Below are 113964 nucleotides of genomic sequence, written 5' to 3'. Positions count from 1 at the left end.
GCCCACGCCCCCGCCGGCGACACGTTCTGGGACACCGTCCGCAAGGGCGCAGAGGAAGCGGCAGCGAAGGACAACGTTGAACTGCTGTACACCTCCGATCCGGAGGCCGGCCGGCAGGCGCAGCTGATCGAGCAGGCGATCGACCAGAAGGTGGACGGCATCGCCGTTACCCTGGCCACGCCCGATGCTCTGAAGGATGCACTGAAGAAAGCCTCTGATGCGGGAATCCCCATCGTCAGCTTCAATGCCGGCGAATCGGTCTCCGCGCAGCTCGGGGCATTCACGCACTTCGGGTCCAACGAGCAGCTCGCCGGCCAGGCCGTGGGAACAAAGCTCGCGGCGGGTGGCTACAAGCACCCGGTCTGCGTGATCCAGGCGCAGGGGCATGTGGGCCTCGAAGCCCGCTGTGCCGGTGTGAAGTCCAAGGTACCCGGCACGGAAATTCTGTATGTCAACGGAGCGGACATGACGTCGGTCGAATCGACGGCCACCGCGAAGCTGCAGGCATCCAAGGACGCTGATGTCATCATCGGCCTGGGCGCTCCCATTACCCTGACGCTCCTGAAGTCAGTGGCCACCGCCGGAAGTTCGGCGAAGGTTGCCAGCTTCGACCTGAACAAGGAACTCGCCCAGAAGGTTTCCGACGGAAGTGTGCTGTTCACCGTGGACCAGCAGCCATGGCTGCAGGGCTACGGCGCCGTGGATGCGCTGTGGCAGAACAAGCGCGGCGGGTTCAAGCTCGGCGGCGGCCAGTCGGTCCTGACCGGTCCGGCCATCGTCGACCAGTCCAACGCCGCCGAAGTCCTGAAGTTCGCCGAACAGGGTATCCGCTAACAGCCCGCTGGCCGGGCCGGCCAACGCCGGCCCGGCAGCAAGGAGAATCATCATGACCATCACCCAGACCAGAACCAAATCACCTGCCACCGATGAACGCGTGGCCAAACGCAGTCCGTTGCAGCAGCTCCTCGGCCGGCCCGAGGTGGGGGCCCTCGTGGGCGCCATCGTCCTCTTCATCTTTTTCGCTGTGGTTTCCTCAACGTTTACCCAGCCCAATGCCCTGGCGACAGTGCTGTACGGCAGCTCCACGATCGGGATCATGGCAGTAGGGGTCTCGCTGCTGATGATCGGCGGAGAATTCGACCTTTCCACCGGCGTCGCCGTCATCTCCTCGGCGCTGACAGCATCGATGTTCAGCTGGTACTTCAGCACGAATGTCTGGGTGGGGGTCATCCTGGCTTTGCTCGTGTCCCTGGCCATCGGGTTCATCAACGGCTGGATCCTGATGAAGACCAAGCTGCCCAGCTTCATCGTCACCCTGGCCTCATTCCTGATGCTCACCGGCCTGAACCTGGGCCTCACACGTCTGATCGGAGGCTCCGTCTCATCGCCGTCGATCTCCACCATGGACGGCTTCGACACCGCCCGCGGCGTCTTCGCATCCTCGGTGAACATCGCAGGCATCGACGTCAAGATCACCGTGTTCATCTGGATCGCGCTCGTCGCCGTCGCCACCTGGGTGCTGATGCGGACCCGCGTGGGGAACTGGATCTTCGCCGTCGGCGGGGACGAGAACGCGGCCCGCGCCGTGGGTGTGCCGGTCAAGGCCACCAAGATCGGGTTGTTTATGGGCGTCGGCTTCTGCGGCTGGATCCTCGGCATGCACAACCTCTTCGCCTTCGACACCGTGCAGTCCGGTGAAGGCGTGGGCAACGAGTTCCTCTACATCATCGCCGCGGTGATCGGCGGCTGCCTCCTCACCGGCGGCTACGGCTCGGCTGTGGGCGGGGCCATTGGCGCCTTCATCTTCGGCATGGCCAACAAGGGCATCGTCTACGCCCAGTGGAACCCGGACTGGTTCAAGTTCTTCCTGGGCCTGATGCTGCTGCTGGCCACCATCGTCAACCTGATCGTCAAGCGCCGAGCAGAGCTCAAGTAAAGGGGCCCGGAGAAAATGAATGCCAAGCAGATCGACCAAGCAACCCTGCTGCAGAATGAAACCGATCCACTGACGCACACGCCGGTGCACCTGCTCTCGCTGGACAAGGTGGGCAAGAACTACGGCAACATCCTGGCACTGAGCGACGTGACCATGGCCGTGGACAACGGCAGGGTCACCTGCGTCCTGGGCGACAACGGCGCGGGCAAATCCACCCTGATCAAGATCATCGCCGGCCTGCACCAGCACGACGACGGCGTCCTGAAGATCATGGGGGAGGAGCGGAAGTTCGGCTCCCCGCGCGACGCCCTCGACGCCGGCATCGCCACCGTCTACCAGGACCTCGCCGTGGTGCCGCTGATGCCCATCTGGCGGAACTTCTTCCTCGGCTCGGAACTGACCTCCGGCTTCGGCCCGTTCAAGAGCCTGGATGTCCAGAAGATGAAGGACATCACCAAGAAGGAACTCGCCGAGATGGGTATCGACCTGCGGGACGTGGAGCAGCCCATCGGGCAGCTCTCCGGCGGTGAACGCCAGTGTGTCGCGATCGCCCGCGCCGTCTACTTCGGCGCGAAGGTCCTGATCCTGGACGAGCCGACGGCGGCCCTCGGCGTGAAGCAGTCAGGCGTGGTCCTGCGCTACATCCTGCAGGCCCGCGACCGCGGCCTGGGCGTCATCTTCATCACCCACAACCCGCACCACGCCTTCCCCGTGGGTGACCGGTTCCTGCTGCTCAAGCGCGGCAAATCGATCGGTTACTACGAGAAGAAGGACATCACGCTCGAAGAGCTCACCGCGCAGATGGCCGGCGGTGCGGAACTGGCCGAACTCGCCCACGAACTCGAACAGCTCGGCGGCCACGGCGACGTGGTCAAGGAAGTTCAGAACGAAGTGGCAGACGTGGCGCAAACCACCGGCAAGGCCTACAACTAACTCCGAAAGGACCAGCCATTGGCTTACATCAACCAGAACCCCGCGGCAGGACCGGCACCCGTCCGGATCGGGCTCATCGGCTCCGGGTGGATGGGTGCGTTCCACGCGGACAGCATCGCCCGCCGCGTCCCGGGCGCCGTCCTGGCAGCCATCGCCGACCCCAACGTGGAATCGGCTCAGAGCCTCGCCACAACACTCGGCACCGCCAAAGTGACTGCAAACGCCGAAGACATCCTGGCGGATCCGGAGATCGACGCCGTCATCATCGCCAGCCCGGTACGGTTCCATTCGTCGCTGATCGCCCAGGCTGCTGCCGCCGGCAAGCACGTCTTCTGCGAGAAGCCCGCCGGGCAGGGCCTCGACGAACTCGACGCCGCCCTCGCAGCGGTGGAAGAGGCCGGCGTGCACTTCCAGGTCGGCTTCAACCGACGGTACGCCGACGACTTCCAGGCCGCCAAGAAGGACCTCGCCGCAGGGATCGCGGGGACACCGCAGCTCCTGCGGTCCCTGACCCGTGACCCCGGTACCGGAAGCATCCCGAACGCTGCCAGGGTCCCCGCCTGGACGATTTTCCTGGAGACCCTGATCCACGACTTCGACACCCTCAACTGGTTCAACGAAGGCGCCGAGCCCGTGGAGGTGTACGCCGTGGCGGACGCGCTCGTGGAGCCCTCCCTGCGTGAGGCGGGGTTCCTGGACACCGCAGTGGTGACCATCCGCTACAGCAACGGCGCAGTGGCCGTGGCGGAGGCAAACTTCAGCGCCCTGTACGGATATGACATCCGCGGCGAAGTGTTCGGTTCCAAAGGCATGGTCCAGGCCGGCCGCGCCACGGAAACGGCGGCCCGCCGCTACACGGCGGACGGCCTGTCCGCCGACACCCCGCGGCTCAACGTGGAACTGTTCCGCCAGGCCTACACGGACGAACTCGCCGACTTCGCCGGTGCGGTGCGTGCCCGGCGCGACGGCATGCCGCCGTCGTCGTCCGGCTTCACCCTCACTCCGGGTGCCGCCGATGCCCGCCGTGCGCTGGCCATGGCGCTGGCATGCATCGAATCGGTCCAGCGCGGAGCCCCGGTTGCGGTCAACGAGACGGCAGCCGTCTGATGCGCCTGGCAGTCTGCGCGGAGATGGTCTTCACGGACCTTCCGTTTGTGGAACGGGTGCGCCGGATCCACGAGTCCGGCTTCGACGTCGAGCTCTGGGATTCGCGGACCAAGGACATCAGTGCGCTCAAGGCCACCGGGGCGGTGTTTTCCTCCATGACGGGCTACACCTCGGGCAGCCTGGTGGACCCCGATACCGCCGATGACGTGGTGCGCACCGCCGAATCGCTGATCCCCACCGCACTGGAACTCGGGGTCGGCCGCATGGTGGTGCACCCGGCCGAACTGATCGACGGCCACGCAGCACGCCCGGTCTACCGATCCACCGGCACGATGTGGAGCACTGGGGCGCGGACCCTGGAACGTCTCGGCAAGCTGGGGGAAAAACACGGCGTCACGTTCTGCCTGGAGAACCTCAACACCGTCCTTGACCACCCCGGCATCCCGCTGGCGCGCGCCAAGGACACCCTGACCCTGGTGGAGGCCGCCGGGCACCCCAACGCGAAGCTGATGCTGGATCTGTACCACGCGCAAATCGGCGAGGGTAACCTCATCGAACTGGTGCGGACGGCGCTGCCCTACATCGGGGAGATCCAGGTGGCCGACGTCCCGGGCCGGTGCGAACCCGGGACCGGGGAAATCAACTACGCGGCCGTCGCCAAGGCGCTCGCGGAAGCCGGCTATGAGGGAACGGTTGGCATGGAAGCCTGGGCGAGGGACGACAGCGACGCAGCCCTGGACGCCTTCCGCGCAGCCTTCACCGTTTATGCGGAGGAGAAACGATGAAGGACGTCATCCTGGGACTCGTTGGAGTCGGGCGGATCGGCGTGATGCACGCGAACAACATTGCCGCCCTCAACGGGGTGCTCAATCCGGAAGGCATCAACGTCCGGCTCCGCCTGACCGACGTTGCAGAAGAGCACGCCAGGAACGTCGCGGCCGGCCTCGGGGCCGAGTTCCTCCCGACGGTGGAGGCGCTCCTCGCCTCCGGACTGGACGGGCTGGTGATTGCGACCGGTACCGGCACGCACCCCGAGCTGATCAAGGCGGGGGTTGACGCCGGAATCCCGGTCTTCTGCGAAAAGCCGGTGGCTTTGGACGTGGCGGACGCCCTGCCGGTGCTGGAGTACATCCGGGACCGGCAGGGCGTGGTGCAGATCGGCCACCAGCGCCGCTTCGACGCCGGCTACCTGGAGGCCCGGCGGGCCTACCAGGCCGGGGAGCTGGGCTGGATCCATTCACTCCGGGCGGTCACGTGCGACATGGCGCCGCCGCCGGTGGAGTTCCTGGCCAGCTCCGGCGGCCTGTTCCGGGACTGCTCGGTCCACGATTTCGACATCCTCCGCTGGCTGACCGGCCAGGAGATCGTCGAGGTGTACGCGAAGGGCTCCAACAACGGGGACCCGGCCATCGGCGCGGCCGGGGACGTGGACACCGCCCTGGCCCTGGTGACGTTCGACGACGGGACTGTCGGTACCGTCTCCGCAACCCGCTACAACGGGGCGGGCCACGACGTCCGGCTGGAGATCCAAGGGTCCCGCGGCTCGCTGATGGTGGGGCTGGATGACAAAACCGCGGTGGCTTCGGCCGAAGCCGGCATCGGATTCCCCGCGGGGGAGCCGCATCTGACCTTCGCCGAAAGGTTCGACGCTGCCTACCGTTCCGAGATGGCAGCCTTTGTGGAACTGATCCTCGGCCGCCGGGAGAATCCCTGCACGCCGGAAGATGCGGTAGCGGCTGCCCGGGTGGCGGATGCAGCCCAGGAGTCCCTGGCGACAGGCGTCCCGGTCCGCGTGGCCCTGAAAGTGGCGAGCTGACTTTATCCGAAGACAACTGATGCCCCTCACCGCATGCGGTGAGGGGCATCTGCTGTGCTGCTTAGGCTCCGAAGGGCAGCCGCGGGTCCACGTCCTGGCCCTCCCAGGTCTGGCGGATCCAGCCGTGGTGCGGGTCGTCGCTGATGAGCCAGTCGCGGACCGGACCGGGGCCGGCCATGACATTCAGGTAGTACAGGTCGTAGCCCGGGGCGGCCATGGCGGGGCCGTGCCAGCCGTAAGGGACCAGGACGACGTCGCCGGTGCGGACTTCCGCGGAGACGTCGATGGGCCGCTCGTCTGAGGCATAAACACGCTGGTAGCCGATGGCGTCGCCGTGCACGCCTTCGCTGGCAGGTGCAGCCGGTCCGCCGGGCGCAACCCGGGTCTCGAAGTAGTAGATCTCCTCGAGGCTGGTCTCGCCGTCCTTCTCCTCATCATGCTTGTGCGGCGGGTAGGAGGACCAGTTGCCTGCCGGCGTGATGACCTCGCAGACGATAAAGCGGTCTGCCTCCAGGGCAGCCGGGGTGCCGAAGTTGTGCACCTGGCGGGAGCAGTTCCCGGCGCCGCGGAGCTCCACCGGGGTTTCCGCGGCGGTCACCAGCCGGGTGGGGTAGGAAGTCTTCGCCGGGGCGGTCGCAATGGCGACCCTGCCGCCGTCGGCCGAGCTGATGGTGAGAGCCCTCTGTGTGCCCGTGTAGAGCACGTCGCTGGGACCGTTGAAGACGCTGGCCCGGCCGGCCAGCCGGAAGTCCGCACCGTCGACGGCGGCCGTGAAGGATCCGCTCAGCGGAACAACAATGCGCTCCTCGCCCGCTGCGGGAAGTTCGACGGCGGCACCGGCCGCGAGCGTCGCGACCTTCAGCCCCGTGTGGGCCCAGCCGTCCACCGTCAGTGCCGAGTCGGATGTTCCCAGGGACACGTCCCAGCTGCCGTCGGCGGCGGAACCCAGCGGATATACCCAGTTGGCCATAGATTTTGCTCTTTCGTTGAGGGCACAGCAGTGGCGTGATTGCAGCATCCACGCTGGCTTGGTGGCAGCGCGCAGCGCGCTGAGGTCCGGCGTTATCGCTGGACGAGGGTCATTTCGAAACTGTAGGAGTCGGCGCGGTAGACGTGGTGCCCGGTTTCCACGTTGCGGCCGGTGTCGTCCACGGCGGTGCGTTCCATGGTCACCAGCGCCGAACCCGGTTCGGCCTCCAGCAGCGGAGCCTGGTAGTCGTTGGCCACCATGGCCCCGATGCGCTGCGAGGCAAGCCGGAAGTTCACACCGCCGTTGCGCAGGATGCCGTACAGGCCCTGCGCGCTGAGCTGGGCCTCGTCGATGGAGGTGATGTCGTCGCGCACCCAGTTCTCCATCAGGGCCAGCGGTTTGCCGCCCACCTTGCGCAGCCGGGTGAAGTGGTAGACCTTGGCGCCGGCGGGCAGCTGGAGGGCTTCGCGGGTGGCCTCGTCCGCTTCGATGTGGGAGAAGCTGAGGACGTCGGTGGTGGGCTTGCTGCCGTTGTTGCTGAGGTCGTCGAAGAGGCTGGAGAGTTCCAGCGGCCTGCGTACCTGGCTGGAAACCACCTGGGTTCCCACGCCGCGCTTGCGAACCAGCAGGCCGGAGCGCACCAGCTCATCCATGGCCTTGCGCATGGTGGGCCGGGACAGGTTGAGCTGGGCGGCCAGGTCGATCTCGTTGTCCAGCCGGCTGCCGGGAGGGAGGAGGCCGGTGTGGATGGCCGACTCAATGCCCTGCACCACCTGGTGGTAGAGGGGCACCGGCGAAGAGCGGTCGATGCTGAGGTTTAGTTGATTCGCCATTGAGCGCTCCCTTGTGGTCCGCGGATGCCGGTTCTGCCGGAACCGCGAATGTCAGCCTATGTTCGATTGATAGGACATACTGCCTTTGTGACGATAATAGCAGGCCGTTTTCGGGCCGCCAAGGACCGGCGCTGCGGCGAAGCGATGGCCCGCAGCGGTTAAGCTGGGCCGATGAGCAACCCACTCCTGGCACGCTAGGACACGCGGCGTGAACCCCTCCGGCAGTGTGCGCCCCAGCCCCCGGACCCTGGAAGTCGAGAGCCTGGCCAGCTTCGACAGGCTGGTGGCGGCCGGCGCCACGGCCATGCACGGCTGGCACGCCCAGTCACTGGATCTGCGCGGCAGGACGGCGGCGCTGGAGAGCCTCGACGTTGAAGGTGCCATCTTCCTCGGCTGCACCTTCGACCCCGGTGTTGAAGATGGCCTGCGGCGCCGCGGCGCCCTGATCTTCCCCCGGCTTGAGGGTGTGCCCTTCGATCCCTACCGGGCCAGGCTGTATACGCCGCAGGAGCTTTACGCCGGGCTGGACCATGCCCCGTACGAGGAACTGCCTGATGCCCTCGTCTACCAGTGGAGCATCCGCCCCGGGCAACGGCACCGGCTGGACGCCACGCTTGCTTCGGCGCTGCACGACCACGCCATCGGAGACGCCCTCGACGAGCTGGTCCGCTCCGATGCCCGTGAGGCACTCACTGTGGTGGGCGTGATGGGAGGGCACAACGCCCAACGCGGCACCCCGGAGTTCGCCCAGGCCGCTGCGCTGGGCCGGGTGCTGGCCGGCAGCGGGCGGATGGTGGCCACCGGCGGAGGTCCCGGTGCCATGGAAGCGGCCAACCTCGGTGCCTACCTCAGCCGCATTCCCGAGCAGGACTTCCAGGCGGCACTGGCTTCACTGGGGGCCGTGCCCGGCTTCCGCCCTTCCGTGTCCGCGTGGGCGCGGGCGGCGGCCGCCGTCGTCGAACGTTTTCCTGACGGAACGCCGTCGCTGGGAATCCCCACCTGGTTCTACGGGCATGAGCCGCCGAACTACTTTGCCACGCACATCGCCAAATACTTTGCCAACGCCGTACGCGAGGCGATCCTGCTGGAAGTCTGCAGCGGCGGCATTGTTTTCCTGCCCGGGGCGGCCGGGACGGTGCAGGAGATGTTCCAGGACGCGTGCGAAAACTATTACAGCGCACGCGTTGCCGTCACTCCGATGGTCCTGGTGGGCAGCCGGTACTGGCAGCAGGAGTATCCGGCCTGGCCCATGCTCCAGCGGCTCGCGGCGGGACGGCCGATGGAGGACCGGATCTTCCTGGTGGACACCGTGGAGGAGGCGCTCGCCGTGATCGGCGGGTAGCCAAAGGCACCGCCTGCTGTTGCGGCGGCCTACAGGTCCTTCCGGCAGAGGGCGCCGGCCAGTTCGTAGAGGCCGTTGAGGTCGCCGGCCGCGAGGCCTTCCGGGGTGCCGATCTCCGGATACATCAGCTGCCGATGGTCATCCACATGTTCGAGCCCCATCACGTGGCCAAGCTCGTGCAGGATGACGGCCGTGGCGTACAGCTTGCCGTCCGGCTGCTCCAGTTCTTCGGTGATCTGCGGCGAGTCCAGCTCAAGGCTGCCGGTGACGAAAGTCTTGGGGCCGTCATCGTAGCTGAAATGCGTGCTTCCGCCGGTGCCGATTACTTTGCCCTTGAGCTGCGGGGCAACCTCCGGAGTCGTCCAGGAAACCAGCAAAGGCGCCCAGCGGTCGCCGTACGAATCCGGCTGGTAGGGAGCACGCTGCGCGGAAGGCTGTTCGGCGGTGGCGCCGTCGTAAATGAATCGGATCCCGGTCGCCTGGGAGATGGTGTCGATCGCCTCGGGGATGAGGTCCTGCGCGCCGGCGGGGACCAGGTCCGCGTTCACGACGTAGTGAAGCGGCCGGCACGGTGAATACCCAACAGGCGTGCCGTCGTCGTTGGTGGCCAGGAACTGGTAGGAATCGCTGGCGTACGGTGGCGGCTCCGGCGTCCCCAGGGGCTCGTCCGCCTCTTCGAGCCCGGGCGGCGGAGCCTCGGGCCGGCCCTCGGCGGCAGGCCGGACGCCTCCCGCTTCCCCGGGTTGGACAGCGCCGGGACCGAGGCGGATATCGAGCAGCTCCCCAAAGCGCGAACCGCCGTACAGCACACCGCCGACCACCAGGACAGTGGTACCGGCGGTGATCCCCAGCAGGATGTTCCGGAGGGAACGCCCCGCTGAACGCCGTCCGCTGCCTGGCGGGCGGTCCTGGGGAAGGTTGTCCACTAACCCACCACGGTGCCGAAGGCCAGGCCCAGCACATACGTCACGGCCGCGGCGCCCAGCCCGATGGCCAGCTGGCGCAGGCCCCTCGTCAGCGGCGAGGTGCCGGACAGCAGGCCAACGACGCCGCCTGTCAACAGCAGCGCCATGCCCACCAGGACGCCGGCCACCACCAGCGCGGCCACGCCGGTCATGCCGAACAGGAAGGGAAGAATGGGCACGATCGCGCCGGAGGCAAAGAAGCAGAAGCTGGACAATGAAGCCCCCCAGGCGGTCCCCACGGCTTCGTGCTGGTCCTCCGCTTCGGGGAGTTCGGGCTGCAGGGAAAGGCTGGGATCGCAGTCGCAGGAGAGCAGGCCCATGCGTTCTGCCACCCGGTGCTCGGCAGCTTCGTGGGACATGCCACGCGCCAGGTAGACGAGCAGCAGTTCGTTGTGTTCGATATCCAGCTTGGGCGCGGCGGCAAGCGTGATCTGGGTGGGCCTGGTGGCTGCGAGGAGCTCACGCTGGGAGCGCACCGAGACGAACTCGCCGGCACCCATCGACAGCGCACCGGCCAGCAGGCCTGCGATGCCGCTCAGGAGCACCACGCTGCTGGCCACGCCGGACGCTGCCATGCCCATGACCAGGGACAGGTTGCTGACCAGGCCGTCGTTGGCCCCGAACACGGCGGCGCGGAATGTCCCGGCAAGCCTGTTCCGGCCCCGGGTTGCCAGGCCGCGGACAACTTCCTCATGGATCTGTTCGTCGGCTGCCATGGCGGGCGTGGCGGAAGGATCCTTGGCGTAGGGGGAGCGGCCTTCTGCGCGTTGGGCCAGTGCCAGGACAAAGACCGAGCCGAAATGGCGGGCCAGGAAGCCCAGCAGCTGGCTGCGCAGCGACGCCTGGCGGGATTTCTCGGCGTGCTCGCCCAGGAGCCGGAGCCAGTGCGCCTCGTGCCGTCCTTCTGCTTCGGCCAGGGCCAGCAGGATGTCGCGTTCTTCGCCCTGCCGGTTCTGTGCGAGGTCCCGGTAGACGGCGGCCTCGGCCCGTTCGTCGGCCAGGTACTGGCGCCAGCGGCGGATGTCCGCGGCGGTGGGGTCGGTGTTTGGCGGCTGGAGCGCGGGGTTCGATTCTGACCGGGCGGAATCGGGCCGGGCGGCGCGGTGCTGGCCGGGACTGGCGTGCTGGGACACAGAGGCTCCTGAGCTTGATAGGGCATGGTTCGGCCCCATTGCAACGACCAGCTTACCGCGGAATCCCGCGGATTTTCGGCTGGCGAACCTTACTCCGGAGTTTCGGGTTCCCTTAATATTGCCGGTTCCGCATACCCCCTGCGCGCCAGCCAGCGGACCCTTGACCCGGACTGCCCGCGGTGCTGTGATGAAAGTGTGGCGTCCGCCAGCGCCCGGCCGAAAGAGCACGTCAGTGGCGAACAAACGGAGGTTGCACAATGAACACCACCGGACAGCACCCGGACATGCCGCACCTTGATTCCGTAGAAGCCGATCCCGCCTATGACTACGCCGAGAATGCGCCCGTTGACGAGAACGACTGGGATACCGAGGACGAATTCCTGGACGCTGAGGAAGCGGTCGTCCCGCCGGTCCATGCAGTGGTCGACGCCGAGGAGCGCGTGGTGCCGCTGGATCCCGACGAGTTCCGCGAAACCGAGTAGGACGGACGACGGCGGCACCTCCGGTTCGCTGATGGGCGAAAGGAGGCGCCGCCGTCGTGCTTTACGCGGTGATCGAGCCTGCCGGGATCTACGGCGCGGGGGCGCCCACCGGAGCTTCCTCGTTGTCCTGTCCGGCTACGCGCCGTACCCAGTTGCGCATGACCTGCGGGTCAGTGGGCTTGGTGAGCAGCGAGACGGCCACGTAAACCACGGCTGAGCTGATGAGGCCGAAGTAGATCGGCTCGTTGGCGAAGACGCCGTCCAGCGGGGCCTTGGCGTTGATTTCCAGCACGATCATGGTGCCGAGCGTGACCACCGAGCCCACGGCCATGGAGGCTGCGGCCGCGATGCCGGTGCCGCGCTTCCAGACCAGGCCGCCGAGGATGGCGACCAGGAGCCCGCCCACCAGGATGTCGTACGCGATGGTCAGGGCGGCCACCACATCCTTGGTGATGATCGCGATCAGGATGGCCACGATGCCGAGGGCCAGGACCCACATGCGGTTGGCCTTGACGTCGTGCTCGGGGTTGTCGGTGTCGTCGGTGTTGATGTCCTTGCCGAACCAGCTGGCAACAAACGGCAGGACGTCGGCGCGGGCCACGGTGGCGGCGGCGATCAGGGCGCCGGAGGCAGTGGACATCATGGCGGCGACGGCTGCGGCGAGCACCAGGCCGCCGATGCCCACGGGGAGGATCGTCTGGGCAACCTCGGCGTAGACGTCGTCCTTCGCCGCGATGTCCATGCCGGACAATGCCACGCTGGCGGCCATGCCGATCAGTGCGCCGGCCACGCCGTAGAGGATGCAGTAGACGCCTGCAGTGGCGCCGCCCCAGCGTGCTACGCCGGGGGTCTTGGCGGTAAACACGCGCTGCCAGATGTCCTGGCCGATGAGCAGGCCCAGGGTGTAGACCACGAAGTAGGTGATGATGGTCTGCACGCCGATGCCGTCCATCTGGAAGAAGCTTTCATCGACGCGGCTGCGGATGCCGTCGAGCCCACCCGCTGCGTTGAGGGTGAAGGGGAGCATCAGGGCGAAGATGCCCACGGTCTTGATGACGAACTGCACCTGGTCCGCGAGGGTGATGGACCACATGCCGCCGATGGTGGAGTAGACCAGGACGATGGCTCCGCCGATGGCGATGGCGAGCCAGCGGTCCCAGCCGAACAGGACCACAAAGATGGTGGCGTAGGCGCTGGTTGACGTGGCGCACAGCATCAGTGTGTACGCCAGCATCACGATGCCCGAGGTCTGCGTTGCCTTGCTGCCGTAGCGAAGGGTGAGCATCTGGGAGACCGTGTAGATCTTCAGCTTCTGGATGGTGCCGGCGAAGAGGAGGCTCAGCAGCAGCACGCCGGCGCCGATGGCCACCACCAGCCACATGCCGGAGATGCCGAACTTGTAGCCGAGGCCAACGCCACCGACGGTGGAGGCACCGCCCAGGACAACGGCGGCCATGGTGCCTGTGTAGAGGAACGGGCCCAGTCGGCGGCCGGCCACGAGGAAGTCGCTGTTGTTCTTGGTGCGGGACTTGCCCCACCAGCCGAATGCAAGCATTGCGATGAGGTACACCACCACAATGGCGATGTTGACGAAGTTAGCGTCCATGTGGGGGCTCCTTGGAGCTGAGGTGCAGCGTTGCTGGAACCCGGAGGTTGCTGGGGAGCCGGTGTTCCGCTGCTCTTACGAGGTGGGGATGAGGAGAATCCTCGGATACTGCCTTCCCGGATATTGCATGGGAGGCAACACTTGTTGCCTAAAAGCGTATGCTGTGACCGTGGTAACAGTCAAGGGCCCGTCGCCACATCGTCCGGCTGTTGCGTGGCGGCGTCACATGGGGGAGTGGCCATTAGGATTGCTCCAGAGATGGGGCCGGGATGCCGGCCATGAAAGGTCTGCACAATGAAGGCACTGCCAGTAGAGCCGAGCAACGTTCCTGTTGCCATCGGGTCCCGAATCCGTGCCGCCCGGCAGTCCCAGCGGCTCACCATCGAGCAGGTTGCCGACGCCACCGGGTTGACCAAGGGCTTCCTTAGCCGGGTGGAGCGCGACCTGACCTCGCCTTCGGTCGCCTCGCTGGTGACCCTGTGCCAGGTCCTGTCCATTTCCATCGGGGACCTGTTCGCGGCCCCGGAAACACACCTGACCAAGCGCAATGACGGACCCCGGATTTCGCTGGGCGGCGAAGGGATCGTGGAGCGGCTGCTGACGGCCCGCTCGGAACGACGCATCCAGATCATCCAGGCCGTGATCGAACCCCACGGCCGCGGCGAGTCCGAGCTCTACGCCGTGGACTGCGACGTCGATGTGCTGCACGTGATCAAGGGCAGCATCAAGCTGATCCTCACCAATGAGGAATACGAGCTCAACACCGGAGACACCGTCACCTTCCCCGGCCGCGAACCCCACACCTGGGTCAATCCCACCGACAAGTCCGTCGAAGTTCTCTGGGTGCTGGTCCCCGCCGCGAGCCGGTAGCCCCCAGCCCAAGTAAGTAGCAGTAGATGTCGTTTTGAGCCGTCAAAACGACATCTACTGCTACCTAGTTGCGTCCGCGGTGCGGCGTGACTTGTAAACACTTGATGCGCATTAGGAAACTTCGGGGTATGATGACTGTCACACCCGCCGATCAATCCTCGAAGGAGAGGCTCACTGTGAAAGAGCTGCGCATCGAAGCCAACGGCAACCTTGGCCCCATCGATTCATCCCGCATCCCGCGTTACGCGGGCGCTGCTACCTATGCCCGACTGCCGCGCCTGGACCAGGTGGCCAAGGCTGACGTGACCGTGGTGGGCGTGCCCTTCGACTCCGGCGTGTCCTACCGCCCGGGTGCCCGTTTCGGCTCCAACCACATCCGCGAGGCCAGCCGCCTGCTCCGCCCGTACAACCCCGCCTGGGACGTCAGCCCGTTCGAAAACATCCAGGTTGCCGACGCCGGCGACATGGCGGTCAACCCGTTCAACATCAACGAGGCCATCGAAACCGTCCAGCAGAACGCGCTTGACCTCACCTCCGCCGGCAGCAAACTGGTGACCCTCGGCGGCGACCACACCATCGCCCTTCCCCTGCTGCGCGCCGCGGCCGAACGCGCGGGCGGCCCCATCGCCATGCTGCACTTCGACGCGCACCTGGACACCTGGGACACCTACTTCGGCGCCGAGTACACGCACGGCACCCCGTTCCGCCGGGCAGTTGAAGAAGGCATCCTGGACACCGAGGCCATCAGCCACATCGGCACCCGCGGACCGCTCTACGGCAAGAAGGACCTCGACGACGACCACCGCTTCGGGTTCGGCATCGTCACCTCCGCCGACGTCTACTACCAGGGGGTTCTCGAGACGGTGGCCAAGGTCCGCGACCGGATCGGCAACCGCCCACTCTACATCTCCGTCGACATCGACGTCCTGGACCCCGCCCACGCCCCGGGCACCGGAACCCCCGAAGCCGGCGGCATCACCAGCCGCGAGCTCCTGGAGATCATCCGCGGCTTCCGCGGCATGAACCTGGTGGGCGCCGACGTCGTGGAGGTTGCTCCCGCCTACGACCACGCCGAGATCACCGGCGTGGCAGCCAGCCACGTGGCCTATGAACTGGTCACCCTGATGGCGGACAATGCTGTTGAAGGTGACCGCTTTGGGGCAGCTAACGGTTACGCCGCCCAGGCCCTCGGCCAGGAAGTCCGCCAGCGCGCCGGTTTCGCGGCCGGAATCAAGGAGTAACAGTGATCGATTTCGATCCCGGCACAGCAGCCCCGACAAAGGGCACCGACGTGCGCAACGGCGGGGACCTCGTCGTCGAGACCCTCGAAGCGTTGGGCGCCAAAACGGTCTTTGGCATACCAGGCCAGCACGCATTGGGACTCTTCGACGCCATGGGCCGAGGCAACCTGCACTTCGTGTCTTCCCGGGTGGAGAACAACAGCGCCTTCGCCGCCGACGGGTATTCCCGTGCCACCGGCGAAGTGGGCGTGCTGTTCCTGTCCACCGGGCCGGGCGCGCTGACGTCCCTCGCCGGGCTGCAGGAGGCCTACGCCACGGGTGTGCCCATGGTGGTGGTGGCCAGCCAGATCCCGCTGGAAGGACTGGGTGCCCGCCGCAAGGGCATGCTGCACCAGCTCGATGACCAGAAGGCCTCGGCCGCGAACGTCACCAAGAGCCAGCGCCTGATCCAGCACGCCTCCGGCATCCCCTCTGCCATCCAGGATGCCTGGACCGAGGCCATCTCCTCCCCGCAGGGACCGGTCTGGCTGGAAATCCCGCAGAACGTGCTGCTCGATCCCATCATGGTCCCGCCGGTGGAGGACGCGCTCGCCGAAGCGGCGGACAACCCGCCCCGCGTGGAGCTGGTCCGGGAAGCGGTGAAATGGCTGTCGACGGCGGAACGTCCCGCCATCATCGCCGGCGGCGGAACCCGCCGGGGCCGGGCCGAAAAGTCCCTGCTATCGATCGCCGAAAAGCTGCGGGCGCCCGTGATCTGCACCCCCGGCGGCAACGGCGCCTTCCCCTGGAACCATGAGCTGTCGCTGCAGTCCTGGATCGAGGACCGCCACATGACCGACGTCCTGGAGGACGCGGACGTCCTGATCGTCATCGGCTCGTCCCTGGGCGAGGTCACGTCCAACTACTTCACTTTTGAGCCCCGCGGCCGGATCATCCAGATCGATGCCGAACCGCGTGTGCTCGAATCCAACCGTCCCGGCCTGGGCATCCGCGCCGACGCGGGCCAGGCCCTCACCGCCCTGGACGAAGCCCTGGTGGTTGAGCCTGCCGCAGCCAGTTGGCACGGCGTCAGCCCCGAGACTGTGGTGAAAGAATCCCTCGCCAAGGTCAAAGCCCGGCTCGAGTCCCAGGATCTGGGCAAAGAGCTGAAGTTCATGGCCGACATCCGCGAAGCCGTCCCCTCCGACATGCAGACGTTCTGGGACATGACCATCTCCGCGTATTGGGGCTGGAGCTGCTGGGACGCCCGGCAGGGCCAGTTCCACTCCGCCCAGGGCGCCGGCGGCCTCGGCTACGGCTTTCCGGCTGCAATCGGCGGCGCCGTCGGGCTGGAAACAGTGGGCAAGCCCGGCCGTGTGCTCGCAGTGTCCGGTGACGGTTCGTCCATGTACTCCATCTCCGAGCTTGCCACCGCCAGGCAGCACAACATCCCGGTCACCTGGCTGATCGTGGACGACGGTGGCTACGGGATCCTGCGCGAATACATGGTGGGCGCCTTCGGCAAGGCCACCGCCACGGAGCTCGCCCGCCCGGACTTCGTCAAGCTCGCCGATTCGTTCGGTGTGCCGGCCACCCGGGTGGCCCCCGAGGACGTCGGGGACGCGCTCAAGGCGGGCTTCGCCGCCGACGGACCCAACGTCGTCGTCGTCGAAACCCTGCTCAAGATGTTCGGCCCCACCCACCTGGACGACTGACCACCCGCCCCACACCAGCGCGAACGTACAGTTGAGGCCCCATTTCCGAGGATTTGGGACCTCAACTGTACGCTCGCGCTTTGTGGTTTAAGGGGAAGAGGCGATATTAGTTTCCCAAAGCAACCTTTTGGGTATATAGTTGCCTAAGGCAAACAATCAAGGAGCGTCCAGAGCCATGTCAGTTGCGCCGGATACTGCGGCAGACCTCGTCTACCAGATCTTCGACCTCCAGCGCGCGGTGCGATGCGTCGCGGCGGCCAGCCTTCGCGGCCAGGAAACAGGGGTTGCGCTGCAGGGCGTGCTCCGGTTCGTGGGGGAGGGGGAAACCCGCGCCACGCGGCTCGCCGAACGCCTCGGCGTCAGCGCCCCGGTCCTCAGCCGCCACATCGCGGAGCTGGAGGAACAGGGGTACGTCATCCGCCGGCAGGATCCCGACGACGGCCGCGCCCAGTTGGTTGCGCTGACGGCCGAAGGCGCGGAGAAACTCCGCCACATCGAGGAACAGCGCACAGCGGCGCTGCAGGACTACCTCCGTGAATGGAGCCAGGAGGACGCCGAGGACACGGCAAAAACCCTGAAAAAACTCACCGAATCCCTCAAACATTCAGCCCGGGCAAAGGCGGCCGGACCCACCACAACGAACCACTAGGAGCAGATCTATGGCCAGCCACGCCGCCGCCCCCGCATCACTAACCAGCCAGCCGGAACGGCCGCCCAGCCCGCCGGTCCTGCCACGCTCCGGACCAACCCCGGAACCGCAGCCGGCGATGTCGCACCGCCAGATCATGGAAGCCCTGACCGGACTCCTGGCCGCCTTTTTCACCGCCATCCTGAGCAGCACGATCGTGGCGAACGCACTGCCCACCATCATGTCCGAGCTCAAGGGCACCCAGACGGACTTCGCCTGGGTCATCACGGCAGCACTGCTTGCCAACGCCGCCACCACCCCCATCTGGGGCAAGCTCGCTGACCTTTTCGACAAAAAGCTGCTGGTCCAGCTCAGCATCGTGGTGTTTGTGGCCGGCTCCGTCATGGCCGGCCTGTCCGAGACCATCCCGCTGCTGCTGACCGCCCGCGTGATCCAGGGCGTGGCCATGGGCGGCCTGACCGCGCTGGCGCAGGCCATCATCGGCTCGATGATCCCGCCGCGGGACCGCGGCAAGTACTCCGGCTACATGGGCGGCGTGATGGCCGTGGGCACTGCCGGCGGACCGCTGCTGGGCGGGTTCATCGTGGACAGCCCGCTCGGCTGGCGCTGGACGTTCTTCGTCTGCGTGCCGCTCGCCGTCGTCGCCCTCATCCTGCTCCAGATCACCCTCAAGATCCCGCACGTCAAGCGCCCGGCCAAGATCGACTGGCTCGGCTCCATCCTCCTGACCTCCGGCGTCAGCCTGCTCCTGATCTGGGTGTCCTTCGCCGGCAACCCGGACTACTACGACTGGTGGTCCTGGCAGTCAGGCCTGATGGTGGGCGGCGGCGTCCTGCTGCTGGCACTTCTGGTGCTGGTTGAGTCCAAGGTGGAGCAGCCCATCATTCCGCTCAAGATCATCTCCGAGCGGACCACCGCCCTGGCCATCCTGGCGTCGGTGGCAGTGGGTGTGGCCATGTTCGGCTCGTCGACCTTCCTGGGCCAGTACTTCCAGGTGGCCCGCGGCGCCACGCCCACCGAGGCGGGCCTGCTGACCCTGCCGATGATCGCCGGCAACCTCATCGGCTCAGTGGTTTCCGGTCAGCTGATCAGCCGCACCGGTAAATGGAAGCGCTACCTCGTGGCAGGCTCCACCCTGCTGATCGTGGGGCTCGGCCTGGCCGGCACCGTGGACCACACCACCGAGCTGTGGCTGACCGGCGTCTACACCGCGATCCTGGGCCTCGGCCTGGGCATGGTGATGCAGAACCTGGTCCTCGCCGTCCAGAACACGGTCAAGGCCACGGACATCGGCACCGCCAGCGCCTCGGTTGCGTTCTTCCGCTCCGTCGGCGGCGCCATCGGCGTGTCTGTCCTCGGCGCCGTGCTGGGCTCCCGGGTCACGCAGCTCGCCAACGAAGGCCTGGCCGCCGCCAACATTCACGTGCAGGGCGACGGCGCGGGAGCCAGCATGGACCTCGTGGACCTGCCCGAACCCATCCGCGAAATCATGCGCGCCGCGTACGGCGACGCCACGGCCCAGATCTTCCTGATCTCCGCCATCATCGGTGTGGTCGCCCTCGTGTCCGTCCTGTTCATCAAGGAGAAGCCGCTCCGCCGCACGGTGGATATCCGGCCGGAATCGGAAACCGGGGAAGCAGCCGCAGCGCCGTCGGTGACCGCACCGGCTGAGACGGCACGTGCGATGTCGGAACGCACGACGTCGGCACCCGGGCCGAGTGCCGATGTCGACGACATAGACCGCGAGTTCGTTGAGGTACTGCGGCGGCAGCGCAGCAGTGAGAGCGGCACTGGCCGCACTCCGGAGGCCACCTCGGTGGAGGTACTTCCGCTGATCCTGGAAACCCAGCAGCTGCTCGCCCAACAGCAGGTGCAGCTCGCCGAGGCGATGTCCGCCGTCCACCGGCAGGCAGCTGTCCAGCAGGACATTGCGGCCGAGCAGGCGAAGGCCGCGTCCATGCTGAAGGCGGTTGCCAAGGAACTCGGCAAGGAACGGAAACTGCAGAAGGCGGCCGCGTACTACCTCGCGGCCGGCGGCAAGCAGGGCCCGGAGACCGGCTCCTAGACCTGTAAACCACTGCAAACCCGCACCACAACCGCGCCAACGTACAGTTGAGCCCCGCTCGCCAGGGCCTCACCTGTACGTTCGCGCCTGATTGTGGCGGGGGATCGCCATCTGCGGTACGCCGATCGGATGATCTTTGCCTGCAGATGTTTCGCACGGGCAACGGATTTCGTAGAGTGGGAAGGCTAAGAATGTCAGCCCCCGCTGCTAGAACTTATTCACACCATTTCGCGCTCTCTTCCTAAGGATCCGTGGGCATGCTTCTCACCCTCATACGGCGCTATTCCAAGCCGTATATGCCATACATAGTTGCCGTCATCCTCTTCCAACTGGCGTCCACTATTGCGGCGCTCTACCTTCCCAGCCTCAACGCCCGGATCATCGACGAAGGCGTTTCCCGCGGGGACACGGATTTCATCTGGCGCACCGGCGGAGTGATGCTGCTCGTCGCGTTTGTCCAGGTCGGAACCGCGATCGCCGGCGTGTACTACGGCTCCAAGACCGCCATGGCTGTGGGGCGCGACCTCCGCCGTGGCGTGTTCCGGAAGGTCACCAGTTTCTCCGCCAAGGACGTGAACACCTTCGGCGCGCCCACCCTCATCACCCGCGGCACCAACGACGTCCAGCAGGTCCAGATGCTGGTGCTGATGGGGCTGAACTTCATGGTGGCCACCCCCATCATGTGCATCGGCGGCATCATCATGGCGCTCCGCGAGGACCTCAGCCTGTCCTGGCTGGTGTGGGTCTCGGTGCCTGTGCTGCTCGTGGTGGTGGGGTACCTGGTGGTCCGCCTGATGCCGCTGTTCCGTACCATGCAGAAGAAGATCGACCGCATCAACGCTGTACTCCGCGAGCAGATCATCGGCATCCGCGTGGTCCGGGCGTTCGTCCGCGAACCATATGAGACCGGCCGGTTCGGCGAGGCCAATAAGGAACTGACGGACGTCTCGCTGAAGATCGGTTCGCTCTTTGTCCTGATGTTCCCGGTCATCGGCATGATCCTGCACCTGTCCACCGCCGCCGTGCTGTGGTTCGGCGGGCAGCGGGTCGACTCCGGAGAGATGCAGGTGGGTGCCCTGACGGCATTCCTGCAGTACCTGCTGCAGATCCTGATGGCCGTCATGATGGGCACGTTTATGGCCATGATGATCCCGCGTGCCTCGGTGTGTGCGGACCGCATCGGTGAGGTGCTCGACGTCGAACCCTCCATCCACGACCCGGAGCGGCCGGAAACCCCCGCCGCCCTCGCCGGCGTGGTGGAATACCGGAACGTCACCTTCGCCTACCCGGGCGCCGAGTCGCCGGTGCTCAGCAACATCAGCTTCACCGCGAAACCTGGCGAGACCGTGGCGATTATTGGATCCACCGGCGCCGGAAAAACCTCACTCCTGTCCCTGCTGCCGCGGCTCTACGACATCGCCGAGGGCGAGGTGCTCCTGGACGGTGTGTCTGTTGCCAACCTGGACCGGGCCGAGATCACCAAGCGCGTGGCCCTGGTCCCGCAGCGGCCGTACCTCTTTTCCGGCACCATCGAGCACAACCTGCGCTTCGGCAAGACCGAAGCCACCGATGCGGAACTCTGGGACGCCCTGCACGTGGCCCAGGGCGAGGACTTCGTCCGCGAGAAGAAGAACGGCCTGAACGCCCGCATCGCCCAGGGCGGCACCAACGTCTCCGGCGGCCAGCGGCAACGGCTCTGCATTGCCCGTGCCCTGGTCACCAAGCCCAAGGTCTACCTCTTTGACGACTCCTTCTCTGCCCTGGACGTGGCCACCGACGCCAGGCTCCGCGCGGCGCTGAAGCGGACCACCGCCGACGCCACCGTGATCATCGTGGCCCAGCGCATCTCCACCATCACCGAGGCAGACCAGATCCTGGTCCTGGACAACGGACGGATCGTGGACCGGGGCACGCATGAGGAACTCCTGGAAACCTCGCCCACGTACCAGGAAATTGTTGAATCCCAGCTGAGCGTGGAGGAAATGGCATGAGCGGCCCCAAGAAGGTCTCGACAAGCTCGACCACCGAAACAGGCCCGGCAACGGTAACCAAGGATTCCGCGGTGACGCCCGATGTCCTGGAAGACGACGACTTCTTCGAGGAGGAGTACAAGCCCTCGGAGGCCGACGGCGACATGTTCGGCGGCATGCCTGCCAAAAAAGCCGAACATTTCTGGCCCTCCGCCAAGCGGCTGATGGGGTTGTTGAAGCCCGAAGCCGCCGGTATCTGGGCCGTAGTTGGCCTGGTGGTGGTCGCGGTGGTCCTGAACGTGGTGGCCCCCAAGATCCTGGGCCAGGCCATGGACGTGATCTTCGGCGGGGTCGTGGGCAAGCAGCTCCCCGCCGGCGCCAGCAAAGAAGAATTCGTGGAGGGACTGCGCCAGCAGGGGCAGGACAACTTCGCGGACATGATCTCCAAGATGGAACTGGTGCCCGGAACCGGCATCGACTTCCAGAAGCTGTCCGTCCTCATCGCCATCGTGCTGCTGATGTACTTTGTAGCCAACATCTTCCTGTGGCTGCAGGGCTATGTCCTGAACCGCATCGTCATGAAGGTCATCCGGCAGCTCCGCGACGACACCGAAAAGAAGCTGAACCGGCTGCCGCTGAACTACTTCGACACCCGCCAGCGCGGCGACGTCCTCTCCCGCGTGACGAACGACGTCGATAACATCCAGCAGGCACTGCAGCAGGCGTTCGCCCAGCTGATCAACTCGCTGCTGACGGTCATCGGCATTGTGGTCATGATGTTCATCGTCTCGTGGCAGCTGGCCCTGATCGCCCTGATCGCACTCCCGCTCTCCGGTGTCGCAGCCGGGATCATCGGATCGCGCAGCCAGAAGCTCTTTGCTGCCCAGTGGAAGAACACCGGGTCGCTGAACGGCCAGATCGAGGAGTCCTTCTCCGGCCACGACCTGGTGCGCGTCTTTGGCCGCGACGAGGACATGCTGGAGCGCTTCGAGGAACGCAACGAAGCCCTGTACAAGGCCAGCTTCGGCGCCCAGTTCGTCTCCGGCATCATCTTCCCGGTGATGCAGTTCGTCTCTTACCTCAGCTACGTCGGCATCGCCGTGGTGGGCGGCCTCCGCGTCGCCTCCGGCTCCATGTCCCTGGGCGATGCCACGGCCTTCATCCAGTACTCGCGCGAGTTCACCCAGCCGCTGGGACAGATGGCCGGGATGGCCAACATGCTGCAGTCCGGCGTGGCCTCCTCGGAGCGTGTCTTCGAATTCCTCGACGCCGACGAACAGGACGCGGAAACGGCAACAGACCACCTCCCGGCCAAGACCGACGGGCATGTGGAGTTCCAGGACGTCACCTTCAGCTACACCGAGGACAAAGCGCTGATCGAAAACCTGTCCTTCACCGCGGAACCCGGGCACACGGTCGCGATCGTCGGTCCGACCGGCGCCGGCAAGACCACTCTGGTGAACCTGGTGATGCGCTTCTACGAGCTCAACTCCGGGTCCATCACCCTGGACGGTGTCGAAATCACCAGCCTGAGCCGGTCCGAGCTTCGGTCCAAGGTGGGCATGGTGCTCCAGGATGCCTGGCTGTTCGGCGGCTCCATCTACGACAACATCCGGTACGGCAACCTGGACGCCACCGAGGAACAGGTCATGGCGGCAGCCAAGGCCACCTTCGTGGACCGCTTCGTACGTGCCCTGCCGGAAGGCTACAACACGGTGATCGATGAGGAAGGCAACAACGTCAGCGCCGGTGAAAAGCAGCTCATCACCATCGCCCGGGCGTTTGTGGCCAACCCGTCGCTGCTGATCCTGGACGAGGCCACCAGCTCCGTGGACACCCGCACCGAACTGCTGGTGCAGAAGGCCATGGCGGCGCTGCGGACGGACCGGACCAGCTTTGTGATTGCGCACCGGCTTTCCACCGTCCGCGACGCCGACACCATCCTGGTGATGGAGAACGGCAAGATCGTGGAACAGGGCAACCACAAGACGCTGCTCGCGGCCGAAGGTGCGTACTACCGGCTCTACATGTCCCAGTTCGCGGGATCCGACGCGGAGGAGACCACGGTGGATGACTCGACGGCGGTGCACAGCTGACCGCGCAGGAGGCTGCGCAGGAGACAGCGCAGCAGGCCGAAGCGCGCGTGACAACCGAGGACGTGACAACCGAGGACGCAGCAAAGACGGCGGGGCCCCGGCGCATACAGGTGCTGGTGCCCATGCGCTGGGGCGACATGGACGCTTACGGGCACATCAACAACGTCCAGATCGTCAGGATGCTGGAGGAGGCACGGATCGGTGCCTTCGGGCCGCCGCGTGGAGCCGGGATGCCGGGGATCGAACCTGCGGTGTCCCTCTTCAACGACGTCCCCGAGGGCATCCTGGCGCTGGTGGTGGACCATAGGATCCGCTACGTCAGGACACTTGAGTACCGCAACATCCCGGCCGTGGTCCAGGTGTGGATCGGCGCCGTGAAGGGCGCCAGCTTCGACGTCCACTACCTGGTCCAGGATCCCGTGACCGGGGAGGACTGTGTACGCGCCAGCAGCCATCTGGCCTTTGTGGACGAGGCCACCGGGCGCGTGGTCCGGCTGACCCAGGAGCAAAAGGACCGGATCGCACCGTTCGCCGTTTAAGCCGTTGCGTTGGCCGAGTCCACGCCGGACACTGAAGACCTGGGCTACTGAACGCCCGGACTAAGGAGCTTTGACCATGGCCAAGATGAAAAAGAAGACCTGGAAAGAAATGCCCCCGGCTGCGCGGGTTGGAACCGTGCTCGTGGGGATCGCCCAGATGGCGCTGATGGTTGCCGCCCAGCGGGACATCTCCAAGCGGCCGGCGGAGCTGATCAACGGGCCCAAAGCTGCCTGGCGGGCGGCTGCCCTGATCAACTTCATCGGCCCCATGGGGTACTTCATTTTCGGCCGGAAGCGGGCAGTGGCGGCGAAATAGGCAGACTAGGGTGCACCGCGGTCAGGGGCCTTGGAGCGGACGCCCAGCTTAACCCTGTAAATTTGGACCTATGACCCCGACCCCCAAAACTGCCATGCCCCGCGCCCTTGGTATCTCCCAGGAGATCGAAGACGCGGCCTGGTTTGTGCTGGGGCCCGGCCTGCAAGGGAGGCCGTCCGCCCTGGACGGCAGCACCCTGACCTGGACCTCGGAGGCAGCGGCCGAGCTGCACGACCGGCTGGAGCGGGGTGTCCCGGACCCCAAGGCGCCCATGATGACCAACCTCCGCCAGAACCTGCAGGACGCCTCCCGCGCGGCCAAACAGCTGGCGGTCGAGCTCCTGTTCCTGCAGTCCCTGCCGCTGGCACACGAGGTCAAGTCGCTGAAGGTCAAGCGCGCCCGCGTGGCCGAGGCTGCCTCCTGGCTGGAACCGCCGTTGGAGCTGCCCGAGGAGCTGTACAAGGGCATGACGGACCACGGCGTGATCAGGGACCGCACCGCAGAATTCAACTGGACCATCTGGGACCACCTCAAATGGCTCTGCCGCTTTGTGCAGCACGTGGACCAGCAGATTCCGGCCGCCATCAGCAAGGCCTTGAAGGATCCGCTGAAGTTCCACGATCTCGCAGCCGGAACGCCCGGGGACCAGCCTGCCATCCGCCGCAGCATCGAATACCTTGCCTGGCCCAGCTATTTCGAGCCAGTGGTGGCGGACGTGGAGCGGCAGGAAATCCGGGACGCCTTCGCCTCCCTCGTGGGCGGCGCGAAGGGCGACACGGACGAGGACATCACCGCGGACATCCAGCGCATCCGGCTGCACCTGGACGAGCAGGCCGGGCAGCGCATCGACTGGTACGCCCGCCAGCTGGTAAGCCAGTGGCGCAAGGTGGGCGACCCCGGACGCCGCGCGTGGCTGCTGCGGACCCACAGCGACAACGCCGAGCTGCTCAGCGCCTGGCAGTCCGAGGAGAAGGTGACGCTCGACGTCGAACACCTCCGCCTTCTGGACGCCGGCGTGACTGCCGGGCTGGTGCAGCACGCCGTGGACGAGGACTACAAGCACCTGGGCTACGTGGAACGCGAGGACACCAAGACCGCGGTGTTTGCGATCCTCAGCGTGATGAAGCCGGGCGACCTGGTCCTGTACCAGAACGCCGGAACGGTGCGCGTCGGCGTTGTGCTGGGGGAGCCCGAGCACAACGAGGACAACCGCCGGATCCGCCGCAAGGTCCGCTGGTTCGACGAAGCCCACACCACCACCGACTTGCCCCGGCATGTGCAGCGCCAGCTCGCCACACCGGGGATCATCGTGGACGTCACCAGGGTGGTGCAGGCCCTGCAGGCGCTGCTGCCCGCCGAAGCGGAACCGGAAGACGACGACGCCGGTGCTGCCGCCGTCGTACCCCTCCAGGAAGGCTTCCGCCCGCTCACCCCCGAGTTCGCCGATTCGCTGCACATGGACCTGGAGCCGCTGCAGGAGATCGCGGAACTGCTGGAGGAGAACCGCCAGCTGGTGCTGTACGGCCCGCCCGGGACTGGCAAGACGTACCTGGCCAAGCACCTCGCCGCGGAACTGGCTGATGACAGCACGGATGAGCGTGTGAAGCTGGTGCAGTTCCACCCGTCGTACGCCTATGAGGACTTTTTCGAGGGCTACCGGCCGGACAAGACCGACGAAGGCCAGGTGTCCTTCAAGCTCGTGGCCGGGCCGCTGCGCAGGCTGGCCGAGGAAGCCGCCAAGCCCGGGAACGAAAAGAAGCCCTACTTCCTGATCATCGACGAGATGAACCGGGCCAACCTGGCCAAGGTGTTCGGCGAACTGTACTTCCTGCTGGAATACCGCGATGACCGGATCTACCTGCAGTACAGCCCCAACGAGCCGTTCACGCTGCCGGACAACCTCTACATCATCGGCACCATGAACACCGCCGACCGGTCCATCGCGATGATGGACGCCGCCATCCGCCGGCGCTTCGCCTTTATCGAACTGCACCCGCAGACCGAGCCGGTGAAGGGCTCGCTGCTGCGTTTCCTGCAGGCCCGGCAACTGGACGCCACGCCGGCGCTGCTGCTGGACGCGCTGAACGCCGCCATCGACGAATGGGACCGGGACCTGATGATCGGGCCGTCGTACTTCATGAAGCCCGCCGCCCAGACCCCCGCCGGGCTGCGCCGGATCTGGAAGTACGAGCTGATGCCGCTCCTGGAGGAGCACTACCACGGCCAGCTGACCCGGGCGCAGCTCGAGGAGCGCTTCGGGCTGGACCAGTTGCTGGGACGCCTTGCTGCCAGCTAGGCCGGCCCAGGCCCCCGCGTCCGGCGCGGCACCGCGCGGCCCCGGCCAACCGCCCCGGCACCTGGTCCTGGACGAACTTTCCGGCGGCATCGTCGACCGGCTGGATGCTGCCAGCGCGGCGTTCCTCAATTCGAGCGGCCTGGCGAAGGCCTCGCCGATGGGCATGGGACTCTACCGGATCGAACCCGTGGGAAAGGTGGGTTCAGTCCGCACCTCCACGGTGCAGCTGGACGTCCGGCCCAAGGACCGGCTGGGCCTGAGCCGGCTCCTGTTCCTGCTCAGCTATGCGGGCAACCAGGGCTTCCGGAACGACTCCGTCGCCGCCGCGGAGGACCGCGACCTGTGGAGCGCGCTGGCCGAGTCGCTGGCCCAGCTCACCGAACGGGCCCTGGGCCGCGGTGTGCTGCAGGGCTACCTCACGGTGGACGAATCCCTGCGGACGGTGAAGGGCCGGATCCGGATTTCGGACCAGATCTCCCGGCGCCCCGGCATGCTGGTGCCGCTTGAGGTCTCCTACGACGAGTTCACCGAGGACATCGCCGAAAACCGTATCCTCCGCGCTGCGCTGGACCGCATGGGCAAGGTCCCCGGGGTCCGTCCCGAGGTCCTGAGTCGGCTGCGGCAGCTCAAGGGAAAGCTCGACGCCGTCACCCGCCTTCCGTCCGGCGCGCCGCTGCCGCCGTGGTCGCCCAGCCGGCTGAACGTCCGCTACCACGCGGTGCTGCGGCTCGCCGAGCTGATCCTGCGGAACGCGTCTGCGGAAGCGGGGGAGGGGAAGCAGCAGACGGCGTCCTTTGTGGTGGACATGGCGCAGGTGTTCGGGGACTTCGTGGGGGCGGCCCTCCGCCAGGCCATGACGGCGTACCCGGGGGAGCTGCGGCTGCAGTACAACGCGCTGCTCAGCGAGGCAGTGCACGACGCCGACCGGCTCTCCGTGCGCCCGGACGCGGTGCACCTGCTGGGCGGCCGCCCGGTGGTGGTCTACGACGCAAAGTACAAGGCTGCCACGGACGCGGGCGCGTCACTGTCCTCGGACCATTACCAGATGCTCGCCTACTGCACGGCGCTGAGGGTGCCTACCGCCTGGCTCGTGTACGCGGGGTCGGGCGACGTGAAACTCCGGCGGATCCTCAACACTGACATCGATGTGGTGGAGTTCCCCCTGGACCTTTCCCGGCCGCCGTCGGAAATCCTGGCAGCGGTGGCAGACCTGGCACAGCAGTCCTGGGGCGAAGTGGTTCGGACTTCCCGCACGGGAGACTAGACCGGCAGGCGGACCGTGAAGGTTGTGCCTCGTCCCAGCATGGATTCAACGTCGATGGTTCCGCCGTGGGCTTCCACAATGGCCTTGCTGATGGGAAGCCCCAGGCCCACGCCGGGGATGGCGGTCCGGCGCACGTTGTTGGTGCGGAAGAACTTGGCAAAGACCTCGGCCTGGTCGTCAGCGCTCATGCCCATCCCGGTGTCGCTGACCCGGCAGGACAGCTGGCCGTCCTCCTGCTCCAGGGACACCACCACGTTGCCGCCATCCGGCGAGTACTTGATGGCGTTCGACACAAGGTTGTCCAGCACCTGGGAGATCCGGGGGCCGTCAACATGGGCATCCAGCCGCGCAGGGGTGTCGGCTTTCAACACCACCCGTGAGTCGGCGGCCTTGGGTTGGGCGGCAGATACGCTGGCGCGGACCAGTTCCGCGACGTCAACGGTGTGCGGCGTCACGATCAGCTGCCCGTGCCTGCTGACGAGCAGGTCCGATACCAGGGTGAGCAGCCGTTCAGAATTGCGCCTGATGATCTCCAGCGGTTCCAGCTGGTCATCCGCGGGGTCATCCTCCAGCAGGATCTCCACGTACCCCAGGATGGAGGTCAGGGGTGTCCTGAACTCATGGGACACGCTGGAGACGAATTCGTCCTTGGCGGCCAAGGCATTCACCAGGTCAGTCACGTCGCTGAAGACGATCACCGAACCCGCGAACGCTCCGTCGGCATCCTTCATGGCCCGGGCGCTGGTGCTGATGGCCCGCTGCTCCTTGCCGGAGCCCAGCCAGACCAGGTAGTCAGTGAACGTCTCGCCCAGGACCGCGCGGCGCACGGGCCTGTCCTCCACCGGAACAGGGGTGGTGCGGTCGGCCGCGAACACCAGCAGCTGCGACTCGTTGGGATCGTCGATGTCTTTCGGCCGGGCCAGTTCGTGGTTTCCCCGCTGTTTGCGGTTCATCAGGATGTCGTGGCCGTCGGCGTCGACGGCCAGGACCCCCATGTGCACGGTTTCAAGGACGGTGTTGAGCAGCGCCTGGTGGTGCTTGGTACTTTTCAGGTTGGCCTGGAGCTGTTCGTCCTTTTCTTCCAGGGTGCGCTGCTGCCGCATCATGCTCAGGGTCAGGACACTGACAGACACACCGATGCCCAACATCATGATGGGCAGCAGCAGCGACCGTGCCAGGTTGGGGCCGGACACCTCCCCGTGGATCAGCAGCGGAACCCAGATGATGGCCAGGGGAGCGAAGAACGACAACCACAGCGAGGCCCGCGGGTAATAACCTGACGCGCACAGCCAGATGACGGGGAACACCGCCAGAAGGCTGATGCCGGTAAGGCTTTCCTGCCCGCCTTCCCGGCCGACGGCGATGGAGATGAAATCCAGGAGCGGAATGATCAGGAAGCTGGTGTACGGCAGTCGGTCCCACGGCACCAGGTAGCACAGAGCCATCAGGACCAACTGCGAGATCAGGAACGTCACAAAGAGCGGGTTGTCCATGGTCCCCGGGAAGAACGCCCACACAAGGAACGCCGTGAAGAGCGTGGTGATGAACAGCGGCATCTGGCTCAGGGCAACCCGGTCCGTCAGCCGGTACTCGTGGAAGGGCCGCCGGAAGAATCTCAAGCGGCCCGTGGCCCACGCAACAGGCTCATTCATGGTCAGGTGCCGAAAGTTCTGTTAAGTCAAGACGCATGACAGCAGGATATCGGCAGCCAGCTATATACTTCAGACGGTGTCAAGCATGCTGAGGGGGCTGTAATGAGTGATCCACGTGTGGGCCTGGTTATTGAAGACGACCAGGATATCCGGGAACTGGTGCGCACAGTGTTGACGCAGGCAGGCTTTGACGTGACTGTGGCCGGCAGCGGAGCCGAAGGCGTTCTGGCGGCCAAGACGCTGAATCCTGACGTCATCACGCTCGACTTGGGGCTGCCGGACATCGACGGATTCGAAGTCTCACGCCAGATCCGCGAATTCTCCGACGCGTACATTGTGATGCTGACGGCCCGGACTGACGAGCTGGACACCCTGATCGGCCTGGAATCCGGTGCCGACGACTACCTCACCAAACCGTTCCGTCCCCGGGAGCTGCGGGCCCGTGTGGCCGCGATGATGCGGCGCCCGCGTGCCGCGGCGGAGCCCGCGGATACGGCAGGCACTACGGAGGCGGCCGGAGCCGAGCCGGCGGCAAATGGCCGCGGGAACTACACCCACAACGGGCTGGACCTGAGCTATGCGTCCCGTTCCGTGACCGTGGATGGTGCGGAACTGAACCTGACGCGCACCGAGTTTGAACTCCTGTACGCCCTCCTCGAGGCGGGCCGGACTGTCCGGACCAAATCCGATCTGGTGCGGCGGCTGCGCGACGAGGATTACGACGTCGGCGGTTACATCAGCGAGGCCGACGAACGTTCCGTGGAAGTCCACATGGGAAACCTGCGGAAGAAGCTGGGCGATTCGCCGCAGCGGCCGCGCTGGCTCCAGACGGTGCGGGGCGTTGGCTACCGGTTGGCACCGGTCGAGCGCTGAGCCTGGAGGCGGTGCAGGGTCTGCCGGCTGCACTGGTTGATCGGTTTGAGGTACGCGGCCGCGAGCCGAGGCAGCTCCACTGCCACGTCGCCGTGGGCTGAATCGCTGCGAATCGCGCTCTCCAGGTCGAGGGCCAGTCCGGCAAGCCGTTCCGCCCCCACCATCTGGCTGGAGGTCTTGAGGCTGAGGATGGCGTCCACTGCGCCGTCGAGGTCGCCCGTAGTCAGCGCCAGGCGGAGCCGGCCGATCCGGCGCGGCAGGTAGTCGATGAAGTTCCCCACAAAGACCGTGCAGTAGCCCTCATCCTCGTCCAGTTCCTCACGCAACCTGTCCAGGACGGATTGGTCCACCAGCGGCCGTCCGGCATCATCAGATTGCGTCATGACGGTCCTTTCCGCTGGGGCCTCCCGCTCCGGAAATGCGGCGGTGACTCGAGGCATCTTTCTTCCTTCAGGTTAGGTCTGTTCCCCTGCCCCGTAAGGGTTTTGGAAAAGAATTGTGGCTTTCTTGATGAGACTGCGGGTTTTGCATCTAGGATCAGAGCCAGTGCGGCCGGCACTGCTTGAAGGTGGCCCAGGCCACGTCCCGATTGGGGGATTGATTGCGTTGTTCCGTACGTTGAAAACCGTGGTTCTCGCGCTTGGCGTGGGCGCCGCTTTGGCCATGGCAGGCATCCAACCTGCCCAGGCGGCCCCGGCTGCGGCAGCGCAGATCACCCTCAATCCCGCACAAGGTCCTGCGGGCACTGCGGTGACAGTTTCCGGGGCCGGCTTTAAGGCCTCCAGCACTGGCACCGTCATCGCGGGGTCCACCACCTTTTCCTTCCAGACGACGGCGTCCGGGGCCTTCAGCACCGGCATCACCATTCCAGCCGTCGCTCCCGGAAACCTGACCGTCACGGCCAAAACCTCTTCCGTCAAGGCTTCGGCCACGTTCGCAGTTGCGGCTACCCCAGCGCCTCAACCGCCCGTGGTCAGCACGGACCCGTTCCGCTTCGGCGTGGCCACCCCCGGCGGGCCGCTGGCCACCGCAGAACTGGAGGACGTTTCCCAGCTCGCCGGTGAGAGCCCCTCGATGGTGCTTTTCTACAAGGATTTCCTCCAGGCTCCGCCCATTGCCGAGCTGAACGCCGTCCGCGCGCGCGGCGCTGTCCCGCTTCTCACCTGGGAACCATGGGCGTGGGGCGGCGGGGGGCTGGAGCAGCCCGCCTACTCGCTGGACCGGATCACGGCCGGAGATTTCGACGCGCGGATCCTCGAATGGGGGCAGGCCCTTACCGCCTGGGGCCAGCCTGTCATGCTGCGTTTCGCCCACGAAATGAACGGCAACTGGTACCCCTGGGCCGAAGGGGTCAACGGAAACCAGACGGGCGACTACGTGCAGGCCTGGCGCCACGTCCATGATGTGGTGGCCTCTACGGGCGCCGGCAACGTCCAGTGGGTGTGGTCGCCCAACGTCCCGTACTGGGGTTCCACCGACTTGGCAGGCCTTTATCCCGGCGCCGCCTATGTGGATATTGTGGCCTTGGATGGCTACAACTGGGGGACGTCCGCCGCGTGGAGCGGCTGGGTCTCGCCGCAGGCCCTGTTTACTCCCGGCATCGCCCAGCTTCGCACCCTCGCCCCCGGAAAGCCGATTCTTATTGCCGAAACCGCATCCAGCGAAGCCGGCGGTTCGAAGGCCGCCTGGAACACGGACCTGGTGTCCTACCTGGCAGCCCAGCCGGATGTGATGGGCTTTGTGTGGTTCCATTTCCAGAAGGAAACTGACTGGCGCATCAACAGCAGCGCTTCCTCCGCATCCGCCCTCAGCTCCGCATTGCTGGCCAGGCGAAGCTAGCCGGGTCTTCGCAGCTGGCAGGGGCGGGAAGGGCATGCGTTCCTCCCCGATAGCTGATCCGTTGGCCGCGAGATCGCAGCCTACGGCTTCCATCCTTGCCGCCACTACTCAATAAGGGCGGCGGCAAAGGATCAAGATCGGCTCAAGTTCCGTGGGTGCCGTGTTGGGGACGGAGGTTGGAGCCGTGGCGGGGAATGGCCACGTCGCCGAGGAACTGCACCAACTGGTTCTCCAGGGCGGAGCCGTCCTTCAACTCGCATTCCCACACGGTCAGGACTTCCCAGCCTGCCTCTTCGAGCTGCCTGCGCTGATCGGCGTCGCGGCTCCTGGTGCGGGTGCGCTTGGCTTCCCAGAAGGTGGCGTTGGCCTTGGGCGCGTGCTGGCCCACCCTGCAGTCGTGGAAATGCCAGAAGCAGCCGTTGACGAAGATGACTTTCCGGCGTCCCGCGAAGACCAGGTCCGGGTTGCCCGGCAGACGGCTCTTGCCGGCCCCGCCGTGCAGGCGGTATCGGTAGCCTTTGGCATGGAGCAAGCGGCGGACCAGGAGCTCCGGCTTGGTGTTCTTGCCCCTGATCCGGGACATGTTCCAGCTACGCTGCTCGGGAGTCAGCCTGTCCGCCATGATTCCAGTCTAGGCAGCCCTCAGATGTCGCGTTCCGGCTGCTCTCCGAGCTGGAAATGGCGGCCACTGACGGACGTGGGAACGATCTCCACGTAGAAATCCTTGAGCGTTGGGACCCACGTCTTGAGCCCCAGGTCCTCCACTGCGGCGAGTTCCGCCGAGTTGGTCAGGACCCGGGCTGTACCCCTCAACACCACGGACCACGCTTCGTCGGACAGGATGCCGTCCGTTTCAAAGAGGATCCTGGAATTGATGGTGAGTTGGGCGAGCTTGTTTCCGGGCGCCGTCCGAAGGTAGATCTTGCGGTCAGAAGTCAGGTAATTGACGGGGAAAATGTCGGGCTCGCCCGCCACCGAAACCACGAGCCTGCCGTGTTTTGTGGCGTCGAGGAGCTTCCAGGACTGCTCGTCGTCGAGTTCCAGGACAGGGTTGCCGTCGGTGTGATTAAACATCATGAACCCATTCTTCTACGTTCTGTAGAAAATGGCCAGAGTTTTCTCAACTCGAATGCATCACAAGTTTATTGACATCTACTGTCAATGCTTAACGCGCTGGAAACAAAGCTGTGACCGATCCGTCGTTCCTGATGGCTACGGTCGCAGGAGACAACTTGGTTCCCGCACGGAAAGCGACGCACTCATGAGCAACGACCTGGAGAGTACCCGGGTACTGGAGCCGACGGCGGCGGGCAGTGCCGCCGTCGTCAGCCGTACAGGGCAACCCACGACGGCGGGCAACGCCGCCGCCCTCAACGCCACCAAGGAGAGCCTGGAGGATTACACCCTCCGGTTCGCGCCGCGTTCGTACCGGAAGTGGAGCGCGGGCGTGGTGGCCACCAGCGCGCTGGGCGGCATCGCCTACCTGGCCGACTTCTCGATTGGGGCGAACATCGGCATCGCCTACGGCACCTCAAATGCGATCCTCGGCATCCTGGTGGCTGCGGTCATTATCTTTGCCACCGGCTTTCCGCTGGCCTACTACGCGGCGCGGTACAACATCGACCTGGACCTGATTACCCGCGGGTCCGGCTTTGGCTACTACGGATCCGTGGTCACCAACGTCATCTTTGCCACGTTCACGTTCATCTTCTTTGCGTTGGAAGGTTCCATCATGGCGCAGGGGCTGGAGCTGGGCCTGGGCATTCCGCAGTGGCTCGGGTATGCGGCGTCCACCGTGATCATCATTCCGCTGGTCATCTACGGCATGAACACGCTGGCCAAGCTGCAGGTGTGGACCACCCCGCTGTGGCTGCTGCTGATGGTGGTTCCGGTGGGGTACCTGGTGATCTCCCACCCGGAGAGCATCGACAGCTTCTTCGCGTACGCCGGCGAATCCGGTACTGAAGGACCCAACCTGGCCTCGGTGATGCTGGCGGCCGGCGTCTGCCTGTCGCTGATGGCGCAGATCGCCGAACAGATCGACTACCTGCGGTTCATGCCGCCGCGCACCGAGGCCAACAAGGGCGCCTGGTGGCGGGCCGTGATCCTGGCCGGACCGGGCTGGGTGATTTTCGGCGCGATCAAGCAGATTGTGGGCATGTTCATCGCGATCTACCTGATTGCCACGCTCGATCCCGCAGCGTCGGTGCACGCCAACGAGCCGGTCCACCAGTTCCTGGGCGTGTACCAGGAGATGATGCCGGCCTGGCTGGCCATGACGCTGGCCGTGGTGCTGGTGGTCATTTCGCAGATCAAGATCAATGTCACCAATGCCTACTCGGGGTCGCTGGCGTGGACCAACAGCTTCACGCGCATTACCAAGACCTACCCGGGCCGCATGGTGTTTGTGGCGGTCAACCTGGTGATCGCGCTGATCCTGATGGAAGCCAACATGTTCGACTTCCTCAACACTATCCTGGGCTTCTACGCCAACTGCGCCATGGCCTGGGTGGTCACTGTGGCGTCCGACATTGCCATCAACAAGTACCTGCTCAAGATTTCACCCAAGACGGCGGAGTTCCGCCGCGGCATGCTGTACGCGGTGAACCCGGTGGGGTTTGTCTCCATGCTGGTCTCTGCCGGGATCTCCATCGCCGTGTTCTTCGGCGCCTTTGGTGCCGGCATCCAGCCGTTCTCGCCGATCTTCGCCGTGGGGCTGGCCCTCGTCCTGCCTCCTTTTTTGGTTGTGTTGACCAAGGGCCGCTACTACCTGCGCCGGACGGACGACGGCATTGACCTGCCGATGTTCGACGCCGACGGCAACCCGAGCGACCACAAGCTCCTTTGCCACGTCACGGGGCTGGAGTTTGAACGCCCGGACATGATCCGCTCGGCCCAGGACGGGCCCGACGGCGAGCCGCAGTATGTCTCGTCCCTCGCCCTCTCCACGGACAAGACTGGGCAGCTGGTACTGCCGGCGCAGAAGTAACCTTTCCGCTTTTGTGCCGCCTGGGGCGGCCCGTGCATTCGCACGGGCCGCCTGCGTGTTCCCCCTCACATCCGGAATAGTTGCAGACGCCAGCCAGTTGGGGAGAGCAGTACCACTTCATTTCTGAAAGGAACTGCGCATGCTGTTTTCCCCGTTGACCCTCGGCGAGCTCGAACTTCCCAACCGCCTGGTGATGGCGCCGCTGACCCGCCTCCGCTCCGGCGAGGAGGGTGTTCCCGGGCCGCTCGTCGTCGAGCATTACCGCCAGCGCGCCTCCCTGGGCCTCATCGTCAGCGAGGGCACCTATCCGAGCCCCGCCGGCCGCTCCTACCCGGGACAGCCCGGGCTGGCCACCGAGCAGCAGATCGCCGCCTGGAAAAAGGTCACCGACGCCGTCCACGCTGAAGGCGGCCGGATCTTTGCCCAAATCATGCACGGCGGACGCGTGTCCCACGAGGACATCACGGGCGGCCACCGCATCGTGGGCCCGAGCGCCGTCGCCATTGACGGCGAAGTCCGCACGCCCGCAGGCAAGAAGCCGTACCCGGTGCCGCACGCGCTCACCTCAGACGAACTTCCCGTCGTCCTGGGGGAGATCGTCACCGCGTCCCGGAACGCGATCGAGGCCGGCTTCGACGGCGTGGAGCTGCACTCGGCCAACGGTTACCTGCTGCACGAATTCCTGGCGCCCAACGCCAACGTCCGCGATGACAGCTACGGCGGTTCACCGGAAAACCGGGCACGCTTTGTCATTGAGACGGTCAACGCCGTCGTCGCAGCCCTGGGTGCCAACCGTGTGGGCATCCGGATCTCGCCGGAGCATAATGTCCAGGGCATCGCCGAAACCGAGCTGGCCGATGTCCGCGCCACCTACGAGGTGCTGGTGGACAGCATCGCACCGCTGAACCTCGCCTACCTGAGCATCCTCCACCACGAGCCCACCGGCGAGCTGGTCCAGGACCTCCGCGCCCGCTTCGACGGGACGTTCCTGGTGAACACCGGCTTCGGTGTCATCACCACCCGCGACGAGGCAGTGGCACTGGTGGCCGACGGCCACGCCGACGCAGTGGTGGTGGGCCGACCGGCCATCGCCAACCCGGACCTGGCCCGCCGCTGGAAGGAGAGCCTTCCGCTCAACGAGCCGGATGCGTCCACGTTCTACGGTGAGGGTGCCAAGGGATACACCGACTACCCCGCGTACCAGAGCTAATCAGCACTTAACGACGACGGCGGCACCCGCGTGGGTGCCGCCGTCGCTGGCTGCTCGGTGTGCTGTCCCGGCAGCGCGCGCCAAAAAACCATCCGACGGCTTTTTTGGCTCATTTGAAAGAGTGGCCCGCCTTGGATCCTGGAGGTCCCGGGCGGTAGAACCAGAATACTCCACCGAATGGATTATCGCTAGGGTTTGTTCTGCCTGCACCTACATCCGGGCGTTTGCGGTGCGGACGATAGGCTGGGCCGCATGACTCACACCGCTTTCGAAGCAGCGTTCCAGGCCGCGCAAAAGAGCCTCGGCGAAGGCGGCATCCCGATCGGGGCCGCGCTGGCCCGCGATGGCGAAGTCATCGCCGCCGGGCACAACGAGCGTGTCCAGCACGGCGACCCCATTGCCCACGGCGAGATGTCCGCCCTCAGGGCCGCCGGCCGCCAGCGCAACTACCGGAACACGGTCCTCTACACAACGCTGGCACCGTGCGCCATGTGCACCGGGACCATCATCCAGTTCAAGATCCCCAAAGTGGTAGTGGGTGAGGCGCGGACTTTTCCGGGCGAGTTCGATCTCCTCAGGTCCCGCGGCGTGGAGGTAGTGGTCCTGGATGACCAGCGCTGCGTTGAGATGATGCAGGCCTTCCAGCGTGACAACGCCGAACTGTGGGCCGAAGACATCGCCGAATAGCCCGCTAGAGGAAGGCCTCGCGGCCTGTTCCCTCGCGCATCACCAGCTGGCCGTCCTCGATCGAAACCAGCACGCTCTTGGGTTTCCCGCTGACTTTGAGGATGGCCTTCAGGCCCCTGTTGGTGACTTCGACGCCTACTTGCGCACCCTTTGCGGGCAACTCCACTGAGGCTTCGAAGGCTTCCCCCAGGAGGGGGTTGGTGGAAACTCCGACGTCGCGGCGTACCTCCTTGCCGTTGACCATGACGGTGATGTTGGCCTCGTCGAATCCTTCTTGGAAGACGATGAGCAGTTCCCGCATGGTGGCCTCTTCCTCGAGAATGAATACCGGTGACGGCAACTCCACTACAGCACTTCGCGGCCCGTAGCGGAATACCCGGCCCCGTGGGATCCTTTGGCTCTTCGCTGGAGACGGTCAGGACCGTAGGGCAAAATGTTCTGGTGACCCAACTCCCGCACGCCCCGTCCGCCCCCGCATCCGCCCAGACACCGGACAGCGCCATCCACGCCCAGATCGCCGCCGAGCTCGGTGTGAAGACCTGGCAGGTCAAGGCTGCCGTGGAATTGCTCGACGGCGGGTCCACCGTCCCGTTCATCGCCCGGTACCGCAAGGAAGCCACCGGGACGCTGGATGACACACAGCTCCGAGACCTCGACGAACGGCTCCGCTACCTGCGCGAACTGGAGGACCGCCGTCGTACTATCCTTGAGGCGATTGCCGCGCAGGGCCAGCTGACGCCCGAACTGCAGGCCGCGATCCTGGCCGCGGACACAAAATCCCGGCTGGAGGACATCTACCTTCCGTTCAAGTCCAAGCGCCGCACCAAGGCCCAGATCGCCCGCGAAGCCGGGCTGGAGCCGCTCGCCGACGCCCTGCTGAAGCGGCCGGAGCTGGATCCGGAGCGCGAGGCTGCCAAGTACCTCAACGCTGAGCACGCCATAGATGATGCGGCCGCGGCGCTCGCCGGCGCCCGTTCCATCCTGGTGGAGCGGGTGGCCCAGGACCCGGACCTTGCGTTGACCCTGCGGGACAGGCTCTGGAGCCAGGGCCGGATGGTGTCCCGGGTGAAGAAGGGCAAAGAGGCCGAGGGGCAGAAGTTCGCGGACTACTTCGAGTTCGCCCAGGCGCCGTCGGGGATGCCTTCGCACCGTGTGCTCGCCCTGCTGCGTGGCGAGAAGGATGGCGTGCTGGAACTGGATCTTGCCGAGGCAGACCCGAATAACGACGACGCCCTTGCCGCCGCCCGTGCCCGCTACGAAAGTGCGGTGGCCAGGTGCCTCGGCGTGGCCGAGCGAGGCCGTCCCGCCGACGCATGGCTGATGCAGACCGCCCAGCTGGCCTGGCGCACGCGTGTGCTTGCCCGGCTGACGGCCGACCTTCGCGGCCGGATGTTCACCGCCGCCGAGGACGAGGCTGTGCGCGTGTTTGCCGCCAACCTGCGTGACGTCCTGCTGGCCGCACCTGCCGGAAACCGGGCCACCCTGGGCCTGGATCCGGGGCTGCGGACCGGCGTCAAGGTTGCCGTGGTGGACGGCACGGGCAAGGTGGTTGCCACTGATACCGTGTACCCGCACGCGCCGGCGCGGAAGTGGGACGAGGCTCTGGCCACCTTGGTCCGACTGGCGCAGAAGCACAACGTGGAGCTTGTGGCCATCGGCAACGGCACGGCGTCCCGCGAAACTGACAAGCTGGCCGCCGAACTGATCAAACTGCTGCCGGCCGCGGAAAGGAAGCCGCAGAAGCTGGTGGTCTCCGAAGCGGGGGCGTCCGTGTATTCGGCGTCCGCACTGGCTTCCGCGGAACTGCCAGGCATGGACGTGTCCCTGCGCGGTGCCGTCTCCATCGCCCGCCGTTTGCAGGATCCCCTGGCCGAACTGGTGAAGATCGATCCGAAGTCCATCGGCGTGGGGCAGTATCAGCACGATGTCACGGCAGCGAAGCTGGACCGCAGCCTGGATGCGGTGGTGGAGGACTGCGTAAACGCGGTGGGCGTGGACGTGAACACGGCGTCGCCCGCGCTGCTGAGCCGCGTAGCCGGCGTGGGGCCTTTGCTGAGCGAAAACATCGTGGCCTACCGGAACGAACACGGCCCGTTCGCCAAGCGCAGTGACTTGAAGAAGGTGCCTCGGCTCGGGGCCAAGGCGTTTGAGCAGTGCGCGGGTTTCCTCCGGATTACCGGGGGAGCGGAACCCCTGGATGCGTCCAGCGTGCACCCGGAGGCCTACTCGGTGGCGCGCAAGATCCTGGTGGCTGCCGGTTCGGCGCCGGCGTCATCCCTGGACCCGCGGGCGTTCGTGGACGGGACCTTCGGTTTGCCCACTGTGCAGGACATCCTGGCAGAACTGGACAAGCCGGGGCGGGATCCGCGCCCCGCGTTTGCCGCGGCGACGTTCTCGGAAGGGATCGAGAAGATTTCAGACCTCAAGCCCGGCATGGTGCTTGAAGGAACCGTCACCAATGTGGCCGCGTTCGGCGCCTTCGTGGACGTTGGTGTGCACCAGGACGGGCTGGTCCACGTGTCTGCCCTGGCCAATCGCTTTGTCTCCGATCCGCGCGAAGTGGTGAAATCCGGCCAGGTGGTGCGGGTCAAGGTCCTCGAGGCTGATCCCGAGCGGAAGCGGATTTCGCTGACCCTGAGGCTCGACGACGAGCCGTCACCTTCCGGAGGCCGTGGCGGCGGTGCTGGTGTTCGTTCGGAGGGCAGCCGCGGTGGCGGTGGCGGTGCCGGTGGACGGCCGGAGGCTGGCCGCCAGGAGCGCGGCAGCCAGGACCGCGGGCGGCAGGAAAGTGGCCGTAACGCCGGCGGTCGGCCGGAAGCCAACCGCCAGGATCGCGGGAAGACCCAGCAGCCGTCCACTGGCAGGCCTCCCGTGCCTAAATCCGCCTCGAAGCCAGCGCCGGTGAACACAGCCATGGCGGAAGCGCTTCGCAAGGCGGGCCTCGGTAAGTAGCCGGTGTCGTGTCACGTTGAGGCCCGGCTGGCAGGACTTATGAGCCGGGTATAGCTGGCAAGTCTTGGTGCCTTAGTTGCCCCTGGGTTTGGGTGGCCAGTGGGGTGGTTCCCAGTCGTGGTGTTCGCTTTGGTAGTGGCGGCCGGTGGGTGAAGTCCAGCCGGGCGGTTCGTTGGTGCTGGCTTCGGTGGGTGTCCACGCCGTGCTGTGTTTCAGCCGGTGGTGTTTGCGGCACAATGACCCAAGATTGGATATACCGGTGGTGCCGCCGTCGGCCCAGGCGAGGATGTGGTCGGTTTCGTTGTCCAGGGATTGGTTGTTGCAGCCGGGGAACGAACATTTCCCGTCCCGGAGTCTGAGCCATTGCCGCATCGCCGATGGGATCCGGTAGCTTTCCCGTCCGATTTCCAGCGGTGCCCCATCCCGCGGATCAATGAGGACCCGGCGGAATGAGGACGCCCCGTCGGCCACGAGCTGGCGGGCCATGGAGGCGGGGATCGGGCCGTAGCCGTCGAGGTCGGCCGGTTCGTCGGTGAGGCCCATCAGGGCAAAGACCGGCACGGTCACCAGGACCTGCGCCGCCGGCGAAGGCACCCGGCCCGCATCGACCCCGCCAGGGGCCGGAACCAGGCCGGCCACAGCATCATCGATCCCGTCAGTGACCGGAACGCCACCAGCCACGCCATCATCGCTGGTGCTGGTGCTGGTGCTGGTGCTGGGTCTGGTGGTCGCTAAACCTGTCCTGCTGTCGGCGGCCGCTTCTGTGCTGCCGTCCATTGGGTTGCTGGTGGTGAAGCCGGCGCTGAGGAGTACTTTGGCGGCGACGTCTGCCCGGAGCTGGGTCAGTGTCCGGTCCTCGGTGGGGCTTTGGAGGGCCCGGGCGGTGGCGGTGATGCCGTTCCAGATCCCGGCGGCCTGGTCCGCAGGCAGGTACGCGGAGAGCCAGGCCATCCCGTCCCGGTCCGGGGCGTACTCCAGCCGCCGGTCCAGGAAGCTTTTGGCGTGGCGTTTCTCGATGCTGACCGGGTGGTGGCGTTCCCGCCAGGTCCGGGCTTTGTGCCGGAACCGCGACGGAACCATGTCCCCGGCCGGGCGCCACCGGGCCGGGTGCGGCGCATCCGGGTCCAGGAAATGCGCCTCCAGCGCGGCGGCCCCGGCTGGGTCCAGGCTGGCTGCCTCGTCGACCATGACCCTCGCGTGCTGCGACGACACCACCCCCTGCTCCAATGCGGCCTGGGTCAGGGGCAGGGTGGTGGTCAGTTCGTGGGATTGGGCCAGCAGGGCAGAGGCCGAGCGTTCACTCACCGTCCGGGCACAGGCGACCTCGGCGACGACGCCCATTTCGCGGGCCAGTCGCTGATGCGGCTGCTCATCAGGCGGCGACATGGCCCGGGTTGCCTCGGCAAACCCGGAAGCCAGGCGCACCGTCAAGCCCGCCACCATGGCATCAACCCGCGCCGATACGCCAAGCCCGTCCAGGCACGCATCCGCCTGCTCCCGCAGCGGATCCGAACCGCCAGAGCCAGAAACCCCGGAACCCGGACTGCCTACCCCGCGGCGCACACAGTCAGCCAACTCAGCAGCGGACGCCAAAAAGGCCTCCACCGCCTCGTCCACTGCCACGTTTTCCATACCCAAATCTTCCCGCGAGGGGCCGACAAAAACGGCGAAGCAGGAGACCTATGTGGATAACTCCGTGGGGGCGCGGACCTGGTTCTGCGGGGGGAAAGAGGATCGGGACTTTAGGCTTCCGCACGTGCCGGTGCGGAGGGCTCCACGGGCGGCTCGGATGGTTCCTTCTGCCACGGCCAGCGTCCGGTGATTTCCAGCTCCAGCGAGAAGCTCAGGAAGGTCCTGATGAGCACGATGATCGCCAGCACGCCTACGCTCTCGAAGGTTGGCGTCACAGCCACCGTGCGGATGATGTCGGCAGCTACCAGCAGTTCAAGGCCCAGCAGGATGGACCGTCCCAACAGCTGCCGATATGACCGGTACACGGTCAGTTTTTCGGATCCTGCGGGGAGCTTCCGGGGCTGGTAGCCGCGGAGGGCCATGGGAATCGACACAACAGCACCGATGACCATCACGGCCACCCCGGCGAAGTCCATGAACCTGCCGACGGCCTCGATGACGTGTTGGAAGTCCACAGTGCTCCTCGATGACGACGCGTTCAATGACAAGTCGACGCCGGCCAGGCCCGCGTCGACGGTCCGGCCCCAAGTGTACGTTCGCGGGGGTGGGTGGGGCCGCAAGTGTACGTTCGCGCCAAGCCTGGGGAGTGGCCTACGGGTGGCGGACACCTTTGCCGGCCAGGATGTCGCGGTAGCCTTCACGGAACGACGGGTAGGCGAACTCGAATCCCGCGCTCCGAAGCAGGGCGCTGCTGCAGCGTTTGTTGCCGCCCCTGGCTTCTCCGGCCGGGCCAACAGGCGGTTCCGGATAACCCATCTCGGCGGCCAGGAAACGCAGGACGTCCCCAAGCTCGGCGGGAGAATTGTCCACACCGACATATACCGGAGCGGGCATGGAAGCCATGCACACGAGGCGGACGATGGCGGCCGCCGCATCGTCCCGGTGGATCCGGTTTGTGTAGCGCGGCTCATCAGGGATGACTGCCTGCCCGCTGCGGACCTGGTCAATCAGCCGGGTCCGCCCCGGCCCGTAAATCCCGCCCAGCCGCAGCACAACCGGCGCAGTACCGGTGCCGCGCAGCCGCGAAACCAGGAGTTCCTCAGCCTCGCGGAGGATGCGCCCGGAGAAACCGCCAGGTGCCGGCGTCGTACTCTCATCCACCCAGCCGCCGCCGGCGTCCCCGTAGACGGCGGTGGACGAAACGAAGAGCACGCGCCGCGGCGTCACGCCGTCGCGTTCCAAGGCGTCCAGGACGTGCGCCAGCCCGTCCACATAGGCGGCCCGGTAGGCCGCCTCGGTGGGGGAGGCGGCCGCGACGGCTACGACGACGGCGGTGGTGTCCGCCGGGATGGCCGGCAGGTCGGCGGCGGTCAGGTCAGCCGCGATGCCCTTGATCGCCGGAGGAAGCTTTTCCGGCGAGCGGCGCCAGCCCACCACCCGGTCCCCGGCCGCGGCGAAGCGCAGGCCCGCTTCCGTGCCCAGGTCACCGCAGCCGGCCAGGAGGATAGTCATGCGGTCAGGGGGCAGGGACCGGGAAAAACACCCGGGGGTCCTGCAGTAGCGCCGGATAGTCGAACGCAGACCGGTCAATCACCTCGGTGACGCTGAAGTTACGGCCAAAGCGGCCGTCCTCGAGCGTGATGGGCCGGCCCAGCACCTGGCCCACGGCGAACTTGGCGCCGTCCTCGAACGACACAGCCACAGGCGTTTTGCCCGGGAGCGTGGCAAAAGCTTCCTCCTGGGCCTGGCGCTTGCGGGTGGGCTTCTTGATCTTTGCCTTGGGCGGAAGCTTCCGGGGCTGCTTGGAAGGGCGCCGGGATCCGTCGTCCGCATAGACGGGGGAGTAGTCGTCCTGCTCCGCGGTTGCAAGGGCGCGGCGGACCGGCGGCAGGGCAACGGTGTTCAGCGTCTCCGGGGTGAATTCTTCGTGCGGGGAGCGGAGGATCCACAGGAAGTCATCCTCGGGGTCCGCGGGCAGGAACTCATGCTTGGGCTCGGGCCAGATGTAGTCGATGTCCGGTTCGGCGTCAGGGAAGACCGTTTTGTAGAACTTCGGTTCCTTGCGCAGGAGCTTGGACCGGTGGCTCAGGTGGAAGTCCGAATTTCCCAGCCACGGCGGCATGGGGATCTTGGCCGCGTAGTCCGGGTGGGCTGCCTGGGGTGCGAACTCCGTGATGTTGGCGCGGGTGTTGTCCGGGTGGCCGCGTTCGGTCCACTCGTCCACCATGGCCAGCCCGTACATGGTCAGGGCCGGAACGTAGCCCATCCACATGCGGACCGCCGGGTGGGTCTGCCAGCCGTACTCGGGAATGACCAGCGCCCGGAGGGTCTGCAGCGCCTCGACGCGCTGCTTGCCAAGCCTGGCAGTGTCCAGTGCTGCGGCGCTCTGCCGGAAATCGGGGTACGGGAGGAAGGTTTGCATCCCTTCAGTCTGACGGCATGCGGCCCAAGTGCCAATTGCAGTGCCGGCCGCCACAGGAGCGGCGCGGGGAATGTTCACATAGTGGACCGATGCATACAGCGGATGGGTCCAACCACTAAGATCACCGAAACACCCCAGCGTCCCGGAAGCCCCTACATGACAACCACACCTGAAATGACCGCCGGTACAGCCCAGCCTTTCATGCCCAAGTTCGGGCAGATGCTGAGCCCGGAGGCCAAGGGCATCCTGGTCCTTGATGAATTTACGATCGACCCCGCCACGGCCCGCCACGACCAGCACGGCTTCCGCGCCGCCCTGGCCGCCGTGGCCCTGACCCTCCGCAAGATCGCCGCCCTGCGCGTCATCATTGCGATTGTGGCCATTGGAAACCTGCCCCTCTTCCTGCTGACCAGCGGCTGGTGGATCTACGCGGTCTCCCTGGCCCTCGTGGTCGGCGTGCACGCGGCTGTGTCCTGGCTCAACAAGCACGAACCCAAAGTCCGCCAGCGCCAGTCCCTTGAACTGCACCTGCACCGTGAACGGAGCGCCAACTACCGCAAGGTCCGCGACGCCGTGAAGTACATGATCGACACGCCCAGCCGCATGAACGAGCACCTTTACCTCGAACTGCTGGCAGCCAAGCGCGTGGCCCTGAACGTCGCCCACGGCACCGTGGCGCTCCTGGACACCAGCGACGACGCCGCCTGGAAGGTGCGCATCGTCCGTGAAATCCCGGCCGCCGCGTAACCTCGGCAGCCAGCCACAACTTCAAGACACAACAACGACGCCGGAGCTCCCCGCTGGGGGGACGCTCCGGCGTCGTTGTTAATGCTCAGTCCGGGCCGTTAGGCCGGAAGCTGCAGGACCTGCCCCTCGAACACCAGATCGGGGTCGGCGATGGTGTCCAGGTTGGCGTCGGCCAGGCTCTGCCAGCCGCCTTCGATACCGAGCTTTTCGGCGGCCGTGCTGAGGGTGTCGCCGGCCTCAAGCGTGTAGGTCTCGCCGCTCAGCGCAACGGGTGCGGCATGCTGTGAAGCCGCCACCGTATCCGTCGGGGCCTCGACGGCCGGCGCGCTCTGGACCGGCACGCTTTCGACCGGGACGCTTTGGGGAGCAACCGCCGTTGCGCCGCCCCCGCCGCTCAGGCCAAGCTGGGACGCACAGGAGGGCCAGGCTCCCCAGCCCTGCGAGGCCTGGACCTGCTCGGCCACGGCGATCTGCTGTTCGCGGGTGGCGTTGGCTGCGGAGCCGGTGCCGCCGTAGGCAGCCCACGTGCTGTCGCTGAACTGCAGGCCGCCCGTGTAGCCGTTGCCGGTGTTGGTGGACCAGTTGCCGCCGCTCTCACACTGCGCCAGGGCGTCCCACGTTGAGGTGCTGGTGGCCGCGGTGGCGGCTGTTGCGGAGAGTGCAAGCCCTGCCGCTGAGACGGCGGCGATGGTGGCTCCGCGGCGTGCGGCAGTACGGAAAGTGGTGTTTTTCATGTGCTGATGCTCCTGAAGGCCACCTGCGCTCGATCCGTCCCCGGAGGTCGTCGCGCCACTGCCCGCCCCTGACGATTAGAGGTCATGTTCGGTGTCTGCCGGCCGGGCAGTTCTGGTGGAGGCAGCACCGGGCATTCATGTCGCCCGAATTACGGGCTTGTATTTCACGCTAGGACATCACGGGTCCGTTATCAAACCGAGATGATTTCTGGGCGTTGGCTGGTGGTCGGCTGGGGAAGTGCCGCCGCCAGGTAGGGCGCGGTACGGCTGTGCGGTGAACGCGCGACGTCGGCCGCGGTTCCGGTGGCGACGATCCGGCCACCGGCGTCCCCGCCCGAGGGGCCCAGGTCAATGACCCAGTCCGCCGCCGCCACAACAGCCATTTCGTGTTCCACCACCACCACGGTGTTGCCGCTGTCCACCAGGCCGTGGAGCTGGGCCATGAGTAGTTGGACGTCGGCGGGGTGGAGCCCCGTGGTGGGCTCGTCCAACAGGTAAAGGGTGTGGCCGCGCTGGGCACGCTGCAGTTCGGTGGCGAGCTTGATGCGCTGGGCCTCGCCGCCGGACAGCTCCGTTGCGGGCTGGCCCAGCCGGAGGTAGCCCAGGCCCACGTCCCGAAGGCTCTTCAGGCTGCGGGCAGCGGCGGGAATGTCGGCCAGGAAGCCGGCGGCCGCGTCCACCGTCAGGCGCAGCACCTCGGCCACGTTCTTGCCGCGGTACGTCACTTCCAGGGTTTCGGGGTTGTACCGGGAACCGCCGCACTCCGGGCACGGGCCGTAGCTGCCCGGGAGGAAGAGCAGTTCCACGGCCACGAATCCCTCGCCCTGGCAGGTTTCACAGCGGCCGCCGGCGACGTTGAACGAGAACCTCCCGGCGCCGAAACCGCGAGCCCTGGCCTCGTCCGTGGCGGCGAATTCCTTGCGGACGGCGTCGAAGAGCCCCGTGTAGGTGGCCAGGTTGGAGCGCGGCGTGCGGCCGATGGGCTTCTGGTCCACCATGACCAGCCTGTCGATCCGGTCCGCGCCGCTGACCGGTCCGACCGACAGGGGCATTGCCGGGCCCGCCTCGTCAGGTTCCACCGGTTGCGGTGCCGGTTGGGTCTTCAGGCCGGAGCCCACGACCTCCCCCAGGACATGGCTGACGAGCGTCGACTTGCCCGAGCCGGACACTCCGGTGACTGCCGTCAAGACGCCAAGCGGGAACTGGGCGTCAAGGTCCTTGAGGTTGTGCCGGCTGATGCCGGCCAGCTCCAGCCAGCCGTCAGGCTCCCGGATACCGCCCGCACGCGGTGAGGTGCCCGCATGTGGCGTTCTGCCTGCATGTGGCGCGGCGCCGCCGTCGGGCGTCCTGCCTCCGCTGCCGCCGTCGAACAGGAACGGGCGGGTGACCGACTCCTCGATGGCCGCGAGCCCGGCAACCGGGCCGCTGTAGAGCACCTCGCCGCCGCCCTCCCCGGCGCGTGGGCCCACGTCCACCAGCCAGTCGGCGCGGCGGACCACGTCCATGTTGTGCTCCACCACAAACACCGAGTTGCCTGAGGCCTTGAGCTGGTCCAGCACCGCCAGGAGCGGCTCGGCGTCGGCCGGATGGAGGCCCGCGGACGGCTCGTCCAGGACGTAGATCACGCCGAACAGCCCGGAGCGGAGCTGGGTGGCGATCCTCAGCCGCTGCATCTCGCCCGGCGAGAGGGTGGGCGTGGCGCGGCCCAGCGCGAGGTATCCCAGCCCCAGATCCAGGAGCACCGTGATGCGGTGCAGGAGGTCCGCGGTGATGGCCACAGCCACCTCATTGTCCTCGCCGGAGGACTGCCGGCGGGATGCGGTACCGGCCTCCTTCAGCGCCGCGGTGGGGCGGATGATCTCGGCCAGCTCCACCATTGGTGCGGTGTTGAGGTGGGCGATGGTCCGGCCGGCGAAGGTCACGGCGAGGGCTTCCGGCCGGAGCCCGGTGCCGCCGCAGCGCGGACACGGACCGGACTCCATAAACGCCAGGACGCGCTCGCGCATGGCAGCGCTCTGCGAATCTGCCAGGGTGTGCAGGACGTAGCTTTTGGCGCTCCAGAAGCGGCCCTTGTACGGCTTGGCCACACGGTCGCGTTCGGGCGTGACTTCGACGACGGGCTGCTCGTCGGTGAACAGGATCCAGTCGCGCTGCTTCCGGGGCAGCTTCCGCCAGGGCACGTCGACGTCGTAGCCCAGGTGGCTGAGGATGTCGCGGAGGTTCTTGCCCTGCCAGGCGCCCGGCCACGCCGCGATGGCACCTTCCCGGATGGTGAGGGCCGGGTCCGGGACCAGGGATTCCTCGCTGACAGTATGCGCGACCCCCAGGCCGTGGCATTCGGGGCAGGCGCCGGCCGCCGTGTTCGGCGAAAACGCGTCCGAGTCCAGCTGTTCGGCGCCGGCCGGGTAGGTGCCCGCCCGGGAAAACAGCATCCGGAGCGAGTTGGACAGCGTGGTCACCGTGCCAACGGTGGAGCGGCTGCTGGGTGCGCCGCGGCGCTGTTGAAGCGCGACGGCGGGCGGCAGCCCGGAGATCATCTCCACCTTGGGATTGTGGCCCTGCTGGATAAGGCGGCGCGCGTACGGGGCGACGGATTCAAAGTAGCGGCGCTGGGCTTCGGCGTAGATGGTGCCGAAGGCGAGTGAGGACTTGCCCGAGCCGGAGACGCCCGTGAACGCCACAATGGAGTCGCGCGGCACATCCACATCCACGTTCCGCAGGTTGTTCTCCCGCGCGCCCCGGACCCGGACGAAGCCGTTCGCAAGGTGGCCGGGAGTGGGAAGGGGAAGATGATCAGCCTGCTTAGGGTTCCGCATTGATCCGACTCTAGCCGCGAACCGGCCGGCGGGCGATATCCTGACCCGATGGACAATTACCGGGACACTGCCGCCGATCCGCTTCCAGAGACGGAACTTCCCGAGGCGGCAGCTTCAGAGGCTCCGGGGACGGAAGCTTCAGAAGCAGAAGCTCCCGAGGCCGAAGCGGCGGTCAGGATCCTCCCCGTCGCCGAACTGCACCTGCACATCGAGGGGACCCTGCAGCCGGAGTTGATCTTCGAACTGGCCGAACGCAACGGCATTACCCTCCCGTACTCGGGCCTCGACGAGCTCCGCGGACTTTACGAGTTCACTGACCTGCAGTCCTTCCTGGACCTCTACTACGCCAACATGGCCGTGCTCCAGACCGAACAGGACTTCGCCGACATGACCCGTGCGTACCTGGCCCGGGCCGCCGCCGCCGGTGTCCGGCACGCGGAGATCATGATGGACCCGCAGGCGCACCTGTCCCGCGGCGTCAGCCTGGAGACCTGCGTCAACGGAGTGGCATCTGCCTTGGCGACGTCGGTAAAGGACTTCGGCATCTCCACCATGCTGATTGCCGCGTTCCTGCGGGATCTGTCGGAGGAGTCTGCGCTGGAGGTCCTGGACGGACTGCTGGCCATGAACGCCCCGATCGGTGCGATCGGCCTGGACTCGGCCGAGGTGGGCAACCCGCCATCGAAGTTTGAACGCCTGTTCGCCAAGGCCCGGCAAGCGGGCCTCCGGCTGACCGCCCACGCGGGCGAGGAGGGACCGGCGTCGTACATCATCGAAGCGCTGGACGTCCTCGGCGTGGAGCGGATCGACCACGGCATCCGCTGCATGGAGGACCCCGACCTCGTGGAGCGGCTCGTGGCAGACCGTATTCCGCTGACCGTCTGCCCGCTGTCCAACGTCAGGCTCCGCGTCGTGGACACCCTCGCCGACCACCCGCTCCCGGCCATGCTCGCCGCCGGGCTCAACGTCTCAGTGAACTCCGACGACCCGGCGTACTTTGGCGGCTACGTTGACGACAACTTCGCCCAACTGGGTGCCGCCTTTGGGCTGTCCGAGTTTGACCGGGCCCGGCTCGCGGCCAACTCCATCCACTCATCGTTCGCGTCCGACGAACGGAAAGCCGAGCTGGTGGACGAGCTGAACCGCGGCTAGCCCCAAAGCCTGGAACGCAGCCGGTGCCGGCTGGCGCTAAACTTATGCCGCAAGCGTGTCCGGGCAGGGACTGGCGGAGCCCGTTTCAGCGCCCCGGGGCTGAATAAACAGCCCCAGACCCGAGACTCCCGCCTCACTTCCGGTGTAACTCGCGTCATAGTCGGTCACGACACGCAGAGTTAACCAATTCAAGTCGTGCGATTTAACAGGCTGTTGGCAAGATGCCTAGAGACCGATCGCTTTATAAAGGGGAATTATGGCCAAGTCCACCGCAGAAAACACCAACCTTCGACTCAAATCCGTGCTGGATGTCCTGACGGAAGGCACGTGGACCGGCGATGCGCTGAACGCAGGAGGCGTGCTCGCTGAGGCCACCGTCCGCGTGCCGTTCAGCCCGCACGAGGCCGAGCTGCTCAGCGGCGGGATTCCCCGCGGCCACAAGACCCTCACCTCCGCGACGGCCAAGCTGGTCAAGGCCGGCTGGCTGGTCAAGGGCCGTTCCGGGTGGACCATCACCGAGGACGGGATGCGCGCCACGGTTGCCTTCGCCGATGCCGACGCTTTTGCGGCAGCGCTCGACGCCGGAACCCCGGTCCCGGCCGACACCCCGGTTCCAGTTGCGCCCGTTGCCGCTCCCGCCAAGGTCGCCGCTGCCCGGACCACGCGCAAGTCCGCAGTGGTCAAGAACGCCGAGGCCGCGGACGAAACCGTGACGAAGGCCCCCGCCAAGAAGGCTCCCGCGAAGAAGGCGCCTGCCAAGAAGGCTGCCGAGGCCGTTGGCAAGGCCGCCAAGATCATCGAGGAGGCCGTGGAGCCGGTGGTCAAGGCCGTCCGTGCGCGCAAGGCTGCCCCGAAGACGAAGTCCGAGGCCTCCGTCGCCGCGTCGCTTGAGGGGCCGGACGTGGAGACCTTCCCCCAGCCCGAAGCCGTGGCAGTTGCCGGCGACTTCAACACGCTCCTGGGCGCCCCGGAGAACTGGGCTCCGCAGTATGACGAAGCCCAGATGGCGTTTGATTTCGTCGCCCAGCAGTGGAAGATCAACGCGGAACTGCCTGCCGGCTACTACACCTTCAAGATCGCGCTGAACCGTTCCTGGGAAGAGAACTACGGCGCGTTCGGCACCTTCGATGGCCCCAACCACGAACTGCACCACGACGGCGGCGCTGTCACCATCCGCTACGACCACCGCACGCGGGACATCACCATCAACTGATTCCGCCAGAGGAGTTTTTGTCCAGATAGGGCCGCGTTGCCGACGGGTGACCGCCCCTATCTGGACAAAAACTGCGGAGTGACGCACTGTGGGTTTGGTCGCTGTGACCGGTTTGCACCCACTTAGGAGATGCGGAAAATGACTCTTCCCTCAGGAATCACGCCGGGCGTCTGGACGCTGGACATGTCCCACAGCGAGATCGGCTTCACGGTCCGCCACGCGGGCATCAGCAAGGTCCGCGGCCGCTTCACGGATGCCAGTGCCGAGGCCCGGATCGGCGGATCCCTGGCAGAGGCCTCGCTGCACGCCACGGTGAAGACCGCCAGCTTCGATTCCGGCGACGCCAACCGGGACGGCCACGTCAAGGGCCCGGATTTCTTCGACGTGGAGACCTTCCCCGAGATGACCTTCCGCGCCACCTCAGTTGAAGGCGACGGCGAGGACTACACCCTCACCGGCGACCTCACCATCCGCGGCATCACCAAACCCATCGAACTCGAAGTTGAATTCACCGGGGTGGCCGTTGACCCGTTCGGGGCCACCCGCGCGGGCTTCTCCGCGGAGGCCGAGATCAGCCGCAAGGAGTTCGGCCTGACCTGGAACGCTGCGCTGGAAGCCGGCGGACTGCTGGTCAGCGACAAGGTCAAGATCAACATCGAAGCTGCGCTGGTCAAGCAGTCCTGACGCCATGGCACCTCCGGCAGGACGGCACACCGCAGGACCGGACCCGTCAGGGGTGGGCTCCGCAGGACGGGACTCAGCAGGTCAGGACGACGACGGCGACATCCGGCTTTCTGCACGGGTCTTTGGCGTGGTGCAGGGCGTCGGGTTCCGTTTCTGGACGATGGGCAAGGCCGAGGAACTGGGCCTGACGGGCCTGGTGAAAAACCTCGACGACGGTTCTGTGTCAGTGATTGCCGAAGGGCCGCAACACCGGATCCAGGAGCTGCTGGACTGGCTGAAATCGGACAACACCCCCGGCCGGGTGGAACGGGTTGAAGACACCTTTTCCGCGGCCGAGGGTGCCTTCCGTGGCTTCAGTGCCCGCTGACCGGCGTCTTCGAAGTGCCGGCGGGGAACATCCTCAGCTTGTCCGCGGGCTCAGGCCGATGAACGCACCGAGTTGCTCCAGCACCTCGGGTTTCCGCGGCATGTAGCTGGTGAGTTCGGGGGAGCGGACAATCACCGCCCGCCATTGGCCGCGGGACACCGCGACGTTGATCCTGTTCCGGTTCAGCAGGAATTCGGCGCCGCGGGGAGCCTCGGCGACAGTCGAACAGGCCATGGACACCAGCACCACGGGCGCTTCCTGGCCCTGGAACTTGTCCACGGTTCCCACGCGCACGCCGTCAAGCCCTGCCTGGACGAGGGCGTGGCGGATCAGCTGGACCTGGGCGTTGTAGGCGGCCACCACCAGGACGTCCTCGGCTGTCAGGGGCCGGGCCGGCCTGTCACCGCCGGCAATCCACTTCAAACCGATGTGCCGCTGCGCCTGCCTGACTACTTCGGTCGCCTCTTCTGCGGAGGCCGTGGTGTTGCCGGTGTGGTCAACGAAGACCGATTCCACTCCCGGAGGCAGTTCTGCCAGGCTCCGGAGGGCGGCTGCCGGCGCCGATTCGAGCTTGCCGTCGTAACTGAGGACGGAAACGGCGCGGCACAGTTCCGGGTGCATCCGCCAGCTGTCCGCCAGGAAATAGCCCAGCTCCGTGGGGAGGGTGGCGTGCCCGGCGGCGAGCCAGCCCAGCGCTGACTCGTCCACGGGCTCCGGGTGGGCGCCCTGGGTGACCTGCGGCAGCTGCTGCGGGTCACCCAGGAGCAGGAGGCGTTTGGCAGAACGTGCCACGGCCAGCGTGTTGGCCAGCGAGAACTGCCCGGCTTCGTCGATGACCAGCAGGTCCAGGGACCCGGCAGGCACTGACTTGCCGGTCATGGTCCAGGCAGTGCCGCCCACGAGGCAGCCGCCGCGGGAGTCCAGCAGGGCGGCCACGTCGGCGTCGGAGGTGCGCTGCCACAGGACCTGGTGCGGGGTGGACAGCTTCTTGGCCACGCGGTCCGGATCAACCCCAGCGGTTTCGATTGCGGTGCACAGCATGTTCTCCACTACGGCGTGGGACTGGCCCACGACGCCGATCTTCCAGCCCTCCGCGATCAGCCGGGCAATTACATGGGAACCCACGTAGGTCTTGCCGGTACCCGGAGGCCCTTGGACGGCGAGGTAGGAACGGTCAAGGTCCAGCAGGGACGTAGTGATGGCCGTGACGTAGTCGGCCGCGCCGGAGCTGTCCTTTCCGGCGGCGGCAGGACCGGACAGTGAACGGAACCGCGGCGGAGCCTTGCGCAGGATGTCCACGCCCGGGTGCTCGGGCAAGCGGGGAACAGATGCGCCCACGGTCTGGGCCAGTTCGGCGAGGGCGGCCTCGATGCTCGCCGTCTCAATGGGTTTGTCGGGTGTCAAGGCGCACGGTGTTTGTTCATGGGCAGGAACTTTCGCTGATTCTTTTTCAGAGATCGTTATCAGCGTCTTGCCCGGTGCGCCAGGGGCGTCCTCAACTGCCGAGAGCCGTGTCTTGAAGAGTCCTGCCTTGCTAACCGGCCTGCCCGTCGAACCTTCCAAGCCGTCTGGCAAAGGCACACCATAGAGCCGACACCAGGTTCGCTCAGACTTAAACTCTGAGCCTTCGCTCATAACGCCTAGGAGGCGCACTGTCCTAGTACGCATCCGTTCCCGGGGCTTTACAAGAGACCAATCCTTGAGTACCTCGGCAGATTCGACGACAAAAAGGTTGCGCTGCTCCGGCCAGTCACCGATCTCGGACTCGGTGCGGTCGAAGTGCTCCCACCAGAACTGCTTCCGCTCGCGGCGGTGATAGCCGGTGGCGGCGGCCACCATGGCGATGGCACGCTCGTCGGGGGTCCAGGGCCGGGTGTCCGGGAGGCCGGCCAGGTACTCGCGGAGGCTGAGCTCCTCCGGCGTTGGTTCAGCCTCCGGTGTGTTCGGCGGGACGTCAGGCAACAGCGGCGCCTGGGTGCCGGCGTCGTACGTTCCTGCCCCGGCGTGCCCGCCCGCAGGTGCCGAGCCGGACGCCGAGCCGCGGAGCCCCAGCAGCCAGTCACGGAGGCGGAGGGTGGAGAGGCAGTCGTATTCGTTGTAGTCGGAGATTGAGGCCAGGACCTCTGCTGCCTTCGCGGCGTCTCCGTCGTCACGGGCTGCGCAATACGCGGCATAGGCCACCACCGAGGCCCCGGCATCCTTGACATCCCCGGAGCGGAGGTTGTCACCCATGTAGAGCGGCTCGAGCTTCTTGATGGAGTACGACGGTTCGGAGATCCGCAGCGAGTGGCGGGCCGTGGCATAGAGGTCCACCAGCACCCCCTCGCGGAGCCAGTTGTCCACGATGTCCTCGCCCGCCAGGTGCGTCACTGACAGGTTCCGGAGCGCCGATTTTTCGTACGCTGCGTAGTGGTAGACGTGCATGTCCGGGTACCGGGAGCGGCGTTCCTCGACATAGGCGAGGAAGTCCAGGAAGGCCTGCCGTTCCCCGGAGCGGGAATGCGCCCAGAACGGTCGGAACACCGGCTTGCCGGCCGCCAGTGCGGCTGCATCCGGCGCCTCGATCACGCCGAACAGGTACTCCAGTCCCCACTGGCTGGTTGCAGGGTCCTGCCAGAGCGGATCGCCTTCGAAGTCGAAGAAGATGTCGCCGGGGCTGGGTGCGGGGATGCTGTCCAGTGCGTTCTGGGGCAGCACCTTGAACGTTACGGTGTGGTCTTCGCCGTCCTTGGTGAAGGTCCGTGATCCGTCCGGAGTATCGCGGCCCAGCTGCATCCGGGCCTGGTCGCGGAGCCTGGCCAGCGAACCGGTGGCCTTGTCCGGCGGAAGGTCGGCCAGGGCATCGATGGTGGTGACGCCGTCGGCAATGAGCTTCTTCCGGCGGAGGGTGGACATCCCGCCGACCATCAGGAGGTCGCGGTGGGCCTGGACCTGTTCGGCGCAATAGTTGCACCGCCCGCAGCAGGTGATGCCGGGCTGCAGCCACTGCACCGTGGAACCGTCCTCCCGGTGGGCGCCGGTCAGGGCGCGGAAGTGGTCGCGGCGCTCGCGGAAGACCGGCAGCAGGTCCGGCAGGGAGTGGTGGCTGCGGACGTAGTCGCCGTCGACCACTGCGCCCAGCACCAGCGTGACACGGGGCGATGGTTCCAGGCCCATGCCGATGAGTTGGTCTCCGTAGGCGGCCAGCTGCAGGAGTGCGCCCACCTTGGCGTGCCGGGCCAGCTTGGTGTCCCATACCTCGTAGCGTCCCGGGTTGCCGGTGCCAGCGGCCTCGTTGACGATGAAGTCGGCGTACCCCAGGAACTCGCCGTCGAAGAATGTTGCCTGGAACACCACGTCCGCCCCGGCCCGGAGCGCGAGCTCCGTTTCGGCCTGCTTGGCCACCAGGTCCGCCCGGACGTTCTGGCCCCGCTCGATCGTGAACACACCGGCGCCACGGCTGGCATCCCACCTGCCGTACTGTGCGATCAGGCCGGCCAGGACCTTGGCCTCGTGGTTGTCGCCCAGGGTGCCGGCGCGGCGTTGCATCTCGTCGTCGGGGAACTCGGCCTTGGGCGAGCGGCCCAGTTTCTCGTCCAGGATCCGGAGCGTGCGGTACTCACACTCGCTGGCGGCCACGAGGTCGCTGGCGGAGAACACCAGGTCCGGTGCACCGCGGCCGGGACTACCGCTGGCGGGATCGAGCAGGAACACGGGGGCCTCCCCATTGACTGGCCTTGGCCGGAGGACGGTTCCCCTGGCCTTGGTTTGAATCTAGCAAGAGGGGCTGACAACGCGGGGTCACTTGACGCCCGGCCGAGGCCTCCGGGAGGGCTTTAAGTGACCCCGCGTTGCTTTATCCCTCCGCTGCCCGCACCTGGGCCTTATCGTGCTCGGCATGGGCATTGCGGAGCAGCTGCAGGAACTCGGTCTCGTTGCGGATGAGCCGCTTGTACTTCTCGGGTAGCTTGCGGATCTGGTCTTCCTCCCGGACCATCTTGGCGAAGATTTTGTCCCGCTCCGCCATGTCCGTCTCGTAGTTGAGGTCCAGGTAATCGGTGGCGTGGCGCTTGGCCCCGGACACCGCGTTCTTCGCCTTGCCCTTGGGGCTGAAGATGGACGCCAGGACGGTGACCACCAGGACGCCCAGGATCACGGTGAGGGAAACCCCGGTGCTGACTTCCACCACGTTGACGTGCTGGCCGTCGTTGACGAACGGCAGGTTGTTTTCATGCAGCGCGTGCAGGATGAGCTTCACGCCGATGAAGCCCAGGATCGCCGCGAGCCCGTAGGAGAGGAAGATCAGGCGGTCCAGCAGGCCGTCGATGAGGAAGAACAGCTGGCGCAGGCCCATCAGGGAGAACGCCGTGGCCGTGAACACGATGTACACGTTCTGGGTCAGGCCAAAGATTGCGGGGATGGAGTCCAGCGCGAAGAGGATGTCCGTGCCGCCGATGGCCACCATCACCAGGAGCATCGGGGTAAGGACGCGTTTGCCGTTCTCCATCGTGAACAGTTTGTCGCCGTCGTAATGTTCCGACGCCGGCAGGAACTTCTTGGCGAGCCGCACCACCAGGCCTTCCGATTCTTCGTCGTGGTTGTCCGGCTTAAGCAGGTTGCCGGCGGTGATCAGCAGGATCAGGCCGAAGATGTAGAACACCCAGGCGAAGCTGTTGATCAGGGCAGCGCCGAGGAAGATAAAGGCTGTGCGGGCGATGAGCGAGAAGACGATGCCGAACAGCAGCACCTTCTGCTGGTCCGCCCGGGGAACCCGGAAGCTGGCCATGATGATGAGGAACACAAACAGGTTGTCCACGGACAACGCCTTCTCGGTGACGTAGCCCGCGAAGTATTCGGTGCCCATGGTGCTGCCGCCGAGCACCAGTACGCCAAGCCCAAAGAGGAGCGCGATTCCCACGTAGATGGAGGACCAGATGGCCGACTCCTTCAGCGACGGCGTGTGGGCTTTCCGTACATGGAAGAAGAAATCGAAGGCCAGCAAGCCAACAATTCCCGCGATGGTCAGGGTCCAGACAATGGAGGAAACTTCCACGTTGGGGGCCTTTCGTCGGAGTCTCCTCCAGCCTACCTAAACCGGCTGCAGCGGCAGGTGCGACGGCCGCGCGACCGGACGTGCCGCCGTCGTACGCGGTGAACCGCACCGCGAGGCAGGTGGGCTCCTTGACTTACCCCGCCCCCTGAATAACTGTGGAAAGTGACCGGTCCGCCGATGAAGTCGGCGCGTTGTCGGTCTCCGCAGGAACAAGGAGAATGCAGCGTGACGCGCAAGAACCCGAAAGTGGAAGAGGCCGACGAGTCCGGCATCGAGGTCAGCGGCCATCCCAAGACGTGGGCGGCGGGCGTCCCCGGCGTGTACCACTCCATGCAGCCGGCCCTGAAGCACATGGGAGTGGGCCGGACGGGGAAAACACTGCTGGCGCTGAACCAGAAGGACGGCTTCGACTGCATGAGCTGCGCGTGGCCGGACCCCGGCCACCGCAAGACCTTCGAATTCTGCGAAAACGGGGCCAAGGCGGTCACATGGGAAGCGACGCCGGTGGTGATCGGTTCCGGGTTCTGGGCCGAACACCCGGTCAGCGAACTGCGCGAACGGTCCGAATACTGGCTGGGGATGCAGGGGCGCCTCACTGAGCCCGTGTACAAGCCGGCGGGGGAGGACCATTACCGTCCTGTCAGCTGGGAGCAGGCGTTCACTATCGCCGCTGACAGGCTCAAGGGCCTCGCCAGCCCGGACCAGGCCACGTTCTACACCAGCGGCCGGACCTCCAACGAGGCCGCGTTTCTCTACCAGCTGTTCGTCCGCGCGTACGGGACCAACAACCTGCCGGACTGTTCCAACATGTGCCACGAATCCTCGGGCTGGGCGATGGGGCAGACCATCGGCATCGGCAAGGCCACTATCTCCTACGACGACTTCGCCAAGGCCGACCTGATCATCATCATGGGCCAGAACCCGGGCACCAACCACCCCCGGATGCTGACGGCGCTGGAGGAGGCCAAGGAGGCCGGGGCCAGCATTGTGGCGGTGAATCCGCTGCCGGAGGCCGGACTGATGCGCTACAAGAACCCGCAGACGGTCAAGGGGATCATCGGCCGCGGCACCAACCTGGCGGACCAGTTCATGCAAGTACGGATCGGCGGCGACATGGCGCTCCTGCAGGCCGTCTCCAAGCGCGTCCTGGACGCCGAGGCAGCGGCCCCGGGCACTGTTTTGGACCGCGCATTCCTGGAGGAGCACTGCGAGGGGCTGGAGGACCTGAAGGCGCACCTGGCCGGCCTGGATGAAGCCGCCGTGCTGGAGGCCACCGGGCTGCGGGTCGAGGAGATCGACGAGCTCGCCGACCGGTACCTGCGGGCGGACAAGGTGATCATCACCTGGGCCATGGGCATCACGCAGCACAAAAAGGGCGTGGCCACCATCAAGGAGATCATCAACCTGCTGCTGCTCCGCGGCAACATCGGCAAGCCCGGTGCCGGCGCCTCGCCCATCCGCGGCCACAGCAACGTCCAGGGCGACCGGACCATGGGCATCTGGGAGCAGATGCCGCCGGCCTTCCTGGACTCGCTCGGCAAGGAATTCAGCTTCGATCCGCCCCGGGAACACGGCGTGGACGCCGTGGAAACCGTCAGGCAAATGCGCGACGGCGGAATCCGGGTTTTTGTGGGACTCGGCGGCAACTTCGTGGGAGCCATTTCGGACACCCACGCTGCCTTCGCGGCCATGGAGAACACGGAGCTTTCGGTGCAGATTTCCACCAAGCTCAACCGCTCGCACACAGTCACCGGCGCCGAAGCTTTGATCCTGCCCACTCTGGGCCGCACCGAAATCGACCTCCAGGAAACCGGGCCGCAGTTCGTTTCGGTTGAGGACACCGTCTGCGCCGTGCACGCCTCCCACGGGACCGTGGACCCGGTAGCGCCCGGACTGCTGTCAGAGGTGGCCATCGTCAGCAGGCTGGCCCGGCACGTGCTGGCGGACTCGGTCCACGCCGACTGGGCGGGTTTCGAAAAGGACTACGACCTCGTCCGTGAGCACATCTCCCACGTGGTGGCGGGCTGCGAGGACTACAACCGGAAGATCCGGCAGGACGGCGGCTTTGTGATGCCGAATGGCCCGCGGGATTCGCGGACCTTCAACACACCCACCGGCAAGGCCATGCTGACGGTCAACGAACTGGAACACGTGGAGCGGCCCGCCGGGACCCTGATCCTGCAGAGCATGCGCTCGCACGACCAGTTCAACACCACCATCTACGGCCACAACGACCGCTACCGCGGCATCAGGAAGGGCCGCGACGTGGTGTTTGTCAGCCCCGAGGACCTGGCCGAACTGGGCCTGGCCGACGGGCAGCACGTGGATGTCCACGGCGTGTACGCGGACAACGTGGAACGGGTGCTGCGGAATTTCCGGCTGGTGTCCTACCCCACGGCCCGTGGCTGCGCGGCGGCGTACTATCCCGAAGCCAACGTCCTGGTGCCGCTGGACAGCGTGGCCGAGGGCAGCCAGACGCCCGTGTCCAAGGCTGTGATCGTCAGGCTGGAGCGGGTTATGGCGTTCGTTGAGGAGCCAACGGCTGCGGGATAGCCCGCCTCCTGCCGGCATGGGCGGCCCTGGCCCGCTTGAGCTGTGCGGGCCAGCACCGCTCAAGCGGGCCAGAACCGCTGATGGAAGCCAGGCTTCCCCTACTGCGCCGTGTCCGCCCACCCGGTAGCTGCCGGGCCGCCGTCGTGCCCGTCGTCGCACAGCCGGGACGCGACGTCGGCCGCCTGGGCAACTGCCGCAGTGGACGCCTCCTTGGACCCGGCGCTGCCGTTGCCGGCCGCAAGCCCGGCCGCGTAGCCCACCAGGAACGTGGTCACAGGCGCCGCCGCGTGGATCACCGAACCGGCGGACTTCCGTGCCAGATCAAGGAGCAGCTCCTGGTCCACCTCCAGGTCCAGGATCTGCAGGGCCTGGGTCAGCCGCTGGGTCCACTGGTCCAGGATCTGTGCTTCGTCGTCGTTGACGGCCATCTTCTCTCCTTGGTTGCTGGTTCGCTGGTGTCAGGCGGCAGGACTCGTTGCCCCGTGCCCACGACACTACAAGGGCTGGCGGCGTAAGTCACCGGGCTGCCGCTGGTCCTTGACACCCCTTCCGGCCTTGAGGAATATCGGAGGTGCCGGTGCTGCTGGCGGTCTCTCGGGAGTCCAGTTGCTGACCGGCCCCTTGAAGGGACATGGGATGCAGGCAGCCGTTGATGGTTTCAGCGCCTTCCGCCTCGCGGCCGCTCTCGCTGCTGTGCTGGTGGCTTCGCTCGCTGGCTGCACCAGCGCCCCGGACCCGCCCGAGCAGACCCCCACCGTCCAGTCGCCCACGGCCACAACGTCGGAACGGGCAGTACCGGCCTTCGCCGCCGTTATGGAAAAGTACAGCCAGGAACTGCGCGACGGGGGAGCGACCGCCGTCATCATCCAGGTCAAGTCCCGGGTGGGGGAATGGGCCTCGGCCGAGGGGGTCCGGAACCTCGACACCAATGAAACGGTGCAGCTGACCGACCAGACTCATATTGGAGATATCACCATGTCCATGGTGGCTGTGTCCGTCATGAAGCTGGTGGAGGAAGGCAAAGTCCAGCTGGATGACCCCATCCAGGAATACCTGCCGGACTTCGAGAGCGTCGTCAAGCCGCCCGGACCCATCACCATCCGCAGCCTGCTCAGCCACCGGTCCGGGATGCCCCACTATTGGGACGCCCTGCATGGGATGGGCAACGCAGGGGACCAGCGCATGAGCCATAAAGAGCGGCTGGCTGCCATCGCCGCCGTCCGATGGACCGGAGGATCGGGCAGCCTTTACAACTACTCCAACACCAACTATTCGGCGCTGGCGCTGCTCGTCGAGAAGCTGCGTGGCAAGGATATCGGAGCGGTCGTTCACGACGATACGGTGGAGCCCCTGGGGCTGAAAGACACCCTGATGACGGGGGATGAGCCGGGCCCGCAACGGATGGTCCACGGCTACACCCGGACGGACGGAGGCGAACGGGTGGACAACACGCTCAGCCCGTTCCACGTGGGGTCCGCCGACACCGGCATGATTTCCACTGTTCCCGAACTCAACGCCTTTTTCGCCGCCCTGCAGAAGGGCGACCTGCTGACCCGCCAAAGCGTGGCAGAGATGCACCATCCGAAGTTCGAACAGTACGGCCTCGGTGTTGTCAGGCAGTACGACTCGTGCTCAAACAACGACTACTTCGGCAATGTCGGGGTGGTGCGGGGCTACGCAGCGCTCGCCCTGATCAGCGCCGACGGATCCCGGCAGATTGCCATGGCCGTGGCACGCGCGCCGAAGCCTGACCTGATTGGATTCGATGACCCGCAGTCGGTCGAGATGGTCAAAGCTGCCGTGGATGCGCTGAACCTGGCCTGCTAGACGTCCACGAAATAGGGCGAGGGGTTCCGAGGTTAGGCTGTACCAGAAGCCGAAAAACCGAGGAGATCTTCGATGAATGACGTCACTATCCAGCACAACCCTGACCGTGAACGCTTTGAGGTGCTGGTGGCCGGCAATGTGATCGGCAAGGCGGCGTACAAGGATTACGACGGCGGCACGTCGCCGCAGCGGATTTTCTACCACACGGTGATTAATGAGGAGTACGGCGGGCAAGGCCTTGCGGGCAAGCTCGCTGCCGTGGCGCTGGATGAGACCGTCGACGCTGGCTTCCGGATCGTGCCGGTGTGCCCGTTCATCAAGAAATACATCACCAAGAACCCTGAATACGCCGGCGACACCGCGCCCATTGCTCCTGCGCACTTGGAATTCCTGAACGACGCACTGGCGCCCCGCGCCCGGGCGTAGGGAATCCTCGCAAAGGGTCTGTGATTCCCAGCCTATGCAGCTGGCGTTTCCAGCAGCCAGGCCATGGCATCGTCCCGGGACGTGAAGAAGCGGGTGGGGCAGGGCGGGACGTGCAGGCTGAGGAAGAAGTTGGCGAGCACGCGGTCAACCGGACTGGAGCCCAGCAGTGCGATCCTTGACGCGGCGCACGGGATGGAGAACACGGCCCGGGCCTGGCGGCTCACGGACTCGGTGGTGGCCATATCAACCAGCATCGGATACTCGCTGCCGTCGGCAACAACGTTGACTGCTGCCATGGCCTCCTGGGCATCCACTTCCTCGATCCGGACACTGCGGTTCCAGACCAGGTGGATGTACCTGTCATCCTCGAGGTCTACCGTGCCTTTGCCGCCTTTTACCGTGATCGGTTCCACTGCTGCCCCCAGGAGTCTCAGTTGAGCACATACTAGTCCTCGCCGCGGCCCCGGTCACAAAAATCGCAGATTGAAAGGCCTTTACGCCAGACTGTTTCCGTGAGCAACAAACCCCGGACCGGTCTGGCGGTGGCAGGCCTGAGCCTCGGCACCGCGCTGAACCCGCTGAACTCCTCCATGATCGCCGTCGCACTGGTGGTCCTGCGTGCGGACTTCGGGCTTGACGTCGCCACCGTCACCTGGGTGATCACATCCTTCTATCTCGCCTCCGCCGCCGGGCAGCCCTTGATGGGCAGGCTGGCTGACCGGTTCGGGCCACGGCGGATGTTCATGTTGGGCATGGGCACCGTGGCCGTCACGTGCGCGCTCGCCCCGTTCTCGCCCAATTTCGCGCTGCTCTGCGTTGACCGTGCCGTGATGGCGCTGGGTACCGCCACGGCCTACCCCAGCGCGGTGGTGATGATCGGAGCCATCGCGCAGCGGGCGGGGACGGAATCCTCGCGGCCGCTCGGCCGGATCCAGATGGCAAACACCTCCGCCGCGGCGGTGGGGCCCGTAGCCGGCGGCCTGCTGGTGGGCCAGGTCGGCTGGGAGGCGTTGTTCCTGGTCAACGTACCCCTTGCCCTTGCAGCCCTCTTCATCGTGCGGAAGGTGGCCCCGGCCGACGGCGTCCGGGAACGGGGGAGCCTGGCCCAGCTGGTCAAGGATTCGGACATTCCCGGGATTGCGGGCTTCGTCGGTTCGCTCCTGCTGGTCATGATGGCGCTGCTGGACGTAGCCCCGGGCTACCGCTGGTGGATGCTCGGCGCCGGCACTGCCATCGCCGCGCTTTTTGTGTGGCGTGAACTCCGCTTCAACCCGCCGTTCCTGGACCTGCGGCTGCTCGGCCGGAACCGGCCCCTGATGCTGGTCTACCTGGGGTTCGCCGTGTTCAGCAGCGTGTACTACTTTGTGTTTTTCGGCCTGCCGCAGCTGCTGCAGGAAGCCGGCGGCTATGACCCCGCGCTGGTGGGGCTGCTGATGCTGCCGCTGGCGGCGACCTCCGTGCTGGCCACGCCGTGGGCTGTCCGGGCCATGGGCAAATTCGGCGTCAGGCGCGTGCTGATTGCCGGCGTCGTACTTCTCACCCTGGTGGCCGCGCTGATGTGGCTGCTCACCGGATCACTTGCCATCCCCCTGGTCCTGGCACTCACCACCCTGATGGGCATCCCGTACGGGACGGTGGGGATCGCCACCAACCAGGGCATGTTCCTTTCCGTCAGGCCGCAGGAGCGCGGTGTGGCGGCCGGGATCTACCAGACCTGCCGCTACGTGGGCGCCATCACCGCCACGGTGCTCATCGGCGTATTCGCCGGCGGCGGTGTGGACCAGGCCAGCTGGGGACTCATGGTGATTGCCATGCTGGTGCTCAGCGCCGTCGCATTCGGTGTGACCCTGCTGTGGCGGCAGCGGGCGGCCTAGCCATCCAGCGCGAACGTACACTTGGGGCCCCAATTTTTGGGCCACAAGTGTACGTTCGCGCTTTTGGCCGTTTTTCTAGTCCCTGCGGTGCTGCGGGGATCCACTCGATTCGCGCGGAATCAGCGTGGGCATGGACCTGCGGATCTGGGGTTCCTTGCCGGGATTCACGATGAGGTCGATCGCGTTGCCGGCAATCTGGTCCAGTGGCACCCGCACTGAGGACAGGGGAGTGGCGAGCCGGGACGAGAGGGGTATGTCGTTGTAGCCCACCAGTGCGAGATCACGTCCCACGATGGCCTGGCAGCGGTGCGCGGCGGCGATGATGCCCATGGCGAGGTTGTCGTTGGCGGCGAAAATGGCGGTGGGGCGCGGGCCGTCTCCGCCCAGCAGGGTTTCCCCGGCCGCGAAGCCGTTTTCGATGCCGTAGCCGGCCGCGAGCAGCCACTCCTTCCGCGGCGTGATGCCGGCCTCCTCCATCGCCCGCCGCGCGCCGGCGAGGCGCGCCGTCCCGGTGGAGGTGAAGGACGGACCGGTGACCACCGCGATGTCGCGGTGCCCAAGATCGATGAGGTGGCGCGTGGCCAAGTAGCCGCCCACTTCGTCGTCGCCGAGCGCTGACGGGCTCACGCCGTCGGTACGCAGCACCAGCGCGTGCGCCACCTTCCGCTGCCGCAGCAGCTTCGGCAGCTCGTCGTCGAGCCGGGCCGTCGCAAGGATCAGTCCGTCAACGTTGCGGTCCAGCAGCGTCTCCGCGGCGCGGCGCTCGTCGTGGGGGTCGTCCCCGCTGGTGGCAACCATGGCGAAGTAACCGCGGTCCGAGGCTGCGCGCTCCAGTTCTTCAAACATCAGTGCCATCACGGTGTCGCTGAGGCGTGGGACCAGCACACCGAGGGTCCGGGTCTCGCCACGGCGCAGGCTCGACGCGAAGGAGTTGCGGCGGTAGCCAAGTTCCTCCGCCACCTTCCGGACGTGCTCCGCCGCCGCGGAGCGCGAGGCCGTGCTCCGTTCGTCCAGGGCCCGGCTGGCGGTGGACAGGCTTACGCCGCTGGCGGCGGCAACATCCCGCAGCGTAACGGTGGTGCCTGGTGCGACCGGTTCCATGTGGGGTCTCCTCTTCGCGATTGTCGTAGGAGACACTCTATTTCCTCCGTCTTTCACAACTGACCCTTGACAGTGAGCTGGAACACGCCGCACAATGAAAACGTTCCCGCAAACGTTCTCATCCTAGCGGGACCACCGACTACGAGACAGAGGTAATTTCAATGACGATCGATCTCCGCGGGCTGGTTCCCGCTCCCGTAACGCCGTTCAACCGCGACGGAAGCGTCGACGTCGACGCGATCCACCGCTTGGGCGGCTGGCTCGCCAGCGTTGAAGGCGTCAAGGGACTGGTTGTCCTGGGCCACGCCGGCGAAGGCACCTTCCTGACTCAGGACGAGCAGGCCCTGGTTATCCGCGAATTCAAGAACGCCGTCAACGGCGGAATCCCGATCATCGCCGGCATCACCGGCGAGGGCAACACCGTCGCTGCGCTCGAAGCAAAGCGTGCGGTCGAGGCCGGCGCCGAGGCCGGCCTGGTTTACCCGTCCCACGGCTGGCTCCGCTTCGGCTACCAGAAGGGCGCACCCCAGACCCGCTACAAGGAAATCTACGAAACGTCCGGCCTGCCGCTGATCCTGTTCCAGTACCCGGATGCCACCAAGGCCACGTACGACCTGGAGACCCAGCTGGAAATCGCCGGCCAGGAAGGCGTCTTCGCCACCAAGAACGGCGTCCGCAACATGAAGCGCTGGGACACCGAAATCCCCGTCCTGCGGGCAACCTACCCCGACCTGCAGATCCTGACCTGCCACGATGAGTACCTGCTGCACACCATGTTCGACGTCGACGGCGCACTGGTGGGCTACGGCGGACTCGCACCCGAGCCCTTGGTGGAACTGATCGCAGCCGGCAAGGCGAAGGACTACGCCGCCGCCCGCGCCATCCACGACCGCCTCCTGCCGGTCACCAAAAACGTCTACCACCGCGGATCTCACATGGAAGGCACCGTCGCCCTCAAGGAAGGCCTCGTGGCCCGCGGCATCCTGGACCACGCCACTGTCCGGCCGCCGCTGCTTCCCCTCGCCGAGGGTGCCGGGGCGGAAATCGCCCTGGCCCTCAAGTCCGCCAACCTCGGCAGCGTCACCGTCCCTGCCTGACCAGCACTGCCTGACTCCTGGATCTATCGGGATGGCGGTCACCTGCCCGCCATCCCGACCCCAACTTTCACTCTCTCCACCCTGGTCAACGACGACCCCCAGCATTGAAGCTGGAGAAGGAGGACTCGCAATGCGCGAGCAGAATAGGACCATCCACACCCTGGACGAACAACGAGGTCAGATGGTCACGCCCGAAAGCACTTCCGTTTCCAACCCACCTGCCAAACGCCGGTCCTTCCTCGGCTACCTGGCGCTGATGGGCCCGGCGTTCGTGGTGGGAGCCTGGCAGTTCGGGCCCGGCAACCTCACCACCGCCGTTCAGGCCGGCAGCCGGTTCGACTACACCCTGGTCTGGGTCATCGCCGTCTCTACCGTCCTCATGATCTTCTTTACCGACATGAGTGTCCGGCTCGGCATCGCGACGCCGACGTCCTTGATCACTTCCATCAAGGAGCACCTCGGCAAATGGGTGGGCATCCTCGCCGGCTTCGGCGTTTTCGGAATCACCCTGATGTTTTCGGTGGGCAACGCCGTGGGCTCCGGCCTGGGCCTGTCGCTGGTGTTCGGCGGCTCGCCGGTGCTCTGGACCGTTGTCTGCACCGCCGCCGTCGCCTTCGTCCTGGCGTTCAAAAACGTCTACGGCATCGTGGAAAAGGCACTCCTGGCCATAGTCGTCCTGATGGGCATCGCGTTCATTGCCAGTACCGTCGTGGCCCAGCCTGACTGGTACCGGGCGATGGAAGGGATGGTCCCTCAGCTGCCCCCGGGAAGCGAGATCCTGATCGTGGCACTGGTGGGGACCAACTTCTCCATCAACGCAGCCTTCTACACGTCCTACGGCATCAAGGAAAACGGCCGTACACGCGCCGACTACCGGGATATCACGCTGGTGGACACCATCCCGGGCATCGTCGCCCCCGGCATCATGACGGCCCTGGTCATCATGGTGGCCGCCTCGGTCCTGGGCAAAACGGGAGCCGAGGCAGGCACCATCAATGCCCTCGCCTCCGTCTTCACACCCCTGGCAGGTCCTGTCGGGTCCATGCTCTTCGCCCTGGGGCTCTCCGGAGCGGCGTTCTCCTCCATGATCGCCAACGCCACCGCAGGGGGCACCATGCTCTCTGACGCCCTCGGCCGCGGCGCCAAAGCAGGCTCCGTCGCCGCCCGGATTGTCACCGGCCTGATTCTTGCCTTCGGCCTGGTCATTACCCTGTCGTTCCAGTCCTCGCCCGTAGGCCTGATCGTCATCGCCCAGTCCCTCACGGTCCTCATCGCACCGCTGCTCGGCATCCTCATCGTCATGATGGCCAACAAACGTTCCGTCATGGGGGACCTGCGGAACCGCTGGTGGCACAACCTGTTTGCCGCCGTCGGGCTGGTCGCCATCATCGCGTCGTCCCTCAGGCTGATCACCACCTTGCTCGGCTAGGGTCCCCGGTCGGGTCCGAATGCTCGGCACAACAAGCGGCGATGCCCCAAAGTGGGGTGTCGTCGCTTTGCTGCCTGAGTCAGTCGCGCAACGGTGATCCGGCCACCATGAACCGGTTTCCGCCCATCACCCCTGTGAGCAGGGGCATGGCTTCCTGGATGGCGGCACGGACGCTGGCAAGCTGCAAGGATCCGCGATGGGCCTCCTGCGACTCCCAGAGTTCGCACACGTAGACCGTGTCTGGTGACTCGTCGTTGACGCCGACCTCATAGAGCAGGCAGCCCGCATCCCGGAGTTCCGGGTTGGCTTTCACCAGGACCGCCACAACGTCATCCCGGCGCCCCGGCTTCACTTCAAGGGTTCCCACATTCGCGAAAGTCATGCGCACAGTCTGGCACGGCGTCCCCGACGGCGGACCGGTCGGGGCGCGCCACGCGGCCAGGCTTGGTCACCGTGCTGGCGCTGTCTGCGGCAGGGCAAACCAGCCCTTAGGGCGTGCTCCAGATCCGTCATGACCTGGGATAGGGTCGTGCGTTATGGCGCTGCGACTTGTTCAGGTGAATTTCAAGGCTCGGGATGACTCAGCCCTCGGCCGGTTTTGGGCGGAGGCACTCGGCTGGGGTGTTTCCAGCGAGGGACCCGGCGTGACCAATGTTGAGCCCATCGGCTTCGCCTGGCCGGACCCTGCCGCCGTCTGCGTTGATGTGGTCACGGTCCCGGACCCCGAGACGGTGAGGTACCGCGCGCACCTCGATCTCGCCACCACATCTGCGGCCCATCATGCGGAGCTGGTGGCGCACCTTTTGGCGCTCGGCGCGACGCCCGCAGACGTGGGCCAGGGCGATGTGCAATGGACGGTCCTGGCCGACCCGGAAGGCAACGTGTTCTGCGTGCTGGAGCCCCGGGAGATCTACCACGACACCGGGCCGATCGCCACGGTGGTGGTCAACTGCGCGGATCCGCGGGCCATGGCCCGGTTCTGGAGCGAGGCCACGGACTGGACCCTGCACGAGGTGAACGACGATCACGCGAGGCTGCGTTCGGCCAAGGGCGTGGGGCCGTATCTGGAGCTGCTCCGTACCTCCGGACCGGAGACCGTATGGAACCGTGTCCACCTCGACCTGATGCCGTATCCCGGTGACGATCAAGGCGCCGAGGTTGCCCGGTTGCGGGCTCTGGGCGCCACTGACGCCGACGTCGGCCAGGGCGAGGTGCCGTGGGTGTGCCTGGCCGACCCGGAGGGCAACGAGTTCTGCGTCCTCACCCCGGGCTGACGCGGAGCCCCGGCTCCGTCACTTTGGCAATCCGGCCAGGTGGGCGCACGCGTCCCAGAGCCTCTGGCGAGCTTGCTGGTCCGAGCCCATGCCCGGCGTCGGCAGTTCCTTGCGCTTCGTCCAGAGCTTTCCTGTGACCTTGGCTGTTTCGCTGGCCGTGGCGAGCCAGAGCGGTGTGTCGGCCGCCTTTTCGACCGGGGCGCCGAACGTGTTTGTGACCCAGCGGAATGGGCCACCCACGTCCGTCAGCAGCGCAGTGTCCTTCACCAGCCCAGGGTGGACGGCGTTCGCCACCACGCCGGAGCCGCGCAGCCGCTCCGCGAACTCCTGGGTGAGGAGGACCCGGGCCAGCATCGTGGGCGGCGTGGAGCGAAGGTAGCTGTACTTGCCGTTCGCCGTCTGGAGGTCATCGAAGTTGAGCTTGGTATTGCCGTATCTGGACGCGATGTTCACGATGCGCGACGTGTGCGGCCCTACGGCGGGCCCGTCCGCAGTCCCCGCGCTGACCCGTCCAGACGCGGCGCCGTTCCTGAGTGCATCAAGCAGCAGGTTGGTCAGCAGGAAGTAGGCCAGCACGTTGGTGGCGAAGGTCAGTTCGAGCCCGTCGGCGGTGACGTGGCGGTCCTTGCGGAACACGCCCGCCGCGTTGACGAGCACGTCGAGCCGGTCATGCCGGGTCAGGAAGTCAGCGGCCGCAGCACGGATCGAGGACTGGACTGAAAGGTCACAGGCCAGCGGCTCAAGATGCGCGGCCGGAACGCGCGAGCGGATGCCCTTCATCGCCTGTTCCGCCCGGGCTTCGGACCGCCCCACCACCACGACCAGCGCGCCTTCCCGGGCGAGGCCGGCCGCGACGGCGTTTCCCAGGCCGCCTGCCGCGCCTGTCACCAGCGCCACGGTTCCCTCCATGGAAGCCATCGCCTCCGCCTCCTGACGCCCGGTGCTGGGATCCTTCCCGCGAGGTACTTGCGCGGAGTTGCCGGGTGCTCTCAGGCTATGCCTCGGCCGGGAAATATCCCAGCTTCCGTGGCGGGCATCAGGTATACATCAGCGAACCCGGTGTGGTGAGTTTCTCTCCGGTTTCGAGCCAGGTCTTCAGGCCGGAGAGGATCATCGGCCAGCCGCCGTACAGCTGGTCGTTGGCCCCTTCGCGGAGGTCGCTGTGCGTGACGGTGAGGTGGCACGAATCGCCCACCGGTTCGATTTCCCAGGTGATGGTGGACCAGCCCTCGGCCTTGACGTCTTCGCCCCAGAGCGCGCGCATGGTCTGGACGAGCTTCCGCGGCGGGTCCACTTCCTTGTTTTCTCCTTCGCCCAGCGGTTCGTCGGCCTTGACGTTGCGCATTTCGAAGCGGCCGCCGGGTGTCCAGTCCGAGTCGATGGTGTTCCCGAACTGGTATTTGCTCCGGATCTCGCTGGTGGTGATGGCTTCCCAGAGCCGTTCCGGGGTGGTCTTGATGTAGATTTCGAAGATTTTTTCCATGGGACTTTCCAATCTGGATTTGAGGTCGCTGAGCGCAGCGGCCCATGGTTCGGCGAATTTGCTCACCCAGCGGTCGTGGATGAGCCGGATGGGCACCGGGTTCAGGAAGTGCAGTTTCTGGCGGCCACGACGGCGGGTGACCACCAGTCCGGCTTCCTCCAGCAGCCTGAGGTGCTTGGCGATCCCGAAACGGGACATCTCGAAGCGGGACTGAAGCGCGCCCAGCGATTGCCCGTCCTCGCGGAACAGCTCATCGAGCAGGTCCCTGCGGGTGGGGTCGGAGAGTGCCTTGAAGACGGCGTCCATACAACCCAGAATAGGTGACCATATGGTCACCTATCAAGGGTTGCAGGGTGTTAAATTAGCGGCTTTGAGCGGGCCCTGGAGACCAGCGGACCGCGGGTTCCCGTGTTACCCGGCCGCGGTAAGCCGTGCGTCCAGCAGGCCCGCCGCGACTGCCGGGGCAAGCCCGGGTGCCAGTGGAAGGCGCGGGACCACCAGGCAGTGCCAGAGGTGGTAAATGTCAGCCTTGCCGGACCACACGGTCGAGGTGACATTGCCGTTCTCGTCGAGTTCCTGCTTCCAGGACCCGTGCTCGTAGTCGATGAACCAGTCGCGGGCGTGGTCCCAGATCCGCTCGTACCAGTCCGCATACTTCTGCTCGCCGGTGGCGATGTAGAGGGCTGCCGCGCCCCCGATTGCCTCGGCGGGAACCCAGCGGATGCGGGTGGTGACAACCGGCTTGCCTTCCCAGTCGACGGTGTACACAAATCCGGGGTGACCGTCCGGCTCCCAGGCGTCGCGGATGGCGGCGTCGAACAGGCCCCGCGAGTCCTCCAGCAGCCACGCCGGGACCTCCATGCCGCGGGCTTCGAGCCCGGCGCGGACGTGCAGGAGCAGGCGCGCCCACTCAACCCAGTGGCCGGGGGTTCCGCCGTACGCGCGGAACTGGCTGGCCCGGTCATCGGTGTTGTACTCCGGCATGGGGTTCCACTCCGGGTCGAAGTGCTCGAAAACCCGGTAGTTGTTGTTGCGCGCAAAGTCGTGGATGAGCACCGCGGCGATATGGAGGGCCCGTTCGAGCCAGCGGTTCTCCCCGGTCACATCGGCGACGATGAGGTACGCCTCGACGGAGTGCATGCTCGCGTTCCCGCCCCGGTAGGCTTCGGTTTCCGTGAATTCCCGGTTCCACGAGTCGAAGCACATGCCGGCGTCGTGGTCCCAGAACTTCGTGTCAGCGATTCGCAGCGCCTCGTCGAGCAACTCCCTGGCGCCCGGGCGTTTGGCCGCAACGGCGCTGGCAGCGGCGAGGAGCACGAAGGAGTGCTGGTAGCCGGACTTGGTGTCGTTGACCGGTCCGTTCCCGTCCACCTCGGCATACCAGCCGCCGAACTCATCGTCGTGGAATAATCCGTTGAGCGCAGCGATGCCGTGGTCGACGAGTGTCGCAGCGCCTGGCCGTCCCATCAGGGCAGCGACGGCGAAACTATGGACCATCCGCGCGGTAATCCAGAGGTGGGTCGGCTTGTCGGTGAACACCGCGCCGTTGTTGTCGAGCCAGCCGAATCCGGTGGGCACCTTTGAACCCGCGGCGAAATTGATCAGCCGGTCGGTTTCGGCCTCGAGCCATCGCGCGTGAGCGGCACTGTTCAGCCACGTCATGTTATTTCCTTTCCATGGTGCGGGTGCAGATTGAGAATGATTAGCGGGTGCCGAAGTCGGTATTTGTGTATGCGCCGGCAACACGGGCCGTGCCCCCGCAGCTGCACTGGCCTCCAACCTCAAGCTGGATGGTCACCGGAGCGCCCGCATCAATCGTCAGGGAGACGGTCTCGCCCTTGCTGGTGGACACGCGCAGTAGGTTTTCTTGTGGGGAGACGATAGTCATGGCAGCCCTTTCGTTGATGGTTGAGTGGATGGGTTGGTTCGGCAGCTAGCCGACGGCGTCCAGCACGCCGCGGATGATGGTGGCAGCCGCTCCCAGGTAGGCAAGGACGATCAGCAGGACCTGGGCGGCCCGGGCGGGGACGAACCGGGCCGCGACGTCGCCCAGCACCAGCCCCGCGAGGCAGGCCACGGCGACGGCCACCCACATTCCCCATGGCAGCGCGGGGAAGGTGGCCGGGGCGGTGAGGGCCTTGGAGATCAGCGAGAACACGCCGATGGTGAAAAAGTACGGTTGCATGGTCGCAGCGAAGGATTTGTGCTGCCACCGGGTGGCGATGGAGTACATGCTGACCGCAGGCCCGCCCACCCCGGCCGCCGTGTTCATGAACCCGCTCAGCCCGCCGGCCGCGTACAGGTAGCGGCGGCGCGGAGGCAGCGTGGCGGACTTGAGTCCAAGCAGTACCGTGAGCCCGACGGCGAGGAGCACCCCGATGGAGATCTCCAGCACCGCTGGCGGGATCAGCCGGATCAGGAAGGCTGCCGGGATGATCCCCAGCAGCGCCGACGCCGCCAATGCCGCGTAACGCTTCCAGTCGATGTCCCGCACCACCCTGAAGATGATGGCCCCCGCCGTCACGGCGCCGCAGACGTTCACCAGCACCACCCCCTCCACCGGGCCCAGGAGGAGGACCAGGAAGGGTGCAGCCACCAGTGCGAAGCCCATGCCGGTGATGCGCTGCATCCCTGCTCCGATAACGACGGCGCCCAGCACCAGCCCGGTGGTCAGCATTTACGGCCTCCAGGCCACGTACTGGACCTCCTCGAACTCCTCGAGGCCAAGGCTTGATCCTTCGCGGCCCAGGCCGGACTGCTTGGCGCCGCCCATGGGGGCGAAGGCCACGGAGGGGAGGGGATCGTTGACCCCCACGATGCCGGCTTCCAGGCGTTCGGGGATGTCCCAGGCGCGCTTGGGGTCGCGGCTCCAGACGTACGCGGCGAGGCCCATCTCGGTGGCGTTCGCCTTCCGGATGGCGTCCTCGTCCGAGGTGAAGGTCACGACGCCGGCCGCCGGGCCGAACACTTCTTCGCTCACCAGGGGTGCGTCGTCGGGGACGTCCGTGAGCAGTGTGGGGGCCATGAAGGCGCCGTGCGCCGGAACATCGGTCCGCTGCGTGGCGCGGCGGGCGCCGCGGGCGAGCGCGTCGTCCACAAGGGCCTGCACGGCGGCCACCCGCTCGGCGTCGATCATGGGGCCGAGGTCCGGAACGCCGGAACCGTCGTCGGGAACGCCATGGCCGATGCTCATGGCGTCGAACCGCGCCGCCAGTTTCTGCGAAAATTCCTCGGCGATGCTGTCCTGGACGAGGAAGCGGTTGGCTGCCACGCACGACTGGCCGGTGTTGCGGAGCCGGCCCAGGACAGCGCCGTCGACTGCGGCCTCCAGGTCCGCGTCCTCGAAGACAATGAACGGTGCGTTGCCGCCCAGTTCAAGCAGCGGACGGACCACGCGTTCTGACGAGGAGGCCATGATCTGGCGGCCCACGCCGGTGGAACCTGTGAAGCTGACGGCCCGCACGGCGGGGTGCTGGAGCAGGGCGGCAGTGATTTCGCGCGAGGGTCCGTGGACCAGGTTGACGACGCCGGCGGGGAACCCGGCGTCGTGCAGGACCTCGAACAGGCCGGTGGCGGCGAGCGGCGCCTTCTCAGAGACCCGGCCCACCACCGTGCAGCCTGCGGCCAGCATTGCGGCGAGTTTGCGGGCCTGGATGGACACCGGGAAGTTCCACGGGGTGAGGCTCAGGGCGACGCCGATGGGCTTGCGGAGGCTGAGGTGGCGCCGGCCGTGAAGTTCGGGTGGGCTGACGGTGCCGGTGGAGCGGCGGACTTCCTCGGCGAACCAACGGAAGTACTCCACCGAGAAATCAACTTCCCCCTGGGCCTCCGGGAGCCGTTTGCCGGCTTCCAGCGCGAGGGTGTGGGCCAGTTCGTCGCGGCGTTCGGCGAGGAGGTCCGCTGCGTTGCGGAGCAGGTCTGCCCGGTTGCGGGCCGTGGTCCGGGACCAGGAACCGAAGGCTCCGGCTGCGGCGTCGGCGGCCGCAGTGGCGTCGTCCGCCGTTCCCCATGCCACTTCGCCGATGGTGTTGCCGTTTCCGGGGTCCGTGACGTCCTTGGAACTGCCGGCTGTGTGCCAGGTTCCATTCACCAGGTGTCGGGCTGATTTCAGGTTCACGTGTGTTGCCTTTCGATGGGCTGGTGGAGGTCCAGGGTTCTCATCCCTTGGTGGCGCCAGCGGTGATCCCGGCGACGAAGTACCGCTGCAGGAAGACGTAGGCCACCACCACGGGCAGGGAGGCCAGGATGACGCCGGCGAACAGCAGCGGGTAGTTGGTCTGGAATTCGCCCTGGAAGCTGAGCAGGGCCAGCGGCAGGGTGCGGTTGCCGGGCGACTGGATGAACAGCAGCGGGTAGAGGAGTTCGTTCCAGTGGATCACGAACAGGAAGATCGCCGCTGCAGCCACTGACGGGGCGGACAACGGCAGGGCGATGGATACGTAAGTCTTCCAGGGCCCGCTCCCGTCAATCGAGGATGCTTCGTAGAGTTCCTTGGGCAGCGTCCGCATGAACCCGCCGAGGATGAAGACGGCGATGGGCAGGGTGGACACCACGTTGGCCAGGACCAGGCCGGCCAGGCTGTCCAGCAGGCCAAGCCGGCCAAACAGGACGTACAGCGGCACCATGTTGGCCTGCGCGGGGATGGCCATGCCCAAAACGAGGAAGCCAAAGATGGCCCAGGCCATAAACCCCTTGAGCCGGGAGATCGCGTACCCCGCGAGGCTGGCGAGCAACAGGGTGAGCGGCACGGAGATGGCGGTGACAATAACGCTGTTGGTAAAGGACGAGCCCAGGTCCTGGCCGCCGATCACTTCGGCGTAGTTGGACGGGGAGAGGGACTGCGGCAGGCTGAACGGCCCGGCGAAGAGCTCCTGGGTGGACTTGAAACTGCCGAACCCCACCACAGTCAGCGGAACGATGATGATGACCGCGTAGATTCCAAGAATTGCGCGGCGGCTTAGTGAAGCGAGCATGCTGTCATTCCCCCTTCGGGGTCAGCCGGAGCAACCGGCGCTGGAGCCAGGTGACCAGGGCGATCATCGCCATGAAAATGATCGACTGGGCGGCGGCGTAGCCGAACTCCGAGTTGGCAAAGGTGCTGTAGATGCGGGTCGAGAGGATGTCCAGGGACTGTTTGGGCGGGTTGCCCGCGATGCCCAGGATCAGGTCGAAGGCCTTGAACGACTGGACGGTGGTGTAGGCCACCACGATGGACGTTGCCGGGGCCACAAACGGCCAGGTGATGGACTTGAACTGCTGCCACCTGCCGGCGCCGTCCATTTCCGCGGCCTCGTAGAGTTCGCGGGGGATGGCCTGCAGGCCTGCGATGTAGACCACCATCATCTGTCCTGCGTGGAACCAGACCTGCGTCACGGCCACCCAGTACAGGGCCTGGGAGTTGTTGCCGAGGTAGGAACCCTGAAGGGCTTCCAGGCCCACGCCGCCCAGGACCGCGTTGGCCAGGCCGAAGTTGGGATCGTAGATGAACTTCCAGATGAAGGCCACGGAGACCGAGGACAGGATGGTGGGGAAGAAGAACAGTGCCCGGAGCAGGATGCTTCCCCGCGAGTTCTTCGTCAGGAGCAGGGCCAGCACCAGCGAGAACGCCGTCTGCGCGATGACCACCATCAGGACGAACTTCAGGTTGTTGGTCAGCGCATTGGTGAAGAGTGAGTCCTTGGTGAAGGCGCGGACGAAGTTGTCCAGCCCCACGTAGTTGAACGTTGCGGAGAAGCCGTTCCAGTCCGTGATGGCGTACTGGAACGCCTGCAGGGTGGGCATCACCAGGAAGAACGCGATGATGGCGACGGCGGGCAGCGGGAAGAGGTACAGTGCCGGATTCACCCGGGTGGGGGAGCGGCGGCGCCCCTTCGCGGCGTCGGTTTCGGTACGGCTGTCCGTGGCCTTCCGTTTGGCAGCCATGTTGGTGTGGGTGCTCATAGCCGTTCGTCAACAATCTTCTGGGCGGCTTCGGCGGCCTGCTCGGGGCTGGTGCCCGAGATGACAGCCGTGGCGCTGGCCTCCACCGCGTTGCGGACATCAAGGTTCTGGAACTGGAAGCGGGCGGCCAGCGCCGTTTTCTTGTCCAGCCAGGGGCTCAGGCGCTTCAGGTCCGCGTTGGTGTACTCCACGTTGTTCACGGCCACGTGCTGGGCTGTCTGGTTGGCGTAGTAGCCGGCGTTCTCGGGCTCGGAGAGAAAGTCGATCCACGCAGCGGAGGCGGCCTGGTTCTTGCTTGCCGAGTTGACGCCCAGGATGAACGTGGCGTTGTAGGCGCCTTCGAATTTGCCGCTGCCGTCGGAGGTGTTGGGAAAGACCAGTTCGATGGGGAACTTCGCTCCCAGCCCGCGGACGGCGGCAAGGTGGTACGAACCGGTGGCCAGCATGGCCGCCTTGCCCTGCGAGAACAGGTTCTGCGCCGGCTCCACCGCGGTGCCGGTGGCGTTGGGCTGCAGGTACGGGACAAGTTCCTTGTACTGGCCCAGCATCTTCAGGAACCAGTCGTCGGTGCACTTGAGCTTGCCCTGCTCGATCTGGGCGCACATGTCGTCAACGGGGGCGTTGTTGGCGATCATGCAGTTGAACAGCTGGCCGCCGTTTCCGACGTCGCCGCCCGGCCAGGAGATGGGGATGACCCCGGAGGCTGCCAGCTTCTCGCACATGGCCAGGAAGCCGTCCCAGTCCTTCGGGGCGATCTCGGCGCCGGCCTTGTCGAACAGGTCGGCGTTGGCCATCGGCATGGGGAACACTACCTGGTAGGGCAGCCCCAGCTGGTTCTGGCCTGACTGGCCGGCGGTGAGGAGGCCCGGCTGGTAATTGGCTGCTGCCTTGCTGCCCTTGAGCTCGGCGTAGATTCCCGCCTCGGTGAAGTTCTTGAACTGGGCGCCGCGGAAGGTGGCGAACGCGTCGCCGATGGCTGCACCGCGGACCTTCTGCAGGCCCTGGGCGTTGTAGTCGTTGGAGGTGGAGATGTCCTGGACCACCTCCACGCCGTCGTGCAGTGCCGCGAAGCGCTTGATGAGTTCGTCGAAGACCGCCTTGTCCTCACCGCGCCAGTGGGCGAACGAGACCTTGCCGGTGACGGCGCCGGTGGCGGGTGCGGCCGGGCCGGTGGCACCGCCGGGCGCCGTGGTGCCGCCCGGTCCGGCGCATGCTGCCGCGGTTGCTCCGAAGCCCAGGGCTCCGAGAATCGCGATGGCCTGCCTGCGTGAAATCTGACTCACAATATTCTCCTCGTTGAGTGTTTTGCTGTGCCTTGCTTGTTGCCTACGGAATGGTTCTCACCAGGAAGCGCGTTAGCGCGTCGGAACTGCTATGCACTGGTCCTTTGTGAGGAGACGACGTCGTCCACCACGGCGCAGAGGCGCTGCAGCCGCCGCACGGCGTCGGTGGAGAGGGATTCGACGACGTCGGGGGCGCCGATGCAGGACGCCCAGACGGCGCGTCCGGAGAGGAAGCCGCTGGCACCCTCGAGGCAGGCCCACCGGACGGCGTCGGGGAAAACGTCCTCCGGGACGCCGGAGGACAGGACCACCCACGGGCCGTCAATGGCGTTGGTCAGCTCTGCGCAGGCGGCGCGGACGTCAGCTTCGGGTGCCTGGCCCTTGAAGGGGACCTCGGCCTTGTAGAGGTCCGCGCCGAGGCTGCCCAGTTCCTGCGCGGCGGCGAGGATCCCGGCGTTCCAGTCGAAGTCGTCGCCGGAGAGCGGCTTGCGGGAAACAGGTTCGATGATGCTGATGAGCCCGGCGGACTCACAGATCTCCACGAATTCGCGGACCATTGCAACGCGTCCGTCGGCGGGCTCGTCCGGGCGGTAGAGCACCAGCAGCTTGAGGGCCTTGACGCCCAGTGCGGCGTATTTGTGCGCGTCCACGAGGCGGTCGATGGTCACTTCGCCCACCAGCTCGCCGTGCGCGGATTCAAAGTGGTCGGCGGAGGCAATGAGTCCGCAGCCGGGGTCAACCACACCGTCCTCGATGGCCTGGTCGAGGGCGAATTGCCGGTCGATGAGGACGCCGGAGGCGTAGGGGGTGAGGATTTTGGCGGCCTGGAGCTTGAAGTCCTGGAGGTCGTGGTCCGTGACGGGGGCGTCCTGGTGTTCGGCGATCATGTTGCGCATCGCCTCGCGCTGGTCCACGGCGAGCATCGCGAAGGCGCCGGACGGGCGCTGGAGGGGTGAGAGGTCTGTGCGGGTCATGTGCTGCTTCTTTCAGCTAGGCGGTGTGGTTGGTGGCAAGGACAGGAGTAATGGTCTGGTGCGGGATCTTGGAGCGGCCATCCAGTCCTTCGCAGGAGGCGGAGGCGGTGCGGCCGGCGAAAGCTGCGGCGTCCACCAGCGGGAGGCCGGCGGCAACTGCGGCGAGGAGGGCGCCGTGGTAGACGTCGCCGGCGCCGAGCGTGGACAGGATGGTGGCCGGCGCGGCCGGAACATGGACCGCAGGTCCGTTGCCGGTTTTTACCCAGGCGCCCTCGGCGCCGGCCGTCGCGACGACTGCGGAGGCGCCGTCGTCGATGGCTTTCTGGAGCAGTCCCTCAACGGCCAGCTGCTCGCCGTACTCTGCGCGGAGCCGCTCGATGGTGGGCACATAGAGGGCCACGCCGCGCGGGCTGAACGACGGGATGGGATTTCCGGCGTCCACGCTGATGTTCAGGTCGCCGGGGTTCAGTCCGGGAATGTCAGCGACGGCGTTCCAGCCCAGGTGGTCCACATGGACCCAGGCGGCTGAGTCCAGCAGTTCACGGAAGCGGCCCTCCGCAGGGAAGCTGACCGGCGGCACCGGGCGGGTGAAGATGGCCCGGCTTTCGGAGGCCGCGCTCACCACAATCACGCTGGCGCCTGTTTTGACGGCGGGGTCGCGGACCACCGCTGAGGTGTCCACGCCTTCTGCCTGCAGGCCGCTGATGATGCGGTCGCCTTCCTCGTCCGTTCCCAGGACTCCGGCGAATGCTGTGTTTGCGCCGGCCCGGGCTGCGGCAACGGCTGCGGTTGCCGCGGGTCCGCCGCCTGCGGTGGCGAAGTCTGTGGCGACGGTGCGGCTGTCTGCGGCAGGGGAATCCTGGACGAGTGCAATGGAGTCAAGAGTTGCGCAGCCTATGAAGAGCAGGGTTCCTGATGAGGGTTGGTACACGTTCCACCTCGTTGTAGTCACGGCTTGTACTGAAGAAATATACACACGCTATGTTGGAATAACAACACTTTCGGTATAGTTCTGTTTGGGATGCAACGCCGCGGTCCCACACTCAACGTAGAGAAACGGAGCAGCAAATGTCATTGCCTTCTGCGGAATCGGTCCGGACCATTCGTTACGGACTCATCGGTGCCGGCCACATGGCCCGCGAACATGTCCGGAACCTCGCCCTGATCCCGGGAAGCCACATCACCGCCGTATCCGATCCCCAGCCGTCGTCGCTGGCGGAAACCGTCGCGGAAATCGGCTACGAGGTACAGACCTTCTCCCGCCACCAGGACCTGCTCACATCCGGCCTGGTGGATGCGCTGGTCATCGCCAGCCCCAACGACACGCATCTGGCCATCCTCAAGGACATCTTTGCCAGCGGCACCAACCTGCCCGTGCTGGTGGAGAAGCCGGTGTGCACCTCGGCGGAGCAGGCCGACGAACTTGAATCGCTGGCCGCCGGCTACACCGCGCCTGTGTGGGTGGCCATGGAATACCGCTACATGCCGCCGGTGCAGGAAATCATCCAGGCAGCCCACGGCGGCAAACTGGGCAACGTCTACATGCTGTCCATCGTGGAACACCGGTTCCCGTTCCTGCACAAGGTGGACGCCTGGAACCGCTTTGCCGAGCGGACCGGCGGAACACTGGTGGAGAAGTGCTGCCACTTCTTTGACCTGATGCGGCTGATCCTGCAGGACGAGCCGGTCCGTGTCTACGCAAGCGGCGGCCACGACGTCAACCACATGGACGAGGTCTATGACGGCAGGGTCTCGGACATGATCGACAACGCCTACGTAATCGTGGACTTCAAGGGCGGCCGCCGGGCCATGCTGGAACTGTCCATGTTCGCCGAAGGCTCCAAGTTCCAGGAGCGCATCTCCATCGTGGGCGATGCCGCCAAGATCGAAACCCTCATTCCGGTGGCGGCCAACCACTGGATCGAGGGCGACGAAGCCGAGGCCACGGTGGAGTTCAGCCCGCGGTCGCCGCTGGGTCCGGAGCTGCACGAGGTTCCGGTTGATGAAGCCGTGCTCGCGGCGGGTGCCCACCACGGGTCCACGTACTACGAGCACCTTGGCTACCGGAAGGCCATCCTGGGCGAGGGCCCCGTGGAAGTCACCGTGGCCGACGGCCTCCAGTCCGTCCGCATGGGCCTTGCGGCCGAGCGTTCCATCATCGAAGGACGCCCCGTGGAACTGCTGAATGCGGGCGCAGGGGCCAGTCGTTAAGTAGATTTGTGTTGGAATTGCAACACGCTGCCAGGCATCCGGCTAAGGGAAGCAGGAGAAGGGGATATGAGCAGCTCACATGAAGAGGCGCCGCTGACGCCCCGCCAACGGACCATCCTGGACCAGCTCGAGCGGCGGGGGTTCATCTCCACGATGGACCTCGCCGAAACGTTCGCGGTTTCGGACATGACGGTCCGGCGGGACACCCGCGTGCTGTCCCAAAAGGGGCTGGTGCGGGTGGTGCACGGCGGAGTCAGCGCGGTCAACGCCAGCGGGCAGAACGCGGACTTCGCGGCCAGGGTCCGGGAGGACTCCGACGCGAAGCAGCGGGTGGCACAGGCCTGTGTGTCGATGATCAGCGAGCGGGACGCCATCATCCTGGACGCCGGTACCACCACGTACCAGATCGCCCAGGAGCTGCCGGCGTCGTTTGCGGGCACCATCATCACGCACTCGGCCCCTGCCATCCAGCGTTGCCTGCAGCTGACCTCGGCCCGGACCATCTGCCTCGGCGGTGAGCTGCTCCTGGACAGCCAGGCCTTCAATGGGCCCATGACGGTCACCGCCGCGGCGGGCCTCCGCGCGAAGACGGCGTTCATCGGGGTCAGCGGCATCCATGACGAGGCGTTCTACATCGAACGGGATGTGGAACGCGCCACCAAGATTGCGCTGATGAACGCCGCGGAACAGGTGGTGGTGGTGGCCACGCACCAGAAAATGCTGCGGTACGCACTGGCCCGGCTCGCGGCGTTTGACTCGGCCGACGTCCTGGTCACGGATGCTCCGCCGCCGCGGGAGATCGAGGCCGCGCTCCGGGCCGCCAACGTCAAACTGGTGGTGGCACGGTGACGGCCCGCCTCCGGGTGAGCCTGCCGGACCAGAGGCTGATGGATGCCGTGGGGCCGTCCGCCGGCGTCGACTTTGTGCTGTGGGACCTGGCCGGGCCGGCGCCGTCGGAACGCTTCGACCTGCTGGTGCCGCCCTACATGGGCAAGCCGGGCGCGCTGGCCGCACTGGACGGTGTTGAGGTGGGGCTCGTGCAGAGCCAGTCCATTGGGTACGACGGCGTAGCGGCCGTTTTGCCCGCGGGTTGCCTTTTCGCCAACGCGGCAGGGGTCCATGAGACGTCCACGGCCGAACTCGCCCTGGGAATGATGATTGCCAGCCAGCGCGGGATTCCGGACTTTGTGCGGAACCAGGCGACGGGGACCTGGGACAACAGCCAGCGTCCCAGCCTGGCGGACCGCCGTATCCTGTTGGTGGGTTATGGGGGAGTGGGCAAGGCCATCGAGGCCAGGCTCCTGCCGTTCGAAACCCACGTGACGCGGATGGCCAGCCGTGAACGCGACGATGAGCGGGGCCGCATCCACGGGATCGATTCGCTGTACGGGCAGCTGCCGCTGCATGACATCGTGGTGGTCAGTGTGCCACTGTCCGAGGCCACCCAGCAGTTGGTGGACGGGCGCTTTCTTGCGGCCATGCCGGACGGGGCGCTCCTGGTGAACGTGGCGCGCGGCCCGGTGGCGGACACTGAGGCACTGCTTCGTGAGACGTCATCGGGGAGGCTGCGGGCCGCGCTGGACGTGACCGACCCCGAGCCGTTGCCGGCGGACCATCCGCTGTGGACGGTTCCCGGAGTGCTGATCACACCCCACGTGGGCGGGGCGAGCTCGGCCATGCTGCCGCGGATGGCCAGGCTGGTCCGCAAGCAGATCTCCCTTCTGCTTGCGGGCCAGGAGCCGGTGAACGTGGTCCTCCCCTAACTGCAACGCGGGGTCACTTCCTGCCCAATAATGGAGGGTCTCTGGGCCTAAAGTGACCCCGCGTTGCAGTTGCCGGTTAGCGCCGGATCTGTTCCAGGACCGCGTCCCGTACCTGCTGCATGGTGGCCGCGTCCGAGGCTTCGACGTTGAGCCGCAGCAGCTCTTCCGTGTTGGAGGGCCGCAGGTTGAACCACCAGTTTCCGGCCTCATCGATCACGCTGAGCCCGTCGAGTTCGTCAATGACACCAGCGTTTTCATAGTTGGCTTTGACCTGCGCAACCGTGGCCGCCACCCCCTCCACGGAGGAGTTGATCTCACCGCTGGCGGTGTACGGCTCGAATTCGCGGGCCAGCTCCGACAACGGACCCTGTTGTTCGCCCAGGGCCGCCAGGACGTGCATGGCCGCCAGCATGCCCGTGTCCGCATTGTAGAAGTCGCGGAAGTAGTAGTGCGCGGAGTGCTCGCCGCCGAACACGGCCCCTTCCTCTGCCATCCTTGCCTTGATGAAGGAGTGCCCCACGCGGGTCCGTACGGGCCGCCCGCCGGCTTCGGCAACAATCTCCGGCACCGTGCGGGAGGTGATCAGGTTATGGATGATGACCGGCTCCGCTTCCCCGCCGGCCTGCGCACGCCGGATCTCGCGGACCGCGATCAGCGCGGTGATGGCCGACGGCGTCAGCGGCCGTCCGGTCTCGTCCACCACAAAGCAGCGGTCCGCGTCGCCGTCGAACGCCAGCCCCAGGTCCGCGTTGTGGGCCACGACGGCGGCCTGCAGGTCACGGAGGTTCTCAGGTTCCAGCGGGTTGGCGGGGTGGTTCGGGAATGTGCCGTCGAGTTCGAAGTAGAGCGGAACCACGGTGAGCGGCAGGGCCGGGTGGAACTGGTCGCCCAGGACTGCCGGTACTGTCAGGCCCGCCATGCCGTTGCCCGCATCCACCACCACTTTGAGCGGCCGGATTCCGTCCAGGGACACCAGCGAGCGCAGTTTTTCGGCGTAGCCGGACAGGACGTCCTGCTGTGAGATGGTTCCTTCGACCGCTGCCGCGGGGATCCCGTTGTCGAGGTACTGCTGCGCCAGGTCCCTGATGGCGTCGAGCCCGGTCTCGGAGGAAACCGGCACCGCGCCGGCTTTGGCCATCTTGATCCCGTTGTATTCGGCGGGGTTGTGGCTTGCGGTGAAGATGGCCCCCGCGATGTCCAGGAAGCCGCACGCGTAGTAGAGCTCGTCCGTCGAGATCAGGCCGAGTTCCACGACGGACGCCCCGCGCCGCGCCGCGCCAGTTGCGAACGCGTGGCTGAATTCCGGCGAGGACGGGCGCATGTCGCCGCCGCAGGCGATGGTCTGGCCGGACAGGCCCAGGACGTCGACGAACGCGGCGCCCACGGCTTCGGCGCTTTGGGCCGTGATGGAGATGCCAACGAGGCCCCTCACGTCGTAGGCCTTGAAAGACGGTGACAGGTCCATGGTGCTCCCCGGGGCAGTAGTGGCAATGCAAACAAGTTGTGTTGGAAATTCAACACAACTTTAGCAGGTGGCGGAGTTGGCCGCCGGGCGTGGGTCCGATAGTTTCTATGATTCATCAGAAACAACAAGCGCATCGGCGGTTCCAGGTCGGTTATCGCGCGGCCACCAGGGGCCTCAAGTGTACGTTCGCGCCTCTCCGGGCGTTGTGGAGCCTAGTAATAGTGGGAGTGGGGTTCCTTTTCGAGGGGTGTTGTTATTGCGTAAAGTTTACGATAGTTTCTACGTGTGATGCAGGTCGCATGGTTGGGAACCACGCGGCCAACGTGCCAACCAAAGGACAACGATGACCAGCGAGCCGTACACCAGCACTGCCGAAGACCGCCTGAAAGGCCTGCACCAACGCCTGGGCGGCATTGCCTACGGCGGCGACTACAACCCGGAACAGTGGCCACGCGAGGTCTGGCAGGAGGACGTCCGCCTCATGAAGGAAGCCGGCGTCAACCTGGTCACGCTGGCCGTCTTCTCCTGGAGCCGCCTCGAAACCGCCGACGGCGTCTACGACTTCGGCTGGCTCGATGACGTGATGGACCTGATGCACGCCAACGGCATCGGCGTGGACCTTGCCACCCCGGACGCCGTGCCGCCGGCCTGGCTGATCGCCCAGCACCCGGACATCCTGCCGGTCCTGGCGGACGGCACCACGTTCGGCTTCGGCTCCCGCCAGCACTTCGACGTCTCCCACCCTGCGTACCGCGGGAAGTCCCTGGCCATGGCGGAGAAGATGGGGGAGCGCTACGCCAAGCACCCCGCCCTCTGCATGTGGCACGTGAACAACGAATACGGCCCCGTCTCCTACGGCCCGCACGCAGACCGTGCCTTCCGCGAATGGCTCCAGCAGAAGTACACCGGCCTGGAGGAACTCAACCAGGCCTGGAGCACCGACGTGTGGGGCCAGGTCTACTCGGACTGGGCCCAGGTCAACGCCCCCGCCCAGCCCCGCACCTGGTCCAACCCGTCCCGCCGCCTGGACTATCACCGGTTCACCTCGGACTCCATGCTGGAGCACTACAAGGCCGAACGGGACATCCTGCGCCGGCACACCCCCGACCTGCCGGTGGTCACCAACTTCATGCGCTTCTACAAAAACAACGACTACTGGGCCTGGGCCGCGGAGGAGGACGCCGCCGCCCTGGACATCTACCCGGACCCCCGCGAAGCCGACGCCCACGTCGCCGCGGCCCTCAACTTCGACCTCATGCGCTCGCTGAAGAAGGGCCAGCCGTGGCTGGTCATGGAGCAGGCCACCGCCGCGGTCAGCCAGTGGTCCGTCAACGTCTCCAAGCTCCCCGGCAAAATGCGGCTCGGCTCCTACCAGGCCATCGCCCAGGGCGCGGACTCCATCCTCTTCTTCCAGTGGCGCCAGGCCAAGGGCGGCACCGAGCGCTACCACTCCGGCATGGTCAACCACGCCGGGCCCAACACCCGCGTCTTCCGCGAAGTCTGCCAGCTGGGCCAGGAACTCAAGGGCCTCGGCGGCATCACCGGCACCCGCTCCGCCGCCAAGGTGGCAGTGGTCTTCGACTGGGACTGCTGGTGGGCCCTGGAGCTGGGCAACTCGCCGCGCTCGGACCTGAACTACCCCCAGGAAGTCCTCCGCCTCTACCGGCCCTTCTTCGACGCGAACATCCCGGTGGACTTCGTGGACACCAAGTCCGACCTCGGCCAGTACAGCCTGGTGGTCCTGCCGGCGTCGTACCTGCTCACCGACGAGTCAGCGCAGCGGTTCGAGGACTACGTGTCCGACGGCGGGAGGCTGGTGGCCAGCTACCTCTCCGGCATCGTGGACCCGGACAACACCATCCGCCTGGGCGGCTACCCCGGGGCGCTCCGGAACGTGCTGGGCGCGTGGAGCGAGGAACTGCACCCGCTCGCCGGGGAGGGGGAAGTCAAGCTTTCAACGGCCGACGGCGGCACGGCCTCAGCCAGTTACTGGACTGAGCACCTGCACACCGAAACAGCTGACGTCCTCGCCAGCTACGCGTCCGGCCGGCTCGCCGGCTCACCCGCCGTCACCCGCAACACGTTCGGCAAGGGCTCCGCCGTCTACCTGTCCGCCCGCGTGGACAGCACCTTCCTGGAGGAGCTGCTCGCCGCCGAACGCGGGGCTGCGGGGATCCGTCCGGAACTGGACGCACCGCCGGGAGTCCAGGTCCGCCGTCGTACCGGCAACGGACGCAGCTACCTGCTGGTCCTGAACCACAACGACGCCCCCGTCAGCGTGGACGTGCAGGCCGGCGGCACCGACCGGCTCACCGGCACGCAGCTCCGGGGAACCGTGGAGCTCGACGCCAACGGCGTGCTCGTCGTGGAAGAAGACGTCCAGGAAACCATCCCCGCAGAAACCGTCCGGTAGGAGGAAACACCATGGCCATGCGACTGGAAGTACCTCCCGAGGCGGTCACCGCGGACCCGCCCGGCAGCAAGGACAAGCCACGGAACAAGCCCAACGGCTGGAAACTCGCCCTGAAGCGGGACTGGCGCCTGTACACCCTGGTGGCGCTGCCGCTGCTGTACTTCGCGGTGTTCCGCTACCTGCCGATGGCCGGGAACGTGATCGCGTTCCGGCAGTTCCAGCCCGGCGGCAGCATCTTCGGCGAGAAATGGGTGGGCCTGAAATACGTCACCCTGTTCATCAACGACCCCAGCTTCTGGCAGGCGTTCCAGAACACCATCGTCCTGGGCGTGCTGACGCTGCTGTTCTGCTTCCCGATGCCCATCATCTTCGCGCTGATGCTGAACGAACTGCGCTCGCAGAAGTTCAAGAAGTTCGTCCAGGCCGTGGCCTACCTGCCGCACTTTATGTCCGTGGTGATCATCGCCGGCATGATCCTGCAGAACTTCTCCATGACCGGCACCGTGAACCAGATCGCGGAATCCCTGTTCGGAACCACGGTCAACTTCACCCAGGACGCGTCCTGGTTCCGGCCCATGTACATCAGCTCCGAGGTGTGGCAGACCATGGGCTGGGGCGCCATCCTCTACCTGGCCGCGCTGACCCGGGTGGATGAGTCGCTCTACGAGGCGGCCCGGATCGACGGCGCCAACCGCTGGCAGCAGACCTGGCACGTGACGCTGCCGGCCATCCGGCCCACCATCATCACGCTCCTGATCCTGAACATCGGCACGTTTATGGCCGTGGGCTTCGAGAAGATCCTGCTGATCTACAACCCGCTGAACTACGAAACCTCCGATGTCATCTCCACCTACCTGTACCGGGTGGGCCTGGAGTCGTCCAACTTCAGCTACGCGGCCGCGATCGGGATGTTCGAATCCGTCATCGGCCTCACGCTGATCCTCTCCGCGAACGCCATCTCCAAGCGCCTCGCCGGAACGAGCCTGTGGTGAAAGGGACTGCAATGACTGGAACACTCCAGAAAAGGCCGGCTTCGAAAGCGGCCAGGCAAGAAACCGGCGTCCTGGTCAAGGACATGAAGGTCTCCCGCGGCATGAGGGCGTTCCGGGTGTTCAACCTGGCGTTCCTGCTGGTGGTGGTGTTCCTGACGGTGTACCCGTTCCTGAACATCGTGGCGCAGTCCTTCTCCAGCGAGGGCTTCATCAACGCCGGGCAGGTGAACCTGTTCCCGCTGGGCTTCAACGTGGAGACCTACAAGCTGATCCTGGCCGACTCCACGTTCTGGAACAACTACGGCAACACAGTCCTCTACACAGTGGTGGCCACGGCCATCTCCATGGTCCTGACCACGTCGTTCGCGTACGCCATTGCCAAGAAGGACCTCAAAGGCCGCAGCGTGTTCATCGGCATCGCGGTGTTCACCATGTTCTTCAACGGCGGCCTGATCCCCAACTACGTGCTCATCAGCTCGCTGGGCATGCGCGACTCCATCTGGGCCGTGGTCCTGCCCAACGCCATCAGCGTCTTCAACCTGCTGATCATGAAGTCGTTCTTTGAGAACATGCCCCGCGAACTGGAGGAAGCCGCCGCCATTGACGGCCTCACCCAGTACGGTGTGCTGTTCAAGGTGGTGCTGCCACTGAGCAAGGCCATCGTGGCCACCATGGTGCTGTTCTACGCCGTGGCCAACTGGAACTCGTGGTTCCAGGCCTTCCTCTACCTGGACCGGCCGGAACTGTTCCCGGTCACCATCTATCTGCGCAACATGATCGCCGGGGTGACCACCGCGGGCTCCGCCGGCGGCACCGCGGAAAACGTGGGCCAGATCGCCGCCAACATCCAATCGGTGACCATCGTCCTGACCGTCATCCCCATCCTGTGCATCTACCCGTTCGTCCAGAAGTACTTCTTTTCGGGCGTCATGCTCGGCTCCGTCAAGGAATAACCCCTATGAAAGGAAAGCCCATGATCCGCAGACGAGATTTCCTCGGCCTGTCAGCGCTGGCAGCCTTCGGCCTGGTGGTCGCCGGCTGTGATTCAGATTCCGGCAGCAAAATTGACACCTCCAAGGCCCGCACCGGCGCCATGGACAGCTTTGGGGTGGGGGACACGTTCAAGGCGACGGCGCCGCTGACGTTCAGCTTCCTCTTCAGCGACCAGCCCACGTACCCGTACAAGAGGGACTGGCTGCTGTTCACCAAGATGGCGGCCGAGAACAACGTCACCCTCGAAACCACTGTGGTTCCCGGCAGCGACTACGAACAGAAGCGCAGCCTGCTCATCAGCTCCGGAAACGCCCCGGAGATCATCGCCAAGACCTACCCGGGCCAGGAGTCGGCCTACGTGTCGTCCGGGGCCGTGCTGCCGGTCAGCGACTACGTGGACCTGATGCCGCACTTCCAGGACAAGGTCAAGAAGTGGAAGCTGGAGCCGGAGATCGCCGGGCTCACCCAGGAGGACGGCAAGTACTACGTCCTGCCGGGCCTGCACGAGGAGCTGTGGCCGGACTACTCGCTGGCGTTCCGCAAGGACATCCTGGCGAAGGAGGGCATTGCCGAGCCCAAGACCTGGGACGAGTTCCGCGACGTGCTGCGGTCGCTCAAAAAGGCGCATCCCGACGTCGTGCCGTTCTCCGACCGCTTCAACGGCAACAGCGTGCTGAACATCGCCGGCAACGCGTTCGGCACCGTGGCCGGCTGGGGCCTGGTGGACGGCCTGAACTTCGACGAGTCAAAGAAGGAGTTCGAGTTCGGCGCGGGCACCGCGAAGTTCAAGGAGCTGCTGGAGTACTTCAACTCGCTGGTGTCCGAGGGCCTGATGGACCCGGAGAGCTTCACCCAGACGGACGATTCGGCCATCCAGAAGTTCGTCTCCGGAAAGTCGTTTGTGATCAGCGCGAACTCGCAGAACATCATCACCTATCGCACGTCCATGGAGCAGTCCCTGGGCAAGGGCAACTTCGCGGTGGGCAAGATTACGGTGCCCGGCGGCCCGGCCGGCGAGATCATCGGCGGCTCGCGGCTGGAAAACGGCATCATGCTGAACTCGTCCGTGAAGGACAAGGACAGCTTCGTGGCGCTGATCCAGTTCATCGACTGGGTGTTCTACAGCGACGCCGGGCAGGAGTTCTCCAAGTGGGGCGTGGAGGGCACCACGTTCACCAAGGAGGGCGGCAAGCGGGTCCTGGCCAAGGACATCAACTTCCAGGGCCTGAACCCGGCGGGCACCAAGGACCTGCGGATGGAGTACGGATTCTCGGGCGGCAACTTCGCCTACGGCGGCACCACCGACCTGCTGAACTCCACGTTCAACGAGGAGGAGCTGGCGTTCCAGAAGGCCATGAAGTCCAAGAAGCCCAAGGCCGTGGCGCCGCCCGTGCCGTTCAGCGACGTGGACCGTGAGCAGGCCACCCTGGTGCTCACCCCGCTGAAGGACCACGTCAAGCAGAACACCCTGAAGTTCATCACCGGCCAGCGGCCCCTGGGCGAGTTCGACGCCTACCTCAAGGAACTCGACGCGAAGGGCCAGTCCAAGTACGTAGAGTTGGCGAACAAGGCTTACAAGGCGTACTCAGATAAGAAGTAGGGCAGTTCGTGGCACAGAAGAAGGCGGAGTACGGCTCCGGACCGCTGTTCAGGGCGGCCGGAGTGGTCTACGGGGTCATGCTGGCCGACGTGCTGCTGGTGCTTGCCAACATCCTGCTGGTGCTGGCGCCCCTGCTCGTTGTATTGACCGCCGGGTCCGCCCTGCTGGCCACGGTCGTTGTCTTGGTTGTGTTTGTGCCGGTGGGTCCGTCCCTGGCGGCCGCGGCGTACGCGTTCAACCGGCTGCTGGCGGGCGAGGACACCGGGGTGTTCCGCGACTTCGTCCGCGGCTACCGGATGAACTTCGGCCAGGCGCTCGCGGTCTGGCTGCCGTACCTCGCGGTGCTGGCCGCCGTCGTGGTCAATCTATTGTTGCTGCCCGGAACGTTCGACGCCGGGAACCCAGCCCAGTCAGCCGCCAGGGTGGGGCTGCTGGGGCTGGGGCTCCTGGTGGCGACCGCGGGCGTGACTGCGATGCTGCTGCTGTCCCGGTTCACGTTCCGGACCCGGGACCTCTACCGTCTCTCGCTGTACTGCCTCGGGGCGCAGAAACGGGTCTCGCTGGGCAACGCCGGGATCCTGTTCATCACCGCGTTCCTGCTTACGGCCACCACCGCGGGCCTGCTGATCGTCATCGCAGGTCCGTTGATGTACCTGATCTGCCTGAACTCGCGGCCGCTGCTGAAGTTCATTGAGGCGAAGTTCACGGTGCAGGATTCAGCAGCGCCCGAGCCTTCGGGAACCTAGAGTCCGTTGCGGACCACGGCTCCCTGGGCCACCACTACGCTGACCCTTTCCAAGGCCGCGGCGTCGGCCAGCGGATCGGCATCCACGACGATCGCGTCGGCGAACCCGCCGCGCACCAGCCGGCCGCCGTCGTCGCCCAGGCCCAGAAGCCGTGCGGCGTGGACGGTGGCTGACCGCAATGCCTCCAGCGGGGACAGGCCTGCCTCGGCCAGCAGCCGCGCTTCCGTGCCGATGGGGGTGACGTCGGTTCCGAAGGAGTCGGTGCCGGCCACGATCGTTACGCCTGCCTCGTGGGCGGCGCGGACGGCGGCCTGCAGGATGGGCGTGTACTCCTGCCCGCGCGCGGCGAGGATCGGGTTGGCGGACCCGGCCATGGACGTGATCGCGTCCATGGTGGGCGTGAAGTAGGTTCCGCGGCGGGCCATCTCGTTGATGGTGCCCTCGGTGACAAAGACACCGTGCTCGATACTGCGCACTCCGGCCCGGACGGCGCCGTCGATGCCCTCCGCGCTGTAGGCATGGCACAGCACGCCGGCACCGTTCGCTGCCTTGACCACGGCGGAGAGCTGCTCCTGGTTGTAGACCAGTTCGCGCGGATCCTGCTCCGGAAGGCCGGCCCGCGGGTTGGCGCGGGTCTTGATGACCTCGGCTCCACGCGTGAGGTTGATCCGGGTCAGGTAGGCCAGGTCGGCGGGATCCTTGACTCCACCGGCGAGGGTGGCGAGCGGCGCGAGGTCGGGATCGGCCAGCAGCGAATCGCCGAGTTCGGGGGAGATGAACAGGCCAGCGGGGGTCATGCGCGGGGCAACGCCCGGCGCCCAGCCCGGAAGCGCGGCGAGGGCCACGTCCTGGTAGAAGCTGCTCGAGCCGCTGCGGACGCTGGTTGCGCCGCCCTGCAGGATGGCGCGGGCATCGGCGAACGCGTTGGCGTGGACGTGCACGTCGATCAGGCCGGGGAGCACCCAGCGGCCCGTGGCGTTCAGGACTTGGGCACGGCCGGCGACGGCGGCGACGGCCTTGCGCGTGGCGTCGCGGGTTCCGACGGCGGCCACCTTGCCGCCGTCGAGCACCAGTACGCCGTCCTCCACGGCGTCACCCGTCTTGGGGTCCACGATGGTGCCGCCCTCGATGATCAGGGCCGGATGCGCGAGGGGGCTGCCGTGGTAGTTGGGGCCGGAGGGACGTTCTGCTGCGTGGGCTGCGGGGGCGCCGCCGATCTGGGCGGCGATGGTGGCCACGGAGATTCCGGCGAGGGCGGCGGCGCTTGCCAGGATGCCGCGGCGGGGAAGGTTTGCCGGCAGCGCGGGGGCAGAAGTGTGGTCATGAAGGCACATCGTTGGCTCCTTGGGGAAGGCCGCCTGGGGGAGTGAGCGGCTGACAAATATGGTACTTGGTATTCCAAAGTGCGGCCAGCCGTCCGCTTGTGTACAGATACTTGCTGCTGTTTCGGTCTCGCATTCCAGACCGTAAGACATTCCGGTATTCCAAATCTGATTATTGTTCGAGGATCTGTTCACGAAGAATGTCAGCGTGGCCGCAGTGTTGGGCCAGCTCCCGCAGCATGTGCAGGTAGACCCAACGCAGCGGCAGCGGGCCCCGCCGGTTGCCGTGGAGCAGATCCTCGAGCCCCAAGGAGGCGGCAGCGAGCCGGGACGCTTCGCAGGCTTCGCGGTGGGCCTGCTGGACGGAGGCGATGGTGTCGCCATCGTCGAGGATAAATGACTCGTCCGGTGTTGCCGGAATACCGATCTCGCTGCGCGGCCGGCAGGTGATGGCCTCGTCGAACCAGACCTTTTCGACGAACGTCGCATGCTTCACCAGGCCCAGCAGCGTGGTGCGTGAAGGGACCAGCCGCCTGCGGGCCTGCTCCTCGGTCAGCCCAATAAGGCAGTCGTTGAGCGCCGTGCGGTGTTCGTCCAGGAACGCGTCGAACTGGGCGCGCGCTGGGTGGTGGGTGACGTCGACGGGGAAAGCCTGGGGCTGGGAAGTCATGCCCGGAGCCTAGCAAGGGGTGCATACGCAGGCTATGGGTGGCAGAGAGAGCGCCTGCCAGTAGGGTCAACTTATGCACTCCCACGACCAGCCGCTTCCGCGCCGGCCGAAGCGCGTCCTGGTGGCCGGGGTGTCTGGTGCCGGCAAAACGACACTGGCTCGGCGGATCGCGGAGATCACCGGCGGCCCTCACCTGGAGATTGACGCCATCTTCCATGGCCCGGGCTGGTCGCCGCGGGCGGAGTTCCTCGCCGATCTGCGCTCGTTCATCAGCGCCGACGCCTGGACCACGGAGTGGCAGTACGATGCCGCGCGGCCCTTGCTGGCGGAGCGTGCTGACCTCCTCGTCTGGCTCGACTTTCCCTTCTTGCGCGTGACCCTGCCGCGCGTCGTGAACCGGACCGTCCGCCGTCGTTTGCGCCGCGAGGAGCTGTGGAACGGCAACCTGGAGGCGCCGCTGCGGACGTTCTTCACCGACCGTGACCACATTGTCCGCTGGGCCATCCGGACGCGGCGGAAGTACACCGGGCTGATGCCGCACGTCGTCAACGAATACCCGCACATCGTCGTCGTCCGGCTGCGTTCGCAGCGTGAGGTGGAGAAGTGGCTCCGCCGGTCCCTGGTTCCCGCGGTCACGGTCACCGCCTGACCGGCGCTGCGGCAGAATGGGTGCGTGACCTCGCCTAACGCCACCGTGAACCGCAAGCCCAAAAGTGTCTGGAGAGTGCTGGCGAATATCGCGATTGCGGTGGTGCTGTTCGCCCTTGGCCCGCTGATGATCGGTATTGGTACTCACCTGAGCAACGCAGACGCGGAGCTGGTGCGGACCGGTGCACGCGCGACGGGAACGATCGTCGATTTCAATGATGTGCAGCAAGCGTCCAAACGCGACATCGACGTGGAGTTTCAGTCCGCCGACGGACGCTTCCACTCGATCGAGGTCCCGGTGGATCATGAGCAGCATCCTGTGGTCGGCGCGGAGGTCACGGTGGCGTACCGGGAATCCGACCCGGAAGGTGCGACGGTGCTCGGATTTGAGGGCGACGGCGACTTTCTTACGGGAGCGGGCGGTATCGTGACTTTCATCGTTTGGGGAATTCCAATCATCTTTGCCGTCAAGAAGCTGGTGCGCGGAACGAAACGCCGAAAGAAGCCCACCGGCTAGCCGCCTGAAGAGTGAGGGGTCACCATGGCTGAATCTCCTGATGCTGTCCTTCATGACGGGTCGACTATCCCCGTCACCATCCACGGCGAAGGGCCGGCCCTGCTTCTGCCCGTCCGCCTGGAGCCGTATGCGCCGGCCGACGCCGAGACCATGCGGAAGTGGGGCGGGGACCCTGATCTGGGGCCCGCTTTGGCCCGTGGACTGTCCGGTTCCAACCGGGTCATCACGGCTGACTATGAAGGCCACCGGATGGCACACCCCGCCGCGGAGACCCTCACTCCGGACAACCTCGCCGCTGACCTGCTCGCCATCGCGGACGCCGCCGGAGCCGACGTCTTCGGGTACTACGGCTACTCCTGGCTCGCGCTCAGCGGACTCCAGCTTGCCCTTCGTACCGACCGGCTCCGGGTACTGGCCATGGGCGGCTTTCCGCCCCTTGACGGGCCGTACCGGAGCATGCTGGCGGTTACCCGCGCCGCGCATGCGATCTCCGGCCAGGAGCCGGACCCGGCCTGGGTCCCGGTCGACGACGCCGAGCCGGGCGACTGGGATTCCGCCGCCGTCCAGACCACCGAAGCTCAAACACGCCAGTTCGTCACCCTCTACGAAGCGCTCCAGGACTTCGACGACTCGGCCGCCGCCGTGCCGCGTGGCCTGCCGCGGCTCGCATTCGCCGGGGCAGACGACCAGATCGACTACAGCCCGCAATGGGGAGGAGTGCAGGTGCGGGTCGGTGAGCCGCTGTCCAAGCACCAGGAGGAACTCATCGCCGCAGGCTGGGATGTGCAGGTCCTTCCCAAGCTCGACCACCTCGGCGCCATGAACAGTTCCGTGGTCCTGCCCATCCTGACCGGCTGGCTCCGCAAGGCCGGCTGGGTCAAGCAACCTGCTGGTTAGGCTGGGGCCATGGATTTCCAGCTCCGCCAGGCCACTTCCGACGACGCCGAGGCCGTGGTGCGCATGCACACCCTGGCGCACGAGGAGTGCTACCCGCACCTGCTGTCCCCGGAGTTCTTCCGTGCCCGCCGGGCCAGTATCCCCGAACGCGTGGAACGGCGCCGGCCCCACCTGGACGTGCCTGACCCTCGGATCATCGCCCTGGACGCCGGCGGCGAGGTGGTGGGATTGGCCGACGCCGGTCCGGGCCGTGACGAGGACGGTCCCGAAGAGCTGGAGCTGTATTCGATTTACACGCTGAGGCGGACCTACGGCTCCGGGGTGGGCTCAGCCCTGCTGCGTGCCGCGATCGGGGAGTCCCCGGCCTACCTCTGGGTGGTTGAGGACAATCCCCGGGCGCTGGCCTTCTACGTCAAGCACGGCTTCCGGCCCGACGGCGGACGCGGGCAGCTTCCGCCCGAGTGGGAAAGCCTGCCGGAATTCAGGATGGTCCGGTCATCTTAAGGCTCCGGACAGGAGCTATCCGGCTACTGGAGGGAGCGCCGGTTGCGGGCCTGGCGGACCAGCCTCAGGAAGGCAAAGATAAACGCGGCCTCGATCAGGGCCATCAGTCCGAGCATCAGCCACTGGCTTTCGCTGATGAAGTAGATGACTCCCAGCGCAACCAGTACAGTTCCGAGGACCAGCGCGTACACGGCGAAACCAAGGGCCACCCGGGCGCTGCGCACGCCCGTGCGGAAGCCAAAGCCCACAGGTTCTCCGCCGGGGTATCCCTCCACGCGGTCGCGGCCGGCGGGCTTGAGCCGGTCGAACTCATCCCACAGTTCGTGGTCCTGGTCCGTCATAAGTCCATTATCCCGCGCGGCACCCCGGCTAGCTGAACTCGGAAAGCGGCCGCCCGCCGTCGTCCGCGCCCAGAGAGGCGGGATCCTCCGGCTCCCAGCGGAGCAGGTCGCCGGGCTGGCATTCCAGCACCTCGCACAATGCCTGGAGCGTAGTGAAGCGCACCGCCTTAGCCCGGCCGTTCTTGAGGACCGCGAGGTTGGCGGGTGTGATCCCCACCCGTTCGGCGAGGGTGCCGACGGGCATCTTCCGCTTGGCCAGCATCACATCGATATCGACGACGATGGGCATCAGATCACCTCGTCAAGTTCGCTGCGCAGGTCCTTCGCCTCGGCGTCGCGGGCCACGGCTTGGGCCAGCAGCGTGCGCATCACCAGGACCACCAGGGCAACGCCGGCGATCATGAGGGACGCTCCGCAGATCAGAAGCACAACTCCGGGCGCCGTTTCGCCGGGCGCCAGGATAACTGCGATCCCGAACATCAGCAGCGATGCAAAGCCGATCGCGCCGACGATGATGTCCACGTACCGAAAGGCTCCGTGGGAGAAGACCGTACCGCGGCGCACCATCGTGAGCAGGCGCCACACGCACACGGCAGTGGCCTGGGCGCACACGATTCCGAGGACGATGATGGCCAGCAGGGCAATCCGCGGGCCGTCGGGCGCGCCCGCCTCAACGAGGTCGGCGGAGACGAGCGGGACCATCCGCACCTGCACAAACAGCGAGCCGGCAAGCACCATCGCAATCACAATGCGCAGCGCGAGGATGGTGAGCTTTCCCATGAGGTCTCCTTGGGTGTCGATTATCAGTCAAATAGTATCGATAATCGACATGTACGGCAATACCGAAGGCCTGGCGGTGTAGGGGGCGCCCTTCTAGTGGACGCTTTCCTACCTTTCGAGCCTGATTTCCTCGGGGTGGAGTGCCGCGAGACTTCCGAGCAGGCGGAGAGCGTGGTCAGTGGAGGATCCCGGTTCGGCTGTGAAGCCAACGAATTGGAGCCCCGGATCGGTCATGAGCTGCATGGCTTCGTAACTGAGATCGAGGTCGCCCACGTCCGGGTGGTGGAAGAGTTTCTTGCCTGCAAGGTGTATCCGCACGTCGTGGGCTTCCCAAAGGGCCGCGAACTCGCTGCTGCCGTTTGAGAGCTCGTCGATGAGGCTGCGGAGGACACGATCGGAGGGCGCGCGCCCTGATTCGGCGCGGAGCAGAGCGACAATTTGCTCGGCCGAGTCGTTCCATTCGCGGTAGGCAACCATGCCCCGGGGATCGAGGAAGAGGAAACGGGCGAAGTTCACGGGCTCATGAGGCTCCACGAACATCTCAGAGAAGAGCGCACGCCCGAGCGTGTTGGTAGCAACGACGTCCATTCTCCCGTTCTGTACGATCGCTGGAAACGGCATGGCGTCCAGGATCTGCCGGGTGCCGGGACGGATCTGCTGGGTGCGGGAAGCGGGCTTTCGTTGCGGTGTCCTCGTGCCCCGGTTTGCGGCCCGGACCAGGTCGTACAAGTGGGCGTGCTCGGCGTCGTCGAGCTTGAGCGCGCGGCTGATTCCGTCGAGGATGGCGTCCGAGATTCCTGACGCGTTGCCCCGTTCCAGGCGCACGTAGTACTCAACGCTCATTCCCGCGAGCAGGGCCACCTCTTCGCGGCGAAGCCCTGGCACCCGGCGACGGCCTCCGAAGTCGGGCAGTCCGGCCTCTGCAGGGGTCAGCCGCGATCTGCGCGTAATGAGGAACTCGCGGATGTTGGCGGCGGTGGTCATGCTCCAAATCTACGTCAGGCACCAACCCTGAGGGGGTCCCGCTTATTAACCCTATAGAGCGGGTCTGCCTCCGGCTCGCGGGTTCTCCTTTACTGGATCTATCACGTCAATGGATAGGCAATGGGCCGGATCCGCAGAGCAGAAGGACTTCCAATCATGGCAGAAAAGAACGTTTGGTTCATCACCGGAGCAAGCCGCGGGATGGGCATCGACATCGCCCGGTCCGCTCTCGCCGCAGGCCATTCGGTCGTCGCCACCGGCCGCGACGCGTCCCGCGTCGCCTCAGCGGTTGGAGCCCATGAGGACCTGCTCACGCTCGCGCTGGACGTCACCGATCCAGCCGCGGCGGAAGCGGCCGTCAAGGCTGCGGTGGACCGCTTCGGCCGTATCGACGTACTGGTCAACAACGCCGGGAACTTCTACGCCGGCTTCTTTGAGACCCTCAGCCCTGAGCAGGTCCGGGCACAGATGGAGACGAACTTCTTCGGGCCCCTGAGTGTGACCCGCGCCGTCCTCCCTGTGATGCGCGGCCAACGCTCGGGCCAGATCATCACGGTGACTTCGACGGCGGGCTTCGTCGGCGCTTCGTTCTCATCGGCCTACGCCGCGTCGAAGTTCGCCCTCGAAGGCTGGATGGAGTCGCTGAGTCTGGAGGTGGCGCCGTTCGGCATTGAAACGATGGCCGTCCAGCCCGGCTTCTTCCGCACCGAGCTGCTGGTCGAAGGATCATCGACGATCTGGCCGGAAGTGCAGATCGAGGACTACAACGAGGAAACAGCTTCCACCATCGCGTTCTGGAAGACCATGAACGGACAGCAGGGCGGCGACCCGGCAAAACTGGCCGATGCGCTGGTCGCGCTCTCCGACGGCGGCAGCCTGCCCGCACGCTTCATCGCGGGCGCCGACGCCATGGCCGCCATCGAGCAAAAGCAAGCCGCCGTCCAGCAGCAGATCGACACGAACCGCGCGCTCTCCGCGGCACTGTCCCACGACTCCTAAGGAAAAATTTATGTCATTTCTGACCGATCCACTGACCCTCGCCACGGGCTCCGTGCTCGAGAACCGGTTCGCTCTCGCCCCACTGACAAACCAGCAGAGCAACGACGACGGCACAGCGTCCGAGCACGATCTGCACTGGTTTGGGCAACTCGCCGCCGGCGGGTACTCGATGCTCACCACCGCCGCTGCCAACGTGCAGTCCAACGGCAAGTCGTTCGCCGGCCAACTTGGCATCTACGACGACCGCCACATCGCAGGGCTTTCAGCCATGGCAGAAATTGCTCACCGCCACGGAGCACTCGCATCCGTACAGCTGCACCACGGCGGCGCATTCGCCCGCCATGACCTCATCGGATCCGGGGCGCTCGTTGGGCCCTCCGACGACGAGAGCACGGGCGCCCGGGCGCTCACCCTGCCCGAGGTCGAACAGCTCCGCGACGATTTCGTTACAGCAGCCGCGTGCGCCCAACGGGCCGATTTCGACGGCATCGAACTTCACGGTGCCTTCGGCTTCATCCTTTCGGCTTTCCTGTCGCCGGAGACGAACCGCCGGACCGATCATTACGGCGGAAACCCGGACGGACGCTCACGCCTGCTCCGGGAAATCATCGAGGGAATCAGGGCGAGCTGCGGCTCCGGCTTCCACATCGGGCTGAGGCTCGCCCTCAGCGGTCAGGACCCCCACCTGCCCGAACTCCGCGACATGGTCGCCGTCTTCCTTGAACGCGGCCTGGTCGACTACCTCGATCTGGTGGTCCGCAGCCTCGACACCCGGGTAGAGGTAGGCCTCCACACCGGCGAGCTGCTTGTCGATCTCTTCACAGACCTGCCAAGAGGCACAACCCTGGTGGGAGTCTCCGGGGACGTCATGAGCGCCGCGGGCGCCCAACGGGCCCTCGATCACGGCAGTGATTTCGTCTTCGTCGCCAGCGGCGCCGTCGTCCATCACGATTTCCCACAGCGGGCACTGGCGGACCAAGCCTACGAAACCCCCCGCCCGCCGCTCCCGGCTTCATTTTTCCGCGACCAGGGACGAAGCCCGGCGTTCGTCGACTATCTCGAAGAATCTCTGGGCTTCGTTGAAGCCCGCTAGATAACACCGGAACACCTCTTATCGAAAGGGAACACACAATGAAGACCGCACGCCTTGGAGACCTGGAAGTCTCCGCCATCGGACTCGGTGCCATGACCATGGCCGGCACCTACACCAGCGAGGGCACTCTGGATAACGCGGAGTCGATCCGTACGATCCACCGCGCCCTCGATCTCGGAGTCACCCACATCGACACGGCCGAGATCTATGGACCGTTCCTGAGCGAAGAGATCGTGGGCCAGGCGATCAAGGGACGCCGGGAGCAGGTCAAAATCGCCACGAAGTTCGGCCTGGTCTCCCACTTCAACGGCGGCCCCGGCATGATCGACAGCAGCGCCGCGAACGTGAGGGCCGCCGTCGAAGGCTCCCTCAGGCGCCTCGGCACTGACCACATCGACCTGTACTACCAGCACCGCGTCGACCAGAACACACCGATCGATGAGACCGCCGGTGCCGTTGCAGACCTGATCGCCGAGGGCAAAGTGCTGCACTTCGGGCTCTCAGAAGCCTCCCCGGAGACCATCAGGCGGGCACACGCCGTCCAGCCGGTCACGGCACTGCAGACGGAATACTCCCTGTGGACCCGGGACGTGGAAGAGGAGATCCTGCCGCTGCTGCGCGAACTCGGCATCGGCTTCGTCCCATACTCACCGCTCGGTCACGGCCTACTGACCGGTCAGATCCGCTCCGTGGACGACTTCGCCGACGACGACTGGCGCAAAACCAACCCACGCTTCACCAGCGAGAACTTCCACCGGAACCTCGCGATAGTCGACGAGGTGAAGGCAATCGGCGCAGAGGTCGGAGCAACCCCCGCACAGACCGCCCTCGCCTGGCTGCTGACCCAAGGCAAAGACATCGCCCCGATCCCCGGCACACGGCGGGTCTCGCGCGTCGAGGAGAACACCGCGGCCAACAGCATCCAACTCACCGCCGACCAGCTGAACCGGCTGAACACGCTCCAGCCCGCCGCCGGAGAACGCCACGACGAGACCAACATGGCGTCGATCGACCGCTGATCCGAAGAGACAGGTCTCGAGCGGCAACGAGGCCGACGGTGGCGCTTCCGGCCGAGGGGCGGCGGCATGGTGCTGCCGCTGGCCGTCTACCGGATCGTCGGCGTCGGCGTCGCCTTCAGGCCCAACACGGTGGTCACCCTGGGGTGCCTGGTTCCGCTGGTCTCGGTACTGGGTGCGGCCCTCCGCCGGGCCATCGGTGCCGCAAAATCCTGACGATGCCCGTAGGCGCGAACGTACACTTGAGGCCCCAAATTCCTTGGCGCGAACGTGCAGATAATGCCTTCAAAACCGAGTTTTGAGGGCATTATCTGCACGTTCGCGCTCCCAAAAACGTGGGGCTTAAGTGTTCGTTCGCGCCGGGGTGACCGTCACCGGGGTGAGCATCTCGCGTTCGAAACCCACCACGCGCCGCGGACCGTGCAGGATCACCTCGTGCGTGTGGACGTCGGAAGTGCTCGACGTCGACACGTGCAGCTTCACCAGCCCCGGCGCCACCACACGCTTCAGGTCCACCCCTGTGAACGACGTCCGGTCAGCATGCACCGTGAACTCCACCGCTGCGGAGGCCCCCGCGGCGAGCTCCACCCGGGCGTAGCCGATCAGCTCGCGGACCGGCCGCACCACCTCGCCCACCGGATCCTCCAGGTACAGCTGCACCACCTCGGCGCCGTCCACACTTCCTGTGTTGGTTACTGTGCAGCCCACGGTCACCGTGCCGGACGTCGACACCGTGGGCGCGCTGGCCACGTGCTCCGAGAACTCAAAGGACGTATAGGACAGACCGTGCCCGAACGCGAACAGCGGCGACGGGTCCAGCGCGCTCACGCCGGTGGGTCCGGCCAGCCGGCTGTGCAGGTACGTGCCGGGCTGCCCGCCGGAGGTCCGCGGCATGGACACGGGCAGCTTCCCGGAGAAATTGACGACGCCGGTGAGCACGTCCCAGAGCGCCCCGGCACCTTCCTCGCCGGGGAAGAATCCCTGCACGACGGCGTCCGCCCGGTCTGCGAAACCGCCCAGTGCGTAGGGGCGGCCGCTGAGGACCACCACGATGGTGCGGGTGCCGGCAGCCGCTGCCGCCGAGAGAACAGAGTCCAGCATGTCGTGCTGGTCGCCGGGCAGCCGGAGGTCGGCGGCGTCGTTGCCCTCCCCGGAGGTGCCGCGGCCGAACAGTCCTGCGTTGTCGCCCACCACCACCACGCACGTATCCACGGAGGCGGCGATGCCGCACGCCTCGGCAATCTCCTCCGAGGTGATGGCCTCGCACGAGCCGGTGGCCGCGGAAACGACTCCGCCAAAACGTCCGGCCGCAGCCCCGGCCACGGTCGGCACGGAAATGCCCATCGGCACCTCGGGGTGCGAGGCGCCCACGTGCGCGTCGAACGAATAGCAGCCCAGCATCGCGAACGGGTCCTCGGCCAGCGGCCCCACCACACCCAGCGACCGCACGGCCGCAGCGGGCAGCGGCAGTGCCGGGCCGCCGTCGTGCGTCCCGTTTTTCAGCAGCACCAGCGACTGCGCCGCCATGGTCCGGGCCAGCGCCCGGTGTCCGGCGGGGTCCAGGTCGATGCCGGACGCCAAGGCAGGCGGGGCGGGATCGAAACCGGGGGAGAGCAGCCCGGCCTGCTGCTTCTGCGTGAGCACGCGGCGGAGGGCGGTATCCACCAGCGCCTCGTCCACCGCGCCGTCGCGGACCTGCTGCAGCAGCGGGGTGCCGTAGCAGTTTACGGTGGGAAGTTCGACGTCGACTCCCGCCGTCAGTGCCAGCGCTGCGGCGTCGCCGAGGTCGGCCGCCACGCCGTGGGTGACGTTGAGGAAGGCGACGCCGAAGTAGTCGGCAACCACCGTTCCCGCGAAACCCCATTCGTCGCGGAGCAGCCCGGTGAGCAGGGCCTGGTTGGCGGCGGCCGGGACGCCGTCGACGTCCGTGTAGGCGTGCATCACCGACCGGGAGCCGCCGTGCTTGAGGGCCATCTCGAACGGCGGCAGCATGACGTCCGCCAGTTCGCGCGGGCCCATGGAAACGGGGGCGTGGTTGCGGCCGGCGACGGAGGCGGAGTAGCCCACGAAGTGCTTGAGGGTGGCCACGATGCCCGCCTCCTCGAGCCCCCGCACGTAGGCGGACGCCACGGTGCCCACCAGGTACGGGTCCTCGCCGATGGTCTCCTCCACGCGGCCCCAGCGGAGGTCGCGCACCACGTCGAGCACCGGGGCCAGGCCCTGGTGTACGCCCAGCGCCCGCATGTCCGTGCCGATCAGCCCGGCCATTTCGCGGACAAGTTCAGGGTTGAAGCTGGCGCCCCACGCCAGCGGGACGGGGAAGGCGGTGGCTTTCCAGGCGGCCAGTCCGGCGAGGCACTCCTCGTGCACCTGTGCGGGAATCCCGAAGCGGGACGCGGCGATGATCTGTTCCTGCGCGGCGGCCAGCCGGCGGGCGCCGTCCAGCGGTTCCAGCGGGGTGGTGCCGTACATCCGGGTGATCTGGCCCAGGCCGTTGGCGATCACGTCGTCCCACGAGCGGGCGTCGCCGGCCATCTGGTTCTGCAGCGGCGCCACGGAGTCGCCGTCGGTGGACGCGTTCACCCACACGCCCACCAGCTGCGCGAGCTTCTCCTCCAGCGTCATCTCGGCAATGAGGTGTTCGACGGCGTCCGGCCCGGCGGTGCGGGGGAGTGCTTGTTTCTCGGCGGCACCGCTCACGGGCGTCTCCTCACATAGGGAATCAGTTTTTTAGAAACTATCAGAAATTTGTATTTAGTTTCTAGGGCTGAAAACCATTGACTTCGCGGCGTCCTGCTTTCTACGGTTGAAGGCAGGCCAGAAATACAGCCCAAACAAGTTTCGGAAACTAATGATCCAGTCATGAAAGTTTCGGATCTGCTGGCCGCACCAAGAGCAAACCACCGGCACCATCCAGTGAAGAAACTGCAAAGGCGGAGAATTTTCAGATGCGGACGTACAAAGTGGCCATCGTGGGCACCGGCGGGATCGCCGCTGTCCACGCGGACAACCTGGCCCGGACCGGCGGCAGGGCGGAGCTCGTGGCAGCCTGCGATGTGGACCAGCCCCGGCTGGACGCCTTCGGTGACCAACACGGCATCACCGGCCGGTACCTGAGCCTCACCGACCTGCTGGCGGAGGCCAGACCGGACATCGTCCACCTCTGCACCCCGCCCATGATGCACATCGACCAGGCCCTCGAATGCCTGGCCGCCGGCGTCCACGTCCTGTCAGAGAAGCCGCCGGCCCTGTCCCTGGCCGACTTCGACCGGCTGGAAACCGCCCAGACCCAGGGCGGCGCCCAGTTCTCCTGCGTCTTCCAGCACCGCTTCGGCGATGCCTCCGCCGCTGCCCAAAAACTGATCGGCAGCGGGTTCGGCCGGCCGCTGGTGGCCCGGTGCGACACCCTCTGGTACCGGCCGGACAGCTACTGGGACCTGCCGTGGCGCGGTACCTGGACCGCCGAGGGCGGCGGCCCCACCATGGGCCACGGCATCCACCAGTTCGACCTGCTGCTCCACCTCCTCGGCCCATGGCAGGAAGTCACCGCCATCGCCTCCCGGCAGGCCCGCGCCACCTCCACCGAGGACCTGTCCGCCGCGCTGGTCCGCTTCGAAAACGGCGCCGTAGCCACCATCATCAACTCGCTGCTCTCCCCGCGGGAAACCTCGGACCTCCGGATCGACTGCGAGTTCGCCACCGTGGAACTCAGCCACCTGTACGGCTACGCCACGGACAACTGGACCGTCACCGCGGCGCCGGGCCACGAGGACGAGGTCACCGACGCGTGGGAGGCGCAGCCGCTGGAACGGGGGAGCGGACATTCGGCGCAGTTCCTGGCCATGTATGACGCGCTCGACGCCGGCAGGCCGCTCCCAGCAGGCGCGGACTCCGCGCGGCAGACGCTGGAGCTCGCTGCCGCGATCTACACGTCCGCGTTCACCGGTACCGCCGTCCGCCGGGGCGAGATCGTGCCCGGCCACCCGTTCTACGGCGGCATGGACGGCGGCGGCCTGGGGACCCGGGTCCTGGACTCCACCGCTCTCGCTGCCACCGCCTCTGCCGCCACGTCCGCCGCCTGACCCCCTGATTCCCTGATTCCCTTGGAGACTCCCATGACCAGCCTCGCAGCACCCACCACCACCGCCGTCGAAAAGACCACGCTCAGCTATTCCGACGACGGCGCAGCCCTCACCTTTACGGCCGGCGGCCAGCAGATCGCCACCTACACGTACAAGCCAACGGACAGCCAGTACGAAAGCCCGCGCCCCTACTTCCACCCGCTCACTACCCTGGGCGGCGACGAGGTGACCATCTTCCGGCCGTGGGACCACGTCTGGCACAAAGGCCTGTCGCTTGCACTGCCCAACGTGGGCAAGGACAACTTCTGGGGCGGCGCCACCTATACCCGCGCTACCGGCTACGCCAACCTGGACAACAACGGCGCCATGACCCACGGGGCCTTCACCAACATCGATGACGCCGGAACCGGGATCACCGCGGCCGAGGAACTCGTGTGGAGCTCGCAGGACGGGACACCCGTGATCGCCGAGAAGCGCCGCTTCAACGTCCAGCTCCTCGACGGTCCGTCCGTCAAAGAACCGGCCACCACGGCCTGGGTGCTGCTCTTCGAAACGGAGATCTCCAACATCTCGCCGGACGTCATTGAGATCGGCAGCCCCACCACCGAGGGCCGGGACAACGCCGGGTACGGCGGGCTGTTCTGGCGCGGGCCGCGGTCCTTCACCGGAGGCCAGTTCCGTTCCGAGGCCGGGACCGGGCAAGACGAGTTTATGGGCACCCGCTCGGAGTGGATCTCGTTCACGGGCCAGCACGATGACACCTGCCGGTTCTCGTCCGTCACGTTCGTGGAGCACGGCACCAACCCGGGCGCCCCGAACCAGTGGTTTGCCCGCTCGTCCATGTTCGCGTGCCTGGGCGCCGCGCCGTTCTTCAGCGAAGCAGTCCCGCTGCAGGCGGGCCGGCCGCTCACCTACCGCTACGCCGTCGTGATTTCCGACGGCGAGGTGGACGGGCAGTCCGCCGCGGAACTCGCCGGAGCGGCTAAAACCGCGCTGGAGGCCTGGGCCTGACCATGGTTGCCACCACCTTCCCGGGAGCCACCGCCGTGTCGGAGGTCAGCATCTACGACTGGCCCGCGGCGGACGGCGCCGCCGGCGGCACCCCGCACCTGCACACGGCGTCCGCGGAAGGGTACGTGGTGCAGCAGGGGACAGGCCGGCTGGAAACGCTGGATTCGCGCGGTTTCACGTCCACGCCGCTGGAACCGGGGGTGGTGCTGTGGTTCACGCCCGGCACCATCCACCGGGCGGTCAACGATTCGGGTGACCTGCGCGTCCTGGTGCTCATGCAGAACGCCGGGCTGCCGGAGAACGGCGACGCCGTCATGACCTTCCCGCCCGCGTACCTGGCGGATCCCGCGGCGTACAGCCGCGCGGCGGTGCTGGCTCCCAGTGATGCCGACGGCGGTGACCCGGGCGCGGAGTCGGCCGCGCGCCGCCGTCGTGACCTGGCGCTGGAAGGGTACTTTGCCCTGAAGGAGGCCGTGCTGGACTCCGGTCCCGGCGCCCTGGCCGGGTTCCATGCGGCGGCGGCCCGGCTGGTCAGCTCCCGGTCGCCGGACTGGCAGGAAATGCTGGCGGAAGGGGCCGAACGGCAGGCCGCGGCGACACGGCAGCAGTTGCAGTCTCTGGAAACCGCCGAAAGTTTCTATCTGCAGGAAGCGCGGACTACCATGGGGAAACGGAAAACCAGCAGGATTTACGGCATGTGCGGCCGGATCCAGGCGTGGGGACTTTCCGAAAACTCGTAGGGCCGGGGGAGTGCTCCGGCGGGAAAGGTGGGTTCCATGGTCAAGCAGGACACCGGGCGCGCGACGATCAGTGAGATTGCCCGGGAGGCCGGCGTCTCGGTCCCCACCGTTTCCAAAGTGCTGAACGGCCACGCCCATGTGGCGGCGGAAACGCGTGCCCGGGTGGAGGAGATCATCGCCCGGCGCGACTATGCCCGCCGCCCGGCCAAGCGGCGGCAGAAGGCCGGCCTGATCGACCTGGTGTTCCCAGGCCTGGGGTCGGAGTGGGCGCTGGAGATCATCGAGGGCGTGGAGCGCGTGGCGCAGGACGCCGGGTACGGCACGGTGGTGAGCAGCCTGAACATGGACGGCTCGCGGATCCGGCCGTGGCTGGCGAACGTGGCGGAGCGGAAGTCGGACGGGCTGCTGATGGCCGTGTACCAGCTGGACGCCAAACAGATCCAGCGGATCAAGTCGCTCGGGATCCCGGTGGTGCTGATTGATCCGGTGGGCCAGCCCGGTCCGGACCTGATGACCGTTGGGGCGGCCAACTGGGACGGCGCGCACTCGGCCACCGAGCACCTGCTGCAGCTGGGGCACCGGCGGATCGGAATGATCGGCGGCCGCGAGGACCTGCAGTGCAGCAGCGCCCGCGAGGACGGCTACGTTTCGGCGCTGCGGCGTGCAGGGATCCAGGTGGACCCGGCGCTGATGGTCCCGGGCGACTTCTCCATCGAGGCCGGCGAGGCCGGAACCCGGAAGCTGCTCGCGCTGGACGACCGGCCGACGGCGATCTTCACCGGTAACGACGACCAGGCCATGGGCGCCTACCGCGCGGCGCGGACCGCCGGACTGCGGATCCCTGAGGACCTGTCCATCATCGGCTTTGACGACATCCCGGCGGCGGAGTGGATCGAGCCGGGTCTGACCACCATCCGCCAGCCCGTGGTCCAGATGGCCGAGACCGCCATGCGCGCGCTGCTCCGGCACCTGGACGGCGACGAGGAACTGCCGCAGCGGATCGAGCTCGGGACAGAGCTGGTGGTCCGCGGCTCGACGGCGGCGCCGTCTAAGAAGGCAGCCGCGGCGAAGTAGGAGCCCCCGACCGGGACGCTCCCGCCGTAGATGTCCCTTTTCCCCGGACGCTCTCGCACACCGAGCGGGGATTCAAGCCGTGGCGCGGCGCCCGGGAAACGCGGTCCGCACCTGTTGCCGGAAGGTCATCGGGCTGCGCCGGTTGACGGCGATGACCGCGAACAGGCCGGTCAGCAGCACAGTGGCACCGGCCGCCGCCACCGACCAGCGGGCACCGAATTCCGTGCCGATCCACCCCAGCAGCGGCGCCCCCACGGCGGTCCCGCCCTGCAGGATGGCGAGGTACAGGGCAAGGACGCGCCCGCGGAACTGTGGCTCCACGGAGAGCTGGATCGTGGTGTTGCAGCTGTTCAGGAAGGTGATGCACGCCAGGCCGAGCGGGATCAGCACGGCGGCATAGAGCCAGATCGACGGCGTCGCGCTGGCCAGCAGCGAAAAGATACCCACTCCGATGGCCCCGCCCAAGAGGTAACGCAGCCTGGGGCCGGACCTGCGGGCGGCCAGCAGGGCGCCAGCGAGCGTCCCGACGGCCATGACGGAACCAAGAAGCCCGAATTCCCCCGGTCCTGCCCTGAATTCCACGGTGGCCATCAGTGCGTTGGTGATGGCGAAGTTCATGCCGAAGGCCCCGATGACGCTCACCATGACGAGGATGAGCACCAGGTCGGGCCGCTGCCGCACGTAGCCCAGGCCGTCCATCACCGGGTGCTTGCTGCGCGGTGCGGGGGTAGCCAGGGTCAATTCAGAGGTGCGGATCCTGAGCAGCGAGATGATGACGCCGGCGAAGCTGACGGCGTTGAGCAGGAAGACCGGTCCCGTTCCCACCCAGGCGATCAGTACGCCGGCGATCGCGGGGCCGGTGAGCCGGGCGGTGTTGAAGGACGCGGAGTTCAGGGACACAGCATTGGTGATGTGTTCCCGCCCCACGAGTTCGGACACGAAGGCCTGGCGCGTGGGCGCATCAACGGAGCTGGCCAGACCGAGACAGAGCGCGGCCAGGTAGGCATGCCACAGCTGGGCATTGCCCGTTACCACCAGCAGTCCGATGGCAAGCCCGCAGAGACCCATGGCAACCTGGGTCCACAACAGGATCGCGCGCTTGCGGTACCGGTCGGCGAGGACGCCTCCGTAAGGGCCCAGAAGCAGGCTGGGCAGGAACTGCAGCCCGGTGGTGATGCCGACGGCGGTGCCGGAGTGGTCGGTGAGGACTGTCAGCACCAGCCAGTCCTGCGCGATCCGCTGCATCCAGGTGCCCACGTTTGAGACGAGCGCCCCGCCCGCCCAGATCCTGTAGTTGCGGTTCTCAAGTGCCCGGAACATCGCGCTCATCGGGCGCTCATCTCCTGCATGATGCGTGCGGCCCGGCTCAGGACCAGGCGGTCCTCGTCACTGAGCCGGGCGACGCGGTGGGCCAGCCAGGCGGTGCGCTGGCTGCGGGCTTCGGCGAGGACAGTCTCGCCGGCCGGGGTGATCCGTACCTGGATCTGGCGGCCGTCCTCCGGATGCGGGGACCGCGACACGAACCCTTGCTCCGTGAGTGCGTTGACGATCCGGGTCATCGACGGCGCCTGGACGTGCTCGCTTTCCGCCAGTTCGCGGAGGGTCTGGGATCCGGTGCGCAGGTGGGCCAGAACCGTGTACTGGCCCGGCGTGATGACATCGCCGGTTGCCTCGATGCGCAGGCGGCGGGATGTCCGCATTACGGCGGTGCGCAGGTCGATCGCCAGGATGTCCGGCTGGATGCTGTCCGCGGACTCGTGGTCCGTCTCTGTGGTGGTGGTCATTGGGGTTCGGTGTCCTCCCGCAGATGGTTAGCACTGCTAATTAGCTCTGCTAACCATTATGCTCCCGCCTGGTCTCCGGTGACAACAAATGTCCGGCACCTCACAGCGCCCGGCCACACTCGCGCAACCGTAGCCGCCTGGGATGTGCATGTTCGGGGACCGGACTTCATGTAGGCGTGGTGAATATCATGAACAATCCTTCAACGCCGTCGAATGTTCATTATCTTCACCATATGGTGACCATCCTTGATATGGTGAAGATATGGAACAATCGGCCGATACCCCGTTTTTCCGCGCCATGGACGCCAAGTCCTTCGGTACGGCAATCAGGAATGCGCGGCAGGAGCGCGGGCTCACCCAGAGCGCCCTGGCCGAACTGATCAGCGCCAGCAGGCACACCGTCGTCCGGCTGGAACAGGGCGAGAACGTTTCGTTGGATACGGCCATGGCTGCAGTGCGGGCGCTGGAGCGGGACGTCGCACTGATTCCCCGCTTCTCGCGCCTGGACGTGAAGCGGTGATGCGTAATGAGCGCCTGGCTGTTTGGCTGCATGGCCGCCACATCGCCTGGCTCTCAGGGACATCGTTGCGTCCCCGGCTGCAGTACCTTCCTGATGTGGTTGGCGAGTATGGCGCTGGGGCTGCGCTCCTGTCGCTGTCCTTGCCGCTGCAGTCGAAACCGCTGACCGGGCCATCGGTCCTGAATTTCTTCGACGGGCTGTTGCCGGAAGGCCAGGTCCGCGCCCACCTGGCGGATCTGAACAAGGTAGCGACAACGGACATCAAAGCGATGCTGGCCATTGTTGGATCGGACTGTGCCGGCGCGGTGCAGGTACTGGCCGAAGGCGTCGACCCGGCAGGAGCGGGAGAGCTGCTGCCCATGTCCGACGCCGAAGTTGTGGCAGCGGTGGAGTCACTTCCCACCTGGGACCTGCCGGCGGACTTTGCCATCACCACTTCGCTTGGCGGTGTACAGTCCAAGATCCTGCTGTCTCGCGAGGGTGGCCGCTGGTACTGGCCTGCGGGAGGCGCGGCGTCAACGCACATCATCAAGCCGGACCCGTTGGATTCGCCGATCCCGAATTTGCTGGCCGCCGAACACTGGGCGCTGGATCTGGCCCGGGCAGCGGGTCTGCCAGCGGCACTAACCACGATGGACCGGTTCGGCACCCGGGACGCCCTGGTGGTGGACAGGTATGACCGGACCACGGATCACCGGCGCATCCATCAGGAAGACTTCACACAGGTCCTCGGGCTCGCGTCGGCGGCCAAGTACGACCAGTCGACGGCGGTACCGTCGCGCCTCACGCACGTGGCCGCTGTGGCGGCCCCGCACGCCCGCAACGCAATGTCCTTCAAGCTCGACCTGTTGAGGGCCGTGAGTTTCAATGTCCTGATCGGCAACGGTGACGCCCATTCGAAGAACTACTCGGTGCTGATACGCGAAACCGGTGAGGTGACGCTCGCCCCGCTGTACGATGCAGCGCCCACGCTGCTGCTCTATGCACGGAGTTCCAATGCCGGGCACTCCGTGGCGGGCCAGGCAAGGCTGAACTACATCACGCTGGACCATCTTGTCCGCGAGGCGGCCAACTGGGGAGTGGATGCCGGTGCGGCGCGTTCAACGGTCACCGAAGTCCTGACGGCGACGGCCGAGGCACAGGTGCCCGCCGCCGATGAGTTGCAACATCTGCCGTCACTCGTCGTGGACAGGGCATCAGATTTGCTGGCCGGGGGCGTTGCCCGGCGCCACTCCGTGCCGGACTGAGACTTCGGGGCAGGACGGGGCGCGTAACCAGCTTCGCTACTGCCCTTCCTTGAGCTTCCGCCAGCCGCCGGCCCGGTTGTTGGCGATGATCGCCCGGAACATCTCCACCAGCGCGGCCTCGTTGATGGCCTCGCCCTCGTGGATCGAAATCATGCGGCCGGTCTTGTTGCCGTGCCCCCCCGGTGATGATGTTGTGCGGATCCGGGGTGATGCCGCCGTCGTACAGGAAGACGTTGACGTGGTCCTTCGCCGCGAGAAGGGCAATGACGTTGCCCTGCAGGACGAAGTACGGCTGGACGGTCCGCTTGATGGTCTCCTCGACGTCGGGATCGGCGGCGTGGACCAGGTCGCGGACCTTATGGCAGATGTCCTGCTGCCACGCCGGCAGGGGGTCGATGTACTGGTCAATGCGGGGGTCTTTGACGTAATCCACTGCTTCAACTCACCTTCTTGCGGGACAGCGAGCGGGAGATCACTGCCGCGGGCACCAGCAGGAACCACAGGTAGGGCGTGTTGCTGCCGAGGAAAAATGCGGCCGGGATGCTGAGGAGGAAGACCGACGGCGGGATGATCCTTCCGCGGAACACGCGCCAGTGCTCGTGGGCATCCACGCTGTCCTCCGTGAGGCCCTTGCGCCAGGCGTAGGTCCACATTCCGGCGAGGGTCAGGTAGACGCCGGAAATCGTGGCCGCGTACAGCACGCTCGGCCACGGACCCGGATTTCCGCCGTAGTCGCTGAGGACCGACGTGGTGGCCGGCAGCATCACGATGAAAAACAGCAGCAGCATGTTCAGCCAGGCCAGCTGCGGGCTGAACTCTCGGATGCGGAAGAAATCGGTGTGGTGGGACATCCACACGCGGGCGACGATGACGAACGACAACGCAAACGCCACCAGTTCGGGGATTCCGTCGATGAGCTCGGCAGTCAGGCGTTCGGGCGGGATTCCCGCCGGAAGTTTGAGGTCCAGTGCCAGCAGCGTCAGCGCGATGGCAAACACCGCATCGCTGAAGAACACCATGCGTTCAAGCGGGACTGATTTGTCCATGCCCACCCCTCTTCTCCCACCTTGGCCACACTCTAGGCGCTCGGAGGCGTCAACAGAATGGGCAGGAATAGAATGGGCGCCATGGGCACCGTTGATGATTCCCTGGCCGATCTGCCAGAGCCCGAACGCGGCTCCCTGCAGCGCGTGATCGACATAGCCCGGACCCTGCTGCCGGACGCCGAGGAGGGCATGAGCTACGGGATGCCCGCCCTGAAGCTGGACGGAAAGCCGCTCATCGGCGTCGTCGCGGCGGCCAAGCACCTCTCCGTCTTCCCGTTCTCCCCGGCGGTGATCGACGCCGTCGCACACCGGCTGGAGGGATACTCGCTGTCCAAAGGCACCATCCGTTTCACCCCGGACCATCCGCTTCCCGACGACGTGCTGGAGGACATCGTCCGGCTGCGCCGTTCGGAGATCCGGAAGTAGGGCCCGGCGGGTCAGATTGCCCGGTACGTAGCGATCACGACGCCGGTCGTCGTCGTCACGCTGTTGGTGAGCCTAAGCCCTGTCTCCGGGCCGTCCGGGAACAGCCGGCGGCCCGCTCCGAGAATCAGCGGGTGGATGAGGAGCACGTATTCATCGATGAGGTTCCTGCTCCTGAGGGACTGAATCAGTTCGCCGCTGCCCAGGACGGCGATGTCCGGTCCCGGCTGTTCCTTGAGGCGGGCCACGGCGTCTGCCGCGTCGCCCTGGAGCAGTGTGGAGTTCTTCCACGGCAAAGGTTCGGTGAGCGTTGTCGAGGCAACGTATTTCTGGATGTTGTCCAGGACGTCGGTGAAGGGGTTGTCCGTTTGGCGGGGCCAGTAGCCGGCGAAATCCTCGTAGGTGCGGCGCCCCAGCAGCAGGGCGCCTGTCTGGGACATGCCCTCACCCATGACGCGTCCCATGACCTCGTCGTTGTACGGCAAGGCCCAGCCGCCGCGCTCGAAGCCCCCTCGGGTGTCCTCATCGAACCGTCCCGGCGCCTGCATGACGCCGTCCAAGGACACGTTGTTGGTGACGCTGACTTTTCTCATGGCGGATTCCTTAATCGCCCAGCGCTGATGGGTGAGGCCTTCATTATCCCGCGGCTACCTTGCGAACGGGCACCCGTGCAAGCATGGGATTCAGCCCAAAAGCACCGAGAAGGGACCCGATGAAGACCAACGAACTCCTGCTGGACGCCTTCGGCCGGATCCGGGAGACCGTGGAGGCCGTGCTGGAAGGGCTCGACGACGTGTCCCTGCTCCGCCGGCCGGCCGGCACCGGGAACTCGATCGCGTGGCTGATCTGGCACCTGGGCCGGGTGGAGGACGCGCAGGTGGGCTCCGCCGCCGGCGTCGAACAGGTCTGGACCGCGCAGGGCTTTGTGGCCCGCTTCGACCTGCCGCTGCGCGCCCGCGACACCGGCTACGGCCACTCCACTGAGCAGGTGGACGCCGTCAAGGCCAGCCCGGAACTGCTGCTGGAGTACTACGACGCCGTCCACCGGCAGACCGCGGACTTCCTGCGGACCCTCGACGACGGCGATCTGGACCGCATCGTGGACACCCGCTGGGACCCGCCCGTCACCGTCGGGGTGCGGCTGGTCAGCACCATCGCCGACTGCCTCCAGCACGTGGGGCAGGCCGCCTACGCCAAGGGCCTGAGGCCCACAAGCGGCGAGTAAGAAGTCGGCTATTTCCGTTGGCGCAATTCGGTTCCATAATGGCCACATAAGCTTCGGGGATCCTCGCGCTTTGTGATGGCTGGCGCGGCGTTGCAGGGTCCCAGGTGGCCGCCCCGGCATTTGGCGGAACGGGTGGCCACGCGGTGCCGGACAACGACGTTCCGGTGCCGAACCAGGGGAGAGCGGCGCCACCAACGCGAGTTATGCACAAAGGAACCATCATGCTCAAGGATCGAACCATCATGGCAGTCCTCGCTGCGAAGGACATCAACAGGGCGAAGGATTTCTACCGCGACAAGCTGGGTCTGGAACCGTCCGAATCCATGGAGGACGACAGCCTGTTGTACAGCGGCGGCAACGGCACAAGCTTCCTGATTTACCAGACAGAGAATGCCGGGTCGGCCAAGAACACCCAGATGGGCTGGGAAACGGACAACCTGGAAGCCGAGATGGAAGAACTGCGGGGGCGCGGC

General features: G+C 66.3%; 107 protein-coding genes and 1 pseudogene (2 of these 108 running past the window's edge). 62 read left to right on the top strand and 46 right to left on the bottom strand.

The window, feature by feature from the left end; genetic code table 11:
- The 6 genes in view from EYS21_RS15500 to EYS21_RS15475 are tightly spaced (at most 52 nt apart) and all read left to right on the top strand, a layout consistent with a single transcriptional unit that may run on beyond the window.
- A protein-coding gene (locus EYS21_RS15500) for a substrate-binding domain-containing protein (protein ID WP_131134105.1) crosses the window boundary here: on the top strand, positions 1-834 show its 3' portion. It extends 162 nt beyond the left edge of the window; the window shows 834 of its 996 coding nt (coding positions 163-996); the start codon falls outside the window, past its left edge; its stop codon occupies positions 832-834.
- 52 nt (positions 835-886) lie between these two features.
- The gene (locus EYS21_RS15495) at positions 887-1936 is read left to right on the top strand and encodes an ABC transporter permease (protein ID WP_131134104.1); all 1050 of its coding nucleotides are present in this window, start codon (positions 887-889) and stop codon (positions 1934-1936) included.
- Positions 1937-1951: 15 nt separating this feature from the next.
- The gene (locus EYS21_RS15490; protein WP_131134103.1) at positions 1952-2869 is read left to right on the top strand and encodes an ATP-binding cassette domain-containing protein; all 918 of its coding nucleotides are present in this window, start codon (positions 1952-1954) and stop codon (positions 2867-2869) included.
- A gap of 18 nt (positions 2870-2887) precedes the next feature.
- On the top strand, positions 2888-3976 hold the full coding sequence (locus tag EYS21_RS15485) for a Gfo/Idh/MocA family oxidoreductase (RefSeq protein WP_131134102.1): 1089 nt from the start codon (positions 2888-2890) through the stop codon (positions 3974-3976).
- Positions 3976-4761, top strand: coding sequence for a TIM barrel protein (locus EYS21_RS15480; protein WP_131134101.1), 786 nt, complete (start codon positions 3976-3978; stop codon positions 4759-4761). The genes EYS21_RS15485 and EYS21_RS15480 overlap by 1 nt, the downstream gene beginning before the upstream one ends.
- Complete coding sequence (locus EYS21_RS15475) at positions 4758-5792, top strand: Gfo/Idh/MocA family oxidoreductase (protein WP_131134100.1); 1035 nt, start codon at positions 4758-4760, stop codon at positions 5790-5792. The genes EYS21_RS15480 and EYS21_RS15475 overlap by 4 nt, the downstream gene beginning before the upstream one ends.
- Before the next feature lie 61 nt (positions 5793-5853).
- On the opposite strand, the gene iolB is transcribed toward EYS21_RS15475, so the two are convergent.
- Both iolB and EYS21_RS15465 read right to left on the bottom strand, forming a co-directional pair.
- Positions 5854-6762 (bottom strand): 5-deoxy-glucuronate isomerase, encoded by a 909-nt coding sequence (gene iolB, locus EYS21_RS15470; RefSeq protein WP_131134099.1) that lies wholly within the window; start codon positions 6760-6762, stop codon positions 5854-5856.
- 92 nt (positions 6763-6854) lie between these two features.
- Positions 6855-7595, bottom strand: a complete 741-nt coding sequence (locus EYS21_RS15465; protein WP_131134098.1) for a GntR family transcriptional regulator — start codon at positions 7593-7595, stop codon at positions 6855-6857.
- 208 nt (positions 7596-7803) lie between these two features.
- Here EYS21_RS15465 and EYS21_RS15460 point away from each other — a divergent pair, with 208 nt between their 5' ends.
- Positions 7804-8937, top strand: a complete 1134-nt coding sequence (locus EYS21_RS15460; RefSeq protein ID WP_131134097.1) for an LOG family protein — start codon at positions 7804-7806, stop codon at positions 8935-8937.
- A 29-nt stretch (positions 8938-8966) separates the two neighbouring features.
- Here the strand turns inward: EYS21_RS15460 and EYS21_RS15455 are convergent, their stop codons facing one another.
- Together EYS21_RS15455 and EYS21_RS15450 are read right to left on the bottom strand one after the other, a co-directional pair.
- Positions 8967-9863, bottom strand: a complete 897-nt coding sequence (locus EYS21_RS15455) for a matrixin family metalloprotease (protein WP_242633450.1) — start codon at positions 9861-9863, stop codon at positions 8967-8969.
- Positions 9863-11035 (bottom strand): VIT1/CCC1 transporter family protein, encoded by a 1173-nt coding sequence (locus EYS21_RS15450; protein WP_131134096.1) that lies wholly within the window; start codon positions 11033-11035, stop codon positions 9863-9865. The genes EYS21_RS15455 and EYS21_RS15450 overlap by 1 nt, the downstream gene beginning before the upstream one ends.
- Before the next feature lie 257 nt (positions 11036-11292).
- On the opposite strand from EYS21_RS15450, the gene EYS21_RS15445 reads away from it, so the two are divergent.
- Positions 11293-11517, top strand: a complete 225-nt coding sequence (locus EYS21_RS15445) for a hypothetical protein (protein ID WP_131134095.1) — start codon at positions 11293-11295, stop codon at positions 11515-11517.
- A gap of 88 nt (positions 11518-11605) precedes the next feature.
- Here the strand turns inward: EYS21_RS15445 and EYS21_RS15440 are convergent, their stop codons facing one another.
- On the bottom strand, positions 11606-13123 hold the full coding sequence (locus EYS21_RS15440) for a sodium:solute symporter (RefSeq protein ID WP_131134094.1): 1518 nt from the start codon (positions 13121-13123) through the stop codon (positions 11606-11608).
- A gap of 294 nt (positions 13124-13417) precedes the next feature.
- Between EYS21_RS15440 and EYS21_RS15435 the strand changes: the two genes are divergently transcribed.
- The 11 genes from EYS21_RS15435 (at position 13418) to EYS21_RS15385 (ending at position 28123) form a co-directional block, all read left to right on the top strand.
- Positions 13418-13993: a cupin domain-containing protein gene (locus EYS21_RS15435; protein ID WP_131134093.1), complete on the top strand. Its 576-nt coding sequence runs from the start codon at positions 13418-13420 to the stop codon at positions 13991-13993.
- A gap of 176 nt (positions 13994-14169) precedes the next feature.
- Positions 14170-15234, top strand: a complete 1065-nt coding sequence (gene speB / locus EYS21_RS15430; protein WP_131134092.1) for an agmatinase — start codon at positions 14170-14172, stop codon at positions 15232-15234.
- A gap of 2 nt (positions 15235-15236) precedes the next feature.
- Complete coding sequence (locus tag EYS21_RS15425; protein ID WP_131134091.1) at positions 15237-16928, top strand: thiamine pyrophosphate-binding protein; 1692 nt, start codon at positions 15237-15239, stop codon at positions 16926-16928.
- A gap of 175 nt (positions 16929-17103) precedes the next feature.
- Complete coding sequence (locus EYS21_RS15420) at positions 17104-17577, top strand: MarR family transcriptional regulator (protein WP_131134090.1); 474 nt, start codon at positions 17104-17106, stop codon at positions 17575-17577.
- A 118-nt stretch (positions 17578-17695) separates the two neighbouring features.
- Entirely contained in the window at positions 17696-19642 is a 1947-nt protein-coding gene (locus EYS21_RS15415) for an MDR family MFS transporter (RefSeq protein WP_242633454.1), read from the top strand.
- A gap of 257 nt (positions 19643-19899) precedes the next feature.
- Positions 19900-21633: an ABC transporter ATP-binding protein gene (locus tag EYS21_RS15410; protein ID WP_131134088.1), complete on the top strand. Its 1734-nt coding sequence runs from the start codon at positions 19900-19902 to the stop codon at positions 21631-21633.
- A complete protein-coding gene (locus tag EYS21_RS15405; protein ID WP_131134087.1) occupies positions 21630-23708 on the top strand; it encodes an ABC transporter ATP-binding protein in 2079 nt (692 codons plus the stop codon). Before EYS21_RS15410 ends, EYS21_RS15405 begins: the two co-directional genes overlap by 4 nt.
- 122 nt (positions 23709-23830) lie before the next feature.
- Positions 23831-24247 carry a thioesterase family protein gene (locus EYS21_RS15400; RefSeq protein WP_131134214.1) on the top strand — a complete coding sequence of 139 codons (417 nt, stop codon included), beginning with the start codon at positions 23831-23833 and terminating at the stop codon, positions 24245-24247.
- Positions 24248-24323: 76 nt separating this feature from the next.
- The gene (locus EYS21_RS15395) at positions 24324-24563 is read left to right on the top strand and encodes a PLDc N-terminal domain-containing protein (protein ID WP_131134086.1); all 240 of its coding nucleotides are present in this window, start codon (positions 24324-24326) and stop codon (positions 24561-24563) included.
- Between the two features lie 70 nt (positions 24564-24633).
- Complete coding sequence (locus tag EYS21_RS15390) at positions 24634-26859, top strand: AAA family ATPase (protein ID WP_131134085.1); 2226 nt, start codon at positions 24634-24636, stop codon at positions 26857-26859.
- Positions 26860-26926: 67 nt separating this feature from the next.
- Positions 26927-28123 carry an McrC family protein gene (locus tag EYS21_RS15385; RefSeq protein WP_131134212.1) on the top strand — a complete coding sequence of 399 codons (1197 nt, stop codon included), beginning with the start codon at positions 26927-26929 and terminating at the stop codon, positions 28121-28123.
- Here the strand turns inward: EYS21_RS15385 and EYS21_RS15380 are convergent.
- Positions 28120-29775: a PAS domain-containing sensor histidine kinase gene (locus EYS21_RS15380; protein WP_131134084.1), complete on the bottom strand. Its 1656-nt coding sequence runs from the start codon at positions 29773-29775 to the stop codon at positions 28120-28122. The two genes, EYS21_RS15385 and EYS21_RS15380, sit on opposite strands and share 4 nt — an antisense overlap.
- Before the next feature lie 102 nt (positions 29776-29877).
- Here EYS21_RS15380 and EYS21_RS15375 point away from each other — a divergent pair, with 102 nt between their 5' ends.
- Positions 29878-30648: a response regulator transcription factor gene (locus EYS21_RS15375; protein ID WP_207307788.1), complete on the top strand. Its 771-nt coding sequence runs from the start codon at positions 29878-29880 to the stop codon at positions 30646-30648.
- On the opposite strand, the gene EYS21_RS15370 is transcribed toward EYS21_RS15375, so the two are convergent.
- Complete coding sequence (locus EYS21_RS15370; protein ID WP_131134083.1) at positions 30621-31031, bottom strand: Hpt domain-containing protein; 411 nt, start codon at positions 31029-31031, stop codon at positions 30621-30623. The genes EYS21_RS15375 and EYS21_RS15370 overlap by 28 nt on opposite strands.
- Positions 31032-31311: 280 nt before the next feature.
- Between EYS21_RS15370 and EYS21_RS15365 the strand changes: the two genes are divergently transcribed.
- Positions 31312-32487 carry a glycosyl hydrolase gene (locus tag EYS21_RS15365; RefSeq protein WP_131134209.1) on the top strand — a complete coding sequence of 392 codons (1176 nt, stop codon included), beginning with the start codon at positions 31312-31314 and terminating at the stop codon, positions 32485-32487.
- Positions 32488-32629: 142 nt separating this feature from the next.
- Here EYS21_RS15365 and EYS21_RS15360 read toward each other — a convergent pair whose 3' ends face one another.
- Positions 32630-33109: a very short patch repair endonuclease gene (locus EYS21_RS15360; protein WP_131134082.1), complete on the bottom strand. Its 480-nt coding sequence runs from the start codon at positions 33107-33109 to the stop codon at positions 32630-32632.
- A gap of 20 nt (positions 33110-33129) precedes the next feature.
- Positions 33130-33564 (bottom strand): pyridoxamine 5'-phosphate oxidase family protein, encoded by a 435-nt coding sequence (locus EYS21_RS15355; RefSeq protein ID WP_131134081.1) that lies wholly within the window; start codon positions 33562-33564, stop codon positions 33130-33132.
- 184 nt (positions 33565-33748) lie between these two features.
- Between EYS21_RS15355 and EYS21_RS15350 the strand changes: the two genes are divergently transcribed.
- The 3 genes from EYS21_RS15350 to EYS21_RS15340 all read left to right on the top strand — a co-directional run bounded on the left by EYS21_RS15350 (position 33749) and on the right by EYS21_RS15340 (position 37373).
- Positions 33749-35476: a hypothetical protein gene (locus EYS21_RS15350; RefSeq protein WP_131134080.1), complete on the top strand. Its 1728-nt coding sequence runs from the start codon at positions 33749-33751 to the stop codon at positions 35474-35476.
- Positions 35477-35615: 139 nt separating this feature from the next.
- The gene (locus tag EYS21_RS15345) at positions 35616-36686 is read left to right on the top strand and encodes an alkene reductase (protein ID WP_131134079.1); all 1071 of its coding nucleotides are present in this window, start codon (positions 35616-35618) and stop codon (positions 36684-36686) included.
- Between the two features lie 252 nt (positions 36687-36938).
- Complete coding sequence (locus EYS21_RS15340; protein WP_131134078.1) at positions 36939-37373, top strand: nucleoside deaminase; 435 nt, start codon at positions 36939-36941, stop codon at positions 37371-37373.
- A 4-nt stretch (positions 37374-37377) separates the two neighbouring features.
- Here EYS21_RS15340 and EYS21_RS15335 read toward each other — a convergent pair whose 3' ends face one another.
- A complete protein-coding gene (locus tag EYS21_RS15335) occupies positions 37378-37695 on the bottom strand; it encodes a hypothetical protein (RefSeq protein ID WP_131134207.1) in 318 nt (105 codons plus the stop codon).
- 119 nt (positions 37696-37814) lie between these two features.
- Between EYS21_RS15335 and EYS21_RS15330 the strand changes: the two genes are divergently transcribed.
- On the top strand, positions 37815-40325 hold the full coding sequence (locus EYS21_RS15330) for a Tex family protein (protein WP_131134077.1): 2511 nt from the start codon (positions 37815-37817) through the stop codon (positions 40323-40325).
- A gap of 72 nt (positions 40326-40397) precedes the next feature.
- Here EYS21_RS15330 and EYS21_RS15325 read toward each other — a convergent pair whose 3' ends face one another.
- The 4 genes from EYS21_RS15325 to EYS21_RS15310 all read right to left on the bottom strand — a co-directional run bounded on the left by EYS21_RS15325 (position 40398) and on the right by EYS21_RS15310 (position 44379).
- Positions 40398-41957 carry an HNH endonuclease signature motif containing protein gene (locus EYS21_RS15325; RefSeq protein WP_131134076.1) on the bottom strand — a complete coding sequence of 520 codons (1560 nt, stop codon included), beginning with the start codon at positions 41955-41957 and terminating at the stop codon, positions 40398-40400.
- 110 nt (positions 41958-42067) lie between these two features.
- On the bottom strand, positions 42068-42472 hold the full coding sequence (locus EYS21_RS15320; RefSeq protein WP_131134075.1) for a DUF1622 domain-containing protein: 405 nt from the start codon (positions 42470-42472) through the stop codon (positions 42068-42070).
- A gap of 136 nt (positions 42473-42608) precedes the next feature.
- Entirely contained in the window at positions 42609-43469 is an 861-nt protein-coding gene (locus EYS21_RS15315) for an NAD-dependent epimerase/dehydratase family protein (protein ID WP_131134074.1), read from the bottom strand.
- A gap of 4 nt (positions 43470-43473) precedes the next feature.
- Entirely contained in the window at positions 43474-44379 is a 906-nt protein-coding gene (locus EYS21_RS15310; protein ID WP_131134073.1) for an MSMEG_6728 family protein, read from the bottom strand.
- Between the two features lie 156 nt (positions 44380-44535).
- Here EYS21_RS15310 and EYS21_RS15305 point away from each other — a divergent pair, with 156 nt between their 5' ends.
- Positions 44536-45126 (top strand): hypothetical protein, encoded by a 591-nt coding sequence (locus EYS21_RS15305; RefSeq protein ID WP_131134072.1) that lies wholly within the window; start codon positions 44536-44538, stop codon positions 45124-45126.
- Positions 45127-45224: 98 nt separating this feature from the next.
- On the opposite strand, the gene EYS21_RS15300 is transcribed toward EYS21_RS15305, so the two are convergent.
- The gene (locus tag EYS21_RS15300) at positions 45225-45860 is read right to left on the bottom strand and encodes a transglycosylase family protein (RefSeq protein WP_131134071.1); all 636 of its coding nucleotides are present in this window, start codon (positions 45858-45860) and stop codon (positions 45225-45227) included.
- A gap of 191 nt (positions 45861-46051) precedes the next feature.
- Complete coding sequence (locus tag EYS21_RS15295) at positions 46052-48676, bottom strand: excinuclease ABC subunit UvrA (RefSeq protein ID WP_131134070.1); 2625 nt, start codon at positions 48674-48676, stop codon at positions 46052-46054.
- A gap of 48 nt (positions 48677-48724) precedes the next feature.
- On the opposite strand from EYS21_RS15295, the gene EYS21_RS15290 reads away from it, so the two are divergent.
- The 4 genes from EYS21_RS15290 (at position 48725) to EYS21_RS15275 (ending at position 52092) form a co-directional block, all read left to right on the top strand.
- Positions 48725-49828 carry an adenosine deaminase gene (locus EYS21_RS15290; protein ID WP_131134069.1) on the top strand — a complete coding sequence of 368 codons (1104 nt, stop codon included), beginning with the start codon at positions 48725-48727 and terminating at the stop codon, positions 49826-49828.
- 256 nt (positions 49829-50084) lie between these two features.
- Positions 50085-51041 (top strand): glycosidase, encoded by a 957-nt coding sequence (locus EYS21_RS15285; protein ID WP_131134068.1) that lies wholly within the window; start codon positions 50085-50087, stop codon positions 51039-51041.
- Between the two features lie 138 nt (positions 51042-51179).
- The gene (locus EYS21_RS15280; protein WP_131134067.1) at positions 51180-51725 is read left to right on the top strand and encodes a YceI family protein; all 546 of its coding nucleotides are present in this window, start codon (positions 51180-51182) and stop codon (positions 51723-51725) included.
- A gap of 4 nt (positions 51726-51729) precedes the next feature.
- Positions 51730-52092 carry an acylphosphatase gene (locus tag EYS21_RS15275; RefSeq protein ID WP_131134066.1) on the top strand — a complete coding sequence of 121 codons (363 nt, stop codon included), beginning with the start codon at positions 51730-51732 and terminating at the stop codon, positions 52090-52092.
- A gap of 33 nt (positions 52093-52125) precedes the next feature.
- On the opposite strand, the gene EYS21_RS15270 is transcribed toward EYS21_RS15275, so the two are convergent.
- Complete coding sequence (locus EYS21_RS15270) at positions 52126-55785, bottom strand: TM0106 family RecB-like putative nuclease (protein ID WP_131134065.1); 3660 nt, start codon at positions 55783-55785, stop codon at positions 52126-52128.
- 142 nt (positions 55786-55927) lie between these two features.
- A complete protein-coding gene (locus EYS21_RS15265) occupies positions 55928-57124 on the bottom strand; it encodes a TerC family protein (protein ID WP_131134064.1) in 1197 nt (398 codons plus the stop codon).
- 225 nt (positions 57125-57349) lie between these two features.
- On the opposite strand from EYS21_RS15265, the gene EYS21_RS15260 reads away from it, so the two are divergent.
- Positions 57350-59677: an FdhF/YdeP family oxidoreductase gene (locus tag EYS21_RS15260; RefSeq protein ID WP_131134063.1), complete on the top strand. Its 2328-nt coding sequence runs from the start codon at positions 57350-57352 to the stop codon at positions 59675-59677.
- 98 nt (positions 59678-59775) lie between these two features.
- On the opposite strand, the gene EYS21_RS15255 is transcribed toward EYS21_RS15260, so the two are convergent.
- Positions 59776-60105, bottom strand: coding sequence for a DUF6457 domain-containing protein (locus EYS21_RS15255; protein ID WP_131134062.1), 330 nt, complete (start codon positions 60103-60105; stop codon positions 59776-59778).
- A gap of 208 nt (positions 60106-60313) precedes the next feature.
- Between EYS21_RS15255 and EYS21_RS15250 the strand changes: the two genes are divergently transcribed.
- On the top strand, positions 60314-61504 hold the full coding sequence (locus tag EYS21_RS15250; protein ID WP_131134061.1) for a serine hydrolase domain-containing protein: 1191 nt from the start codon (positions 60314-60316) through the stop codon (positions 61502-61504).
- 72 nt (positions 61505-61576) lie between these two features.
- A complete protein-coding gene (locus EYS21_RS15245; RefSeq protein ID WP_131134060.1) occupies positions 61577-61930 on the top strand; it encodes a GNAT family N-acetyltransferase in 354 nt (117 codons plus the stop codon).
- Between the two features lie 32 nt (positions 61931-61962).
- On the opposite strand, the gene EYS21_RS15240 is transcribed toward EYS21_RS15245, so the two are convergent.
- Complete coding sequence (locus EYS21_RS15240; RefSeq protein WP_131134059.1) at positions 61963-62343, bottom strand: STAS/SEC14 domain-containing protein; 381 nt, start codon at positions 62341-62343, stop codon at positions 61963-61965.
- Between the two features lie 99 nt (positions 62344-62442).
- On the opposite strand from EYS21_RS15240, the gene EYS21_RS15235 reads away from it, so the two are divergent.
- A complete protein-coding gene (locus EYS21_RS15235) occupies positions 62443-63804 on the top strand; it encodes an MFS transporter (protein ID WP_131134058.1) in 1362 nt (453 codons plus the stop codon).
- A gap of 75 nt (positions 63805-63879) precedes the next feature.
- On the opposite strand, the gene EYS21_RS15230 is transcribed toward EYS21_RS15235, so the two are convergent.
- Positions 63880-64905: a LacI family DNA-binding transcriptional regulator gene (locus tag EYS21_RS15230; protein ID WP_131134057.1), complete on the bottom strand. Its 1026-nt coding sequence runs from the start codon at positions 64903-64905 to the stop codon at positions 63880-63882.
- A 161-nt stretch (positions 64906-65066) separates the two neighbouring features.
- Here EYS21_RS15230 and EYS21_RS15225 point away from each other — a divergent pair, with 161 nt between their 5' ends.
- Both EYS21_RS15225 and EYS21_RS15220 read left to right on the top strand, forming a co-directional pair.
- Entirely contained in the window at positions 65067-66002 is a 936-nt protein-coding gene (locus tag EYS21_RS15225) for a dihydrodipicolinate synthase family protein (protein WP_131134056.1), read from the top strand.
- Between the two features lie 130 nt (positions 66003-66132).
- A complete protein-coding gene (locus EYS21_RS15220; protein ID WP_347559568.1) occupies positions 66133-67431 on the top strand; it encodes an Nramp family divalent metal transporter in 1299 nt (432 codons plus the stop codon).
- 79 nt (positions 67432-67510) lie between these two features.
- Here the strand turns inward: EYS21_RS15220 and EYS21_RS15215 are convergent, their stop codons facing one another.
- Positions 67511-67813, bottom strand: a complete 303-nt coding sequence (locus EYS21_RS15215) for a putative quinol monooxygenase (protein ID WP_131134055.1) — start codon at positions 67811-67813, stop codon at positions 67511-67513.
- Between the two features lie 154 nt (positions 67814-67967).
- Between EYS21_RS15215 and EYS21_RS15210 the strand changes: the two genes are divergently transcribed.
- Positions 67968-68705, top strand: a complete 738-nt coding sequence (locus tag EYS21_RS15210; protein WP_131134054.1) for a VOC family protein — start codon at positions 67968-67970, stop codon at positions 68703-68705.
- Between the two features lie 18 nt (positions 68706-68723).
- Here EYS21_RS15210 and EYS21_RS15205 read toward each other — a convergent pair whose 3' ends face one another.
- The 11 genes from EYS21_RS15205 to EYS21_RS15160 all read right to left on the bottom strand — a co-directional run bounded on the left by EYS21_RS15205 (position 68724) and on the right by EYS21_RS15160 (position 79337).
- A complete protein-coding gene (locus EYS21_RS15205; protein ID WP_242633449.1) occupies positions 68724-69623 on the bottom strand; it encodes an SDR family NAD(P)-dependent oxidoreductase in 900 nt (299 codons plus the stop codon).
- 118 nt (positions 69624-69741) lie between these two features.
- Positions 69742-70494, bottom strand: coding sequence for a metalloregulator ArsR/SmtB family transcription factor (locus EYS21_RS15200; RefSeq protein ID WP_131134053.1), 753 nt, complete (start codon positions 70492-70494; stop codon positions 69742-69744).
- Positions 70495-70599: 105 nt separating this feature from the next.
- A complete protein-coding gene (locus EYS21_RS15195; protein ID WP_131134052.1) occupies positions 70600-71850 on the bottom strand; it encodes an AGE family epimerase/isomerase in 1251 nt (416 codons plus the stop codon).
- 40 nt (positions 71851-71890) lie between these two features.
- Positions 71891-72040: a hypothetical protein gene (locus tag EYS21_RS23435; RefSeq protein ID WP_165478329.1), complete on the bottom strand. Its 150-nt coding sequence runs from the start codon at positions 72038-72040 to the stop codon at positions 71891-71893.
- An 81-nt stretch (positions 72041-72121) separates the two neighbouring features.
- Positions 72122-72865, bottom strand: a complete 744-nt coding sequence (locus tag EYS21_RS15190; protein ID WP_131134051.1) for a sulfite exporter TauE/SafE family protein — start codon at positions 72863-72865, stop codon at positions 72122-72124.
- Entirely contained in the window at positions 72866-74305 is a 1440-nt protein-coding gene (locus EYS21_RS15185) for an NAD-dependent succinate-semialdehyde dehydrogenase (RefSeq protein WP_131134050.1), read from the bottom strand.
- Positions 74306-74345: 40 nt separating this feature from the next.
- On the bottom strand, positions 74346-75161 hold the full coding sequence (locus tag EYS21_RS15180) for a carbohydrate ABC transporter permease (RefSeq protein ID WP_131134049.1): 816 nt from the start codon (positions 75159-75161) through the stop codon (positions 74346-74348).
- Between the two features lie 4 nt (positions 75162-75165).
- Entirely contained in the window at positions 75166-76128 is a 963-nt protein-coding gene (locus tag EYS21_RS15175) for a sugar ABC transporter permease (RefSeq protein WP_131134048.1), read from the bottom strand.
- On the bottom strand, positions 76125-77411 hold the full coding sequence (locus tag EYS21_RS15170) for an extracellular solute-binding protein (protein WP_131134047.1): 1287 nt from the start codon (positions 77409-77411) through the stop codon (positions 76125-76127). The genes EYS21_RS15175 and EYS21_RS15170 overlap by 4 nt, the downstream gene beginning before the upstream one ends.
- A gap of 89 nt (positions 77412-77500) precedes the next feature.
- Positions 77501-78385, bottom strand: a complete 885-nt coding sequence (locus EYS21_RS15165) for an aldolase (RefSeq protein ID WP_131134046.1) — start codon at positions 78383-78385, stop codon at positions 77501-77503.
- A gap of 16 nt (positions 78386-78401) precedes the next feature.
- Entirely contained in the window at positions 78402-79337 is a 936-nt protein-coding gene (locus EYS21_RS15160; protein ID WP_242633448.1) for a PfkB family carbohydrate kinase, read from the bottom strand.
- Positions 79338-79453: 116 nt separating this feature from the next.
- Between EYS21_RS15160 and EYS21_RS15155 the strand changes: the two genes are divergently transcribed.
- The 3 genes from EYS21_RS15155 to EYS21_RS15145 all read left to right on the top strand — a co-directional run bounded on the left by EYS21_RS15155 (position 79454) and on the right by EYS21_RS15145 (position 82359).
- A complete protein-coding gene (locus EYS21_RS15155) occupies positions 79454-80596 on the top strand; it encodes a Gfo/Idh/MocA family oxidoreductase (RefSeq protein ID WP_131134044.1) in 1143 nt (380 codons plus the stop codon).
- A gap of 66 nt (positions 80597-80662) precedes the next feature.
- Entirely contained in the window at positions 80663-81445 is a 783-nt protein-coding gene (locus tag EYS21_RS15150) for a DeoR/GlpR family DNA-binding transcription regulator (protein WP_131134043.1), read from the top strand.
- Complete coding sequence (locus EYS21_RS15145) at positions 81442-82359, top strand: 2-hydroxyacid dehydrogenase (RefSeq protein ID WP_131134042.1); 918 nt, start codon at positions 81442-81444, stop codon at positions 82357-82359. The genes EYS21_RS15150 and EYS21_RS15145 overlap by 4 nt, the downstream gene beginning before the upstream one ends.
- A gap of 76 nt (positions 82360-82435) precedes the next feature.
- Here EYS21_RS15145 and EYS21_RS15140 read toward each other — a convergent pair whose 3' ends face one another.
- Complete coding sequence (locus EYS21_RS15140; RefSeq protein ID WP_131134041.1) at positions 82436-83824, bottom strand: phosphomannomutase/phosphoglucomutase; 1389 nt, start codon at positions 83822-83824, stop codon at positions 82436-82438.
- Positions 83825-84167: 343 nt separating this feature from the next.
- Here EYS21_RS15140 and EYS21_RS15135 point away from each other — a divergent pair, with 343 nt between their 5' ends.
- Genes EYS21_RS15135 through EYS21_RS15115 form a run of 5 tightly spaced genes read left to right on the top strand, consistent with a single transcriptional unit; the run spans position 84168 to position 90568 of the window.
- Entirely contained in the window at positions 84168-86237 is a 2070-nt protein-coding gene (locus tag EYS21_RS15135) for a beta-galactosidase (RefSeq protein ID WP_131134040.1), read from the top strand.
- Between the two features lie 11 nt (positions 86238-86248).
- Positions 86249-87229 carry an ABC transporter permease subunit gene (locus tag EYS21_RS15130; protein WP_131134039.1) on the top strand — a complete coding sequence of 327 codons (981 nt, stop codon included), beginning with the start codon at positions 86249-86251 and terminating at the stop codon, positions 87227-87229.
- Between the two features lie 11 nt (positions 87230-87240).
- Positions 87241-88182 carry a carbohydrate ABC transporter permease gene (locus tag EYS21_RS15125; protein WP_207307787.1) on the top strand — a complete coding sequence of 314 codons (942 nt, stop codon included), beginning with the start codon at positions 87241-87243 and terminating at the stop codon, positions 88180-88182.
- 5 nt (positions 88183-88187) lie between these two features.
- Positions 88188-89822 (top strand): extracellular solute-binding protein, encoded by a 1635-nt coding sequence (locus EYS21_RS15120; RefSeq protein WP_131134038.1) that lies wholly within the window; start codon positions 88188-88190, stop codon positions 89820-89822.
- A gap of 8 nt (positions 89823-89830) precedes the next feature.
- Entirely contained in the window at positions 89831-90568 is a 738-nt protein-coding gene (locus EYS21_RS15115) for a YesL family protein (RefSeq protein WP_131134037.1), read from the top strand.
- Here the strand turns inward: EYS21_RS15115 and EYS21_RS15110 are convergent.
- Both EYS21_RS15110 and EYS21_RS15105 read right to left on the bottom strand, forming a co-directional pair.
- Positions 90565-91902: an amidohydrolase family protein gene (locus tag EYS21_RS15110; protein ID WP_131134036.1), complete on the bottom strand. Its 1338-nt coding sequence runs from the start codon at positions 91900-91902 to the stop codon at positions 90565-90567. The two genes, EYS21_RS15115 and EYS21_RS15110, sit on opposite strands and share 4 nt — an antisense overlap.
- Positions 91903-92062: 160 nt before the next feature.
- Positions 92063-92560, bottom strand: a complete 498-nt coding sequence (locus EYS21_RS15105; protein ID WP_131134035.1) for a DinB family protein — start codon at positions 92558-92560, stop codon at positions 92063-92065.
- Positions 92561-92633: 73 nt separating this feature from the next.
- Between EYS21_RS15105 and EYS21_RS15100 the strand changes: the two genes are divergently transcribed.
- Genes EYS21_RS15100 through EYS21_RS15085 form a run of 4 tightly spaced genes read left to right on the top strand, consistent with a single transcriptional unit; the run spans position 92634 to position 95126 of the window.
- Positions 92634-93209 (top strand): AAA family ATPase, encoded by a 576-nt coding sequence (locus EYS21_RS15100; protein ID WP_131134034.1) that lies wholly within the window; start codon positions 92634-92636, stop codon positions 93207-93209.
- Between the two features lie 24 nt (positions 93210-93233).
- Entirely contained in the window at positions 93234-93725 is a 492-nt protein-coding gene (locus tag EYS21_RS15095; RefSeq protein WP_131134033.1) for a DUF3592 domain-containing protein, read from the top strand.
- Between the two features lie 24 nt (positions 93726-93749).
- The gene (locus EYS21_RS15090; protein WP_131134032.1) at positions 93750-94622 is read left to right on the top strand and encodes an alpha/beta hydrolase; all 873 of its coding nucleotides are present in this window, start codon (positions 93750-93752) and stop codon (positions 94620-94622) included.
- Between the two features lie 9 nt (positions 94623-94631).
- Positions 94632-95126 carry a GNAT family N-acetyltransferase gene (locus EYS21_RS15085; RefSeq protein WP_131134031.1) on the top strand — a complete coding sequence of 165 codons (495 nt, stop codon included), beginning with the start codon at positions 94632-94634 and terminating at the stop codon, positions 95124-95126.
- A gap of 23 nt (positions 95127-95149) precedes the next feature.
- On the opposite strand, the gene EYS21_RS15080 is transcribed toward EYS21_RS15085, so the two are convergent.
- From EYS21_RS15080 to EYS21_RS15065, 4 genes are all read right to left on the bottom strand, one after another.
- Complete coding sequence (locus EYS21_RS15080; protein WP_131134030.1) at positions 95150-95467, bottom strand: hypothetical protein; 318 nt, start codon at positions 95465-95467, stop codon at positions 95150-95152.
- A gap of 28 nt (positions 95468-95495) precedes the next feature.
- Positions 95496-95756, bottom strand: coding sequence for a helix-turn-helix transcriptional regulator (locus EYS21_RS15075; protein WP_131134029.1), 261 nt, complete (start codon positions 95754-95756; stop codon positions 95496-95498).
- Positions 95756-96247: a DUF2975 domain-containing protein gene (locus EYS21_RS15070; protein ID WP_131134028.1), complete on the bottom strand. Its 492-nt coding sequence runs from the start codon at positions 96245-96247 to the stop codon at positions 95756-95758. Before EYS21_RS15070 ends, EYS21_RS15075 begins: the two co-directional genes overlap by 1 nt.
- A 108-nt stretch (positions 96248-96355) precedes the next feature.
- Positions 96356-97231: a helix-turn-helix transcriptional regulator gene (locus tag EYS21_RS15065; RefSeq protein ID WP_131134027.1), complete on the bottom strand. Its 876-nt coding sequence runs from the start codon at positions 97229-97231 to the stop codon at positions 96356-96358.
- 156 nt (positions 97232-97387) lie between these two features.
- On the opposite strand from EYS21_RS15065, the gene EYS21_RS15060 reads away from it, so the two are divergent.
- From EYS21_RS15060 to EYS21_RS23430, 4 genes are all read left to right on the top strand, one after another.
- Positions 97388-98230, top strand: coding sequence for an SDR family oxidoreductase (locus EYS21_RS15060; RefSeq protein WP_131134026.1), 843 nt, complete (start codon positions 97388-97390; stop codon positions 98228-98230).
- 10 nt (positions 98231-98240) lie between these two features.
- Entirely contained in the window at positions 98241-99323 is a 1083-nt protein-coding gene (locus EYS21_RS15055) for an NADH:flavin oxidoreductase (protein ID WP_131134025.1), read from the top strand.
- 38 nt (positions 99324-99361) lie between these two features.
- A complete protein-coding gene (locus tag EYS21_RS15050) occupies positions 99362-100342 on the top strand; it encodes an aldo/keto reductase (protein ID WP_131134024.1) in 981 nt (326 codons plus the stop codon).
- Positions 100343-100408: 66 nt separating this feature from the next.
- Positions 100409-100555 (top strand): hypothetical protein, encoded by a 147-nt coding sequence (locus tag EYS21_RS23430; RefSeq protein WP_165478328.1) that lies wholly within the window; start codon positions 100409-100411, stop codon positions 100553-100555.
- A 126-nt stretch (positions 100556-100681) separates the two neighbouring features.
- Here the strand turns inward: EYS21_RS23430 and EYS21_RS15045 are convergent, their stop codons facing one another.
- Positions 100682-103039: a glycoside hydrolase family 3 N-terminal domain-containing protein gene (locus tag EYS21_RS15045; RefSeq protein WP_131134023.1), complete on the bottom strand. Its 2358-nt coding sequence runs from the start codon at positions 103037-103039 to the stop codon at positions 100682-100684.
- Between the two features lie 248 nt (positions 103040-103287).
- Here EYS21_RS15045 and EYS21_RS15040 point away from each other — a divergent pair, with 248 nt between their 5' ends.
- From EYS21_RS15040 to EYS21_RS15025, 4 genes are read left to right on the top strand one after another with little or no spacing between them, the layout of a single operon-like run.
- Positions 103288-104421, top strand: coding sequence for a Gfo/Idh/MocA family oxidoreductase (locus EYS21_RS15040; protein ID WP_131134022.1), 1134 nt, complete (start codon positions 103288-103290; stop codon positions 104419-104421).
- A 33-nt stretch (positions 104422-104454) separates the two neighbouring features.
- Entirely contained in the window at positions 104455-105432 is a 978-nt protein-coding gene (locus EYS21_RS15035; RefSeq protein ID WP_131134021.1) for a PmoA family protein, read from the top strand.
- 2 nt (positions 105433-105434) lie between these two features.
- Positions 105435-106172 carry a cupin domain-containing protein gene (locus EYS21_RS15030; protein WP_131134020.1) on the top strand — a complete coding sequence of 246 codons (738 nt, stop codon included), beginning with the start codon at positions 105435-105437 and terminating at the stop codon, positions 106170-106172.
- Positions 106173-106208: 36 nt separating this feature from the next.
- Entirely contained in the window at positions 106209-107246 is a 1038-nt protein-coding gene (locus EYS21_RS15025) for a LacI family DNA-binding transcriptional regulator (protein ID WP_131134019.1), read from the top strand.
- A 72-nt stretch (positions 107247-107318) separates the two neighbouring features.
- On the opposite strand, the gene EYS21_RS15020 is transcribed toward EYS21_RS15025, so the two are convergent.
- Positions 107319-108575 carry an MFS transporter gene (locus tag EYS21_RS15020; RefSeq protein WP_131134018.1) on the bottom strand — a complete coding sequence of 419 codons (1257 nt, stop codon included), beginning with the start codon at positions 108573-108575 and terminating at the stop codon, positions 107319-107321.
- The gene (locus EYS21_RS15015; RefSeq protein WP_131134017.1) at positions 108572-109030 is read right to left on the bottom strand and encodes a MarR family transcriptional regulator; all 459 of its coding nucleotides are present in this window, start codon (positions 109028-109030) and stop codon (positions 108572-108574) included. The genes EYS21_RS15020 and EYS21_RS15015 overlap by 4 nt, the downstream gene beginning before the upstream one ends.
- A 262-nt stretch (positions 109031-109292) precedes the next feature.
- Between EYS21_RS15015 and EYS21_RS15010 the strand changes: the two genes are divergently transcribed.
- The gene (locus EYS21_RS15010; protein ID WP_131134016.1) at positions 109293-109550 is read left to right on the top strand and encodes a helix-turn-helix transcriptional regulator; all 258 of its coding nucleotides are present in this window, start codon (positions 109293-109295) and stop codon (positions 109548-109550) included.
- The gene (locus EYS21_RS15005) at positions 109550-110797 is read left to right on the top strand and encodes a HipA domain-containing protein (protein ID WP_131134015.1); all 1248 of its coding nucleotides are present in this window, start codon (positions 109550-109552) and stop codon (positions 110795-110797) included. The genes EYS21_RS15010 and EYS21_RS15005 overlap by 1 nt, the downstream gene beginning before the upstream one ends.
- 217 nt (positions 110798-111014) lie before the next feature.
- Here the strand turns inward: EYS21_RS15005 and EYS21_RS23770 are convergent.
- Positions 111015-111230: pseudogene (locus EYS21_RS23770) on the bottom strand (DUF1801 domain-containing protein); the annotation flags it as partial.
- A 4-nt stretch (positions 111231-111234) separates the two neighbouring features.
- On the bottom strand, positions 111235-111843 hold the full coding sequence (locus tag EYS21_RS14995) for a TMEM175 family protein (protein WP_131134014.1): 609 nt from the start codon (positions 111841-111843) through the stop codon (positions 111235-111237).
- Positions 111844-111924: 81 nt separating this feature from the next.
- Between EYS21_RS14995 and EYS21_RS14990 the strand changes: the two genes are divergently transcribed.
- Positions 111925-112269: a DUF1801 domain-containing protein gene (locus EYS21_RS14990; protein ID WP_131134013.1), complete on the top strand. Its 345-nt coding sequence runs from the start codon at positions 111925-111927 to the stop codon at positions 112267-112269.
- Between the two features lie 11 nt (positions 112270-112280).
- Here EYS21_RS14990 and EYS21_RS14985 read toward each other — a convergent pair whose 3' ends face one another.
- Complete coding sequence (locus EYS21_RS14985) at positions 112281-112859, bottom strand: dihydrofolate reductase family protein (RefSeq protein ID WP_131134012.1); 579 nt, start codon at positions 112857-112859, stop codon at positions 112281-112283.
- A 119-nt stretch (positions 112860-112978) separates the two neighbouring features.
- On the opposite strand from EYS21_RS14985, the gene EYS21_RS14980 reads away from it, so the two are divergent.
- Positions 112979-113491, top strand: coding sequence for a DUF664 domain-containing protein (locus tag EYS21_RS14980; protein ID WP_131134011.1), 513 nt, complete (start codon positions 112979-112981; stop codon positions 113489-113491).
- Positions 113492-113712: 221 nt separating this feature from the next.
- Positions 113713-113964 carry the 5' portion of a VOC family protein gene (locus EYS21_RS14975; protein WP_131134010.1) on the top strand. 129 nt of this gene lie beyond the right edge of the window, so 252 of the gene's 381 nt are visible here — the first part of the coding sequence; the start codon lies at positions 113713-113715; its stop codon lies beyond the right edge, outside the window.

The organism is Arthrobacter sp. S39, from assembly GCF_004320525.1.
Lineage (GTDB): Bacteria > Actinomycetota > Actinomycetes > Actinomycetales > Micrococcaceae > Arthrobacter.
This window is presented reverse-complemented; position numbering and strand designations above follow the sequence as displayed.

Coding starts and splice junctions, on each gene's coding strand:
- EYS21_RS15120 (WP_131134038.1), top strand. CDS start 88,188: ATGAAAGGAAAGCCCATGATCCGCAGACGAGATTTCCTCGGCCTGTCA.
- EYS21_RS15205 (WP_242633449.1), bottom strand. CDS start 69,623: ATGGCTTCCATGGAGGGAACCGTGGCGCTGGTGACAGGCGCGGCAGGC.
- EYS21_RS15150 (WP_131134043.1), top strand. CDS start 80,663: ATGAGCAGCTCACATGAAGAGGCGCCGCTGACGCCCCGCCAACGGACC.
- EYS21_RS15210 (WP_131134054.1), top strand. CDS start 67,968: ATGGCGCTGCGACTTGTTCAGGTGAATTTCAAGGCTCGGGATGACTCA.
- EYS21_RS15405 (WP_131134087.1), top strand. CDS start 21,630: ATGAGCGGCCCCAAGAAGGTCTCGACAAGCTCGACCACCGAAACAGGC.
- EYS21_RS15090 (WP_131134032.1), top strand. CDS start 93,750: ATGGCTGAATCTCCTGATGCTGTCCTTCATGACGGGTCGACTATCCCC.
- EYS21_RS15475 (WP_131134100.1), top strand. CDS start 4,758: ATGAAGGACGTCATCCTGGGACTCGTTGGAGTCGGGCGGATCGGCGTG.
- EYS21_RS15410 (WP_131134088.1), top strand. CDS start 19,900: ATGCTTCTCACCCTCATACGGCGCTATTCCAAGCCGTATATGCCATAC.
- EYS21_RS15055 (WP_131134025.1), top strand. CDS start 98,241: ATGTCATTTCTGACCGATCCACTGACCCTCGCCACGGGCTCCGTGCTC.
- EYS21_RS15445 (WP_131134095.1), top strand. CDS start 11,293: ATGAACACCACCGGACAGCACCCGGACATGCCGCACCTTGATTCCGTA.
- EYS21_RS15495 (WP_131134104.1), top strand. CDS start 887: ATGACCATCACCCAGACCAGAACCAAATCACCTGCCACCGATGAACGC.
- EYS21_RS15220 (WP_347559568.1), top strand. CDS start 66,133: ATGCGCGAGCAGAATAGGACCATCCACACCCTGGACGAACAACGAGGT.
- EYS21_RS15490 (WP_131134103.1), top strand. CDS start 1,952: ATGAATGCCAAGCAGATCGACCAAGCAACCCTGCTGCAGAATGAAACC.
- EYS21_RS15140 (WP_131134041.1), bottom strand. CDS start 83,824: ATGGACCTGTCACCGTCTTTCAAGGCCTACGACGTGAGGGGCCTCGTT.
- EYS21_RS15370 (WP_131134083.1), bottom strand. CDS start 31,031: ATGACGCAATCTGATGATGCCGGACGGCCGCTGGTGGACCAATCCGTC.
- EYS21_RS15060 (WP_131134026.1), top strand. CDS start 97,388: ATGGCAGAAAAGAACGTTTGGTTCATCACCGGAGCAAGCCGCGGGATG.
- EYS21_RS15275 (WP_131134066.1), top strand. CDS start 51,730: ATGGCACCTCCGGCAGGACGGCACACCGCAGGACCGGACCCGTCAGGG.
- EYS21_RS15300 (WP_131134071.1), bottom strand. CDS start 45,860: ATGAAAAACACCACTTTCCGTACTGCCGCACGCCGCGGAGCCACCATC.
- EYS21_RS15290 (WP_131134069.1), top strand. CDS start 48,725: ATGGACAATTACCGGGACACTGCCGCCGATCCGCTTCCAGAGACGGAA.
- EYS21_RS15080 (WP_131134030.1), bottom strand. CDS start 95,467: ATGACGGACCAGGACCACGAACTGTGGGATGAGTTCGACCGGCTCAAG.
- EYS21_RS15155 (WP_131134044.1), top strand. CDS start 79,454: ATGTCATTGCCTTCTGCGGAATCGGTCCGGACCATTCGTTACGGACTC.
- EYS21_RS15380 (WP_131134084.1), bottom strand. CDS start 29,775: ATGAATGAGCCTGTTGCGTGGGCCACGGGCCGCTTGAGATTCTTCCGG.
- EYS21_RS15340 (WP_131134078.1), top strand. CDS start 36,939: ATGACTCACACCGCTTTCGAAGCAGCGTTCCAGGCCGCGCAAAAGAGC.
- EYS21_RS15005 (WP_131134015.1), top strand. CDS start 109,550: ATGCGTAATGAGCGCCTGGCTGTTTGGCTGCATGGCCGCCACATCGCC.
- EYS21_RS14995 (WP_131134014.1), bottom strand. CDS start 111,843: ATGGACAAATCAGTCCCGCTTGAACGCATGGTGTTCTTCAGCGATGCG.
- EYS21_RS15130 (WP_131134039.1), top strand. CDS start 86,249: ATGGCCATGCGACTGGAAGTACCTCCCGAGGCGGTCACCGCGGACCCG.
- EYS21_RS15295 (WP_131134070.1), bottom strand. CDS start 48,676: ATGCGGAACCCTAAGCAGGCTGATCATCTTCCCCTTCCCACTCCCGGC.
- EYS21_RS15010 (WP_131134016.1), top strand. CDS start 109,293: ATGGAACAATCGGCCGATACCCCGTTTTTCCGCGCCATGGACGCCAAG.
- EYS21_RS15100 (WP_131134034.1), top strand. CDS start 92,634: ATGCACTCCCACGACCAGCCGCTTCCGCGCCGGCCGAAGCGCGTCCTG.
- EYS21_RS15480 (WP_131134101.1), top strand. CDS start 3,976: ATGCGCCTGGCAGTCTGCGCGGAGATGGTCTTCACGGACCTTCCGTTT.
- EYS21_RS15110 (WP_131134036.1), bottom strand. CDS start 91,902: ATGTGCCTTCATGACCACACTTCTGCCCCCGCGCTGCCGGCAAACCTT.
- EYS21_RS15400 (WP_131134214.1), top strand. CDS start 23,831: ATGCGCTGGGGCGACATGGACGCTTACGGGCACATCAACAACGTCCAG.
- EYS21_RS15180 (WP_131134049.1), bottom strand. CDS start 75,161: ATGCTCGCTTCACTAAGCCGCCGCGCAATTCTTGGAATCTACGCGGTC.
- EYS21_RS14980 (WP_131134011.1), top strand. CDS start 112,979: ATGAAGACCAACGAACTCCTGCTGGACGCCTTCGGCCGGATCCGGGAG.
- EYS21_RS15395 (WP_131134086.1), top strand. CDS start 24,324: ATGGCCAAGATGAAAAAGAAGACCTGGAAAGAAATGCCCCCGGCTGCG.
- EYS21_RS15250 (WP_131134061.1), top strand. CDS start 60,314: ATGCAGGCAGCCGTTGATGGTTTCAGCGCCTTCCGCCTCGCGGCCGCT.
- EYS21_RS15190 (WP_131134051.1), bottom strand. CDS start 72,865: ATGCTGACCACCGGGCTGGTGCTGGGCGCCGTCGTTATCGGAGCAGGG.
- EYS21_RS15215 (WP_131134055.1), bottom strand. CDS start 67,813: ATGACTTTCGCGAATGTGGGAACCCTTGAAGTGAAGCCGGGGCGCCGG.
- EYS21_RS15020 (WP_131134018.1), bottom strand. CDS start 108,575: ATGAGCGCGATGTTCCGGGCACTTGAGAACCGCAACTACAGGATCTGG.
- EYS21_RS15350 (WP_131134080.1), top strand. CDS start 33,749: ATGAGCAACGACCTGGAGAGTACCCGGGTACTGGAGCCGACGGCGGCG.
- EYS21_RS15065 (WP_131134027.1), bottom strand. CDS start 97,231: ATGACCACCGCCGCCAACATCCGCGAGTTCCTCATTACGCGCAGATCG.
- EYS21_RS15375 (WP_207307788.1), top strand. CDS start 29,878: ATGAGTGATCCACGTGTGGGCCTGGTTATTGAAGACGACCAGGATATC.
- EYS21_RS15440 (WP_131134094.1), bottom strand. CDS start 13,123: ATGGACGCTAACTTCGTCAACATCGCCATTGTGGTGGTGTACCTCATC.
- EYS21_RS15070 (WP_131134028.1), bottom strand. CDS start 96,247: ATGGGAAAGCTCACCATCCTCGCGCTGCGCATTGTGATTGCGATGGTG.
- EYS21_RS15325 (WP_131134076.1), bottom strand. CDS start 41,957: ATGGAAAACGTGGCAGTGGACGAGGCGGTGGAGGCCTTTTTGGCGTCC.
- EYS21_RS14990 (WP_131134013.1), top strand. CDS start 111,925: ATGGGCACCGTTGATGATTCCCTGGCCGATCTGCCAGAGCCCGAACGC.
- EYS21_RS15285 (WP_131134068.1), top strand. CDS start 50,085: ATGGCCAAGTCCACCGCAGAAAACACCAACCTTCGACTCAAATCCGTG.
- EYS21_RS15195 (WP_131134052.1), bottom strand. CDS start 71,850: ATGACGTGGCTGAACAGTGCCGCTCACGCGCGATGGCTCGAGGCCGAA.
- EYS21_RS15085 (WP_131134031.1), top strand. CDS start 94,632: ATGGATTTCCAGCTCCGCCAGGCCACTTCCGACGACGCCGAGGCCGTG.
- iolB (WP_131134099.1), bottom strand. CDS start 6,762: ATGGCCAACTGGGTATATCCGCTGGGTTCCGCCGCCGACGGCAGCTGG.
- EYS21_RS15165 (WP_131134046.1), bottom strand. CDS start 78,385: ATGACCCGCACAGACCTCTCACCCCTCCAGCGCCCGTCCGGCGCCTTC.
- EYS21_RS15030 (WP_131134020.1), top strand. CDS start 105,435: ATGGTTGCCACCACCTTCCCGGGAGCCACCGCCGTGTCGGAGGTCAGC.
- EYS21_RS15105 (WP_131134035.1), bottom strand. CDS start 92,560: ATGACTTCCCAGCCCCAGGCTTTCCCCGTCGACGTCACCCACCACCCA.
- EYS21_RS15255 (WP_131134062.1), bottom strand. CDS start 60,105: ATGGCCGTCAACGACGACGAAGCACAGATCCTGGACCAGTGGACCCAG.
- EYS21_RS23430 (WP_165478328.1), top strand. CDS start 100,409: ATGGTGCTGCCGCTGGCCGTCTACCGGATCGTCGGCGTCGGCGTCGCC.
- EYS21_RS14985 (WP_131134012.1), bottom strand. CDS start 112,859: ATGAGAAAAGTCAGCGTCACCAACAACGTGTCCTTGGACGGCGTCATG.
- EYS21_RS15015 (WP_131134017.1), bottom strand. CDS start 109,030: ATGACCACCACCACAGAGACGGACCACGAGTCCGCGGACAGCATCCAG.
- EYS21_RS15075 (WP_131134029.1), bottom strand. CDS start 95,756: ATGCCCATCGTCGTCGATATCGATGTGATGCTGGCCAAGCGGAAGATG.
- EYS21_RS15125 (WP_207307787.1), top strand. CDS start 87,241: ATGACTGGAACACTCCAGAAAAGGCCGGCTTCGAAAGCGGCCAGGCAA.
- EYS21_RS15245 (WP_131134060.1), top strand. CDS start 61,577: ATGAATGACGTCACTATCCAGCACAACCCTGACCGTGAACGCTTTGAG.
- EYS21_RS15365 (WP_131134209.1), top strand. CDS start 31,312: ATGGCAGGCATCCAACCTGCCCAGGCGGCCCCGGCTGCGGCAGCGCAG.
- EYS21_RS15345 (WP_131134079.1), top strand. CDS start 35,616: ATGCTGTTTTCCCCGTTGACCCTCGGCGAGCTCGAACTTCCCAACCGC.
- EYS21_RS15305 (WP_131134072.1), top strand. CDS start 44,536: ATGACAACCACACCTGAAATGACCGCCGGTACAGCCCAGCCTTTCATG.
- EYS21_RS15135 (WP_131134040.1), top strand. CDS start 84,168: ATGACCAGCGAGCCGTACACCAGCACTGCCGAAGACCGCCTGAAAGGC.
- EYS21_RS15465 (WP_131134098.1), bottom strand. CDS start 7,595: ATGGCGAATCAACTAAACCTCAGCATCGACCGCTCTTCGCCGGTGCCC.
- EYS21_RS15435 (WP_131134093.1), top strand. CDS start 13,418: ATGAAGGCACTGCCAGTAGAGCCGAGCAACGTTCCTGTTGCCATCGGG.
- EYS21_RS15230 (WP_131134057.1), bottom strand. CDS start 64,905: ATGGAACCGGTCGCACCAGGCACCACCGTTACGCTGCGGGATGTTGCC.
- EYS21_RS15360 (WP_131134082.1), bottom strand. CDS start 33,109: ATGGCGGACAGGCTGACTCCCGAGCAGCGTAGCTGGAACATGTCCCGG.
- EYS21_RS15200 (WP_131134053.1), bottom strand. CDS start 70,494: ATGGACGCCGTCTTCAAGGCACTCTCCGACCCCACCCGCAGGGACCTG.
- EYS21_RS15025 (WP_131134019.1), top strand. CDS start 106,209: ATGGTCAAGCAGGACACCGGGCGCGCGACGATCAGTGAGATTGCCCGG.
- EYS21_RS15040 (WP_131134022.1), top strand. CDS start 103,288: ATGCGGACGTACAAAGTGGCCATCGTGGGCACCGGCGGGATCGCCGCT.
- EYS21_RS15415 (WP_242633454.1), top strand. CDS start 17,696: ATGTCGCACCGCCAGATCATGGAAGCCCTGACCGGACTCCTGGCCGCC.
- EYS21_RS15310 (WP_131134073.1), bottom strand. CDS start 44,379: ATGCAAACCTTCCTCCCGTACCCCGATTTCCGGCAGAGCGCCGCAGCA.
- EYS21_RS15035 (WP_131134021.1), top strand. CDS start 104,455: ATGACCAGCCTCGCAGCACCCACCACCACCGCCGTCGAAAAGACCACG.
- EYS21_RS15280 (WP_131134067.1), top strand. CDS start 51,180: ATGACTCTTCCCTCAGGAATCACGCCGGGCGTCTGGACGCTGGACATG.
- EYS21_RS15050 (WP_131134024.1), top strand. CDS start 99,362: ATGAAGACCGCACGCCTTGGAGACCTGGAAGTCTCCGCCATCGGACTC.
- EYS21_RS15225 (WP_131134056.1), top strand. CDS start 65,067: ATGACGATCGATCTCCGCGGGCTGGTTCCCGCTCCCGTAACGCCGTTC.
- EYS21_RS15420 (WP_131134090.1), top strand. CDS start 17,104: ATGTCAGTTGCGCCGGATACTGCGGCAGACCTCGTCTACCAGATCTTC.
- EYS21_RS15315 (WP_131134074.1), bottom strand. CDS start 43,469: ATGACTATCCTCCTGGCCGGCTGCGGTGACCTGGGCACGGAAGCGGGC.
- EYS21_RS15355 (WP_131134081.1), bottom strand. CDS start 33,564: ATGATGTTTAATCACACCGACGGCAACCCTGTCCTGGAACTCGACGAC.
- EYS21_RS15175 (WP_131134048.1), bottom strand. CDS start 76,128: ATGAGCACCCACACCAACATGGCTGCCAAACGGAAGGCCACGGACAGC.
- EYS21_RS15390 (WP_131134085.1), top strand. CDS start 24,634: ATGACCCCGACCCCCAAAACTGCCATGCCCCGCGCCCTTGGTATCTCC.